104 protein-coding genes (2 of these 104 running past the window's edge) are annotated in these 115,343 nt (G+C 42.7%); 68 read left to right on the top strand and 36 right to left on the bottom strand.

Translation table 11 applies throughout. The features are described from left to right. The 9 genes from FAZ15_RS17405 to dinB form a co-directional block, all read right to left on the bottom strand. Positions 1-175 carry the beginning of an SMI1/KNR4 family protein gene (locus FAZ15_RS17405; RefSeq protein ID WP_136902587.1) on the bottom strand. Its footprint begins 503 nt before the window's first position, so 175 of the gene's 678 nt are visible here — the first part of the coding sequence; the start codon lies at positions 173-175; its stop codon lies off the left edge, out of view. 215 nt (positions 176-390) lie between these two features. Next, positions 391-564, bottom strand: coding sequence for a hypothetical protein (locus tag FAZ15_RS22575; protein ID WP_162304997.1), 174 nt, complete (start codon positions 562-564; stop codon positions 391-393). After that, positions 558-971, bottom strand: a complete 414-nt coding sequence (locus FAZ15_RS17400) for a hypothetical protein (protein WP_136902586.1) — start codon at positions 969-971, stop codon at positions 558-560. Before FAZ15_RS17400 ends, FAZ15_RS22575 begins: the two co-directional genes overlap by 7 nt. A 65-nt stretch (positions 972-1,036) precedes the next feature. Further along, the gene (locus FAZ15_RS17395; protein ID WP_202912437.1) at positions 1,037-1,777 is read right to left on the bottom strand and encodes a DUF2625 family protein; all 741 of its coding nucleotides are present in this window, start codon (positions 1,775-1,777) and stop codon (positions 1,037-1,039) included. A 39-nt stretch (positions 1,778-1,816) separates the two neighbouring features. Continuing rightward, positions 1,817-2,650, bottom strand: coding sequence for an energy transducer TonB (locus tag FAZ15_RS17390; RefSeq protein ID WP_136902585.1), 834 nt, complete (start codon positions 2,648-2,650; stop codon positions 1,817-1,819). 343 nt (positions 2,651-2,993) lie between these two features. Continuing rightward, positions 2,994-3,302, bottom strand: a complete 309-nt coding sequence (locus FAZ15_RS17385) for a hypothetical protein (protein ID WP_238387298.1) — start codon at positions 3,300-3,302, stop codon at positions 2,994-2,996. A gap of 158 nt (positions 3,303-3,460) precedes the next feature. Then, positions 3,461-5,149, bottom strand: coding sequence for a helix-hairpin-helix domain-containing protein (locus FAZ15_RS22915; protein WP_238387297.1), 1,689 nt, complete (start codon positions 5,147-5,149; stop codon positions 3,461-3,463). Between the two features lie 9 nt (positions 5,150-5,158). Then, positions 5,159-6,514, bottom strand: a complete 1,356-nt coding sequence (locus tag FAZ15_RS22910; RefSeq protein WP_238387296.1) for a PHP domain-containing protein — start codon at positions 6,512-6,514, stop codon at positions 5,159-5,161. A gap of 2 nt (positions 6,515-6,516) precedes the next feature. Then, positions 6,517-7,677, bottom strand: a complete 1,161-nt coding sequence (dinB, locus tag FAZ15_RS17375; RefSeq protein ID WP_136902584.1) for a DNA polymerase IV — start codon at positions 7,675-7,677, stop codon at positions 6,517-6,519. 104 nt (positions 7,678-7,781) lie between these two features. On the opposite strand from dinB, the gene FAZ15_RS17370 reads away from it, so the two are divergent. Together FAZ15_RS17370 and FAZ15_RS17365 are read left to right on the top strand one after the other, a co-directional pair. Then, positions 7,782-8,000 carry a helix-turn-helix domain-containing protein gene (locus tag FAZ15_RS17370; RefSeq protein WP_162304995.1) on the top strand — a complete coding sequence of 73 codons (219 nt, stop codon included), beginning with the start codon at positions 7,782-7,784 and terminating at the stop codon, positions 7,998-8,000. 49 nt (positions 8,001-8,049) lie between these two features. After that, complete coding sequence (locus tag FAZ15_RS17365) at positions 8,050-8,457, top strand: DUF1016 N-terminal domain-containing protein (protein ID WP_202912436.1); 408 nt, start codon at positions 8,050-8,052, stop codon at positions 8,455-8,457. 228 nt (positions 8,458-8,685) lie between these two features. Here FAZ15_RS17365 and FAZ15_RS17360 read toward each other — a convergent pair whose 3' ends face one another. After that, the gene (locus FAZ15_RS17360; protein ID WP_136902582.1) at positions 8,686-10,320 is read right to left on the bottom strand and encodes a hypothetical protein; all 1,635 of its coding nucleotides are present in this window, start codon (positions 10,318-10,320) and stop codon (positions 8,686-8,688) included. 388 nt (positions 10,321-10,708) lie between these two features. Here FAZ15_RS17360 and FAZ15_RS17355 point away from each other — a divergent pair, with 388 nt between their 5' ends. Beyond that, entirely contained in the window at positions 10,709-11,554 is an 846-nt protein-coding gene (locus FAZ15_RS17355) for a restriction endonuclease (protein WP_136902581.1), read from the top strand. A 251-nt stretch (positions 11,555-11,805) separates the two neighbouring features. Here FAZ15_RS17355 and FAZ15_RS17350 read toward each other — a convergent pair whose 3' ends face one another. The 8 genes from FAZ15_RS17350 to FAZ15_RS17315 form a co-directional block, all read right to left on the bottom strand. Then, positions 11,806-12,432 carry a retron system putative HNH endonuclease gene (locus FAZ15_RS17350; protein WP_136902580.1) on the bottom strand — a complete coding sequence of 209 codons (627 nt, stop codon included), beginning with the start codon at positions 12,430-12,432 and terminating at the stop codon, positions 11,806-11,808. Further along, positions 12,416-13,894, bottom strand: coding sequence for an AAA family ATPase (locus FAZ15_RS17345; RefSeq protein WP_136902579.1), 1,479 nt, complete (start codon positions 13,892-13,894; stop codon positions 12,416-12,418). Before FAZ15_RS17345 ends, FAZ15_RS17350 begins: the two co-directional genes overlap by 17 nt. Continuing rightward, on the bottom strand, positions 13,891-14,325 hold the full coding sequence (locus FAZ15_RS17340; RefSeq protein ID WP_136902578.1) for a hypothetical protein: 435 nt from the start codon (positions 14,323-14,325) through the stop codon (positions 13,891-13,893). The genes FAZ15_RS17345 and FAZ15_RS17340 overlap by 4 nt, the downstream gene beginning before the upstream one ends. Next, complete coding sequence (locus FAZ15_RS17335; protein ID WP_162304994.1) at positions 14,326-15,705, bottom strand: restriction endonuclease subunit S; 1,380 nt, start codon at positions 15,703-15,705, stop codon at positions 14,326-14,328. It lies immediately after the preceding gene. Continuing rightward, positions 15,695-18,040, bottom strand: coding sequence for a restriction endonuclease subunit M (locus FAZ15_RS17330; RefSeq protein ID WP_202912435.1), 2,346 nt, complete (start codon positions 18,038-18,040; stop codon positions 15,695-15,697). The genes FAZ15_RS17335 and FAZ15_RS17330 overlap by 11 nt, the downstream gene beginning before the upstream one ends. Continuing rightward, positions 18,037-18,327, bottom strand: a complete 291-nt coding sequence (locus tag FAZ15_RS17325) for a helix-turn-helix domain-containing protein (protein ID WP_136902576.1) — start codon at positions 18,325-18,327, stop codon at positions 18,037-18,039. The genes FAZ15_RS17330 and FAZ15_RS17325 overlap by 4 nt, the downstream gene beginning before the upstream one ends. A gap of 208 nt (positions 18,328-18,535) precedes the next feature. Continuing rightward, positions 18,536-19,195 carry a hypothetical protein gene (locus FAZ15_RS17320; protein WP_136902575.1) on the bottom strand — a complete coding sequence of 220 codons (660 nt, stop codon included), beginning with the start codon at positions 19,193-19,195 and terminating at the stop codon, positions 18,536-18,538. A 33-nt stretch (positions 19,196-19,228) separates the two neighbouring features. Beyond that, the gene (locus FAZ15_RS17315) at positions 19,229-19,828 is read right to left on the bottom strand and encodes a hypothetical protein (protein ID WP_136902574.1); all 600 of its coding nucleotides are present in this window, start codon (positions 19,826-19,828) and stop codon (positions 19,229-19,231) included. A gap of 621 nt (positions 19,829-20,449) precedes the next feature. On the opposite strand from FAZ15_RS17315, the gene FAZ15_RS17310 reads away from it, so the two are divergent. From FAZ15_RS17310 to FAZ15_RS17300, 3 genes are read left to right on the top strand one after another with little or no spacing between them, the layout of a single operon-like run. After that, positions 20,450-21,100, top strand: a complete 651-nt coding sequence (locus FAZ15_RS17310; RefSeq protein WP_136902573.1) for a TlpA family protein disulfide reductase — start codon at positions 20,450-20,452, stop codon at positions 21,098-21,100. A 5-nt stretch (positions 21,101-21,105) separates the two neighbouring features. Beyond that, positions 21,106-24,306 (top strand): SusC/RagA family TonB-linked outer membrane protein, encoded by a 3,201-nt coding sequence (locus tag FAZ15_RS17305; protein ID WP_162304993.1) that lies wholly within the window; start codon positions 21,106-21,108, stop codon positions 24,304-24,306. Between the two features lie 11 nt (positions 24,307-24,317). Continuing rightward, positions 24,318-25,694 (top strand): RagB/SusD family nutrient uptake outer membrane protein, encoded by a 1,377-nt coding sequence (locus tag FAZ15_RS17300; protein ID WP_136902571.1) that lies wholly within the window; start codon positions 24,318-24,320, stop codon positions 25,692-25,694. 49 nt (positions 25,695-25,743) lie between these two features. On the opposite strand, the gene FAZ15_RS17295 is transcribed toward FAZ15_RS17300, so the two are convergent. The 5 genes from FAZ15_RS17295 to FAZ15_RS17275 form a co-directional block, all read right to left on the bottom strand. Next, positions 25,744-26,163, bottom strand: coding sequence for a hypothetical protein (locus FAZ15_RS17295; RefSeq protein ID WP_136902570.1), 420 nt, complete (start codon positions 26,161-26,163; stop codon positions 25,744-25,746). Positions 26,164-26,450: 287 nt separating this feature from the next. After that, complete coding sequence (locus FAZ15_RS17290) at positions 26,451-27,452, bottom strand: helix-turn-helix domain-containing protein (RefSeq protein WP_162304992.1); 1,002 nt, start codon at positions 27,450-27,452, stop codon at positions 26,451-26,453. Positions 27,453-27,506: 54 nt separating this feature from the next. Continuing rightward, entirely contained in the window at positions 27,507-28,391 is an 885-nt protein-coding gene (locus FAZ15_RS17285; protein WP_136902568.1) for a hypothetical protein, read from the bottom strand. Then, positions 28,285-28,953, bottom strand: coding sequence for a hypothetical protein (locus FAZ15_RS17280; RefSeq protein WP_136902567.1), 669 nt, complete (start codon positions 28,951-28,953; stop codon positions 28,285-28,287). Before FAZ15_RS17280 ends, FAZ15_RS17285 begins: the two co-directional genes overlap by 107 nt. Before the next feature lie 3 nt (positions 28,954-28,956). Further along, positions 28,957-29,196 (bottom strand): hypothetical protein, encoded by a 240-nt coding sequence (locus FAZ15_RS17275; protein WP_136902566.1) that lies wholly within the window; start codon positions 29,194-29,196, stop codon positions 28,957-28,959. Positions 29,197-29,325: 129 nt separating this feature from the next. Here FAZ15_RS17275 and FAZ15_RS17270 point away from each other — a divergent pair, with 129 nt between their 5' ends. The 28 genes from FAZ15_RS17270 (at position 29,326) to FAZ15_RS17135 (ending at position 57,349) form a co-directional block, all read left to right on the top strand. Continuing rightward, a complete protein-coding gene (locus tag FAZ15_RS17270) occupies positions 29,326-30,090 on the top strand; it encodes a LytR/AlgR family response regulator transcription factor (RefSeq protein WP_136902565.1) in 765 nt (254 codons plus the stop codon). Further along, positions 30,083-31,237 carry a histidine kinase gene (locus FAZ15_RS17265; RefSeq protein ID WP_136902564.1) on the top strand — a complete coding sequence of 385 codons (1,155 nt, stop codon included), beginning with the start codon at positions 30,083-30,085 and terminating at the stop codon, positions 31,235-31,237. The genes FAZ15_RS17270 and FAZ15_RS17265 overlap by 8 nt, the downstream gene beginning before the upstream one ends. Positions 31,238-31,386: 149 nt before the next feature. After that, positions 31,387-31,740, top strand: coding sequence for a helix-turn-helix domain-containing protein (locus FAZ15_RS17260; RefSeq protein WP_136902563.1), 354 nt, complete (start codon positions 31,387-31,389; stop codon positions 31,738-31,740). A 112-nt stretch (positions 31,741-31,852) separates the two neighbouring features. Next, entirely contained in the window at positions 31,853-32,434 is a 582-nt protein-coding gene (locus FAZ15_RS17255; RefSeq protein ID WP_162304991.1) for an RNA polymerase sigma factor, read from the top strand. 92 nt (positions 32,435-32,526) lie between these two features. Continuing rightward, positions 32,527-33,699, top strand: a complete 1,173-nt coding sequence (locus FAZ15_RS17250; protein ID WP_136902561.1) for a FecR family protein — start codon at positions 32,527-32,529, stop codon at positions 33,697-33,699. A 160-nt stretch (positions 33,700-33,859) separates the two neighbouring features. Next, positions 33,860-37,498 (top strand): SusC/RagA family TonB-linked outer membrane protein, encoded by a 3,639-nt coding sequence (locus tag FAZ15_RS17245; protein ID WP_136902560.1) that lies wholly within the window; start codon positions 33,860-33,862, stop codon positions 37,496-37,498. A 10-nt stretch (positions 37,499-37,508) separates the two neighbouring features. Further along, on the top strand, positions 37,509-38,963 hold the full coding sequence (locus FAZ15_RS17240) for a RagB/SusD family nutrient uptake outer membrane protein (RefSeq protein ID WP_136902559.1): 1,455 nt from the start codon (positions 37,509-37,511) through the stop codon (positions 38,961-38,963). Between the two features lies 1 nt (position 38,964). After that, the gene (locus FAZ15_RS17235) at positions 38,965-39,834 is read left to right on the top strand and encodes a substrate import-associated zinc metallohydrolase lipoprotein (RefSeq protein ID WP_136902558.1); all 870 of its coding nucleotides are present in this window, start codon (positions 38,965-38,967) and stop codon (positions 39,832-39,834) included. A gap of 11 nt (positions 39,835-39,845) precedes the next feature. Further along, positions 39,846-40,862, top strand: a complete 1,017-nt coding sequence (locus FAZ15_RS17230) for a DUF4302 domain-containing protein (protein WP_136902557.1) — start codon at positions 39,846-39,848, stop codon at positions 40,860-40,862. 63 nt (positions 40,863-40,925) lie between these two features. Beyond that, on the top strand, positions 40,926-41,750 hold the full coding sequence (locus FAZ15_RS17225) for a hypothetical protein (protein WP_136902556.1): 825 nt from the start codon (positions 40,926-40,928) through the stop codon (positions 41,748-41,750). Between the two features lie 207 nt (positions 41,751-41,957). Next, positions 41,958-42,512 carry a TetR/AcrR family transcriptional regulator gene (locus FAZ15_RS17220; protein WP_136902555.1) on the top strand — a complete coding sequence of 185 codons (555 nt, stop codon included), beginning with the start codon at positions 41,958-41,960 and terminating at the stop codon, positions 42,510-42,512. Positions 42,513-42,597: 85 nt separating this feature from the next. Next, on the top strand, positions 42,598-43,014 hold the full coding sequence (locus tag FAZ15_RS17215) for a hypothetical protein (RefSeq protein ID WP_136902554.1): 417 nt from the start codon (positions 42,598-42,600) through the stop codon (positions 43,012-43,014). 113 nt (positions 43,015-43,127) lie between these two features. Next, a complete protein-coding gene (locus tag FAZ15_RS17210; protein WP_136902553.1) occupies positions 43,128-43,889 on the top strand; it encodes an SDR family NAD(P)-dependent oxidoreductase in 762 nt (253 codons plus the stop codon). A gap of 90 nt (positions 43,890-43,979) precedes the next feature. Then, positions 43,980-44,549 (top strand): TetR/AcrR family transcriptional regulator, encoded by a 570-nt coding sequence (locus tag FAZ15_RS17205; protein ID WP_162304990.1) that lies wholly within the window; start codon positions 43,980-43,982, stop codon positions 44,547-44,549. A 45-nt stretch (positions 44,550-44,594) separates the two neighbouring features. Beyond that, positions 44,595-45,956, top strand: coding sequence for a TolC family protein (locus FAZ15_RS17200; RefSeq protein ID WP_136902551.1), 1,362 nt, complete (start codon positions 44,595-44,597; stop codon positions 45,954-45,956). 7 nt (positions 45,957-45,963) lie between these two features. Continuing rightward, positions 45,964-47,010 carry an efflux RND transporter periplasmic adaptor subunit gene (locus tag FAZ15_RS17195; protein WP_136902550.1) on the top strand — a complete coding sequence of 349 codons (1,047 nt, stop codon included), beginning with the start codon at positions 45,964-45,966 and terminating at the stop codon, positions 47,008-47,010. A gap of 11 nt (positions 47,011-47,021) precedes the next feature. Continuing rightward, entirely contained in the window at positions 47,022-50,081 is a 3,060-nt protein-coding gene (locus tag FAZ15_RS17190) for an efflux RND transporter permease subunit (protein ID WP_136902549.1), read from the top strand. A 114-nt stretch (positions 50,082-50,195) separates the two neighbouring features. Continuing rightward, on the top strand, positions 50,196-50,540 hold the full coding sequence (locus FAZ15_RS17185; RefSeq protein WP_136902548.1) for a lipoyl protein ligase domain-containing protein: 345 nt from the start codon (positions 50,196-50,198) through the stop codon (positions 50,538-50,540). Between the two features lie 68 nt (positions 50,541-50,608). Beyond that, on the top strand, positions 50,609-51,184 hold the full coding sequence (locus FAZ15_RS17180; RefSeq protein ID WP_136902547.1) for a Crp/Fnr family transcriptional regulator: 576 nt from the start codon (positions 50,609-50,611) through the stop codon (positions 51,182-51,184). A 99-nt stretch (positions 51,185-51,283) separates the two neighbouring features. Then, positions 51,284-51,937, top strand: coding sequence for a hydrolase (locus FAZ15_RS17175; RefSeq protein ID WP_136902546.1), 654 nt, complete (start codon positions 51,284-51,286; stop codon positions 51,935-51,937). 226 nt (positions 51,938-52,163) lie between these two features. Beyond that, complete coding sequence (locus FAZ15_RS17170; protein WP_136902545.1) at positions 52,164-52,376, top strand: (4Fe-4S)-binding protein; 213 nt, start codon at positions 52,164-52,166, stop codon at positions 52,374-52,376. 175 nt (positions 52,377-52,551) lie between these two features. After that, on the top strand, positions 52,552-53,466 hold the full coding sequence (locus FAZ15_RS17165) for a pirin family protein (protein WP_136902544.1): 915 nt from the start codon (positions 52,552-52,554) through the stop codon (positions 53,464-53,466). 92 nt (positions 53,467-53,558) lie between these two features. Then, a complete protein-coding gene (locus FAZ15_RS17160; RefSeq protein WP_136902543.1) occupies positions 53,559-53,915 on the top strand; it encodes a DUF4260 domain-containing protein in 357 nt (118 codons plus the stop codon). Positions 53,916-53,986: 71 nt separating this feature from the next. Further along, positions 53,987-55,015 (top strand): Atu2307/SP_0267 family LLM class monooxygenase, encoded by a 1,029-nt coding sequence (locus FAZ15_RS17155; RefSeq protein WP_136902542.1) that lies wholly within the window; start codon positions 53,987-53,989, stop codon positions 55,013-55,015. Between the two features lie 308 nt (positions 55,016-55,323). After that, positions 55,324-55,617: a hypothetical protein gene (locus tag FAZ15_RS17150; protein WP_136902541.1), complete on the top strand. Its 294-nt coding sequence runs from the start codon at positions 55,324-55,326 to the stop codon at positions 55,615-55,617. A 287-nt stretch (positions 55,618-55,904) separates the two neighbouring features. Then, positions 55,905-56,291 (top strand): hypothetical protein, encoded by a 387-nt coding sequence (locus tag FAZ15_RS17145; RefSeq protein ID WP_136902540.1) that lies wholly within the window; start codon positions 55,905-55,907, stop codon positions 56,289-56,291. Next, positions 56,210-56,920 carry a CHAP domain-containing protein gene (locus FAZ15_RS22905; protein ID WP_238387295.1) on the top strand — a complete coding sequence of 237 codons (711 nt, stop codon included), beginning with the start codon at positions 56,210-56,212 and terminating at the stop codon, positions 56,918-56,920. The genes FAZ15_RS17145 and FAZ15_RS22905 overlap by 82 nt, the downstream gene beginning before the upstream one ends. Further along, positions 56,921-57,349, top strand: a complete 429-nt coding sequence (locus FAZ15_RS17135) for a hypothetical protein (RefSeq protein WP_136902539.1) — start codon at positions 56,921-56,923, stop codon at positions 57,347-57,349. A gap of 89 nt (positions 57,350-57,438) precedes the next feature. Here the strand turns inward: FAZ15_RS17135 and FAZ15_RS17130 are convergent, their stop codons facing one another. The 7 genes from FAZ15_RS17130 to FAZ15_RS17100 all read right to left on the bottom strand — a co-directional run bounded on the left by FAZ15_RS17130 (position 57,439) and on the right by FAZ15_RS17100 (position 67,990). Continuing rightward, positions 57,439-58,908, bottom strand: a complete 1,470-nt coding sequence (locus FAZ15_RS17130) for a redoxin domain-containing protein (RefSeq protein ID WP_136902538.1) — start codon at positions 58,906-58,908, stop codon at positions 57,439-57,441. A gap of 28 nt (positions 58,909-58,936) precedes the next feature. Next, complete coding sequence (locus FAZ15_RS17125; RefSeq protein WP_162304989.1) at positions 58,937-60,334, bottom strand: RagB/SusD family nutrient uptake outer membrane protein; 1,398 nt, start codon at positions 60,332-60,334, stop codon at positions 58,937-58,939. A gap of 11 nt (positions 60,335-60,345) precedes the next feature. After that, positions 60,346-63,684 (bottom strand): SusC/RagA family TonB-linked outer membrane protein, encoded by a 3,339-nt coding sequence (locus tag FAZ15_RS17120; RefSeq protein ID WP_136902536.1) that lies wholly within the window; start codon positions 63,682-63,684, stop codon positions 60,346-60,348. 35 nt (positions 63,685-63,719) lie between these two features. Continuing rightward, entirely contained in the window at positions 63,720-64,730 is a 1,011-nt protein-coding gene (locus tag FAZ15_RS17115; RefSeq protein WP_136902535.1) for a FecR family protein, read from the bottom strand. 70 nt (positions 64,731-64,800) lie between these two features. Beyond that, positions 64,801-65,391 carry an RNA polymerase sigma factor gene (locus tag FAZ15_RS17110; protein ID WP_136821146.1) on the bottom strand — a complete coding sequence of 197 codons (591 nt, stop codon included), beginning with the start codon at positions 65,389-65,391 and terminating at the stop codon, positions 64,801-64,803. A 144-nt stretch (positions 65,392-65,535) separates the two neighbouring features. Then, positions 65,536-67,401 (bottom strand): monovalent cation:proton antiporter-2 (CPA2) family protein, encoded by a 1,866-nt coding sequence (locus tag FAZ15_RS17105; protein WP_136902534.1) that lies wholly within the window; start codon positions 67,399-67,401, stop codon positions 65,536-65,538. Continuing rightward, positions 67,391-67,990 (bottom strand): NAD(P)H-dependent oxidoreductase, encoded by a 600-nt coding sequence (locus tag FAZ15_RS17100; RefSeq protein ID WP_136902533.1) that lies wholly within the window; start codon positions 67,988-67,990, stop codon positions 67,391-67,393. The genes FAZ15_RS17105 and FAZ15_RS17100 overlap by 11 nt, the downstream gene beginning before the upstream one ends. 203 nt (positions 67,991-68,193) lie before the next feature. Between FAZ15_RS17100 and FAZ15_RS17095 the strand changes: the two genes are divergently transcribed. The 5 genes from FAZ15_RS17095 to FAZ15_RS17075 all read left to right on the top strand — a co-directional run bounded on the left by FAZ15_RS17095 (position 68,194) and on the right by FAZ15_RS17075 (position 73,590). After that, positions 68,194-70,599, top strand: a complete 2,406-nt coding sequence (locus FAZ15_RS17095) for a TonB-dependent receptor (protein ID WP_136902532.1) — start codon at positions 68,194-68,196, stop codon at positions 70,597-70,599. A 114-nt stretch (positions 70,600-70,713) separates the two neighbouring features. Beyond that, entirely contained in the window at positions 70,714-71,145 is a 432-nt protein-coding gene (locus FAZ15_RS17090) for a DUF4625 domain-containing protein (protein WP_238387294.1), read from the top strand. A gap of 50 nt (positions 71,146-71,195) precedes the next feature. After that, a complete protein-coding gene (locus FAZ15_RS17085) occupies positions 71,196-72,320 on the top strand; it encodes a DUF4625 domain-containing protein (RefSeq protein ID WP_136902530.1) in 1,125 nt (374 codons plus the stop codon). 34 nt (positions 72,321-72,354) lie between these two features. Then, complete coding sequence (locus FAZ15_RS17080; RefSeq protein ID WP_136902529.1) at positions 72,355-73,065, top strand: hypothetical protein; 711 nt, start codon at positions 72,355-72,357, stop codon at positions 73,063-73,065. A 117-nt stretch (positions 73,066-73,182) separates the two neighbouring features. Then, positions 73,183-73,590, top strand: a complete 408-nt coding sequence (locus FAZ15_RS17075) for a Fur family transcriptional regulator (protein ID WP_136902528.1) — start codon at positions 73,183-73,185, stop codon at positions 73,588-73,590. On the opposite strand, the gene FAZ15_RS17070 is transcribed toward FAZ15_RS17075, so the two are convergent. Both FAZ15_RS17070 and FAZ15_RS17065 read right to left on the bottom strand, forming a co-directional pair. Further along, a complete protein-coding gene (locus tag FAZ15_RS17070; protein ID WP_136902527.1) occupies positions 73,587-74,786 on the bottom strand; it encodes a GTP-binding protein in 1,200 nt (399 codons plus the stop codon). The two genes, FAZ15_RS17075 and FAZ15_RS17070, sit on opposite strands and share 4 nt — an antisense overlap. A 4-nt stretch (positions 74,787-74,790) precedes the next feature. Continuing rightward, the gene (locus FAZ15_RS17065; protein WP_136902526.1) at positions 74,791-75,030 is read right to left on the bottom strand and encodes a hypothetical protein; all 240 of its coding nucleotides are present in this window, start codon (positions 75,028-75,030) and stop codon (positions 74,791-74,793) included. Positions 75,031-75,149: 119 nt separating this feature from the next. Between FAZ15_RS17065 and FAZ15_RS17060 the strand changes: the two genes are divergently transcribed. From FAZ15_RS17060 to FAZ15_RS16960, 21 genes are all read left to right on the top strand, one after another. After that, positions 75,150-75,656, top strand: a complete 507-nt coding sequence (locus tag FAZ15_RS17060) for a hypothetical protein (RefSeq protein WP_136902525.1) — start codon at positions 75,150-75,152, stop codon at positions 75,654-75,656. Between the two features lie 186 nt (positions 75,657-75,842). Beyond that, entirely contained in the window at positions 75,843-76,709 is an 867-nt protein-coding gene (locus FAZ15_RS17055; protein ID WP_136902524.1) for a ZIP family metal transporter, read from the top strand. Next, entirely contained in the window at positions 76,702-77,448 is a 747-nt protein-coding gene (locus FAZ15_RS17050) for a DUF4625 domain-containing protein (RefSeq protein ID WP_162304988.1), read from the top strand. Before FAZ15_RS17055 ends, FAZ15_RS17050 begins: the two co-directional genes overlap by 8 nt. A 38-nt stretch (positions 77,449-77,486) precedes the next feature. Then, positions 77,487-78,491 carry a DUF4625 domain-containing protein gene (locus FAZ15_RS17045; protein WP_136902522.1) on the top strand — a complete coding sequence of 335 codons (1,005 nt, stop codon included), beginning with the start codon at positions 77,487-77,489 and terminating at the stop codon, positions 78,489-78,491. Between the two features lie 24 nt (positions 78,492-78,515). Beyond that, positions 78,516-79,253, top strand: a complete 738-nt coding sequence (locus tag FAZ15_RS17040; RefSeq protein ID WP_136902521.1) for a DUF4625 domain-containing protein — start codon at positions 78,516-78,518, stop codon at positions 79,251-79,253. A 96-nt stretch (positions 79,254-79,349) separates the two neighbouring features. Further along, the gene (locus tag FAZ15_RS17035; protein WP_136902520.1) at positions 79,350-79,934 is read left to right on the top strand and encodes an RNA polymerase sigma factor; all 585 of its coding nucleotides are present in this window, start codon (positions 79,350-79,352) and stop codon (positions 79,932-79,934) included. 88 nt (positions 79,935-80,022) lie between these two features. Then, positions 80,023-81,174, top strand: a complete 1,152-nt coding sequence (locus tag FAZ15_RS17030; protein ID WP_136902519.1) for a FecR family protein — start codon at positions 80,023-80,025, stop codon at positions 81,172-81,174. Between the two features lie 154 nt (positions 81,175-81,328). Next, positions 81,329-84,682, top strand: coding sequence for a SusC/RagA family TonB-linked outer membrane protein (locus FAZ15_RS17025; RefSeq protein ID WP_136902518.1), 3,354 nt, complete (start codon positions 81,329-81,331; stop codon positions 84,680-84,682). A 10-nt stretch (positions 84,683-84,692) separates the two neighbouring features. Beyond that, entirely contained in the window at positions 84,693-86,132 is a 1,440-nt protein-coding gene (locus FAZ15_RS17020) for a RagB/SusD family nutrient uptake outer membrane protein (RefSeq protein ID WP_162304987.1), read from the top strand. A 29-nt stretch (positions 86,133-86,161) separates the two neighbouring features. Next, positions 86,162-87,358: a TlpA family protein disulfide reductase gene (locus FAZ15_RS17015; RefSeq protein WP_136902516.1), complete on the top strand. Its 1,197-nt coding sequence runs from the start codon at positions 86,162-86,164 to the stop codon at positions 87,356-87,358. Between the two features lie 7 nt (positions 87,359-87,365). After that, positions 87,366-88,571, top strand: coding sequence for a TlpA disulfide reductase family protein (locus FAZ15_RS17010; RefSeq protein WP_162304986.1), 1,206 nt, complete (start codon positions 87,366-87,368; stop codon positions 88,569-88,571). Positions 88,572-88,573: 2 nt separating this feature from the next. Continuing rightward, positions 88,574-89,107 (top strand): TlpA family protein disulfide reductase, encoded by a 534-nt coding sequence (locus tag FAZ15_RS17005; RefSeq protein WP_136902514.1) that lies wholly within the window; start codon positions 88,574-88,576, stop codon positions 89,105-89,107. 5 nt (positions 89,108-89,112) lie between these two features. Beyond that, positions 89,113-89,808, top strand: a complete 696-nt coding sequence (locus tag FAZ15_RS17000; protein WP_136902513.1) for an ABC transporter ATP-binding protein — start codon at positions 89,113-89,115, stop codon at positions 89,806-89,808. Position 89,809: 1 nt separating this feature from the next. Continuing rightward, the gene (locus tag FAZ15_RS16995; protein WP_136902512.1) at positions 89,810-91,243 is read left to right on the top strand and encodes a DUF3526 domain-containing protein; all 1,434 of its coding nucleotides are present in this window, start codon (positions 89,810-89,812) and stop codon (positions 91,241-91,243) included. After that, positions 91,240-92,607 (top strand): ABC transporter permease subunit, encoded by a 1,368-nt coding sequence (locus FAZ15_RS16990; RefSeq protein ID WP_162304985.1) that lies wholly within the window; start codon positions 91,240-91,242, stop codon positions 92,605-92,607. Before FAZ15_RS16995 ends, FAZ15_RS16990 begins: the two co-directional genes overlap by 4 nt. Positions 92,608-92,664: 57 nt before the next feature. Beyond that, positions 92,665-93,282 carry an RNA polymerase sigma factor gene (locus FAZ15_RS16985; RefSeq protein ID WP_136902510.1) on the top strand — a complete coding sequence of 206 codons (618 nt, stop codon included), beginning with the start codon at positions 92,665-92,667 and terminating at the stop codon, positions 93,280-93,282. A gap of 128 nt (positions 93,283-93,410) precedes the next feature. Next, on the top strand, positions 93,411-94,382 hold the full coding sequence (locus FAZ15_RS16980) for a FecR family protein (protein ID WP_136902509.1): 972 nt from the start codon (positions 93,411-93,413) through the stop codon (positions 94,380-94,382). Positions 94,383-94,557: 175 nt separating this feature from the next. Then, positions 94,558-97,860: a TonB-dependent receptor domain-containing protein gene (locus FAZ15_RS16975; protein ID WP_238387293.1), complete on the top strand. Its 3,303-nt coding sequence runs from the start codon at positions 94,558-94,560 to the stop codon at positions 97,858-97,860. A gap of 206 nt (positions 97,861-98,066) precedes the next feature. Then, positions 98,067-99,458, top strand: a complete 1,392-nt coding sequence (locus FAZ15_RS16970) for a hypothetical protein (RefSeq protein ID WP_136902507.1) — start codon at positions 98,067-98,069, stop codon at positions 99,456-99,458. Between the two features lie 104 nt (positions 99,459-99,562). After that, a complete protein-coding gene (locus FAZ15_RS16965; RefSeq protein ID WP_136902506.1) occupies positions 99,563-100,330 on the top strand; it encodes a hypothetical protein in 768 nt (255 codons plus the stop codon). A 6-nt stretch (positions 100,331-100,336) separates the two neighbouring features. Then, the gene (locus FAZ15_RS16960) at positions 100,337-100,636 is read left to right on the top strand and encodes a hypothetical protein (protein WP_136902505.1); all 300 of its coding nucleotides are present in this window, start codon (positions 100,337-100,339) and stop codon (positions 100,634-100,636) included. Positions 100,637-100,704: 68 nt separating this feature from the next. Here the strand turns inward: FAZ15_RS16960 and FAZ15_RS16955 are convergent, their stop codons facing one another. The 3 genes from FAZ15_RS16955 to FAZ15_RS16945 form a co-directional block, all read right to left on the bottom strand. Beyond that, a complete protein-coding gene (locus FAZ15_RS16955; RefSeq protein ID WP_136902504.1) occupies positions 100,705-102,072 on the bottom strand; it encodes a S41 family peptidase in 1,368 nt (455 codons plus the stop codon). Positions 102,073-102,196: 124 nt separating this feature from the next. Further along, on the bottom strand, positions 102,197-102,514 hold the full coding sequence (locus tag FAZ15_RS16950; RefSeq protein ID WP_136902503.1) for a hypothetical protein: 318 nt from the start codon (positions 102,512-102,514) through the stop codon (positions 102,197-102,199). 116 nt (positions 102,515-102,630) lie between these two features. Continuing rightward, positions 102,631-103,737 (bottom strand): glycoside hydrolase family 88/105 protein, encoded by a 1,107-nt coding sequence (locus tag FAZ15_RS16945; RefSeq protein ID WP_238387292.1) that lies wholly within the window; start codon positions 103,735-103,737, stop codon positions 102,631-102,633. A gap of 293 nt (positions 103,738-104,030) precedes the next feature. Here FAZ15_RS16945 and FAZ15_RS16940 point away from each other — a divergent pair, with 293 nt between their 5' ends. The 4 genes from FAZ15_RS16940 (at position 104,031) to FAZ15_RS16925 (ending at position 108,933) form a co-directional block, all read left to right on the top strand. After that, the gene (locus FAZ15_RS16940; RefSeq protein WP_136902502.1) at positions 104,031-104,843 is read left to right on the top strand and encodes a hypothetical protein; all 813 of its coding nucleotides are present in this window, start codon (positions 104,031-104,033) and stop codon (positions 104,841-104,843) included. Further along, positions 104,840-105,607 carry a methyltransferase domain-containing protein gene (locus tag FAZ15_RS16935; RefSeq protein WP_238387291.1) on the top strand — a complete coding sequence of 256 codons (768 nt, stop codon included), beginning with the start codon at positions 104,840-104,842 and terminating at the stop codon, positions 105,605-105,607. Before FAZ15_RS16940 ends, FAZ15_RS16935 begins: the two co-directional genes overlap by 4 nt. Before the next feature lie 10 nt (positions 105,608-105,617). Further along, complete coding sequence (locus FAZ15_RS16930; RefSeq protein ID WP_136902501.1) at positions 105,618-107,768, top strand: sensor histidine kinase; 2,151 nt, start codon at positions 105,618-105,620, stop codon at positions 107,766-107,768. A 79-nt stretch (positions 107,769-107,847) separates the two neighbouring features. Then, a complete protein-coding gene (locus FAZ15_RS16925) occupies positions 107,848-108,933 on the top strand; it encodes a hybrid sensor histidine kinase/response regulator (RefSeq protein WP_136902500.1) in 1,086 nt (361 codons plus the stop codon). A gap of 25 nt (positions 108,934-108,958) precedes the next feature. Here the strand turns inward: FAZ15_RS16925 and FAZ15_RS16920 are convergent, their stop codons facing one another. After that, positions 108,959-109,429: a response regulator gene (locus FAZ15_RS16920; RefSeq protein ID WP_202912434.1), complete on the bottom strand. Its 471-nt coding sequence runs from the start codon at positions 109,427-109,429 to the stop codon at positions 108,959-108,961. Between the two features lie 148 nt (positions 109,430-109,577). Between FAZ15_RS16920 and FAZ15_RS16915 the strand changes: the two genes are divergently transcribed. The 4 genes from FAZ15_RS16915 to FAZ15_RS16900 form a co-directional block, all read left to right on the top strand. Continuing rightward, a complete protein-coding gene (locus FAZ15_RS16915) occupies positions 109,578-110,084 on the top strand; it encodes a DinB family protein (protein ID WP_136902498.1) in 507 nt (168 codons plus the stop codon). Positions 110,085-110,860: 776 nt separating this feature from the next. Then, positions 110,861-111,898, top strand: a complete 1,038-nt coding sequence (locus FAZ15_RS16910) for an efflux RND transporter periplasmic adaptor subunit (RefSeq protein WP_136902497.1) — start codon at positions 110,861-110,863, stop codon at positions 111,896-111,898. A 28-nt stretch (positions 111,899-111,926) separates the two neighbouring features. Further along, on the top strand, positions 111,927-115,067 hold the full coding sequence (locus tag FAZ15_RS16905) for an efflux RND transporter permease subunit (RefSeq protein ID WP_202912433.1): 3,141 nt from the start codon (positions 111,927-111,929) through the stop codon (positions 115,065-115,067). Between the two features lie 90 nt (positions 115,068-115,157). After that, on the top strand, positions 115,158-115,343 hold the 5' end (the start) of the coding sequence (locus FAZ15_RS16900; RefSeq protein ID WP_136902496.1) for a TolC family protein. It continues 1,092 nt past the right edge of the window; only the first 186 of its 1,278 coding nucleotides appear in the window; its start codon is at positions 115,158-115,160; the stop codon falls past the right edge of the window.

Below are 115,343 nucleotides of genomic sequence, written 5' to 3'. Positions count from 1 at the left end.
CTTCTACTTTTTTATAATCGTCAGTAGTCAATGTCCCTGAAATGAGTTTCCATTCATACCAACCCTCTTTGTCAACGACTGATTGCATCATTTCTTTCGGAACTTTGTCGTTATATACAGACTTCATTCCTGTTGTCCAATATGATTTGAAAAATTGTTCGATTCTGTCAGTCATTGTTGTCGTCTTTTAAGCTTGCAGGTAACTACTTTTTTAGCGCAACTCGTGTTACTTTGTAGTGCTTGGCCTTCGGTTCGCCAAATATTTCTTATATATGCATTGCGTTAAAAAGTATCGTGAATATAGTGAAATGTTGTAAACTAATTTAGTACGAATGGGAAAATTATGTTTGGCAAACCGACCAAAGGGAGCTCACCGGAGGTAAACATCACTCACCCCATTTTCCTTCTCGGTAATCCGATCTCGTGCTCCTGGGGGTAGGGCGCACGCTGCGTCATGCTTACATCCTCGCGGATCTGCCGGTGTACATCAAAGGCATGCTTCTTATCGTGTGCATACCGCCGCGGCTTAACAAATAGATGGCCATTATAGCCTAAGTTTACCATACTACACGGTTGGTATATGCTTTTCCTTTGAACGCGATAAAATCTTTGATTTTATTCTTTTCTTTTGTGATAATATCGAACCCCCAAATAGCAGAATTGTCTGCCCAAGGGTCAATCAGAAGTTCTACTTTATTCTCGCTTGTCTCTCTGATATCAAAAATATGTTGAAGGTCATGGTCGTTGATTCCGACGATTTCTTTTTTTGTCCAAAGGATAAGTGCGGTACCGCCAACCAAACACCAGTTGTTTTTTGTGCTAATCAGACCACACGATGGCTCGCTATAAATTGCTCCCAAGTAAATTTGTTGATTTGAGGGTTTTATCGTCATATAGACATCCTCAAATTCGTGCCACAGAATTATTTCGTCAGTTATGTCAAGTATCCTATGGGTTTTGTCTTTTGTCATTTTTAATCTTAATAATAGTTCTACAAATTCCCGCGACTATCGCTGCTCAATCCACCAGGCTATACTTACTTAGCAAGACCAAGTTGCTTTCTAAATTCAATATTTAAATTATATTGTTCTTCAATGGGCACTGCTTGTTTTGAAACTTTAGAAATGTCTTTACCTTCGTTTGTCCACAGGGTTGGAAAAAAATTATATACATTGTCACCTCCTAATTTGGCAACATCATCTTTCCAGTTTGTCCACCTGTAATCCCCATAAAAATCGTCAAGATTGGTGTTAAAGCAAAATATTAAGAATTCTGTGTAGCTTAACCCCAGCGGTTCATACTCTAGATTATCTGGCGAAAAATAGTAGATTTTACCCAAGTCATCACCGAGACCACCACCATTTAGAAGAAAAAATCCACCTATTACATCATCTGCGATTAGTAAAAAAGAGGGATTTTCTCCAAATTTCTGAAAAGATTTGCCTTTATTCCAATCGGGAAGAGTTCTGTTTAGTTTTGGATTTCCGGAGCCGAGTATTCTAATCCAGCCACTATCAACTAAAAGGCCTCCCGTCATGTAGACAATCGCGCCCATTGGAGAACGTGTTGTGACCTGGGTTTTGTATAATGCTGCATTTGCCTTTGCTGTATCGACCGACAGTATTTCTACTTTGTTTTTAGCAGAATCGATCCATTGTTTTACGAAATTCCAACTTGGTTCCGTTTTATTTACAAGTTCATTAAGAAGCCTCATTTTTGTTTGTGCAAAAGTTGTTGATGAGAAAAAGATCAAAGAAATTGCGGTCAAAATTTTCATTATATTATTTTTTTTTAATTTTTCCTATCTCATTAATAACTAACTCAGATTAATATAGAGAACAAATTCATAATCGTTCAATTCTACATTTGATGGCGGATTCCATCTAAACACTTCTGCATACCTCTTCAGAACTTTTATGAAATTCTTATTTAGCACATTTGTACTGCCTAAAGTTTGTATATCGGTTAGTTTTCCGTTTTCGTCCACGTTAAATTTTATTGTGGCATCTCCTGTTTTGGTCATAGACCCGCTCGACAAAAAATGCTTCATATTGGATGTGAATAAGCCACCGATTTCATTAACAAATGCCTGAAAACCTCCGTGCGGTAACATGCCTGTGAAATCAGATTCTTTCCCGATATAGCTCAAGTCGAGTACCAATATCCTTTGTCCGTTGTAATTGCCCTGAATAGCAATTCCATTTCCGGCCATTCCCGTAGACATGTAGTTTATTTTTTCATCATACATATATATGGGCAGTTGTAAAAGATAGCTACTTGATGTGTCCGATCTGAGCAGCATCTTCTTATCTACGCGCTTTCTTTTATTTTTGGCTGCATAATTGGCCACGACTTTTACTAAGCTTTCCTCTACGCCGTTCCCAATGGTTGACAAAGGGGTAGAACTGCAGATCTTTCCATTCTGATCGAAGAATATTTTCGCCTGTAATATTTCCTTGATATTCTTTTTCTTGGCATCGCCAGAAAATTTTAATTCTCTTAGAATTTGGAATTTCAATTCAAGTGCGTTGTCGCTAAAGGGCTGTATGATATATTTATCTGGTATTATCGGCTTTATCAATTGGCCTCTAGCGAAGAACCAATTGCACGACATAAGGAACAATAGAAGTATTTTTATTATACATTTCATAAAGTGATCTTTATCCGCTAACAGTCTTTTTTCAGGGGGTGCTTGCATATACATTTTATATTCATTCAAAAACGATCGTAATCTCCTTATTCAAACTTTTATTGTCCGATGTTTTGCAATGGAGATATAGCCTATGTTCTTTTTTCTGGAAAGCTGCGTTTTCAAGAAATGATGGGCTAAATTCGAGGACTTTATCCGCTCCCATACTACAAAATGACATATAGTTTTCATACATGTCTATTTCCTTTCGGATATCCTCTATTTTAAAAATATTTGTCTTTTCTTCAATTATGTCGCCCTTATATTCAAACGGCTGTTTAATTGGTCGTCTATGTAACTTATCTTAAAATAAACTTTCAATCATTTCGTGAAGCTCCATTTGGTTGCAATAGTAGTTGTCAATTTTTCCATAATTTGTGAAAGTTGACAAATTGTAGCCTTCTTCAATGTCATTGTAATAGATTACTGATTTCCCAAGTACTGCTACAACCCAAAAGCCACCGCCTTCTTCATCCACTGTTCGCTCTTTCCATTTTTCGGGTACAATTTTTATATACTCCCAAAATTTTAAACAATTGGGTTTGTTGAATAAAATATCACTACAATATTCTATGTCTTTTTCTATTCTTTCTATTTTAACTGGTGTCCACATATTAAAAATCGTAAACAGTTACATGAATATTTTTTATCTCCATTGTCTATGTCGGGTATTATTATGTTTACACCTTACTGTATAAAGAAAAACAATTATTTTTCGATTTGCAAATTGCGAATCTGTTTTCCACGTTGGCAAACAACGTCATTGCCAACTCACCCCATTTTCCTTCTCGGTAATCCGATCTCGTGCTCCTGGGGGTAGGGCGCACGCTGCGTCATGCTTACATCCTCGCGGATCTGCCGGTGTACATCAAAGGCATGCTTCTTATCGTGTGCATAGCGCGGGTCGGGGATAAACGGTAGCTTCGCCATCTTATGGATGGTAAGGGTAGGGAAGTGGTAGTCCACCTCCACGGTACCCAGCAGCAGGTAGCAGCCACCGCCCTTAAAAGGCGAATGTTGGAGCGAGTCGGGGAAGTGTGCCGTATCAAAGTAGTCGCCATTTACGTCGATCCACGTACCGAAAAACATCGTACCCCTTTTGGTGGGCACATGCTTGCGCGATATCAGATAGGCCAGCATCTTCACCTGCCGTTTGTGGTGTGCCGTTAGGTCCCGTGCCATCACATCGCCGCGGTACCGCGTCTGCAGCAGGTCAAACGGACTGCACGATACCGGGAAGCTCAGCAGTTCGATCTCGTCAAAGGCATCTTCAAAAGCCGACCGCTCCAGCACAGGCAGCTTATACTCCTTTGCCGGCTCCCGGATCAGCATCAGGTTTCTGTCCTGCGGCCTAAAATTCACGAGCAGTAGGCGCGCCTGCACCAGCAGTTCATTTTTACTTTTTCCCGTAAAGCGGAAGGCACCGATAAAGATCAGGATCTGCACCCCTTCGATACCGATGGGGATCCGCTGTATGAAATCCTCCAGCGAGCAGAAAGCGCCATGCTGTGCACGTTCCTCCGGGATAAGCCGTGCCAGGCGCGATTCCAGGCTCTGCAGGTGCATAAAGCCCAGAAAAACCTCATCCCCGTATACCGTCGTTTCGTAGTCGCTTTTATTCACACAGGGCGTCGTTACCCTGGCCCCCGACATCCGCGCCTCGTGCACATATACCTCCGTGCGGTAAAATCCACCCTGGTTATTGATCACCGCCACCATAAATTCAATCGGGTAGTGTACCTTGAGGTACAAGCTCTGGTAGCTTTCCACGGCATAGGAAGCCGAGTGCGCCTTGCAGAACGAATAGCCTGCAAACGATTCAATCTGCCGGTACACCTCACGGCTCAGCCCCTCGGGATGTCCAATGGCCGCACAGGAAGCAAAGAAATTATCCTTCACCCGCTGCAGGGCCGCCAGCGAGCGCCCCTTGCCACTCATCGCGCGGCGCAGCACATCCCCGTCGGCAGCAGAGAGGCCACCAAAGTGCATGGCAATCTTGATCACATCCTCCTGGTACACCATGATGCCGTACGTATCGCCCAGGTGCTCTTCAAACACCTCGTGAAAATATTCAAAGCTGTCGGGGCAGTTGTGGCGGAAGATGTATTCCTTCATCATGCCCGACTGGGCGACCCCCGGGCGGATGATCGAAGAAGCCGCTACGAGCGTCGGGTAGTCCGCACATTTCAGGCGGCGCAGTAGGCCGCGCATCGCCGGCGATTCGATGTAGAAGCAGCCGATCGTCTGCCCACGGCTCAGAAAGTCATTGCAGCGAGCCTCATTCTTGGATAGGGCCGTATCCCGTATATCCACCTGTATGCCCCGGTTCTTACGGATCAGCTTCGCCGCATCGTTGATGCTGCCGATACCGCGCTGGCTCAGGATATCAAATTTCTCCAGTCCGATCTCCTCGGCAACATGCATGTCAAACTGCACGATCGGGAACCCCTTTGGCGGCATCTCCAGCGCCTAGTAATCCGTAATCGGCTCCTCCGAGATCAGGATCCCGCAGGAGTGCATGCTCCGCTGGTTCGGATATTTCTCCAGCATCTTGCCGTACTTTTGCACCAGCTTCACTACCGAGCTGTCGTCGTGCATATCGACCGACTGCGTCGCCAGGGCATCCAGCTCCTCCTTGGGCAGTCCGAATACCTTGCCCACCTCGCGGAATATCGAGCGGTACTTAAACTCCACATTCGTACCACAGAACGCCACGTGGTCCTTGCCGTAGCGGTCAAAGATATACTCCAGTATGGTATCCCGGTCCTGCCAGCTCCAGTCGATGTCAAAGTCCGGCGGTGTCTTGCGGTTCAGGTTCAGGAAGCGTTCAAAGTAGAGGTCCAGTTCCAGCGGACAGATATCCGTTATCCCCAGGCAGTAGGCGATGATGCTGTTGGCACCACTGCCGCGGCCGATATGCATAAAGCCCATGCTGTTGCTGTATCGGATGATGTCCCAGGTAATCAGAAAATAACCGCTGAACCCCAGCTCATCGATCACCTTCAGTTCCTTTTCCATCCGCTCACGGGCGGCCACATGGTTTTCGCCATAGCGCTTTTTCAGTCCCGCCCTTGCGAGGCCCGTCAGGAACGTGGCGTCCCCCTGCCGGCTATCCGTATAGTATTTTTTGTTTTTGGGCGTGGTAAAGTCAAATTCAAAACTACAGCCCTCCATCACCATCACCGTATTGGCGATCAGCTGCGGATAATCGCGGTATACCTCCAGCAGCTTGTCGACCGGTTCCATCGTTTCCCCGATAGCACATACCTCATGCGGTTCAAGTTTGGAGAGGATCACATTGCGGTCTATGGCCCGCAGAATGCGGTGCAGGTTGTGCTCCGTTTTATTGGACACCGTCACCGGACTCAGGATCAGCATCCGCTCCAAGTACCGCTTCCATTCCGGCCGGATCAGCAGGTTTACCTCCGAGGGGCGCACCCCCACATACTCGTGCGCTTTCAGCTCCGGCGGCACATTTGCGAGCGGATAGATCACCGTTACCTCCGCAAAGTCGGGCGCTATGGTAGGCAGCGCTATACTGTCGCAGTTACGGGCAGTAAGCAGCCTGCACAGTTCGCCGATACCCGATTGCTTTTTCGCCAGGCCGATGTACAGCAGGCGGTCATCGTTGCGGATCTCCATGCCCACGATCGGTTTTATCCCCACTTTGAGGCAGGCCCGTGTAAAATCGTAGATCCCTGTTACCGTATTGATATCCGTGAGGGCGAGCGCGGCGATATCCAGCGCCCGCGCCCGGGCAACCAGTGTCTCCAGCGATAGGGTACCGTAGCGCAGGCTATGGAACGAGTGGCAGTTCAGGTACATGGCTATTTCTCCTTTTTCGGTGAAAGCCTGAATCCCGACGCCTTGCCCACCTTATCGTATCCGAAGCGGTTTTTGATACGGTCCATCGCCTGGTACAGCGATACCATTTCCTGCGTATCCTCAAACAGGTTGATCTGCAGGCTGCCCCGCACCAGGTTGGTAAAGCGCACACCCACCAGCCGTATGCGCATGCGGCGGTTGTACAGTTTGTCGAAAAGCTCCATTACGCTGCGCGAGAGCGTATGGTCGGCAGAGGTGTAGGGAATACGGCACTGCCGGGTCTCGGTATCAAAGTTCGAATAGCGTATCTTGAGCACCACCGTGCAGGTCAGCCACTGCTCGCTGCGGAGCTGGTAGGCCAGCTTCTCCACCATCCCCGTTATCAGTCCACGCAGTTTGGCCATATCGATCGTATCCTGTCCGAAGGTATGTTCGGTCGAGATCGACTTACGCTCCGTATAAGGTTCCACCGGGCTATGGTCTATGCCGTTAGCCTTCTTCCAGATATCGATGCCGTTCTTGCCGATCATCTGCTGCAGCACCTCGACGGGCATCTCCGCCAGGGTATAGATCTGGCGGATTCCGATGCGCGAGAGCAGCTGAAAGGTTGTATCGCCCAGCATGGGTATCTTTTTGATCGATAGCGGGCTCAGGAAAGGTTTCACCATCTCCTGCCGAATCTCTTTCCTGCCCGTTGGCTTGGCCTCGCCCGTACCGATCTTGGCCACGGTCTTGTTAACGGAGAGGGCAAAGCTGATCGGGAGGCCCGTATGGTGGGTGATGGACTGCGAAAGTTCCTCCGTCCATTTGTAAGCGCCGAAGAATTTGTCCATTCCGGAGATGTCGAGGTAATGCTCATCGATGCTGGCCTTCTTGACTACAGGTGCCTTTTCTTCGATCACATGCGTTACAGTCTGCGACAGGCGGGAGTACATCTCCATATCGCCCTTTACCACGCGGGCTTCGGGACATAGGCGCAGTGCCATCTTGATGGGCATGGCCGAGCGTACCCCGTAGAAACGTGCCTCATACGAGCAGGAAGCCACCACGCCACGTTCCCCACCACCCACGATGACCGGTATCCCCTTCAGTTTATCGTTGTTGAGCCGTTCGCAGGATACGAAAAATGTATCCAGGTCCATATGTACAATTGCGCGTTCCATCTATAGCCTTCTGTGTTAAATTTTATCAAAGCTAGGTTTAAATACTAAATTAATTAGTAATATTGTTGTTCAAAATTGGAACAATGTTTTATCTGTCTGAAAATATGAAGTATCTGCGCGCACGCAAAGGGAGATCCCAACAGGAGCTTGCGGACGATCTCGGCATTACGCGTTCCCGCTATTCTAAGTATGAATATGGTCTTGCAGAGCCTTCCATAGTATTGTTGGCCAAGCTCGCCGAATATTATCGTATCACATTGGACGCTTTGATTCTGCAAGAGCTTCGTGAAAATAGCGCATCTATAAAAAGTAATAAATACTAAATATATTAGTTTTATTTATTATATTTGTTTTATAACTATTATAAACATTATGCTTATAAACCAATCTATAATCTCGGATATAAAGACAATCATAGCCCAATCCAGAGATAAGGCTATACGAGCCGTGGATCATCAGCGAACGTTGATGTACTGGCATATTGGGCGACGTATATTCGAAGAAGAACAAGAGGGTAAAGAACGTGCAGATTATGGGAAGTATCTTACCGAATATATTGCCAAAGAATTAGAGCCCGAATATGGCAGTGGATATTCGAGGCAGCAAATTGAGTTGTTCCGACAATTTTATCGTGTTTTTCCAATTGCGAATACACTGTATTCGCAATTGAACTGGAGCCAATATAAATTACTCATCAGACTTGATAATCAGGATTGTCCATTCCGCGAAAGGTCAAACTCATTGTGCCACTCTATATCTGGAGTCCTACTATCACAGTAGCTACGAATCTCAAAGGCAACAAAGCCAATTCTTAGGTAATCATTTTAATGATAATAGGGTTCATCACAAGAGTTCGATTAAAATGGCTTATGTAGGCTTCTCTCGCCCAACAGACTTGCTTTGCGTCGCAATACACAAAAACAGATTTGATGCTCAACTAAATGGGATTGACACCGACGTCTGGGAAATCAAAACAGTTTAAAAACTGACTCTGTAAAATGAACTGTGTCAAGATTCCGTTTCTTTAGTGTAGAATTTTTCGATAATCTTTACTTCATTATTAAACCCCCGTTCGGTTAAGAGCTTTATAAGTGATTGTCTTTCATATCCTGCTTCTAGTTGTAAAGGCTTAAGCTTACTTTTGTTTATAGTGGCTATAAAATCGTGACCATCGGGGTAGAAATTTGCTGATGTGATGTACACGCCTTTACCAACTTTACCCTCCTTAATATATCTATCATATTGTTTAATTCCAAATGGAAGAGTACGCCGAAAAAACCATTTCAAAGATGATTTCGTGTTTCGATCCCCTAACGGGATAGTTGCACCAGAATTATACCCCTTTAATTCGATGAAAATGAGTTCAGGAGGATTATTATTTACTACTATATAATCATATTCGTACCTCTCGATAGTTGTTTCTCCGGTTTCGTCAACTGTTTCAGAAGATAATATTTTTCCACGCTCTATATGAGTTTGGGGATATAAATTTACTATTAATGGGTACATTAAAAACTCAAATAACGTGCCTTTTAAATCTCTTAATGCATCTTCCTGCCCGGCGTTCGATATAGTTTTCAATATATTGGAAATCTCTTTTTCAATATCCTCAGGATCGTTTATTAATTGAACTAAATTTTGCGTTTTAAGCAGGATGTCAACAATCTTAGTCCCGAAGATAGAATTGATGTCGAAAGCGATAATACCCAGCTTGCCAAGTGTATTAACAACCAGTTGTGAAGCAGACTTATAGACCACAATAGGGAGAATTTTTCTACTGTCTCCTTTTGTTGAGTGCCTATTGTGTTGAATTCTTTCAACAAAAGCATCCAAATAAATGTTAGTATAATCAGAACTTAGAACAACATCGAGAACCACGAGTGTTTGTTTTTCTGTATTATCACTTTTAACAGCTAGACTGGGATTTATGCCTGTCGCTTTAGTATAGCCGTATGCGTCCCAAACCAAGTTGTTTTGAACAGCACCTCTACCAGGTGTTTTCTTATTTCTATATATCGGTTGAGAATTGCCGATAATATTCGAATTGATAAGCCAACGTAACACATCTGGTAATAATGTACAGTCAGTGACCATCTTATTATAATGGTCTGATATCTTTTGATTTTCTACTGGAGAACTTAATTTTTGATTCTGTTCGTAAAGGATAAGGTACTCTACACTATTTTCATCCTTTTTTCTATAAATAATAGAAAGTTCTGTGAGTATATACTCAATGTCCGACAATAAAGAAATCTTAGCCGAATTTTTCTTGATTGGAGTTGATGTGATTTTTAGTGCCTCATAGATAGATACAATTCCGCCATTCATTCGCATTAACTCTAGTAATCTGTAAATGGGAGGACGATATTTTTTACAGATCTTTAATACGTTTGATAAGTTTAAATTCTCCTTACTTAAAAAATACACGTACTGTCCAGTGCCGAACATATGGGGAGCAGATGATTTTATTCTTTCTTTCTCAACACTTCTTTTAAGAATTTGTCTTGCATACTGGGGTGTTACACCGAACTCACCTACCAAAGCTTCGTTCAATTCAATTCCTGAACTACAAAAGCTTTTCTTTAAAACCGAAATAAGAAAAGCATTAAATTGTTCTTGATTAGTATTGGTTTTGTTTACCATTGTCACACTGCCCTTATTAATTATATATTCTTTCTTTTATGCTTCGCAGTAAAAAATTAAAACTCTCTAAATTTAAAAAATATAAAATATTGAAAATCAAAAAGTTGAAAAAAAATTATATATTCTTGATATACATAAAAAATTGTAATAAATGTCTTTAGTTGTCACAAGATAGTTCTTTTTACAATTATTACTCTTGTTTTATCTCCAAATTATCGGCGGACCTAGTTAGGGGCTGAGGGGAGGTATATAGAGTTGGTGCTGTTTTCTTGAAAAATCTATCGGGATTTATACAGTTAATTAAGAGAGATTTATTTGATTATCTTTATAGTGAGAGGAGCTTATTTTCTTGTTATTGCCGATCTGTACAACAAAATTTCTGAAATCTATGTCTGAAACAACCGAAATAAACTGGGAGGATTATGAAGCCATTACCAAATACATTTACGAGTCACTAGGTGCTGAACATGGAATTAAGGTAGTAGGGTATGGTAATAAATGTATTGTGCAAGGTAAGTCTGGCGTAAAACATCAGGTGGATGTATTGACTGAGCAATTTGATGGGAAGCAAAGTTTCCGTACAGCGATTGAATGTAAATATTGCAAGCAAAAAGCTAATAAGGATATTGTTATGAAACTATCTGAAATTATGCTTGACTCAGATATAGCAAAGGGAATAATCGTATGTAAATCCGGATTTACAAAGGATACGGTAATGTATGCTGAACACAAGGGTATAAAGCTGGTCGAGTTGAAGGAGATAGGAGAAGATGATGCTGATTTTGGAAAAGACATAGAGATCGCGACATTGGATCTCCATCTGAATGTTATGCTTTATAGACCAATTGTTACACGCATTGATTTAGGCGGTAAAGTTATTGTTGATGAAATGGAAATCATGAAGATGCATTATATCAATATGCACGACGCTGATGGGCATGTATTTAATTTTGGTGCTGTCTTTAGTGCGTTTTCGAAGGAATTAGAGTACAGAGAACCATTATTGAAAACATCAACTGTAGTCTTTCTGATAAACCCTCCAGTATACTGGAAGTCCGGAGATGAAGTCATTACTATTGAAAAGATATCGATGACCGGTTATCGTACAGAAAAGGATCTGAGTAGGACAAAATACTTCACGTTGACGGACCGAGTTTGGATGATGATGAATGAGCTGTTTGATAAAAGGAAATTGTCTCTGTCAAAAAATGGGCTGATATGGCATCTTTCATAGCAGAGCCTAGCTCGATCAATGGTAGTTGTCGGAAAAATGGGGTCCTTACAGTAGGCTAGGTAATTAAGGAATGGAGCAGGTTCTAGGAAAGTTGTAAAGTTTTTTAGGACGAGACAACACCGCGTCCCAAAAGATGAACTATGTATTTATTAGTGCCAATTATGCTGCACCGTTATTGCCATTTTTGCTGCACGCATATTTGCCAAAAGTTGCGTATTCTGATTTACCGATTACAACTAGTCTTTCCATATTTAAACACTCGTGTATTGCTGAATTAAACTTATGAACCCACCAAATTTCAAAGCCTCAAAAATCTCCTCTTTCGTAAGCTCTGTATATGCTTTTATTTGTTCAACAATGGTTTTCCTTCTATTTACTAGACTTTTATCTTGTAGGTTGAAGACCTCTATTGTTTTTTGAACTTTTGCTTGTAATACAGGATCAGATAATGTTGGATGTGGTTCTACTTCACCTCTCTCATTGTAATAGAAATAATCCTGAACAGAATCAACAACCGGATCAAAGAATCCTGCATAGTCAGGTTTCTTTATGCCTGATTTATTGTCCTTATATTTTGCGCCAAAATCTTCATCATTACACGCAGCTACAAGGTTATCCCAGTTAAAAGTATGCTCAGGGAACATATTTCGCTTTCGAAAATGATCAATATGACTGTCTCGCTCATCATCTATTGGGATTTCAGAATAGCCACAAATACAATCCTGTTCACTTATTAGGATTGTTCCTCTTGTTTCCAAATAGGTTTTATGTCCTGCACAACCAGGTTTACTAAAATCAATATTCCAATCGGCCCCAGGGTTCTTGTCTTTAAAATCGGTGAAAGAAGCCAATGGAGAATCCTTATTTATTTTTCTCATTGAGCTTATTCCTTTTTGTTATTTCAAGTCTTATATCCGTTAGTGCCTTATCCGATTTACCGAGATCTTTTTCTAGTTCTGCGAATAGTTTGCCAAACTCTGCTGATTCATAATTATTTGCCCTGATAAAGTCCCAAATATCATTTAGCTGCTGTTGCACTTTTTTATAACGCAATCCTTCTAAATCAAAGAAATCCGTTAATATGTCATCAACTGGTTTACCATAAGGATTAAAAGAAATATTCTTAATCCTAGATTTGCCATTTTCATTTACAAGAACATTAAGTTGGCCTTTTTTTAACGCAGAAAGAATATTTGGTGAATGGGTAGTTATGATGGAGAAATTCTTGAATAAATCTTCCTCTTCCTTAAATAGGTTGTACACAAATTCACGCTTCCATTCAGGATGCAGATAGGTATCCGGTTCATCTAGTAAAAACAAGCTATTGTCAGCGGCCAGTAGTTCTTTCAATCCAGTAATAATTAGTAACTGCTTTTCTCCTTCACTAAGATTGTTGAAGCTCACATCTCGTCCATTTTTTATTAGGTTCAGATCAATACTTTCAAGAAAGTCATTCGATTGCAAGGAAACCAAGTATTCAAAAAGTCTTTTTTCTGTCCCGTAAAAGCTCCAAATATTTTCGAGTTGTGATTTATGTGAAATACTAAATGTTATTGAGTCTGATTGAAAGTTTGCTTTAGTTGCTCCTTTCAAGATATTCATGAATTGGTTCAATTCTCCCATTGCACCCCAGAAGTCTTCCGAGGTAGATTTGGATTTTGCCCAACTTGGTTTTTTGAAATTGAACTGAATAGTTGAGAAGCCATTAATGCCAAATTGTTTTTGCAATGCCTCTGGAACGTCTCCATATTCATAACTCAACAACCCAATCAAAATAGCTGGTAGATTTTGAGGTAGGAAATAATAGAAAGGCTGATCGAATTGAACTTCTCCAGTAAGTGTCCCGGTAATTAACTCCCGCTGAAATTTATTATAGATTTCATAAATGCTATTTGAAATACCTGAGTAGTAAACCACAAAGTTGTCTGGAAGTATGTAAGCTAACTCTTCACCTTTATTCCGTAGATGCTTTTCTATCTTTGGCAACCCTTGGATTATTTGGTCACCTTCGAATAATTTTATTTGAAGCTTTTCATCAAAGGCTACTTCAACACCTATGTAATTGACGAAGGATTCACCAAACATGGACGTTTCGGTAATTTTTTCCCTTCTTAGCAAATAGGTAGTAGAGAATTGAAAAAGGAAAGTTTCTTTCTCCAATGACTTAAAATCCTTTGTACCTAAAAGGGTAGCGAAAATGTGTGTCAGCGATTCGATTAAAGTGGTTTTCCCTGAGCCATTTTTACCGATAAATACAGCTATATGACCACTGTCCTGAAAATCAACTGAGAGATTTTCGAAAAGCTTATAATTTTTTATGTCTAATTTGAGTAATTTCATAACTGTCCATTCATGATTAGTTTGATTAATTCCAGAATTTCACCGGTAGCTATTTGATTCAATTGCGTTTGGTTTTTATGCAATGAACGGTGATTGGTTGACCAAATAATTTCGTATTGATGATGGCGGTGTAAATCTTCTACCGCTTCTGCTGTCGCACCTATAGAACTGCACGAACAAATAATAATGTCGCATCCCTCAGCTACGAATGTTTGAAGGCTCTGAAACATTCTGTTATTCAGACCGCCCTGGCTTTCTATACCGATTTTTACACCATTGATGTCAACGATATAAGTAATATCTGCATCAGTGTTAATAGCATGAATGGTATGGTTTGGAAAAGCTGCTAACAATAAATTAGCTGTTTCACGAACCGTTTCCGATTTCCCCAGATTTGATGACCCATGTATGGCAATGACGGATTTGTTCATTTAATCTATGTTGAAGATAGCTGATTCGAATTCATTTTGAGCTTCAGAATATAGGCTTTGCTCAAGAGATTCAAGATCAACTTTTTTTGTTATCAATTCAGATATCCTTTTTACGATTTGATTTTGTCCTTCTTGTGGTGGTAGTACGATTTTGAAATCCAAAAATTCATGGCTATTTATACTTTCAACGGTAACACCAGTTTTAGAACATTCTTCTAGGATCAGCTTTTGAAATACCCTTAGAAAGTAAACAAAGTACATTTTGTCTACATGAGGCTGCAGATCCATGGCTTTCAAGTCTTGATTAATCGTTACTGGTATTGTGGTTATTGAGACAGGAAAGGAATGCTGAAGAATCCCACTTCTAAAAACAGCTAAAATTGTTCCTTGTGGATGAATGGTTAGTTTGTTCTTATTTACAGCATCAGAAGTAATTAGATCAATTGAATTTGAAATATTTAAGGTTTTCATATCCTTGGGAGAAACCCAATTTATTGTTCCACCTAGCCAATACTCTTTTCTAATTTTCGAAGGCGTACTTCCTCCTTCAAAAGATTTGACAAGTTCTTTAATTGAAACTAGTGGGAACTTTGCATTAGATAACGAGTAAGAGGATTTTCTTTTGAGATAATTAACCGACCACTTATTGAAATTTTTATACTGAAGGATTCTAAAACGGTCTGAGGATTCTGAAGTATCTAGTTTTTTGATTCCAGTAAACTCACACATTTCTTTTTCAATAATTTCCAACAGGGTATCTGCTTCCATTTTAGCTAGTTCAGCCTTGCGAATTTTTACATTAAATGATCTTATGATTTTATCTTGAATATCTTTCGTAGGCACGGGAATCCTAAATCCTAAAAAGGCTTTTTCATCTACTCGTTGACGGCCTGTAGTACCCGAGCTGGCTTTTTGGCACAGTTCGGCAAAGTGTTTTGTACCTGTGATTAGGTTGAAAAATTCGGGTAGTATCTTTTCTGTATTGATATTGTAGCTCAAGAAATCCTGTGTAGTTATTGCCCCCTCCAGTTCAGGGGGCACAATACCAAACGCCCCATTACGAGCATCTATCTTGCTCATAATGAATTGTCCCACTGAAATACGGAATTGGTTCTTTGTGCCAATGTCTTTGCCAAAAATCAGTTCGTCACCTCGTTGTACTACTCCTTTGCCATATAACTTAATGGTTACCTGTTTGTACGCTTTGTCGTCTTCCAGTATTTCTTTTTCCCGATTACGAATAATAAGGTTTCCGATGGGTTCTAGTTTGAACCCATCTTTGTAAAGTACTTTATCGCTTAGTATAGCTCCCACGCTCCAATTGGAGAGGGCCGTGAAGCGTACTTCATTGAGATATTTAAATGCTGTCTCAGTGGGCATATGCTTCATAGAATATTTCAGGTTCGCTTACAATATTTCCATCAATCAATTGTAGACGGGTAATATTACCCTCTTCATTTACGGGATATTGTACCTCTTTCTTGGGTTCATCCCAGAGGTGTGCTTTCTTTCTGTAGGCTCTGAACTCCACGGCAACATCTACTAACTCATTTTCGCAAGGTGCACCTGTACTGGAAATACCCGCTTTCTCAACTTCAATAACGGGAATAGGATAATCGAAACGTTCTTTTATGAGCGGTTTGATTTCCGCTGCAATGAGAACTTCAATCTGCTTCACATCTTCTGTGTATTTCTTTTTCAACTCCCGAAGCTCTTTGGCTGATTTGCTTTCCTTCACTTTCTTCTCTTCCTTCTTGAAAGCTGCTTTCAGTTCATCCAGTTTTGGCTGGTACTTGTCTTTAATCTCTTTGGTGGTATCCTCCGTGATTTTTTTATAGGTTACTAATTCTTCTTCACTGAACTTTTTAAGGAATAGCAAACTAGGTTTCACTGTTGCACCTGAGGCAATGAAAACATCCTGAGGAATAGAAGTAATGTTGATTAACTTGGCTTTTCCTTCAATGTATTCCCTGATTTTTTGCAGCGCACTGTTGTTCAATACACCTTCCGGTAATACAATGCCCATTCTTCCGCCTGGTTTCAAAAGGTTGAGGCACCTTTCCATAAAAAGCACTTCTGTCAAGCCACTCCACGCACCCACGTCAAAAATGTCTAGCAAAGCCTTACCACGGCTTTTGCTATGACCATTATCATAATTCGCCCAATCCTGCAGTTGCTTTACTACTGTTTGTCTGTATTGGCTCCCGTATCGGTATTCATAGTACCTAATTTTTTCCTCATTAGGAATATCAGAAAGGGTAATCTTTAGTGTTTTGTTAACTCTGGAACCGAATGGCGGATTGGTGAGAATAACATCAAAACGACCATCAAATATGCCATTGACATTTAATAATCCATCATGGTGATGCACACCACCATGACCATCACCATGCATAATCATGTTCATTTTGGCAGTACGAGCCATCCTTGGATTGGCATCTGTACCAAAAATGCATTTATGAGATAGATTGTGAAGTCTTCCTTTTTTGTTTTTTAGATTAAACTCTTCAAACAGTTGTAGTTTTAAACTATTCACCTTGTTTTCGATTTTAGTTTTTTGGGCTTTAGGAAGTTTTTCAAAGCTTGAATCATAATATGTGCTTTGAATATTCTTTATTTTTGACTGGATATCGGATTCAACTTTATCTCTTACATATTCGAAAGCTTTAATTAAAAACCCCCCACTACCGCAACAGGGGTCGCAGATTAACTCATCCTCCTTTGGATCTAGTATATCCACCATATAATCCACAATAGTCCTTGGTGTAAAGAACTGTCCAAGTTCTCCTCTAAAAGTACGGCCTAAGAATTCCTCGAACGCAATGCCCTTAATGTCATCTGAAGTATTTGATAAGTTAAATGATTCTAGTTCTTCAACTATCATTTCAAAACTCCTTTGACGAATTCGAATCCTATCTAGCTCCTCAAATAACTCATCATTTTTAAATTCTTCCTTGGTCTTATCAAAAAGATATTGCATGTATTCCTTGTCGAAAAGAGGAGATCCTGAGGCCTTTAATGAGGGACGAATATTTTCTTCATACGCTTTTTCATCTGTTTTGAATTTATCTTTTGAAAAGATTAGGTCTTGATCCGATTTTCGTTCATACATTATTTTCATGAACAATATTTTGCTGATTTCGTCAAAAGCGGCTTCGGGAGATAACTTATCGTTATTCCTAATAATGTTATGACATTTTGATAAAAGAGCAGTAAACTGATCTCTAGTGAAGGTCTTAGATTCGGAGATAAATTTTCTTATCTGAGCATCTTCAGTAATTAATTGAGCCTTTGGTATATCCTGTAAACGTTCAAGTTTTCGATCTAGAGGCTCATCTTTAATGTAGAAGATTTTTGTCTCTTTTAAATTTGTCGCTATGAAAAAATCTGCTTTGACACTTGATGCAAAATTGTATCCAATTAGATAATCCTCAGCATTAATGGTAATATGCTCAGCCTTGCATTGAGCAGCAATTATTATAGAGGGTATTTTGTTTTTCTTTTTCTCAGATTTATTTCTCCAAATTCCAATATCAGCTTTGTATCTATCTTTAATAACTACATCTTGCCCAAGCTGTTCAAGCGAATAGCCATAGTGATTAATTAGCCTTAAAATAAACTGTTGTTTCAGTTTTTCTTCAGGAGTCAAATTAATCCATTTTCCTAAAATAGGGGCATAGATTTTATTATTTTCAACCCTTAATTCCATGCTCATTTCGATTTCTTTTTTAATTCCTTCTCTGCGAGTTTCAGAGCTGCTAAACCAAACGTTTCATCCCCAATATTCTCAATGATTTTATCGGAAAGCCAAATGGTTAACAATTCTTCTTCATTGGCATTCAGCAGTTTGGCTAAGGTAATTACCTGCTCTCTCTTTGCTTTTCTTTCGCCTCTTTCAATCTTACTGTACATTGGAGTATCGATTTCAAGGCTTGCTGCTAGCTGCCGCTGTAGTAGCTCTTTTTCTTCTCTCAATTGCTTAATCCTTTCACCAAATTGCATGGCCTGTTGATTTATGACTTGTCAAATTTTGGCTAAATTAAGAAAATCTATTATAGTAAGTGAACTATGAGTACTTGATTTTTATATCTTTTAACATATCCAAATACCAAGAAAGGTCTTTTACTCTTAAAGCATGTCCAGAAATTAACTTAATGTTTCCTAAGGATTGAAGAGGATATTTAATATACCAAGAAATTTCCATGTCAAATTAGTTACCCTTACCGTAAACAAACCTTGCATTCCCATCCTTCTTTTTATTCAGTTTTGGAAGTCCTTTTGTGCCATTACAACTCTTTAGTGCCTTAGCTAGAAACAAGGGGCGAACTAAACCCTTTAATTCAAATTTACAATCATCAAATATCTCCAGTGCATTTTTTGCGACATCAAAGTAGCCACTCTCAATCTTACCGAGTACCCAATCCTTCACTTCTAGTTCTGAGACTATGTCTTTAGGTTCTGCAAATTCGAGTTGCAAGTCCTTTTCTTCTGTGCCGAACATAGCTATAAATTCAACGGTGCCATCCTCGAGTTGTCTCTCTGCGCGGTAGATGGTATTGCCCGCTTGATCTGTAGCCTCTAATATGCGAATCGAATAGATAGGCTTTTGATTAACATCTGGAACGATGGCTTGGATATCACAATCAAAAATCTCCCGAAATATATTAGCGAAGGGTACGGTGTAAACTAAGGTATGGGCTAGATCCTCTGCATCGCGGACGTAAAAATCATGTTGCCCCATAAGAAAGGAAAGCTCAAACTGACTGTAACGCTTCTTTCTTCTAAGTAGCAATACGTTAAGCATTTTTTCAACCTCGATTTGCGGCATTGCTTTGATACGTATGATTTTAAATTTTAATTTGGTTTGCATATCGGTCAACAAATTCCGTTGGCCACAAATATACTAATCGTTTTTTGGTTTCGACTTCTTAGTTAAAATGTATGTGTTTAATCCGCTTTCATTAAGTATTATTTTAAGACGTTGGTTTTTTCCTTTGACAGCTCGGTCTAATGGTCGGGTAAAGTCGCTTGCTTCCCAATTTTCATTTTGCACTTCATTAGCCTTAGTGACAATCTCGTTCAATGTTCTTGCCTTCTTAAAAAAATCCGTTGCTTCTATTAATGCATTTAATGTGGGCGCTGGACCTGATCCTGAAGGTATAGGTGGGATCTCTTTAATAACTTTTTCGTTGCTTAGAATTTCGGTCGGATAAAAGTCATGTATCGTATATTCAGTTTTAATAATGGTGTGGTCTTTTAACTTTAGGAGTTCTTTTTGTCTTTCGTTAGCTATTTTGGTGAAGTATATGGCGATCTGGCTTAAAATTTCATCGTTGTATTTCGAATTATTTCCAGCACTTTCCATATGACCAATGTATTTCTCATTCTTTTCTAAATAATCAGAAATATCCTCACCGGAAATATCTAGCTCAAGTCTAATTTTTCTGATTTGTATAATAATATATAGTTCAATCGGAAATATGAACCAAGTGTTTTTATTCATGTATAAAAGAAGCGAGATATTTATTTTATGCTTTGTGCTGTAAATAATTTGATTTTTCAAAGAGAGATACCTATCTTTGATTTAGATAGAAAACAAGAATAGTTTTCTAAAGAACTTAGGTGTTTAAACTAAGAGTCTTGTGCTTGTATTTTCTGACGCCGCACCACAAGACAGCAGATTGAACACCCATGTCTACGCTTTTATGCTATCTTTGCATATCAGATAGATGTGGGGCTGCTGTAAATCCGTGGTGTGTAAGGCGTCAGAAACTTTATTTCAGGCACGGTTTGTAGCCCCACATGTATCAAGGGGCATCCAACCAACAAGACTCGTTAACTATAACGAGTATGAGCCATAAAAAGCAATTTCAAAAAAACATTATTTCGGCCCCCGAGTAATCTCGGCAGGGCTTGTCCCCATTTGCGGACATTCCTAAAATCGGTGAATGCTTAAATGAAAACCGTTTTACCAATTATGAAGAATTTGAACGGCATTCCGATGGATTATCAATCAACTTTTATTTACAAGTGGCCTGAGCTTTAGGCTTGGGTAGAGATGAATAGCGCTGTTAAAATCTAACTAAGGCACAAAGTACAGGTCACACCATTAACCTTTAAAAAAATGAATATATTTTTTAAGGATGGGAGAGGACTGTGCTATTTCAAGCCGCTATCTCATCTTTTCAAATCAAAAAATAGCCAAAGCGGAACGTTGTTCAGCTTTGTATTAAGTCTTATATGTGTGTTGTTTAGTGATGCCCAGGCGCAGTCCGCTGGAGAGCGGGCTGTGATCGGGGCAGAAGACATTAAGCCACTTGTGATCGGACAGAAAGTTCCTGATGAGTTTTGGACAAGGGAACACCTTTTCTTTGTCAACGGAGATACAATTAGAAAATCTTTGGAAGAACATAAGGGTAAAATGCTTGTCCTGGATTTTTGGTCTTCTGGATGTGCCCCCTGTTTACTCCATCAAAAGGAAATTAGGGAGTTTGTTGAAAAATACAAAGATCAATTGGTGGTGATAATGGTCAATAGTAAAAATACGCGTGAAAATTTTGAAAAAATAAAAGGGTTATATGATAAAAGATTTTTCGAAAAATTCGAAATAAAACAGTTGGAAACAATTATCCATGACCAATATTTAATGACAATTTTTTCATCAGCTGTATTTCCCCACTATGTGTGGATCAATACAATTGATAGGTTGCAGCTAAAAACTTATCGAAACCTGCTGGACAAAAATTATGTTGCACCTTTTATTGATCTACCATGATGGTTATGCGACTTCTTATCATATTATTGCTGACAGTTTTCTCTTCAATAGTATACGGACAGGTATTGATAAAAGGAAAAATAGTGGACGATCTTGGGAATCCGGTCAATCAATCAACAATTTCCACAGCCGATAAACGTACATCTACATTTTCTGATAAAAATGGGTTGTTTGAGGTAAATGTCTCTCAAAACGATACCATCTTACTGGTTTCAAACCTTGGATATGCTGCGCAGCATGTCGAAATTAAAGGTCAAACCTACCTGACCATTTTGCTCAGACGGGAAATACACGAGCTGCAAGAAATTGACGTATTTCATACAGGATACCAAACTATACCAAAAGAACGGTCTACCGGTAGTTTCGGTCGAATAACAAATAATGATCTCAATAAAAGAGTAGCCACAAATATTCTTGACAAACTGGAAGGAATGGTACCCGGTCTGCAATATGATAACCGATCTGGTCAATCTGTGATAAATATCCGAGGTATCAACACCATGTCAGACAATTTAATGGGGCCATTGATCGTGGTCGATAATTTTCCTTTTGAAGGAAATATAATGGATATCAATCCAAACGATGTAGAGTCCGTTACCCTGTTGAAAGATGCGGCAGCTGCATCAATTTGGGGTGCCCGTGCTGGCAACGGGGTCATTGTAATCAATATGAAGCGTCCCACAACAGGCGAGCAAAAAGCAAAGGTGCAGTTGTCATCAAACCTTTCGGTGCTAAGTAAGCCGCGTTTATATGATATTCCCCAGATATCGTCTGGAGATTTCATTGACCTTGAGCAATTTCTTTTTGAAAACAGACATTATGATGCACAGTACAATAATGTGCTGAATTCAAGAAGAACTGTCTTTTCTCCTGTGGTGGATATGCTGTACGACCACGAGATGGAATTGCTGTCAGACGATGAATTGGTATCAGCAATAGCATCTTTTAAGCAAATTGATTTTAGGGACGGCCTTCTTAAATATTTCTATCAAGACAAGGTTCTGCAACAGCACAACACTTCTTTTTCAGGAGGTAATGTCAAAAATGCATGGAGCTTTTCCTTAGGGTACGATAAAAATGTTGGCGGTATAATCGGACAGAAAGATGAGAAAATTACGTCCAATGTTCAACACACACTTTTGATAGGTAAAAAAGTAACACTGGCACTTATGTCGCGGTTTACAAGAAGTCAGGGATCGGACAATTCCGCACGGTTCGATTATAATTTCTCACCGGGAGGTGGACGTACAAGATTGTATCCGTACGCTAGATTTGTTGGAGATAATGGAGAAGCTTTGGCCATCCCTAATTCCTACAATTTGAGATACATGGAAGGTCTGTCGGACAGTCAGTTGTTGGACTGGACGTATCAACCTTATGGAGAGGTTGGCAACACGTCATATGAAAACCTACGGAATCATTTGGCATCGCGGTTAAACCTTACCTATAGACCCATAAACGGAGTGGAGTTATCGCTGATGTATAACAATGAAATCCAAAATGAAGAAAGGACAACCGTTTACGGGGAGAATTCTTTTTTTGCGAGGGATCTGATAAACAGGTTCAGCCAGATCAGCGGAAGTACCGTGAAATATATTGTCCCTAAATCTGCAATAAAGGATTCTGATAATTTAGGCTTGGGAAGCCATAAAGTGAGGGGCGGACTTAGCTTCAATCGTTCTTTTCAAGGAAGGTTGCACCAAATATCAGCGATACTAGGAGCCGAGATTTCGAATACCTCTACGAGTACTACAGGTTCACGATATTATGGATATAATCCGAACCTGCTGACTGTACAGGCAGTTGACTATATCAACAGCTACCCCATCTTTGACGGCCTTACGGGAAATAGCAGGATACCTTTTAGAGGAGGGTTTTCAGAATACATAAATAGATTTGTTTCTTATTATGGTAACTCGGCTTATACGTACAAGGAGAAATATACGGTTTCCCTATCCGCACGGAAAGATGCCGCAAACATTTTTGGTGTTAATACAAACGATAGATGGAAGCCATTGTGGTCTTCCGGGCTCTCATGGACGGTATCTAATGAAAATTTCTTTAGAAACATAGATTGGCTTTCCTATTTGAAGATTAGAGGAACCTATGGACATAGTGGAAATTCCGGCGGTGTTTCAAGTACATATCCGAGAATTTCGTATTCCAATCCATTGAGTTTGGATCTTGCGGGAGAGCCCTATGCCATGGTCACAAGCCTTCCCAATCCAAGTCTTAAATGGGAAGATGTGAGAATGTTCAATGTCGGTCTGGATTTTAATGTATTTGGAAGCAAACTCTCAGGTACATTCGAATACTTTGATAAGAAGTCCACAGACCTGATTTCGTCGGATGAGATCGATCCTACCGCAGGGATGGCATCTATAGTCAGAAATGTAGGCGTAGTAGATGGTAACGGTTTCGACCTATCCCTTAGTTCAGAGATTGGAATTGGAAAGGTTAAATGGACAGGTAACTTATTCCTATCACATAGCCGCTCAACCGTCAAAGAATATAAGGGAAGGGTAAGTTTAGCTGATGCCTATCTTTTAAATTCAGGAACCACACTCACACCCTTGCCCGATAAAGAGCTTTACCCGGTATTTGCTTTGCGATTTGGAGGATTAGATCCTTCGACAGGTGATCCTTTGGGATATCTGGATGGGGAGGAGTCGAAGAACTACGCATCAATGCTCCGGGACTCGCTTCAGAATATAATCTATTATGGAACTGGATTGCCTCCTAACTACGGATCCTTCAGCCATAATTTCAATTGGAAAGGATTTGATCTATTCCTTTTGATGATGTTCAAATTTGGACATCATTTCCAGAAAAAAACTATTCTGTATAATAGTCTTTTCAATTCGTGGAACGGTCATAGTGATTTTGGAAGAAGGTGGAAAGCTCCGGGCGATGAGCAGAATACAACGGTACCATCTCTCGTTTACCCTGCCGGAGCCGATCGGGATAATTTTTACGCCTATTCAGAGCCGAATATAGAAAAGGGTGACGTATTAAGACTTCAGGACATTCGTATTTCCTATTCTTTCTCCTCTTCTTTTAGTAAAAATCAGATGCGATTTTCAATATTCTCTGTTCTAAATAATGTCGGTATTTTATGGAGAGCCAACGATTCCGGCTTAGATCCGGATTATAATACCATACCCCCCTCCAGACGGATAAGCGTGGGTTTGAATTGTTCATTTTAATACTCCAGATCATGAAAAATATAAGAAAACAGATCATCGCAGGTATTTTTATCTCGTCATTAATATTTGTTACACTTGGTTGCGAAAAATTTTTAGATGAAAAATCGGATGCCTCTCTTTCGATTCCAGAAACTTTCAAGGATCTAAGGGCAACGATGAACTATGAAGGACAGATCAATCGTTCTTTTCCCACACTTCTAGAAGCGGGTAGCGACGACTATTATGTGAAATCAAATATTCTAAACGCTAGGAGCGAGTCTGAAAGGTTGGTATATACTTGGAAAAATAGCCTGCAACGCTCAGATATTGCGAGCTGGAGTACATTATACAATACGATATTAATAAGTAATATAGTCCTTGAAGGGTTGGAACGGATAAGCGAGGGTTCCGACGAAGAAAGAAAAACTCTAAAAGGTGAAGCATTGTTTATCAGATCTTACGCTATTTTTAATCTATCACAGATCTTTTGCCTGCCTTATGATGAAGTAAATAAAAATATATTTCCTGGTCTGCCATTAAGGACCTCCTCCGATTATGGGCAGCACTTCGACAGATCCTCTATGGCGGAGACTTACGAATTTGTGGTTAATGGACTGATGATGTCATTTGAATTGCTGCCTGAAAACGTGCAGTTCAAATCACGGGCATCAAAGAGTGCTGCACTGGGTGCATTGGCAAGGGTCTATCTCACAATGGGTAAATTTGACCAAGCCAATGAATATGCCCGGGAGGCTTTGTCATACAATCGCGCTTTGATCGATTATAACGATCTGGATAAGAGCCTTCGAATCCCGTTCTCAGTTGATAACAGTGAAATAATATACTATGCTTTTTGTACTAGCGGTTACTTCCTCGCAAGCAGTAGAGCTTTCATTCCAAGGGATTTATATGATTTATACGAAGAGGATGATCTTAGAAAAGTTCTTTTTTATAACAGGTCGAACAACGGGGACATCCAATTTAAAGGAAATTATGATGGGGTAGGCGGAAGTTATTTTGCAGGTATTGCTACCGATGAACTTTATTTGGTTCGGGCAGAGTGTGAGATAAGAGCCGGTAACGTTAGCGATGGTCTGGCGCTTTTAAATCAGCTTTTAAAATTCAGATATGAAAAGGACACGTTCATTGGGCACACAAATTTAAATCAAGAAGAGGCTTTGGAACTGGTGTTATCTGAAAGACGAAAGCAATTAGTTAGGAGGGGTATTAGATGGATGGATTTGAGGCGATTATTGAAAGAGCCGGGGAGAGTGCCCGCATTATTTAGAAAAGCAGACAACGGAATGGATGTAGGAGAATATGTATTGGAGCCTAAAATAAACAACTATGTTTATCCAATACCAGATAATGTTATCAGAATTCAAAATTACGAGCAAAATCCACTTTAATTCAAACGAATAGGAGGAGCCTCTCTTCCTATTCGTTTTCAGGTAGAAATTACTCTGATCTGAATTCCTTCACCGTTGTATTGGGAGTTGGGTTATTGTCCGAAATACTCTGATGCGCGGCGCGTATTTGTAACTGCACGGTCGTGCCATCCACAGGAGCGTCCATTTTCGGTAATCCACTTTCTTCTGGAGCTTCTATCTGGCAGATGACATCTTCCGCTAATCCGCAAGGTGGAAGTCCGGTAGACGACAGGGAATAATTACTCGCAAGTTCGGGGTTATCGCTGCTAGTACCAGTAAAATACCAAGTTTGCGTAACCAATTTTTTTGGAGCTTCAACCTTTGTCTCATTCTTTTTTTCTTTCTCCTTGTCGGTTCCGTTTGCATGAGCCGTGGCTACAGATCCAACCATAAATAATGCTGATAATGCTAGGGAAGCAAATAGCCCCCTGATTTTTAAAGTAGTCATAATATTGATGTTTAAACTTTCTAACGTTTGTTTTTCTAACCGTAATTTCCTCACGGTATGATAAGATGTATTCGTATCGACCATCCGGCACTCGGGCCGGTTTACTGGTCTTTGGCTTGTTAGCTGGCGGCTACCGCCTAAACAAAGCAAATTTCCTGTTGTGAAGTTTTCTTTTCATGTTTACATTAGTTTTAGAGAAGCTTAAAAGCTTACTCTACAAATGTATAAAGGCTTACATATGAAAGTTTTAACCATTTGTTGGGAATGTATTAACCATTTGTTGGAAATTAAGATGCATTGTCATCTCTGAATTCGGCAGGCGTTATGCCAGTTTCCTTCTTAAAGAATCGACAAAAAGATTGCACATTTACGAATCCGCATGCGTCAGACGTATACAGTATTGTCTTTTGAGCGGTTAAGAGCGCTTTTGCTTTTTTGCTCACCAGCGCATTTTGATATTGCTTGAGTGATTGACCGGTCTCGGCTTTGAAAATAAATTGCAAATGGTTGCGACTGATGTTTAACATGCTGGGTAGCACATCCAGTTTATATTGTATGCCATGTGCTTCGGTATTAATCTCCATGAGCAACTTGGCAGATGCGGCAATTGCCGCGGCATGGCTACCGGGTTCGTATTCCTGTTTGATCTCTTTTAGGGATAGCTTAACCAGTTCTTTCATGGTAACGATAATGAAAACCTGGCGATCCAGATCGCCCTTTTTCAGTCCGGCACATAGTACCTGTATATAGATTTCTGTTTCTGTGCCTACGTGGAAATCCACCGTCACGATTGGTTCGGCTGCCGCGCTGCGGTGGGCATCCAACAAGGGTTTCAGAAAATCAAAGGTTTCGTCGGCGCCATCATCGAATATGCCGATGCTGAAATAGAAATCGAACAACTGATACCGGCCTGCCGAAAGATGTAACAAATAATCGCCCGGTGGTAAGTACACATACCGCGCCCGGCGTTCGCCGAGCGTCATAATATGCGTCCCTTCGTTATCGGTGAGGTGCAACCTACCTCGCGCACGCATCGCGTAGATGGCATAGACATCCCGCTGTTTTACCTGTACTGGGATGATAATATCTTTGTCGATCACCCAGTCGAAATGTTGCAAATAGCCTAGATACCCTTTGAAATCTTGTTCAATACTGCTGCATGAGCCAGTCTTTCGGTAAATAATCTCACCATCCTGGATCTTCAGGGATGGGGTTAGTTTTCCGATCTCGGACTGTCGCAACGCCCGGCCGAAGATCGATTCTGTTTTAAATAAAGCGCTTTTTCGCATAATCATTGGTTTTAATAGGGTTAGTCCTCCTTTCCTTGTATTGAGTACAATCAATCAGGTGGTGCTTGTAACACGTTCTGGATTGTCCTCAAGCGGGGTTCGTTTATATGTGGTCGTTGTGTGTTTATAAGGATAGTACCAGGCGCACAGGTTGTACCAGATCATCAGCGCCGCAAAATGATACAGGCCGATAAATAATCCGATGCCCATGTGCAAGGCAATAGTGGTATACAAAATAAAATGTCGGTATCGTTTCCCAAGCCAGGCGATGGGATGCAGCAGTTCGATGAATATCGTAAGTAAGCCAGCAACCATCCACAGGTAGGGCCAAGATCCCGTAAAGGTCGGTGCCGAAAGCAGTTCGCCGCTAAAGGGCTGATGGATGGCTTTCCAGATACCGCTGCCGTTCCACCAGCTCTCGCCAAATAATTTGCCCAAGCCTCCAAAAAAATAGACCACGACCAACTGGCATTGCAACAGCCGGATACCCATAAGCGACCAGCGATGGTGCGCTGCAGTTTTATCGCTACCGGGGTAAAACAAGACGCTGATAAACAGACCGGTCTGTGCCAGGTAATCGACGCCATAAGACCAGCTGGTCTCACTGAGAAAAAAGGCCTGATGGATAAACAGCAGCACGAAAGCGCTCGCGCGTACCGTCGGCGGCCAACAGAGCAGTAAGCAAAGCGTAATGTATAGCAACGCAATAAGTTGTACGCTGAGTTGGGGGAAATGAAACAGAACCTCGGAAAGGCTCCAACCTACGCCGGTACGCCAATTTGCCGCTATCGCTGCATCGATGACAGCATCTGCGCCATAATAATAGGGCAAGTCAGGCCATATCCGCATCATTTCCACGGCGAGTAACAGGCCGATGCCAATGGGTAGGTATTGTAGGCCGCGAAGAAGCATCGTCGTGTGATTCTTCGTGTGCTTCATAATAAATGGTTTTTGTCTTAAAAAGTAATACATGTGTAGGTTTTACGTTAGCATCGCCCGATCCGAGAGGGGGTACGCCCATCGCGAGGTAGCTGCAGGTAATGTGAAGGCCTGGATGGCGTACGGCCAGGTGCTGGCAGATGGATACGCCTAACGCCTGGGCGAGGGGCCGTACCTGGCTATCTTCATGAGGGGCGACTTGTAACAGCCACCCACCGGCTACTTCCAGTAGGCTGCGGTATCGGATTCGACTGGCATGGCTGCGCAAGCCAGGGTCGGAGAGTATGCCCGTCTGATGTGTAGCGGAATCTTCCAGTACAAATAGGCTGTGGTAGCTACTACCCACTTCGGGTCCGTAGAAGCAATAGCTTCCATGGAGACCGGCCAGTTGGGCGAAGTAACGTACAGGCGGTAGCTTTCGATACTGCACCAGTACGTCATGGTATAGCATAGGGGATTCATCCGGCTTGGCACCGGTACCGAGCAGTAGGATGTTGTGCAGGATACTGGTGCTAAGATGCCAGATAAAATAAAGGGTGCCTATGATGTACAGCCAGCGCATTCCTTATTGCGCGTTGCGGGCCAGATACTCGATTAGTGGCGCCTCGTGCCATCGGTCGTCTGGTTCTTGGGGGTACAAAAGGCGAGTAGATACGCCTTTGAGCGCATCGGGATCTGCATCCGCCAGGTAGATGATTTCCGCGTTCTCCAACGGAGAAGTGGTCTGCACCGTGTCTTTTTGCACACTGAGGATAGCAAGGGTAAGTAGTGCAATCCCTACAGTAGTAATTTGAATTGTCTTCATAACATTTTTTGTATTTATTCGCTTAAATTCTTTGTTTTTTTAATTTATTTTGAAGAAAGTGACGGGAAACATGCGGATTTGGTATTTTTTTTTATAACTTGAAAGTTTATTAACCAATAAGGAGTATTAATGATATGTTACTTAGCTATTGTTGTGGATGATGAACCTTATGCGGCCAGCAATCTTGCCCATAAGCTCGACCTTACGGGTAAAGTACAGGTCGTGGAGAAGTTCGATGCTGCCTTGGACGCCATTGACTACCTCGATGCCACAGAACAGCGGATTCATTTTGTGTTCTGCGACATTGTAATGGAGGGTATGCGGGGTACGGACGCGGTCAGATTATTCCGTGAACGTGCAGACTGCGTCATACTTTATACGGGCAAACCCCAATATTCTATGGATGGAGAAAGTCACTTAGCGGATGCAAAATTGCCCAAATCTGTCACACAGGCGGAACTGAATGAGACGATTGAAAATTTGATCAATCCACGCAATCCCACCGCCCCCGTGCGGATTCCTACTTATATAAATATAAAAGCTATTCCCAGTACAAAAGAAGACATAGACCACACAGATAGAGATATCCGCATCGCCATCGCCGATTTGGTCTATGTCGAGCGTGCGGGCAACTATGTGCATTTCTCTGCGTTAAATCAACAAGGTCAGATCGTTTTGACCGGCCGACTGAAAACGAGCATTGCTGCCCTGTATCGCGAATATGAATCCACGAACCTGTTTTTGTACGTCAATGCCAGTCAGCTTGTCCATGTCAAGTTTATCATCGATCACTTAAAAGACGGTGTCACCGTCCCCGGATGGGTGTTTAGCATCTCGGCCAAAGGCAGGCCTTATTACCGGCGTTATTTAAAACGGAAAGGGCTGGATGGATAGCGTACCCATAAAAAATCTAGCTAGCTTAAGGAAGTTAAAGGTAGCTCTCGCAGTGGGTTGTTTCCTGTTGCTATGGCTATATCTTTATCAAATTGTACCGCATGCTTTTCAGGGGGCGAAGGAGTTTTTTACACTTCTTGCCTTTCACGTCGGGATCTTTGTGAGTTCGCGTTGGTTCATGGCTCCCCAGCTGCAGCAACGCAAGGCTCGCCTGACGTGGTGGTTTATCGTCTATGCACTACAATTAATGGTGTTTACGATCACCATCATCGCCTTCAGCTTTTGGCAGGGGGCACTAAAGTTTACCGGGCTAAAAAGTTTTTATATCAGCAACTTTTACGAGATAACGTTTACATTTTTGATTCCGAGCGGATTGGGGCTTACCCACTTTTTTCTACGCAGCGCTTTTAACGGCCGGAAACAACGTGCAGCTTCTAAGAAGCGAGCGGAACAATTGGAAGCGGAACGTGCAAGAGAGCGTGAAGCCTTCCAGGAGCAAGAGGTGCAATTACTGGAGGAACACGCGAGAGAGCATGAAGCCTCAATGGAACTGGAGCAGCAGCTACGCGACGCACTTTTTAAATGGAATCAGCAGCGCTTAATGCCACATCTTGTATTTAATACGTTGACGACTATTGAGGAACTAAATCGTATACAGCACCCCGAAGCGGGGAAGGCGATCGAAATATTAGGTACCATATCCCGTTTTTATATGGCGCTTGAAAATCAGCTGTTCGTCTCCTTTGTGGATGAACTCGAACAGGTTGATCGTCTACTGCAGATCTATATTATCCGCAAAAGTAAAGCGATTTATATCGAGCAACACATCGATCGGTCTACGCTAGCGCGCAGGATCCCGGCGCTGCTCATCTTTAATCTATTGGAAAATACCTGTCAGTACGGTATCATTACGCAGAAGGCAAAGCCTGCAAGCTTGACCGTAAAGCCATGGAACGATCATGGGGTACATATTGTTGTTTTTAACCATATGGCGGAGCGGCCATTGCCAGAGGTGAAGCAAGGACACGGCCAGCTAGAGCATATGGAAAAAACGCTGAAGCTACTTCATCCCGAAAATCAGATCCATATTATCATCGACCACAATACGTTTACCGTTGAATTATTTTTGCATGGAGAAGACGCGTAGCTAAATTTTAGTAAATTAGGATTTTATAAACCAACTATCTATGGAGGATTTCCGTAATGTAGCGTATCGAACTTGGTCGTTTTTGCGTTGCGCTAACCAATATTAGGGAGCTTCTGTGCTTGTACTTGGATGGTCCTAAATCAAAGACCATGATTAAATCTCTCTTAATTTTAATTGAGCATGTCGAACAGTGCCATGCTGTTTTGACCAAAATGTATAACTCCTTAAAAGTTCCTGCAGAACTTAATCGTACGCTGCCTGCTGTCATCCCCCCACAGAGCTCTTCTGCACGCGAAATATCATTTACCGATATCGAAGAAGGGGTAGTACTGCTGACAATAGATGACGCCTGTGCGAGGTTGGGCATTGTGCGGGCCACACTGTTCAACTTGCGGCAGGAAGGGAAAATCACCACCGTGAAGAAGGGCAGGGCGGTGCGCTTCCGTGAGAATGACGTCGAAAATATGCGAAACTGGTACAGTATCCCGAAGGGAAAGGTGTAAAGATTGAATGTATTTATCGAAATAGAAGAGAGTTGAGGTATTTATTTTGTTTTTTTGGATAAAACTGCTGAAATTTTATACATTTACTAATATAAAATTAACCTGGTGGCTGGTGGATTTGAAAAAAATAGATAAATTAACCCTTACTCTCTTTGTTTCGGGCAACAAAAAAGCCTTTGAGTTGGTTTATAAGTCTTATTCTGCATCGATATTTAAACGCCTCTTATATCTATTGAAGGATGAAGATGAGGCGGAGGAGATGTTACAGAATATTTTTATTAGAGTTTGGACGAATCGATCGTCTATCGATGTGGAAAAGAACTTCCATAACTACCTGCTTCGCATAGCAGATTCAATGGCCATAGACCTTATCCGTCGAAATGTCCGGAGCCAGCTTGTATATGACAGTATACTGATACAGGGTGTCCATCAACATGATTCCGTAGAAGATGCTTACCTACAAAAAGAGGAATGGGTCATTTTAGAAAATGCTATTGATCAGTTGCCTCCCCAACGTAAATTGATTTTTACCTTGTGCAAATTAGAAGGTAAATCGTATGGAGAGGTGAGCAAATTGCTAAATATCTCACCGGCGACGATCAGTAATCACCTTGTTTTAGCGATGAAACAGATTCGAATATTTACTTCCCGTTATGAAAAGGGGCTGAAAACGGTGTTATTATTGTTTTTTTAGAAAAAATGTAATTTTTTTAAATTTCCATTAGTGAGTTTTCCGCTTTCGTTCGTAATAGTTATAGATAAGGTAATAATTTACGGTCTGCTATTATGGATTTTGATAGAATCAAGCTTTTATTAATCAAATATTTTGATCATCTCTTAAGCGAAGAGGAGCAAAAAGAACTCATCGACAGATTAGAGGATACATCCGATGATCAACTAAAAGATATACTCTCTACAATTGATACCCACCTTCATGAAGATCTATCATTTTCGGAAGAAAAAATGGAAAAGAGCCTCGATCAGGTGCTTGATCGTCTTTTAGATAAAACGCAGTTTGAGGAAACTGCTGTTGAACCTATACCGAATACTCCGGTAATATCATGGAAGGTACTTTTTATTGCTGCTTCGGTATTGATCATTGGCGCTTTTGGGTATTATTTTAACCAGGAAACGCCATTGCAAAAAGAGATTGTCGTAGTGGATGTGAATCCCGCAACGCCACTTGCGATGGTTACACTGGATAACGGTGATATTATCCAGATAGATTCAGCAGCACTTGGTCTGGTATATAGTAAAGGCGGTATCAAGATATTTAAAGATGAACGTGGGGAAATTGTTTACCAAGATTCGACGCAGAAGGGTGCTACGCCAACTTATTTAACCGTCAATACGCCCAAGGGAGGTATCACTAAGGTGAAGCTATCCGATGGGACGCTGGTCGAACTCAATGCGGCTTCTTCCATTCGCTATCCAACAAATTTTTCTGGCGCAGATCGAACGGTTTTTGTGGAAGGAGAAGTTTTTTTCGATGTGGCACATGATAACACGAAGCCATTTAAAGTGTATTCTAAAAAGCAGATGATAGAAGTACTGGGTACATCGTTTAACCTGGTGTCAAATAACAATTATGCAAGGACCACCTTATTGGAAGGAAGTGTAAAGCTTACCGTGGAAGGCAAAGACTATATACTCAAGCCGGGTGAAGAGGCGCTTGTGGGAGATGCTGTTAAGATCAAGATGATAAAACCTACAGAATCGGTGGCCTGGAAAAATGAAGAGTTTATATTCGATAACAGCTCATTTCATGAGACATTGCAAGAGATTGAAAATTGGTACAATATTAAAATGGTGTTTACGGAGACGAATGTCGAAAATGTGCGCTTATCCGGGACGGTATCCCGTAAAGTAAAGTTATCTGCACTCTTGAAGGTAATTGAAATGAATACAGATTATACATTTAAAATTGAAGGAAGGAGGGTGCTCGTACGTAGACAATAGATCAATCATTAACTAAAAAACAGAACTGGAGGTGTTGGAGCACCCCCAGCGATGTGGTTTTAAAATTCGTTGGTATTAAATAAATTTTTCTAACCAGTACAAATATAGGTAATATGGTGCATATGCTCCCTATGCTTATCCTTGTGCTCAACACACGATTATGAATATAAAGAAGTTATTGTGCCTGTTTTATGGAGATATGCATAAAATAAAGGCACGGCTTACGGTAAACGACCAAACCTTATTGGCAATGAAACTGACTATAGTACTCATGTTGTCCATTTTAGTTCAGGTATCGGGAAACACTTTTGGACAAAATGTGAAACTTAATTTTAAAAAGCAACGTCTCGAGATCGTTCTCAACGAACTAAAAAGGCAAACCGGATATAGTTTTTTGATCAACTCAAGTTATCTTAAGTATGCTAACCCCGTATCCATCATAGTATACGACGAACCATTGGGTGTTGTGCTGGATGAGATATTTACCAAACAACCCTTTAATTATATCATTTCTGAAAAGATCATTACCATTAATCCCGAATCAGTTCGACAGGATTTGGTCGTTCAGCAAAAAATAAATGGACGCGTATTGGACGAGGAAGGTAAATCAATTGCGGGGGTGACTATTACCGAGATCGGAACAAATACGTCTACGAATTCGGATACGGAGGGACGCTTTTCGATCACGATCGGTAAACCGGCAGCAGTACTACGGTTCAGTTCTTTAGGTTATTTGCCGATGGACAGACCAGCGGCAGCCGGCATGGTTGTTCGCTTAGTTATGGAAGACAAAAGCATTGACGAAGTTGTCGTAACAGGGTTTCAGAATATTGATAAAAGCAAATTTACCGGGTCGGTGAGTCAAGTGGATAAGAAAAACATTGACCGGTCTGGCTCGTTGGATGTTTCGAGGATGTTGCAGGGTGCTGCTGCAGGTGTGTCTGTGCAGAATACATCGGGAACATTCGGTGCTACGCCAAAAATACGTATACGTGGAAACTCATCCATCAGTGCCAACCAAGAGCCTCTGTACGTGATTAATGGCGTTCCTATTACATCTCCGGCAAATGTTGCGGTTAATCAGTTGTATAGTGGTGATCCGGCCTCCGTATTGGGATCTGCGATTGCAGGATTGAATGCGCAGGATATCGAAGATATACAGATTTTGAAAGATGGCGCCGCGACTGCACTATACGGTACACGGGCGGCAAATGGCGTAATCTCCATTACGACAAAACGCGGTTCATACAACTCCCGTGATGTAAATTTAAGTACTGCCTTTTCCGTAGGGGTAAAGCCGGATATCGGGAATTTCAACTTAATGAATTCTAATCAGGAAATGCAATTGTACAAGGAAATGTACGACAGGGGCTATCTCTCGAATGCGAACTGGCCTAACTTCACTGGTGCATTTACCGAAGCCTACCGTCAGCTCGCGCTTCGTAATTATACGTTGGATGATGCGTACATGGAACTGAATAAATCTGCGAAAGCCAATACCGATTGGTTTGATGTGTTGTTTAGAAATAATTTGATACAGGAGCATAGTCTTTCTTTCTCGGGTGGAGGCGACAAGCATACGTATTATGTCTCGGGAAGTTTGGCAGATGATAACGGCCAAGCTGTTGGATTTGGAACAAAGCGTTATACAACGGATTTGCGTACTGTTTTTAACATTACCCCTAAACTGGATCTGGATATCAACCTCAATTGGAATGCGCGGGATCAATCTACACCGGGGACGAATGAGTCAAAGACGCTGGCTTCAAGCAACTATTTTGAAGTAACCCGCGAATTTGAAATCAATCCTTTTCTGTATGCGATGAATACGAGTAGGGCGATGTATCCGTACCAAGCCGACGGGTCTTATAAATACTACCTGGAAAATCTGGCGCCATTTAATATTCTGGAAGAGCTAAAAGAAAATTTCAATGACGTAAAAGCACAAGAAGTTCGATTAATTGTAAGACCAACCTACAGATTAACGAAGAACTTACGCTTTGACGGTACCTACGCTATACGGAAGAACAATAGCCAAATCAGTCATATCGTGACCGAGCGTTCCAATATGGCGAATGCGTATAGAGTGGATTATAACGATGTATTGCGTAATCAGAATTCACTGTTATATCTTGATCCGAGCGAACCGAATGCATACCGCGAAACGATTTTGCCAGAAGGTGGGTTTCGGTATCTATGGAATAACTGGCAATCATTTTGGAGTGTCAGAAATCAACTTTCATTTAATGAGACTTTTGGAGAACATAAACTGAATGTACTAGGAGGTATGGAGATCGAACGTACCTACGTGGATCGAACGTATTCTAAAGCATACGGTTATTTGTATTACGGTGGTAAGATCGCATCTCCTTCTCCGTTAGCGATGGTGTATGCGTTGAATAGAGATGACCGTACGTATATTGAAACCTTTAATGACCGGAGATCAGCCGGTTTTTATGCCAATATCCAATATACATTCAAAAACAGGTATAATTTTGATTTAAGTGGTCGTCAGGATGGTAGTAATATGTTCGGGAAAATGCAGCGGTCCAAATTCCTTCCGAATTATGGATTAGGTTTTGCATGGAATGTGGAGCGTGAAGAATTGTTCGAAAAGTGGAATGCGGCAGGTCACATCGACTACTTAAAACTCCGGGTGAGCCATGCGTTGAGAGGTAATAGTTTTGAAACCTCGCCCATGCTAAATGCTAATATTATTAATATACCGCGATTGGATAGGGTAAACACCGCGAAAGGCATAAGTGTACTAGAGCCAGAATTGTATAACTTGGCCTGGGAGAAAGATTACACCACGAATTATGCCTTTGATTTATCGCTATATAATCGACTGACATTAACTGCGGAATATTACACCCGAAAAAATAAGGACTTGGTGGTGCCATTCAATGTGGCGCAAGAGGATGGATTTGAATCGAAACGTATCAACTTTGGAACGATGACCAATAAAGGAGTTGATATCACACTCGGTTACCGTAATTTATTGAATAAGCGCGATTTCAATTGGGATGTGAATCTCATTTACGGTTATGTGAAAAATGAGTTATCGAATGGCGAATTACAATCTTCACAGCTTTCGCAAATTACAAATCCATTGGGGTACGCCATTGAAGGGTATCCTTTAGAGGGTTTATTCGGCTTTAATTATTCAAGGTTGAATTCCGAAGGGCGACCGCTTTTCTTGGGCGAAAATGGAGAACAAAATGGAATTGTCGCGGCTTCCAGAGACCGTGCATTAGTAAGTTATCTGGGTAGTCGCCAACCGCTGGGTACAGGATCGATAGCCAACTCTTTCCAGTATAAAGGCGTAGAGTTGCGTGTATTTTTGACCTATTCATACGGACATAAAGTCTTTACGCAGCCTGTCGCGACGCGTACTTATGATGATTCGGGATCGAAGTCCGGCGATTTGAACTACAGATGGCAAACCATAGGCGACGAAAATTACACCAATATTCCGGGACTACTGAGCACGATACAACGTACTCACCTAGGTACCATAAGTAATATCGACGAAACTGCTTACAACAGAAGTGATTTTCGGGCAGCAGATGCCAGCAACCTACGTGTTAGTGAGATTTTGTTGGCTTATGATCTTGGGCAGTACTTCCGGGGTAGAAATACGGCAATCAAAAATGCCCGTTTGATGCTCTCGGCAAACAATATTTATTACTGGTCCAGTGGCCGATTGAGAGGTGTTGATCCAGACCTGTATTTATCAGGAGGAACGTCCCTTCCCAATCCGAAATCATTCACCATGCGATTAACATTAGGTTTTTAGGAGGATAACAATGAAAAAGATACTACATACAATCATTTTACTTTTTGTGCTGGGATTATTCAATTCTTGTGAGAAGTTTTTAGATGCTCCGTACGACAATCGGGTGGAGATCAAGGATTTGGAAGATATTAATCTTCTTTTGGCCAACGCCTATCCGATGCGGGCGGATGTGTTTACGGAAATATTGACGGACAATTTTCACCACTATGCCACAACCATGCAGGCAAGCAATGGAGCAACTTACATTCCGATATACAATTGGGAAGATGAATTCTCCGATGCTATTACAACGGCTACGCCCACACATGCCTATTCGCATTACTATAAAAAAGTGTACGAGGCAAATCTAGCAATAGAACAGCTTGCGTCTTCTGGTATATCATCTCTTCAAAAAGATGCTTTATTAGGTGAGGCCCTGTTGTTGCGGGCCTATAACTATTTTGCATTGGTCAATTTGTTCTCGTTACACTATGACGAGGCGAATAATGCGACAAACCTGGGTGTGCCGTTGATTACAGAAGTGCCCAAAGGGAACAGGGAACTGTATGACAGAGCTACTGTGAAGGAGATATACGATCAGATTGATAAGGATGTCGAAGAAGGTCTCGCCCTGATGAAAAAGGGTGTCTCATATGTTCCTAAGACGCCGTATCGGTTTACATTGGCGAGTGTGCATGCATTCTTATCACGTATTAATTTATACAAGGGTAAATGGGAGGAAGCTGCGCAATATGCAGATCTTGTTTTGGCTGAAAAGGGTGTAATAGTCCGTAAAATGAGCGAAGATGTGGCCCGAAAATCCTCGTCTACTGAAGCATTTTGGGCCCAGGAGATGATGAATCCAAGCATCCATCCCAATCTGCTGCTTGTTAACCAAACGAATTTATTCCTTTGTCGACCTTTTGGCTATCGTCTAGGTGGTTTTTATTTAGCACATAATATGTTCTATACTACACCGAGTTCGGATTACCGGTCGCATCAGTTCAGCTCGGGCGGTACGGTTATCGATAGTGTGGCATTGGTCGTGAAATATGCCAATCAGCCAAATAATCCCAATGCTGCGCAGGCACGTTACGATTGTTTCACAATGGAAGAAGTATTATTGAATAGGGCAGAAGCCACTCTGCGCAAAGCAAATCCGGACATCGACAAAGCTATGGCTGATGTGGAAGCGATCCGTAAAGAGCGGTTCAGTGCTGCGAATTATAGAACATTGGCGACACCTGCCAATGTAAGCGAGGCGCTGGAGTTAGTGCTTCGTGAAAGAAAGCTTGAGTTGATAGGTCAGGGGTTTCGATGGTATGATATCAAACGAATGGGTATTCAGGTCGAACATCGGATGATCCGTACCGATCCCAAGACCGCAAATATTCTCGCACCTAATGACAAACGGACTGCCTTACAGATTCCGATTCAGGCACGGCTGGGCAATCCTTTACTAGACAATCAATTAAATCCAAGATAAGATGAAGAAGATTATTTATATATTTTTATCTGTTCTCCTTCTTACGGCATGTGAGAAAGAAAACTATCCCCTAGGCGAAGTGGACGAAAATGTGGATTACTTCTCGAAAAGAACGGTGAAGCCCCAGTCTGAATGGAACGAACTGGATTACCTCTGCGATTCTATTCAGAAGGCTTTCGGTGTAGAGATTATTTATGAGTATACCCCTCGTATTATTGCGGGTACCACCTTCTTCATGCCTCCACAGTACGATAAGGCCTTGCCTTATACGAAGGTTATGCTTAATAAGATATGGCTTAAACCGCTAAAGGAAGAGTTTCCAGAATTTTTCGCAGGAGAGACTCCGATTGAATTTATCCTTGCCGGAGGCTTTATTCACTTTAATAATCCTACAGCGACGGCAACTGCCGCTGGTGCAGGTTTAAACGGACAGTTTTATAGACTCGGTATGGGAGGGGTAAACAATTTCTCGACCTCAAAAAATTGGCTATACGGTCATATTGTAACACTATATCACGAACATGCGCATCAGATTGACCATAAATACGGGCGCGGCTTTGTATTTGACCGCATTTCGCAGGGTAAATACTACGGTCTAGCCGGCTACAGTTCCAGAACGGAAGCGCAGGCGCAGCGTGATGGGTTTTGGCGGGCGTACGGCGGATATGCTCCTGAAGAAGATTTCGCTACGGGTGTAGAGCATATGGTTCGCTATCCCGAAGCGACTATCAAGCAAATCCTTGCCACAAGTGCAAGTCTAGATCTGGCCGACAAATATAAAATGGTACATCAAATGTATTTAGATATGGGGGTTGATTTACATCAATTACATAACGTAGTGGATTCGGTGGTTTATCAAGTGAATTATTAAAATAGATTGTTATGAGAAAAATACTATATCATTTGTTTTTCTTCGTCGGAAGCATAGTTTTGTTGGCTTCATGCGAAAAGGACAATATCACAAATGCGTATTTCGAGGATAATACAGAACGGCAGGAAAAAGTAGCGAAAGAAGCGAAGGAAATGCTCGCTTCTGCCGAAAATGGATGGGTAATGATGGTGAAAACAGGACTGAATTCCGATGTATATACACCTATTGTTCTAAAGTTTGATACGGTAACGAATCGATTGTACGTGAAGACCGTATACGGAGAGACAGCAGATACGGAATCGTATTTTCGTATTACGACCGGTACGGGGGCACCTCAGTTGATCTTTACAACGGGCTCGATCATGTCTTCATTATACCGGGTTGGGGCACAAGCTTCTGATATCACAGACCATATTTATAATATTGTCGGCGTGTCTAGCGATACGGTAGCCATCCAGTGTTATCGTAGTGGAAACGTATATGCGAAAGAAGGTGGTGTAATCTATAAGATGTTCAAAAGACCTGTAGATTGGAAATGGGCAGATGGCGAAAACTATTTTGACTTTAATGCGAGTGGATTTGGTACAAATGTGTTGGGGACGGCATCACGTGTTCAGCTGGAGTATGTCAATAGCCCTGAAAAGAATAGGACGATTGCATCTGGATTTTCTGCAGTAGCGGCAGCTAATCTGTCGACGATGCGTAATGGATTTGCTTTTCAGATTTCAAGGAATATTGGTACGGGCGGGTTTGCACCGACGAATTATGTGTTTTTTAGATTCCCATACCTAACAACGAATTATGACGGTGCACCTATTTTTGCCAACAATGCATTAAGTTTTTTACCTCAGCCAGCCGGTTATACCAATAATGTAACATATATGACGTATTTTATAAATACATTTAATTTTCATTATTTGGTGTGTAAAAGTGTAGTTCGTACGGGAAATAACGTAAAGATGGAGTTTGAAGCGTATGACAAAGCAGGCAAGGTCATTGTGAAAGCAACGTACGATAATTTATTGTAATATTTGTTTCAAGTTTGTTTACCGAAGGTCTGATATTTTATCAGGCCTTCATTCTTAAAATATATGAAAGCGTACACTTTATACACTCTGTCTTTTTTGCTGATTTTAAGCAGCTGCCATACAAAGGAGTCAAAACATAAGGAAGGTGAAATACATGTTTTGTTTCAAAATCTCCCTGTTGATAGTTGTTCGGTTAGAGTACATCATATCATTACGGGAAAGGAGGTGTTTAGCTTGTCAGCTGCATCACTCGATAAGCCCATCGCTATGCCTGCTCTGGAAGATGACATGTATATTGCGGTATTATCCTGGCCTCGAACACTGATATCCCACAGCGTATTCTACAGCCGCTCATTTAATGCGCAACAGGATCAGGATTTCTTTGAGCTCACCAAACCACTCTTGCTGCATAAAAAACATGGATCTAATTATGTCATATTGACTGAAAATAGGGTAAGTATAGAAGAGATTGAAGCCGATGGAGCCGAAATACTCAAGTTCAAAAATATTGATTGCGCGGAATGCGATTTGGCCGATGAATATTGGCGCTTATTCGGTTCTTTTTTTAAGCGAAAACAGCTGTTATTGGATAGCTTAAAAGGTACGTATTATAGCCATATAGAAAGTTCAGATCTCTCGAAGGGACGGGATGCATTCCTGAAACTGGAAGACGTTAAGACAAACTACTTGAAAGACGACGTTTTAGATCGGCAGGTGGAACAGATGGTAGTACGCTATCCAACAAGTTCAGTCTCGACGTTTTTTCTCTTTTACCAACTTTATAACCACCGTGAGTTTGCAAAATTTCATTCTGCCTATAAGGCGCTACGAGGGGATGCGCTTAAATCCAAATACTACGATATGGTGCAAAACCAATACGAAGAGTAGTGTATGGAAGTGTTTAGTTTCCAATAAGAGTCATCTGGATCAAGGTGGCTTTTTTTTTAATCTTGAAATGCGTAGCTGTAGGGCTAGGGATCATCTTTTCTAGAAGTAGAAGAGGGTTGAGGTATTTTAAAAATCTCTTTTTCCTATTGATGGATGAAGAGATGTTAATTAAATTAATATATTTGTCTATCTATAGGTAGGTAGACAATGGATACGAGAGACAAAATATTAGAAGTTACAGCAGAACTGGTCATGCGTGATGGGTACAATGCTTTTAGCTATAAAGATATTTCCAAAAAGATTGGCATTAAGACATCGTCAATACATTACCATTTTCCAACCAAATCTGATCTTATCCTATCGCTTATACAAGATGCTTGTGTAAAGCAAAATGAAATTATTTCTGCGGTGGAGGCCAGCACACCTTTAAGAAAACTAGACGTGTTTATGGATTTCTATTTGTCTTTGGCGCGACAAGGAAAAATATGTTTGGTCGTAGCTCTTTTATCGGATATCAATAGCATGGATAACCGGGTAAAAGATGAACTGAAATCCTTCTACGAATTATTGATCAATTGGTTGCAATCTATTCTTGAAGACGGCTTGAAAAGAGAACAAATGGTTTTCGCAACAACACCTCTTGTAAAAGCGACGGAAATAATGAGCGCAGTGGCGATGATACCCATTCTTTCAAGGATTGGAACTAATCAATCTTTTGAGCAAATAGTTGAATCAATTAAGAATAGCATTATGATTAATTGATTAATCGGTACAGATCATTTTTACGTTCACTTCAAGCTCCTTGGGTTTGATACATTTAGTAACCAATACTATTACATATTTGGAAATGGACAAATCAGACAACAGACAAAATCCTAACTCATGGCATATAGGCGAAGTAATTCGGAACCTTGTCAAAGAAAAAGAAATTACGACAGATGTCCTAGCTGCTTATCTGGAAATAAGTGATGAGGGGTTGGAAGAAATTTATCAAAGCCATTCCATCGATATTAAAAAGCTGATAAAAATTTCAGAACTACTCAATTATAATTTGTTCATATATTATCTCGACAATAAAATCATCGGAGATTTGTTTGAAAATCAAATGAACGTACTTGACCCCCAGATAAAAAATCTAATTCTCAACCTAGAAACAAAAAACGAGGAACTAGCCAGATTAAAAATTCTGACGGAAGCGCAGCGAAAAGTTATTGAATTATATGAAACGAAGGCGTACCTGCACACCGATAACCAAAAAAAATAAGTAGAAAAATAATGTTTCAGATGTAATAATAAAATCATTTTTATAAAAAGGTTCGATTTTATTGAACACTGTTCAATATATTTGTGGCATAAATATTTTTAATTTTTTATGAAATGAAAACAGCATTAATAACAGGCGCAAGTGGAGGCATAGGCTTTGAGGTTGCAAAACGTCTTGCAGCCCAGGATTATCGGCTCACTTTGGTGGCACGGAATGAACAAAAACTCAAATCGCTTCAAGAGCTATTGGGAACAGATACCCATACTATTCTTGTAGCAGATCTGACAAAAAAGGAAGATATCCAAAAAGTCAGCAATCATCTCAGCACGCACGGGTATGACTTACTCATCAATAATGCCGGCACCGGTACATACGGCAAATTCGTTGAAATATCGCTTGAAGAGCAGTTAGACTCCATGGTGCTAAATATGGACGCAGTGGTAAGTTTATCGTATGCATTTTTAAACAATGCGAAGCCCGGTAATGCTTTGGTAAATGTAGGATCATTGCTTGCGCACTCATCGCTGCCAGGCGGTGCTGTGTATGCAGCGACAAAAGGTTTTGTAGCTAACTTTTCAGAATCCCTTTGGTACGAATTTAAAAATAAGGGTATATTTGTGACAGGCTTTAATCCAGGCGCTGCCGATTCGGATTTTCATTCCAATGCTGGACGGGAAACCAGCGCGTTTCCAAAATTTGTTGTCTCTTCTATCGCAGAAGTAGCTGATGAACTAATCAATGCGCTGAATAACAGAAACAAGCCAAGAATTGTTCAAGGGTTTAAAAACAGAATGATGCTTTTTGGCTTCAGATTTTTGAGCAGAAAGGCGGCTGTAAACATTATGGGCCAGCTAAGCCCGGGATTGTCACATTAAATGGGGGATTGCGGAGAGCAAATTTTAGAAACGATTTTATTTTAATACTGAATGGGTATAGCGGAGAGAAAACAAGAAGAAAAACAAGACATGCAGAAGCGCATTCTGGATGCGGCACGTAAGATATTTCTAGATAAGGGGTATGAAAAGACCAGCATGCGAAATATTGCAAGCGAAATCAATTATAGCCCTGGAATGATCTATTTTCATTTCAAGGACAAGAGCGAAATATTTCACGAGCTTCATAAGGAGGGATTTAGGTTATTACTTGCCCAGTTGAAGATATTGGATAAAATAGCTGACCCTTTTGAGCGACTGAAGGCAGTTGGAAGAGTGTTCATTCAGTTCGCACAGGATAATAAAGATTATTATAATCTTATGTTTATGGTAGAAGAGCCTGCAAAAGCATCTACCGAAGGAGGCTTCAAAATTGCTCAGGAAGCGATCAATCATCTCTTGGAGCTGGTCAAAGAATGTCAGGCAGAAGGTAGATTTGTCGGAATGGATCAGGATTATTTTTCCTTTATGCTCCTTTCGTCGCTTCACGGAATATGTGCATTGTTCTGTAAAGACCGCACGACAAGTTTTCAAAATAAGTCAAATGAAGACCTAATGAAATATGGATATGAGTGTTTTGTTTCATTACTGGAAAAAGGATAATCCTTTTTTTTGCTCAGAAATTGAACACTGTTTAAAATTATTACAATGATTAATGTTTTTCAAAAAAATCTATTTTGGTGTTGCATAGTCTACACTATTTTCACCCCAAATGTAGCCGCCGCACAATCGAAATTGGACAGCTATATCAGGCAGGGAATTGAGTCAAACCAAAGTATAAATCAACAGAATTTTATTCTGGAAAAGAATGTATACGCACTGGGAGAAGCAAAAAGTATGTTCCTGCCCAATGTCGCTTTTTCTACGACATACACGAAAGCGGATGGTGGCCGTACAATAGACATCCCGGTTGGTGATCTGATGAATAACGTGTACGCCACGCTTAATCAACTTACGGGAAGCAACTCCTTTCCGCAGCTACAGAACCAACGGGAATTGTTGAATCCAGACAATTTCTACGATGCAAAATTCCGCATAACCCAACCCATTCTGAATGCGGAACTTCGCTATAATAAAAAGATCAAGTCGAAGCAGATCGATCTTCAGAAAACGGAGGTACTTCTCTACAAGCGGGAACTGGTGAAGGAAATCAAAACGGCCTACTATAATTATCTGAAGGCAACAAATGCCGTGCAAATATATCAGTCTTACTTAAAACTGGTAACCGAAGGGGAGAGAGTTAACAAAAGTCTTTTCGATAATGGAAAGATAAACCGAACCGCTGTGGTCAGAAGCCAAAATGAAGTTTCAAAAATCGAGGCTGCTATTGTCGAGGCAATAAAAACGCAAGAATCTGCACAATACTACTTTAATTTTCTGCTGAACCGCCCTTTATCAGATGATATCTTGGTTGATGAAATTTCGGATCTCCCAGCAGACGATTTATTACGGGCTGATAATATCAGTAACCGTGAAGAACTCTCCAAACTAAAGATAGCAAAGAATATCAAAGAAGATCTAACGGGGCTAGCAAAGTCATACCTTATTCCGAAGATCGGGGCCAATCTAGACTTGGGTTCGCAGGCTTTTGACTGGAAATTCAATAGGGATTCCCGGTATTACTTGTTTGGCATTTCGTTAGAATGGAACCTGTTTGCCTCGGGAAAGAACAACTATCGAATCAAACAGACTATTGCCGAGCAACATGCTATTGCATCTCAGACCGATTATGTGGAGCAACAGCTCTTTACAGAGCTCAAAGTCCGGCAGGCCAATATGCAGCGGGCAATTGCCCAGTACCATGCTGCCCAGAGCCAGTTAAATACCAGCCAGATTTATTACCACGATATGTCAAAACTGTATAAGGAAGGGATGGCTATCTATATCGAGCTGCTGGATGCCCAAAACCAATGGATCGATTCCCAGCTCCAAGCAAACATTGCGCTTTTCGATACCTGGATATCCTATTCTGCCATCGAACGCGCAAACGCTAGTTTTAACATACAATAATATACACATGAAAAAAAATCAATTTGCAATCGTTGCTTCTGCATTATTTCTGTTCTCGTGCAATGAGCACCCTAAAAATACAAATCCACTTGGTGAGCCCGATGTTATAGCCGTAAAGGTTGCCCCTGTCTCCTCATTAAACGTGCCGAGCACGATAGAAGCTACCGGACTGATCAGTACCGAAGACCAGGCAAACTATTCCTTTAAGATTGGTGGCATCATCAGCCGTATACTGGTACATGAAGGAGAATTTTTCCGCAAAGGCCAATTGCTGGCCACGCTTAATGCCACCGAGATAGCAGCCGGTCTTGCACAATCCGGGCTAGGGGTCGAAAAAGCCCAACGCGACTATGATCGGGCGATCAACCTTTATAGGGACAGTGTCTTTACCTTGGAGCAGCTGCAAAATACAAGGACCGCTCTTGAAGTTGCCAAGCAGGCTAAAGAGGCTGTTGCATTTGATGAGCGCCACGCAAAAATATATGCCGCATCTGACGGTTTTGTAGCCAAGAAAATTGCCAACGAAGGAGAAGTAGTGGGAGGGGGGATGCCGATACTGCTAACCAACTCCGTGCAGCACAATGCCAGCTATCTTCTTAAAGTCGGTGTAACGGACGTGGAATGGGCCGCAATTAAGGTCGGTCAGCCTGCACAGGTTAGATTGGATGGTTATCCAGACCAGCTTTTTGAAGCAGCGGTATTCCGAAAGCTGCAGTCGGCAGATAGAGAGATCGGCTCTTTCCAGGTAGAGCTGAAGCTACAGCTTCAAAAAGTTGTTCCTCCTGTGGGCATGTTCGGGCGAGCAGAAATAGCCATCAGTGAGGATGAAAATGCCGTTGTCATTCCGTTCAGTTCATTAGTGGAGGCGGATGGCAACAAAGGCTTCGTGTTTACGGCAGTCGGTGCAAACCGCGTAAAGAAAATTCCCGTAAACATTATGAAGTTTGAAAATGACGGGGTATTCCTGCGTGGCAACCTTGAGGGAATAAATCAGATTGTTATTTCCAACAGTGCTTACCTGAACGAGCAGTCCACTATTAAAATAATCAAGTAAACTGTACAAAAATGAAAATTACAAATTTTGCTGTAAAAAATTACCAGTTTACCCTTATCATATTTGTTTTGATATCGGTCGTGGGGTTGCTTACGCTATTCAACATGCCACGGTCGGAAGACCCCACCACTAATCCGCCACAATACCTGGTAACAGTTATATACCCGGGCACGAGTCCAAAGGATATGGAAGAACAGGTCGTAAAACCTATCGAAAACAAAATATACGGACTCGAAAATATTGATAAAATCCTGACCACAATCGAGGATGGGGTAGCTGCTATCCAGATTAAATTTAAGTATGGTGTAGATGTGGACAATAAATACCAGGAGATATCGACCGAAATAAATGCACTCAAAAATGGAGCGCTTCCGAAGGATATCTATTTGATTAAAACGGAAAAAATTTCTTCTGCTGATGTAAAAATCATTCAAACGGCATTAATATCCAACACCGCTTCATCCAAGGTATTGAGAGATCAGGCAGACATCCTTAAAACGAAACTGGAAAAGATAACCAATCTTCGGGAAGTTAACTATTCGGGTATGCCCGAGCAGGAAATTCGGATCGACATGCAATTGGATAAATTGGCCCAATTAAAAATACCCTTAAATCTGGTTATTGGCAGCTTGCAAAGCGAAGCGGCAGATATTCCGGGCGGGAGCATCAACTTGGCCGATAAAGTTTTCAATGTAAAAACCAGTGGTAAATTCAAAAATGTTGACGATGTAGCCAATACGGTTATTTATAATGCTAATGGCAAAATAGTCTACCTGAAAGATGTTGCCCATGTTAGTTATAAGGATGGTGTCGTTAGCCATATCACGCGTATCAACGGACATCGTTGTATACTCGTTAACGCTGCCATGAAAGATGATGTGGACATCAGTAAGGTGAAAAAAGAATACACCCCTGTGCTGGAGGAATTTAGCAACAGTTTGCCAGAGAACATAAAAATGGTCAAGAACTTTGATCAGGCAGATATGGTTGCGAAAAGATTGGGACACCTGGGCTTTGATTTTGGTCTGGCCATCCTTTTAGTCGTCATTACCCTACTTCCATTGGGCTTTAGAGCGTCCGTGATTGTAATGATCTCTATCCCGCTGTCGCTTGCGCTAGGTCTTATCGCGATGAACATGATGGGTTTTTCGCTTAATCAATTGAGCATAGTTGGTTTGGTGGTGGCCTTGGGCTTGTTGGTTGACGACAGTATTGTGGTGGTCGAAAATATAGAACGTTGGCTTAGGGAAGGACATTCCATCAAGGATGCTGTTTTAAAAGGTACCAAACAGATTGGCCTGGCCGTGGTAGGTTGTACCGCCACTTTGATCATAGCATTTTTGCCTCTTGCCTTTCTACCTGATATGGCCGGAGAATTTATTCGCAGTCTGCCGGTGGCGATAATTACCGCCGTACTGGCATCCATGATAGTTGCTCTGACCTTGGTGCCATTTGTGGGTAGCAAGATCTTGAAAACGCATACCCACGGAGAGGGCAATTACTTTTTGAAGAATTTACAAAAATTCCTGACCTTTTCCTATCGTAGAATAATGCCGCTTGCCCTAAAGTGGCCAAAGGTGACGATCGGCATATCAATCGCATTAAGCGTCCTGGCATTTTTATTATTCCCTCTCGCGGGTTTCAAACTTTTTCCAACCTCCGAGAAACCGATGTTTTTAGTGAATATAAAGATGCCCTTGCAGGCTGATATTCCAGAAAGTGACCGGGTGACCAAATTGGTGGAGAATGAATTGAAAAAACACGAAGAGATTGTTTATTATACATCAAATGTAGGAAAAGGCAATCCCCAGATTTATTACAACGTTCATCAGCAGGATATCAAACCCGATTTTGCCCAGGTTTTTGTGCAGATGGATGACGACGCGAGTCCGATTGCAAAAACCGAACTGATCAAAAAACTTCGGACCAAGTTTCAGGATTTTCCCTATGCCCGAATTGAGGTGAAGGACTTCGAGCAGGGGACACCAATTGAAGCTAATATTGTGGTAAGGGTATTTGGCGATAACCAGGACACTTTACGCGCGCTTTCATTTAAAGTAGAAGAGCTGTTGCGTAAGCATCCAGGTACATTTTTCACGAACAATGAGCTTAACACCTATAAATCAGATATAAAAATTACAATTGATAAGGAAAAAGCCCGGACTTTGGGTGTATTGACCAGCGATATAGATAAGGTGATCAGGTTGGCTGTTGCCGGATTAAACGTTGGCGATTATATTGATGATCGTGGAGATGCCAGAAACGTAGTGATAACAGTGCCGAGAGAAAAATTCTCCAATCTCGATGCCTTAAAGAATCTATATGTGAATAATATGCATGGCGCGCCGATACAGGTTGATCAGGTCGCCAGCATCGGATTTGAGACTTCTCCCACAGCTATCAACCATTTCAATAAGTCACGCTTTGCAAAAGTAACATCATTGTCAAAGGATAATTTCTATGCCAATGATATATTGAAAGATATTGTTCCGGAACTTGACAAAATGGAATTTCCAAAAGGGTATTATTATAAATTATCTGGGGAAGCGGAATCGGAAGGAGACGCGCTTGGCGGAAATTTCCTTTCCGTGATCATTTTAAGTGCGTTTCTTTTTGTAGCTGTTCTATTATTACAATTCAAAACTTTTAAAGGGATAATTATCGTTTTATCCATCATACCATTGGGTGTGCTGGGTGGTGTAATATTTTTGCTCCTAACCGGAAATCCGATGTCCTTAGTCTCCATTATTGGTTTCATAGGTTTATCGGGAATTCAGGTTAAGAATTCGTTACTGCTCGTTGATTTTACCAATCAACTAAGAGCAAAAGGACACAGCATAAATGTAGCCATTCACATCGCTGGCGAAACAAGGTTTTTACCTGTTGTGCTTACGTCGATAACCGCTATTTGTGGGCTGATCCCGATTGCCTTGAATCCGAATCCGCAAATAGCACCACTGGCAATTGTACTTATCGGGGGGCTTATAAGCTCAACTATCCTGTCAAGGATCGTAACACCGGTTATGTATAAATTAATGCCTCCTCAAATCGAAGTGGAGGAAACTGAATAACTTGTTTCTGTAATCTATTATCAGCAGTGCCCTTATCAGAACGAACAATAAGGGCACTGCAAACAGAACAAGGGAACATATCGTCTGATACGATAGTATTTAAATAATGCACTTATGAAGCAAGTTAAATTAACTTATCTCAATAAAGGAAACATATCTTATGAGGATGCCCTAGCATTTCAACAAGAGGTTCGAAAAATTATTATTGAACTTAAACAACTTAAAATAGACACGTCTGCAAATAATTTGCTAATTCTTTGTGAACATCAGCCTATTTTAACGTTTGGCAGTTCCGCGAAAGAAAGTGAGCTATTTATTCCAAGAGGTAAACTTTCTGATGTTGGTTTAGATCATTTAGATATAAGACGCGGAGGAGCGATAACATTTCATGGAGAAGGTCAACTAGTGGGATACCCTGTCTATAATTTAAATGATCAAATGGTCCTGTATGAAATGTGACGCTAAATCAACCATAGCAAGAGAAGAAAATAAAAATTACTAACTTTGAGTATCTCAATTCGTTTTATATGCATCCACTATTTCATTATATCAACCAATATGCTATAATTTCTGAAGAAGATTTTGAGGATATTCAAAGCTATTTTATTCCGAAAAAGATAGGCAAAAAGCAACATCTGCTGAAAGAAGGTGAGATCTGCAAATGTATGGGATTTATCGTAAAAGGTGCTATGCGTAAATACTATACAGATGAAAAAGGTACTGAACATATAGTTAATTTATATGTTGAAAATTGGTGGGCTGGTGATCGGGAGAGTTTTGTTATGGGTACCCCTAGTGTTTACCATATAGATGCTTGTGAAGATAGTGAGTTGTTTCTTATCTCCAGAGAAAATACCTTGATACTGCGCAATGAATGCCCTGCTTTCAACGAATTAACATTGAAGCTCGATGAGCAGAGTACTATTTCTACCCAAAAAAGAATAACATCTTCTATAAGCCTTACCGCGGAAAAACGCTATGAAGACTTCGTTAATAACCATCCGTATTTTGTACAGCGGTTTCCGCAACATATTATTGCTTCCTATCTTGGTATTACAAAAGACACATTAAGCCGGGTGCGTAAAAAAATGCTTAGAAAGTAAACCTTATCTCTCTATTTTGTATTTCATAGACATTTGTCTACAATTTTTTCTTTCCATTTGACGCAACTTTGAAGTATTAACTTTTAAATCAAAAAGAAAATGGAAAAAGCTCCTAAAATTGGTCTTCAAGGTCTACTTCGACCAGAAGATAGTATCGTAGTGCTAATCGACCACCAACCTTTTCAAGTTGCCAATCTGCATAGCCATGAACCTACAATGATTATTAACAATACCGTTGGGCTTGCTAAAGCAACAAAAGTATTTAATGTGCCAACTATTCTTACAACTGTTACCGAAGAACGTGGAGGTCTTATCATCAAAGGTATTCAAGACATATTCCCAGAACAAAAGCCTATTAACAGAACATTTATCAATACTTGGGAGGATCCTGCAGTTACTGATATCGTAAAAGAAAGCGGTCGTAAGCAATTGATCTTAGCCGGACTGTGGACAGAAGTCTGTGTTGCAATGCCTGCAATTCAAGCTTTGGGAGAAGGCTATGATGTATTTGTAGTTACAGATGCATGTGGCAGTGTAAGCGTTGAAGCACATGATATGGCTGTCCGTAGAATGGTTCAGGTAGGTATCGTACCAATCAATTGGTTGGCTGTAGTTTCAGAGTGGCAACGCGATTGGGCTCGTTTAGATACCGCATCTCAATTAGGTCCTCTTTTGTTTGAACATGGTGGAGGAAGCGGTGTTGCTTTAGCCTGGGAATTGCAGTTACTTGCTGCAACACCTCCGCAACAATAATAAATAGTATTGACAGAGTGACATCAGTTTGAAACGGTAATCGGAAAGGTACATTTTGGAGAAGGTGGTGAATGGGCTGAACCCCGTGTTGTACAAGTACAATTCCAGAATATTAAGAACAATAAAATTGAGACCTTTAAGGACAGCCGGGTGCAAGTGGTGGTTGAACCATAATCTCGGATATAACGATTGTAGGGATCAGCTAAAATCAAAAAACAATAATATTATGGAAGAGCATGAATATCCCAACGGAGAAATTACCGTTCTTTGGAAACCAAAATTATGCATCCATGCAGCGGTTTGTGTTAAGTCTTTATCGAAAGTATATAATCCGAAAGACCGCCCTTGGATAAAAATTGAGAATGCAACTACACAAGAACTTATCGCTCAGGTTGCAAAATGCCCGTCCGGAGCATTGAGTATAAAAAATAGAACCTAATAAGTATATGGAGAGTTTCTTGCGCAATTCAAACGCCACCCAGAAGAATATGCAGCTGTATGGTTAAAGAAAATGACATAAATAGGTGCTTTTTTGAAAGTATAGTTCATAACTGTTTTGAAATGATAAGCTAGCCTATTAACTTTAATATAGCAACCTTAAAAAATTTATTGTTATGCTTGATATTATAATAGAAGCCAGACAAGCTGAGCTTTCCGCAGGTTTCACAGTTAAACGTATCCTTCCTTATAGGCTTAAGAGAATGATAGGCCCCTTCATTTTTATGGATCATGGAGGTCCTGTAAATATACCGATAGCAGCTGCCGACAATCTCGATGTATTGCCACATCCGCATATTGGTTTATCTACAGTCAGTTATTTGTTTAGTGGTAATGTAACCCATAGGGATAGCCTTGGAGTAGAGCAGGTAATAAAACCGGGCGAGGTAAACTGGATGACGGCCGGCAAAGGTATTACACATAGCGAACGATTCGAAGATCCGGCTATGTTGGCAGGTGGCGAACTGGAAATGATACAGACATGGGTAGCACTTCCTGAAAAAGACGAAGAAAGTGATCCATCTTTTGAAAACTATAAGCCGGAACAATTACCTATTTTTACAGATACAGGTGTCTGGATGCGGTTGATTGCAGGAGAAGCCTACGGATTGAAAAGTAATGTAAAAACACATTCTCCTTTATTCTACGTGCATGTCGTTTTGGAACAAGGCGTACATTTTGGGCTGCCTGTCGGGCACAGCGAAAGAGGTGCCTACATTGTTAAGGGCAGTGTTGATGTAAACGGGTTTACGTATAGACCTGGACAGCTGATGGTATTTACAAAAGGAGTGGATCCGTTGATTATCGCAAAAGAACCGACTACTTTGATGATGCTTGGCGGGGAACACCTGGGAGATCGATACATTTGGTGGAACTTCGTTTCCAGTAGAAAGGAGAGGATTGAACAAGCTAAAGAAGACTGGAAACAAGGCCGTATAATTTTACCTCCGATGGATAATGAAGAATTTGTGCCCCTTCCTGAAGATAAAGGCAGACCTGCTGGAGGCCCACCGCCCAATGCGCTTTCATAATTTTAAATAGTGTGACGATCACCAGCCATATTGACAACGATAAATGAAATTTGGAATTTAAGAATAACATATTTACCGCTATGATGAACAGGATGAATAACCTTTTAAAATTAGAAGAAGTAGGGCAGTTTCTGCTATCAGTACTTTTATTTAATCAGTTAGATTATGCTTGGTGGATATTTCCTGCCTGCCTCCTATTGCCGGATTTGTCAATGATTGGTTATCTGGTAAGTTCCAGAATAGGTGCTTGGTCTTATAATTTATTTCATCATAAACTGGTAGCTATTTCTATTTTAATTTTAGGATTTAGCTTAAGCAATCCGTTAATCACCTTGACAGGAGTAATTTTATTTGGGCATTCCGCAATGGACCGGATTTTTGGCTATGGACTAAAATTTAACGATAATTTTAAGAATACGCATTTAGGGTGGATTGGGAAAAAAGATTAAATCAATAGTTTAAAAATAACTATAGTATTAATGCAATAACACATAGGGTCTTCTTAAAAAAAAACAAAAAAATGGAAATAGGAATTGATAGTTTCGCTTCCGCGATGTACGGAAGCAGAACACTGAACAGTGTCGACGCTATGGAGCAATTATTAGAAAGAATTGTGCAAGCTGATGAGGCAGGACTAGCCATTTATGGCATCGGCGAACATCATAAGAAAGAGTTTCTGGATTCCGCTCCGGCGGTAATTCTTGCTGCAGCGGCCGCAAAAACGAAAAATATTCGCTTGACGAGTGCAGTGACCGTATTGAGTACCTCAGACCCCGTAAGGGTTTACCAAAATTTTGCTACCCTAGATTTAATATCCAAGGGTCGGGCAGAACTAGTTGTTGGAAGAGGGTCTGCAATAGAATCGTATCCGCTGTTTGGATTTGAATTGAATGATTATGATGCATTGTTCAAAGAAAAGTTGGAACTTCTTTTGAAAATACGTGAAAATGAATTCATTACATGGTCTGGGAAATTTAGACCAGCAATAAAAAATCAACCAATTTATCCCAGATCAACCCAGTCAAAACTACCCGTTTGGCTTGGTGTTGGAGGAACTCCAGAATCATTCGTTAGGGCAGGGGCCTTAGGATTGCCATTAATGGTAGCCATTATTGGGGGCGAGACAGCTCGTTTTCGACCATTAATTGATTTATACAGAAAAGCTGGAAAGGACGCTGGTTTTACCTCCGACCAGTTAAAAGTAGGCTTGCATTCTCCAGGTTACGTAGCGAAAACCACGGGACAAGCTATCGCAGACTATTATCCAGGTTATGCTGAACTGTGGACCAAGGCAGGTAAAGAACGTGGATGGCCTCCGGTAACCAAAGCTCAGTTTGAAGCCTCGATTGCTCCTAAAGGTGTGCTGGTAGTAGGCGGCCCTGAACAGGTGGCGGAAAAATTACTAAGACATAGTGAGGCGTTGGGAGGTATCGACCGCTTTACCTTCCAAATGGATAATGCAGGACTTAGCCATGAGCAGCTATTAAATGCGATCGAAATAATTGGCAAGGAGGTTATACCTCTGGTTAATAGGATGATCATCTCTTGAGTGAAGAGGAACACCATGAAGTGTCTATTCTCAAAGGCCATCAAGAACTTTTATGCCTGTTGGTGATTCAATGGATCATGAAAGTTTTGTTGTATAAGTTTACTAAATAGGCAGTTAGACCGGGTTGGTTTAGTACTGAACCGGACCTGGCTAGCTGTTCGACTAGTTGAGGTCGCACTCGACTGGCTAGGGTTAGCGCTTGATCCAATTCGGTAGGTAGCTTACCCTGTTGGGCTAGCACTCGACCGGCTATGGTTTGTGCTGGACTTGGTACGGATAGCAGCTTAGACAATTTGGTGGGCACTCTAATGGATATAGTTCGCACTGAACTGAGCGCGGATAGTAGCTCACCTAGCCCGGTTGGCACTCGACCGGTTATGGTTAACTCTGGACCCATTCCAGATAGTAGCTCAGCCAATCTAGATGGCAATCAGCTGCTTATAGTTGGCGCTTCACCCAATTCGATTAACAACGCACCCGATCCGGTGGACACTCGACTGGATATAGTTAGCGCTGAACTGAGCGCGGATAGTAGCTTATCTAGCCCGGTTGGCACTCGACCGGTTATGGTTAACCCTGAACCCAATCTAGATAGCAGCTAACTCAATCCGGATAGTAGCTAACCCAAACCCGTGCAGCACAAACCGTGTACGGAAAATCGATACAATTGCGCATTTATGGGGTAACTTGATCAATCTTGATCAGCTCCGGGTTAATCTTGGTCAATCTTGATCAAATTTTCGTATCCCCTTCTTATACTCCCCATCTTCGGGTATGAAAACGATAGACATACCCCCTAGAGGGCCACCATTTGTGCTATATTCTGTGAAGCAAACGGGCAAATACATGCACGGTTCAATATCTAACATCTCAAATCTATTTCTAAAAAATGACAACACTACAAACTAATACCCCATGGCTTATCCAGGATATGCTCGGGGAAATCGGAATAAAACAAAAATTGGGTATCGTGCTTTTATGGCTGCTCACACTTTTTGTATTTGCAGGGACGGTCCTGCAGCTTATCGACCCGGCTGCGGGGATACTCGATATCGGTATTTTATCGGTTTTGATACTGGGCTTGATTAGCGGTCTGCTCGCTATCTTCTGTAGCATCTGGCTGCAGGAACTGCTCTGGCAGCCGTTTAAGACTTTTCGTAAACATTTAGGTAATCACTTTAATCAATTGACGTCATGGCAACTTTGTATTCTTTATTTTTCGGTTTTCTTTTTGCTTGTTTATGCCCTTTTGTGGGCGTTGGCGATAGCGATGTAAATCAAAAGCACGTCGTTGCGAGGAGCATAGCGACGCGGCAATCTGAGCTTTTGCCAGAAAGATTGCTTCCTCATTACATTCATCGCTATGACGTGCTTTCTGGGTCGGGTCTGCTATTCAACGTCCACACGTCATCCCGATTGGAGCGGAGCGGAACAGAGGGATCTATCCGCCAACAGATCACGACCATCGCTACAGCAGAACTCGGAATCAAGGAAGCGACGGGAAATAACGATGGCAAGCGCGTCGAACAATACCTAAGGTATACAAATCTTGGCAAGGGTCATCAATGGTGTGCGGCATTTGTGAGTTGGTGCTATGGGCAGGCGGGGCTTACGCAGCCTCGAAATCCCTGGAGCCCGGCCTTATTTCCGAATGCACGGACGTACTGGAAACGGGGAAAGTTTGCGAATTTGCAAATACGCGAATTTGCAATTGCAGATGTATTTGGCATTTATAGCAGCAGTGCAAAACGCATCAACCACGTCGGATTGATCAAGGAGCGGGATAATAAATACCTAATCACGATTGAAGGAAACAGCAACAACCGGGTGGAATCGAGGCGGAGGCACCTGTCTACTATTTATGCTCTTGCGGATTGGATAACAGAAAATCAAAACCTCAACTAAATGAAGTGCACCTACCTTCTGGTATTTCTGTGGCTGGTAGCCAGCTGCGGAATGCAAAAAACAACTGTACAGCGGGAGCAGACCAACGCCGCGCTTTCGGAATCGACATGGTGGACTGCCGAAGACAGACAGCAACAAGTAACGGATAGCGCACGGAGAATGTGGTCATTCTACGCCGACAGTGTCTTTTATTTCCATCCCGATAGCGGCCTATCGGCGTACAACGGCTGGGTGCAGTATCAAGACGGACGATCGCGTGGCAGTACTTACAGCCATCGGGTCGGTGTCGTGGATGCCCTGACAGAAACGCAGGTTCAATCGACGGCCTGGACCTGGCGCAAATGGGTTTCCAACCTATCGCATTGGCCATGGATGCTGGCCGTATTGCTGCTGATCGCTTACCTGGGTTACCGTTACCGGGCGCGTTAACATACTGCATTCCATTAAACAACAAGGGGGATAGTTCATCGCAGAACTTTCCCCCTTGTTGTGTTATTAAAAAACCTTTAGTACTGTATTTAACCTTTATGTGGTTTTTTTGCCGATTCGATCAGTTCATACATTTCCATTTTGATGTAGTCTACATTGGGCGAAGACCCCGTTAGAAAATAACGGATATTACCTTCCTTGTCGATGATGAATTTGGCCGGAATACCTTGCACACCGTATTGTGCCGCCATGTTTTGGCCGGATTCCCGGTCTTTCTGGTCATCGTATAATACTTCGAAAGGATAATTATTCTTTTCGATAAAGGCAGGAACTTTCGTTTTATAATCTTTGTCACGCTCCCAGGTATTGATAAATAGGAACTCTACATCCGGATCTGCCGCGTAGGATGCTTGTGCAGCCTGCATGCCCGGGAACGAGCGGATACAAGGCTGGCACCAGGTTGCCCAGAAATCCAATACTACGATCTTCCCTTTGAGGCTGGCCAGGGAAACCTTTTCACCTTTCAGGTTCAGTAGCTCGAAGGCAGGGGCAGGTTTAAACGTTTCCATTTCTTTGATATGCGTGCGGATGGATTGTGTCAGCTCTTCTTTGAGATTCGCGTTGAACCGCTCGTAGCCCGTCATGGATCCGTTGAGATCGGCGTAAAGTTTCTTCAGCTGGTCTTCTACATTAAATTGACCTTTTGCGTAGAGCCGCGTAAGGATATTGTACGCTTCCAGTTTACGATCCAGGCCGATTAATGATTTATAATACACCGTGGATAGGGCGTCCGCTTGCTGCGGGGCCACCACCAGTGCCTTTTCGATCTGCTCCACGGCCTGCTCATATTGCCCTCTGTTTACCAGGATATCCACGTATGCCGACATGGCACTGGCATAACCCATGGCGGCGAACTTCGCTTTATTGTCTTTCTGTTCCTCTGGTAAGGATATATAGTAATAGGCATCATCCATAGCGATCTTCAACAGGGGAGTGGCATTCGTGGTGTCGCCCTGAGCCAATAACGTCTTTCCAACAGGCAGGTATCCATTTCCACGCCAAAACCGTTCCTGCATGGTTTCGAGGTACTGTATGGCTTTTGCTGCGTCGCCGTCTTTAGCGAAACTTTGCGCCAGTGCTGCAACGGCATAGTCGTAGGTAAGCGCTTCGTCGGGGAAGTTTTTAACCGGCCATTTTTTTAGCAGTTCTTTATAGGCCTTTTCTTTTTCGGCTGTCGTTTCGGCTTTGTAATAGGTGTTCTGGATAAACGCATCGCGTGTGATGGCACCTTTCGGAAATTTCTTGACGGCAACTTTTTCCAGTTCCTGCGTTTTTGCATCCTGTTCCAAATTGCGGAGTATATTTAGGGTCGACCGGTAGTCGGCCTCCGTTTTATAGCTCTTGGCTTCACCCACCAAGGCAGTAGCTAAGGAGTCCTTTTGTGCTGCAGAGCCCTCAGTGATAATCGGAAGGTATTGCTGATACCGATCGGCTGGCTTTTGCTGACCGTAACTCACGGTGGCAGATAGCGTAAGGGCGAAAATTAGTGTGTTTTTCATATCTTTACAATTTTTTTGTACGTGTTATTTAATCCTCATAACCTAAATTCTGTGTCAGGCGGTTATTAGCCAGCCGTTGTGCACTCGGTATAGGAAATAGCACATCCGTAGTCTGCCAGTTCGCCTTTACCGGCGCTAATACAGCTGTTGCGCGGTCCGTCCGTTTTAAGTCAAACCATCTATGGCCGTACTCACCGAAAAGCTCGTGAAGACGCTCCGTTTCAATAGCGGTCAGCATTTGCGTCTCCGTTAAGTCGCTGCTTATGCCTTCAATTCCGGCGCGTGAACGCACGGCATCGATATCTGCTTTTGCACCTTCAAGATTATCCCGGTTTGCTCTTGCTTCGGCTCGGATAAGGTACTGCTCGGCAAGACGCAATACGACGTGATACTCATTGCCGATTGCCGGGCTAGTAGATTTGTATTTGGTAATAGTGTAATACACCTTATCACCAACAGTTTTAGGTGTTACCCAATTAAGTTTTCGCAGGTCTTCTTCGGGCGTCGTTTCAAAAGTCTGGTAATGCCTGTCGGGTAAAGTATACGCCGGAATGGTCGTTGCTCCCACAGCATTATAATTTGCTGCAAACGTCGTTACCCCATTGATATTGGCCAGTTGAAAAATGATTTCTCCGCTGGTGTTGGTAAAACTTGTGGATGGTGCCGGCATACTGTACAGATCTGTCGCTGCCAATACTTTGCTGGCATATAGCTCCGCATTGACATAGTCTTTGCGGTAAAGGTATGCACGTGCTAAAAGTGCGCTGGCGGCATGTTTATTTACTCTACCCCGGAATGTACCTTGATAGGCAACGCCCAGTTTAGTCTCCGCATCTTGTAGATCGCTGAGGATTTGTTCATAGACGCGATCGGTGGATGTACGCGGTAGCACGGCACTCTCAAATACCCCGCTATCGTCGGCGGTGTATAATGGGACGTCGCCGTAAAGGTTAACAAGATATAAATAGGTGTATGCGCGTATAAACTTTGCCTCACCGATTAGTTGATCCTTGATAGCTGGCGTGAGCGAATTGGATGCTTCTAAGGCAGCTACTGCATTGTTTGTGTTCTTTATCAATTGATATAGGTTGCCCCATATATTGTTGACAAGACCGTTGGTACTTAGCAGACCATTCGTATAAAACTCGACCAACAGTGCATCGGCGCCGTTATATTGAAGGTCGTCAGCAGCTAAGCCGGTATAGAGAGACGTCATGCTGGATAGATTTGCATTGGTTGCAGTTCCAGTCGCTGATACATATAATCCCAATATGACACTCTGGGCACTGGCATCTGTTAAAAAGCCGTCTTGATATTCAATCTGCGTAGGAGGAGCGCCCAGTTCTACAAATTTAGCACAGGAAGTGAGAAGCGAGCCTCCCATAATTACAGATAGTGGTATGATGTTATTTAAAAATCTTTTCATTTCGTTGTTCATTAAAATTGACAGTTTATCCCGAAGACAATGGTACGCAATGGCGGAAGAACTTGGCTTAGTGTGCCCGTACCTAGTCCCGGAGGCCCGCCCTGAATGGTCGTTTCTGTATCCAGTACATACGGATTTTTGGCCCAGGTAAATAAGTTTTGTCCCTGCACAAAGATACTGCAGTTGGACATTTTTGCGCGCGATGTCCATTGAGTCGGTAACTTATACGTCAAATTGACCGATCGCAGCTTGATATAGGATGCATCTCCGTATACCGCATTAGAACTTGTAAATTGATTGTACGATGTATAAAGTGGGTTTCCAGCCGTGGTTGTCGCAGCAGGGATTTCAGAGTTCGGATTGGCATCTGTCCAGCGGCCTAGCCAGTAATCGTTCTGGTTGACAAATGCACCCGGACGCGTATTCAAAATCTTGGTCACACCAAAGCGATGGTTGAACTGGAAGAATACGCCCAATTCAAGCCCTTTATACGAAAATGTATTGTTGAACCCGCCATAAAAAGGTGTACCTAAGTCGGCTACGTAGCGATCATCAAGATTGATGGTGCCGTTGCCATCCCGATCTTCATAGGTTGCTTGTCCTGTAGCTTCATCAACGCCTAAATAGTTGTATAAACGTACTAAATTTGTGGGTTCGCCGACTATAAAACTACTTGCATAAAATGTGTTTTCTATGCCGTCGAATTCAAGTAGTTTATTTTTATAGAATGTAAAGTTTGTCGACGTCTTCCATGAGAAATTCTCGTTTTCGATGTTTGTTGAACTGAGCTCCAATTCTAAACCTGTGTTTTGGATGAGCGCAGGAACGTTTGCCGTGTAGCTATTATAGCCAACCTGCGTTGGCAAATTAGCATACGACAGCTGATTGCCGGAGCGGTTCCGGAAATAATTTGCCGTAAACAAAATCCGGTCGCGTAGAAAGCCCAGATCTAAGGCGAATTCCATTTTTTTCGTCGTCTCCCATTGGATATTAGGATTTGCAAGCGTAAAAAGACTCATTGACGGGTTTCCTAGATACGCTGTTGTTGAGCTTAGTAGGGAAAGATGAATGTAGTTTGAGATTTGGTCATTACCGGTCGAGCCGAAGCTACCCCGTATCTTACCAAAACTGAGTATGCGCTTACGGTCTTCGAAAAAGTCTTCATTCGTGAAAATCCAGCCTAAACCGACAGCGCCAAAGTTTCCAAAGCGGTTATTTGCTCCAAATCGAGACGATCCATCGCGGCGGAATGTTCCGTTGAAAAGATATTTTTGTTTCCAGTCGTAATTCAATTTCCCGAACACCGCATTGTACTTATAATATACAATATTATTACTCGCCGTATAGTTTCCGGCGGCACTTAGCGAACCAAGTAAAGCTTCGTTCGGGAAATTAGATGCATATGTCGTTTGTGTAGCCGACGAATTTTGTTGGAAACTCGTTCCGATTAACGCGGTTAATTGGCCTTCGCCCAAGGTCGCGACATAATCTACTGTAGGCTCAATGATCCAGTTTTGTGACTTTGTGTTGGAAAAAGATGCTGAACTCAACGGATTGTTGGCTGGGTTCAAACTCGAAGCCGGTGTCTGGCTATTCTGATGCAGCTGGGTTGTAGTATAGCCAAAGTTGGCCTTTGCGGTTAAACCCGGTAAAATCTTGTAGCTTAAGTTGGCTCCGGAAATTAGGTTATTTGTGGTGCCAATATATTTTCGCTTGATCACGGCTAGGGGGTTGTTGAAAGAAGATCCCGTTAACCAGTATAGTGCGCCGTTATCATCATAGAGTGGGAAGTTCGGCGGTAGGTTATATAGCGAGGTGATATCGGAGCTCGGCATATCCGATTCGTCGTTTGCATAACTTGCTGAAATAGCGATGTTGAACTTGCCGTCGGAGGTCGTGTGATCTAAGTTTAACCTCGAGGTAAACCGGGCATTCTGACTGTCGCCCACGAATACCGTGCTCTCCCGTCTATAGCCCGAGTTAAAGAAAAAACGTGTGTTATTATTTCCGCCGGACATATTGGCCTGTACGTCTGTGATATGTCCCCGGTTTCCGATCAAGAACTCTTGCCAGTCGGTCGATTGTGTTTGATCCCATAACGTTAAATCAGGTGCGTTAGCAACTGATGGTGTTACGCCATCATTCGCGAATGCTTCTTTACGAAGGGTCAAATAATCTTCCAGCCCAAGCATGGGTATAAAGCGATTTACCTCGGTGTAACCCGTGTTGACGTTTACCCCAATGCGGGTACGTCCAGACTGTCCCTTTTTTGTCGTAATCAATACAACGCCATTTGCACCCCGACTACCATAAATTGCGGTCGCATCAGCATCCTTTAATACGTCTATACGTTCAATGTCTGAAGGATTTATCATTGCAAACGGACTTAACCCACCCGAGGAGCCCGATATGCCGAAGGAATTAAGGTTGTCTGTAGCGGGCTGGCCCCCATTAAAATTGGTAAACGGCACACCATCGATCACGTAAAGTGGAATGGAGCCGGACGACGTTGGACTTAAGGAAGCCTGGTTACGGACCTGAATCTGTACCGCGCTACCCGGTACACCATTATTTTGCGCGATCAGTACCCCCGAAAGCCTGCCCGATAGTGCGGCTAGCGGATTGCCCACGGGCTGTGTTTCGATATCCTTCGCCGTAATGGAGGCTACCGATCCCGTATTCATCCGTTTAGTCGTAGTGCCGTAGCCAATAACCACAACTTCTTCGAGTCCCCCGGTCTCTGGCTGCAAACGAAGCGGCTCGCGGTTTTCAATAAAGCGCTTTGCCGGCATTTCAACTGTCTGATAGCCTATAAAGGAGAATACCAGGGTTAAATTGTCGGCGGGTAAGTTCAGACCCCATATACCATTTTCGTCGGAAGCGGTGTTTGTCTGCAGATTTCGAAAATCGGCGTTTTTCCACTCTTTGATCAGGATGGTCACCCCAGCCAATGGTGTGCCATTTGCGCTTAGCACTTGACCACTGGCCCTCAATTGTTGTTTAGCTTGTTGCTTCGCGGGTTTTTCTTTGATCGCAATAATATTGTTATCCAATAGTTCCCACGTGAGGTTGCTACCGCGCAGCGACTGATCTAGAACATCTTTTACGCTGATATCGGTGCCCTGCAGGTTAACCTCGGACTTGGGTAGCATGCCCCTGCTGTAAAATATTTTGTAACTACTCTTTGCATCAATGGATTTGAATACATCCTCCAGTCGGCCACGTTTGATCGATACGTCGATCTTTTCGGACTGCGAATAGGCAGCCCCATGGATGTGGGTTGTGCTCAAACATGCTAAAAAAATAGCCAGCCGAGCTTCTCTGCTGATGTGTGGTAAGAATTTATTCATAAATGGAGTTAATTATATATGGATATTGTTTTTATTTAAAAAATTTCGATGTTTCCGGCGCTATCCTTTTTTATCTGGAAAGGTGATACTACACTAAGCCCCCTGAGTATATTATCGATGGTCTCATTTTCGAACGTTGCGGAGTACAATTTCTGTCCGATGGTGGGATCTGCGATCTTGATATGCACACCGTACATCCGCTGTAAGCGTAACGCGATCTGCTGGAGTGATTCTTCATGAATCGTGATTCGGTTTAATGTCCATTCTGTTTCCAACGCACTTCCGTCGGTTTCGGAAATTTCAAAGGGCTGTATGGTGATTTCCGGCTGCTTTGTCACTAATTTGGCCGTGTTGACGGCTACCGCCTTTTTGGGAGTCGACACCGTTGCCTTAGCGGTAAGTGTAAATTTTTCACGGGGTTCTAGAAAATAGGTGTTTTGTTTCTCGCCCGTTTTCCATATTTCTATCTTACCGTGCACCAGTGCGGTTTCCGCAATATCATCCTCCTTATAATCCCGCACATTAAAAGCGGTACCGTGTACACGGATTTCCATACGATCTGTATGGACAAGAAAGGGCTTATTTTTATCCTTCGCGACATCAAAGTAGGCTTCTCCTACCAGTGTTACTTCCCGTGTCGCTGCGTCTTTAAATGTGCGGGGATAATTAAGGGTACTTGATGCATTTAAGGTAACCTTAGTGCCATCTGGGAGCGTAAGCTGACGTTGTTGTCCAGCGGCTAAGTTAATTTCATGACCCGCATCAAACGGCCGGTGTGTAAAATAGGAGTAGACGCCTATTGTGCATATGAATAAAGCAGCAATCGCAGCAACATTACGCAGGATACGAGCACGCTGACTTTTTTGTGGGAGCATAGATTCCACCTGCGCGAGATTGTTCGCCAGATCAGAATCGGATATCTTGTGCTTAGACTGTTTGGCTTTATGTAGATAAAAGCTATCCAGCCACAGTATCTCCTGCCTGCTTAATTTTTCGCCTGCATTGTGCTTTTGCAGGATCTTTTTAGTGTCTAGTTTGTTCATCATTATCAGGTACTGGCCCCATATTTACGACGGTCAGTTATAGAAGAGACGGGCAACCTAGGAAAAGGGAGTACTATAAAAACGAAAAAAGTAAAAAAAGTATAGAAAATAGGAGTGTAGTAAGCTTTGTGCGGAGGTAACGGAGTGCATTATGTACCTGTTTCTTTGCAGTTGTCTCCGAAATAGATAGTTTTTCGCCGATTTCGCGGTAACTTAGCTGTTGTTCGCGGTTCATTTCGAAAATTTCGCGCGTACGAGGGGGTAAATTAGATTTATTTTCTTCGATCAAAGCTAAAAGTTCGCGTTCGAGTACCGATTCTTCGGTGTAACACTGTCCATTTCGTTCGAAATCGGTCAATTCGCCTAAATATTTGTCAATTACTTTTTCGTGGCTGATGTGATCAAGTACCTTGTTGCGTACCGCTTGATAAAGGTATGAAATTGCAGAGGTTTTGATATGCCAGGTCTTATGTTTGGTCCAGATGGTCAGGAATACATCTTGTATAATGTCGTTGCAGACCTCCACATCTGGAATCATACGATACGCGTGGCGGTAGAGGACTTCTTTATAACGACTGAACAATTCATCAAAAGCCCGGTGGTCACCGGCATTAATCCGTAAAACTAACTGTACATCATCGCTATAGGTACCTCTCTCTCGCACGGCTACTACTTTGTTACCAAATGATTAATTTTTTGTAAATCTATCTTATTTTTTAAAAATTTGCAAATACCGGATCGTATCATGTCTTTCAGACGACATTGCTCCCGTGTATCTACATCGCTGAAACACACGGGATCAACTATGCTAGCTCTCCCGAACGGAAGAATCCCAGGCGTTATCCTCCTCCGACTCGGCAATGAATACGCTATCTTCTTGGAGCAAGCGTTCCTGCAGTTCGATTTCTTCCCGAAAGTTACCCAGATATTCTTTACTCGTCCGGTGCTCCGCAAGCTTTTTCATGGCTTCATTATCGTATACTATAAAATCCTGCGCTTTGCGGTGCAGGGTATATTTTCGTAAACCCAACTCGGATAGTACATCCACGCCCATATATACGGAGTCTAACAGCGATTCCCGGAAGATGTGGTCGATCCCTTTATCCATCAACTCATATGCATCGTTTCGGTTTTTGGCGCGTACAAAGAGCTTCAGGTGTGGGAAATGCTTTGGAAGCATGTCGAAAAGCTCCATATTGGTGTGTGGATTGTCGAGGGCGGAAATCAGTATTTTTGCATCCCTTGCTCCGGCTGATTCCAATAGATCAAGTCGGGTACCGTCGCCATAAAATACGTTGAATCCCATCTTTCGAAGTAAGTTTACGCGATCGCTATCGCTATCGATAATGGTAGCCTGTATATGGTTAGCCCGCAAAAACCGTCCGAGTGTACTTCCAAAATGTCCAAAACCGATCAGAATGACCTCGTGATGTGCTTCAATTTCGTCGTAGGATTTTTCCGTATTTTTTTCGGTAACACCGATCTTGGGCGCGATGAACTTCTCGTTTATGAACAGTAGCAATGGAGAAACCATCATACTGATCGTCACGACCGCCATAAACAGATCTAGATCGTCTTTCGGAACGATGCCGATTTGGCCAATGGAGCTTAATAATACAAACGCAAATTCGCCCACTTGGCAGAGCAAGAATGCAAATAGGATATTCTGGTCGGATGCTAACTTGAATTTTTTTCCAATAACAAACAGGACTATCCATTTTACGAATAGGAGTGAGAAGACAATGGCGGAAACTTTTAGGGGATCGGCCGCGATAATATCAAAGTTGATGGTAGATCCGACGGCGGTAAAGAAAATACCCAGCAGTAAGCCTTTGAAGGGATTGATATCAGCTTCCAGCTCATGCCTGAACTCGCTATTGGCTAATAAAACCCCGGCCATAAAAGCACCGAGGGCCGCACTGATACCTACGGCTTCCATCAGCCAGGCAATGCCGATTACAAAAAATAAGGCCGCTGCAGTAAAGAGTTCGTGCATCTGCACTTTGGCAATTAACCTAAGAAAAATAGGAAGGAGGTATTTACTGAGTACAAACACAAAGCCAACTGCGAGGAGTAATAATAGGCTTGGATAATCTTCCATAACCGATAGAAAACCGGGTAATTGATGGTGTTCTTGACTGTCGGAAACAGATTGTAGCGCCAGCAAAGGGAGTACCGCAAGGATCGGAATGACGGCAATATCCTGGAAAAGCAATACAGAAAATGCATTTTGACCGGCTGGTGTTTTGTCGAGGTTTTTTTCCTTCAGCGTTTGCAACACGATGGCTGTCGACGACATGGCAAATGTCATGGCGAGTGCCAAAGACGCATTGAGGGAGAAGGACAGCACGAAATAAAGTAGTGGAAAAAGTAATAACCCGGTAAGCAGCATCTGAAGCCCGCCGAGTCCCACTATTTTTGTTTTCATTTTCCAAAATTGGGCCGGATTCAGCTCCAACCCGATCACGAAGAGCATCATCACTACCCCAAACTCGGCCGTATGCATCACATCGTGCCCATCAGTACCAATTAAGCCCAATACAAATGGACCGACTAAGATACCTCCGATGAGGTAACCTAAGACACTGCCTATACCAAGTTTTTTCGAGATAGGGACGCACACAATGGCAGTTCCGAGATAAATAAGTGCGTTTTGGAATAAATCAGCTGCCATAGTGTATTGTTGTATCGTTTAAATATTCGGTGTGTTCAGGGATAGTGAAGTTTAGATCGTGTTCTATAAGAGATGCAATAAGCGTATTGATCTGAAGGGAGTGGTGTTCAAGTACACTTGTACTTAACTTGTTGGCACCGGGAATGATGTACGGGGGTAGCTGCTGCATCTGGCACAGCTTGTAGGTTAGCTCAAAGGGACGTAAAAGTTCTAAATATGTATATTGATTTTTTCCGGCACTGCGGTAGGCTTCAAATGTGCCCCCGCTGCTGATGATATGGAGTATTTTCTTACCGGCGAGCTTGTCTCCGGTTCGTCCATATGCCCAATTGTGCTCTAGCACCAGATCGATCCATTGCTTAACCAAAGGAGGGGCGGCATACCAGAAAAAAGGATGCTGCATGATAATGAGATCTGCTTCCAATAAATCTTGCTGTTCTCTTTTAATATCAATATTAAAATCGGGATACAGCTCATACATATCCTTTATCTTAAGTGATGGATGATTGATCAGTCCCTGCTGTAAAAACACATTCACGATGCTGGATTCTAACCGGGGGTGAAACATCAGAACAAGAATTTTCTTCATTTTATTGCAAATTTTAAAATATACCGTAGCTAAGCCAGGCGTTTGTACCAAGCTAGTATACCGAAGATGAATGGATAAAAATAGTAAAAAATAAACGTATCGGCCCTAATAAAAATCCGTGGAGTTAGAAAATTTTAAATGCAATTTAATTGCATTTAAAATTTCCAATTTGTATGTTTGCAACTTAATTGCATTTGCAATCTATGAGAGAGATATTTACACTAAAGCTATTTTTTCTGCTAATGCTGACCTGCAGCTCTCGAAGTCTATATGCCCAAGGCTATGCGGTTAGTGGGACTGTTACGGATGTGACAGGTCGGACTTTAGCTGGTGTGCTGTTGGTAATGGATTCTTTGGGGCAGGTTGGGAAATCAAAAGCCGATGGATCGTTTCTTTTCGAAAGGTTGCCACCGGAGAAATACCTGCTCACAGCGCGTTCGGTGGGTTTTAAAGACCAGCAGATTAAGTTGCAGGTAAAGGATCAGGCTATCTCAATTAGGATTGTCATGGAAGCTTCGGTGCAGCACATTGAGGAAGTGCTGATTGAAGATGGTATACCTAAGCGGAAAAGAGAGGAGTCCTTGAACCTCGATATCGTAAACCACCAGTATGTACAAAAATATCTCGGCGGAAGCCTTATGAAATCTCTGGAACGCCTCCCGGGAATAAGTACCATCGGAATTGGTTCTGGGCAATCGAAGCCGTTGATTCGGGGAATGGGATTTAATAGGGTCGTCGTGTTTGAGCACGGACTTAAGCACGAGGGGCAACAGTGGGGGGTAGACCACGGTCTGGAAATCGATCAGTTTGCTGCGGGCGAAATTGAGGTCATAAAAGGTGCTGCCTCTTTTATGTACGGATCGGACGCCATAGGCGGCGTTATAGACGTTAAGCCGGAGTTGCTGCCACAGGGTGAACGATTGGCTGGATCGGTAAATATGATTGGCAAGAGCAATAGCAACCTATACGGTGGCTCGGTCAATCTCGGTGGCGAAACGGGTAAATGGTTGTACAATGCCCGCTTAACGTCCCTGAATTATGGAGATTACCGTACGCCGACGGATTCGGTATATGTTTACAGTTACGCAGTGCCGCTGCATAAGCAACAGGTACGGAATACTGCCGGACGGGAACTGAATTACCACTTCAATGCAGGCTTTCAGGACGATCGGTTTCGTTCGGTGCTGTCTTTAAGTAGCACGTTCAACAAAAGTGGATTCTTTGCGAATGCGCATGGGCTGGAACCGCGCCGCGTAGATACCGGGCTGCACGATAAGTCATCGCGTGATATACTCTTGCCCAACCAACAGGTACGACATCTTAAACTTACGAACCAGACGAGCTACCAGATGGGTATACATGATATAGCGATGAACTTTGGCTTTCAGCATAACTTTCGGCAGGAGCACAGTCAATACGTTAACCACGGCTATATGCCGCCAACCTATCCCGACACGATGTCTACTTCTCCTATCTTGGAACGGCAATACGAAAAAGAAGTGTACGCGTTGAATGTAAAGGATAGTTTCATCCTGGGTAAACATCGTTGGACCGTGGGGGCAAATACCGAATACCAACAAAACACGATCGGTGGTTGGGGATTTTTAGTTCCTGAATTTAATCAAAGCACCTTTGGTCTGTTTGTTTATGATAAATATACGTTGCGCGACAACCTGATTTTGCACGGCGCCCTGCGGTACGACTATACCCGTCTGAATGCATTTGAATATCGGGATTGGTTTCCGTCGGAGACGGGCGAAAATACGGATCCGGAACGTCTGCTCCGCGCGGAGGATATGACCCGAAGGTTTAACAGTTTGGTCTGGTCCGCCGGTGTAAACTACAATCCGGATGATTTTACGGTTAAGCTGAATATGGGTAAAAGTTTTCGCGTCCCGATCGCGAAGGAGTTGGCTGCCAGTGGGGTGAATTACCATTACTTCGCCTATGAACAGGGAGATGCGACGCTTTCGCCGGAGGAATCGTATCAGGTAGACCTGGGGCTAGGCTGGAGTAGGGAGCGCTGGTCGGTGCAGGTAAGTCCTTTTTATAACTATTTTACAAATTACATCTTTTTGAATCCAACGGCGCGTTTCGATCATTTCTACGGTGCGGGTAACCAGGTTTTTCAGTATGCGGAAAGTAGCGTAGCGCGCTATGGCGGTGAACTGCAGATAAAATATAATTTTTGGCGGGATATGAGTACGGAGGTTTTGGGCGAATACCTCCATGCCCGTCAACTTTCGGGTAGCAAGAAAGGGTTTACGTTACCCTTTTCGCCGCCGCCTTCGGTACTACTGAACCTGTCCTGGACGCCTTCGGGCTCGCCGGGTCTAGACGGAAGTTACCTTTCGGTCGACTATTTGATAAAAGGCACGCAAAACAATATTGTGCCACCCGAGAAGAAAACAGAAGGGTATAGCGTCGTTAACCTGCAGGCTGGGTTTTATCTCCGGATGGGCGGACATACGGCTCAGGTAAGTATACAGGCCCAGAATCTATTGAACAAAAAGTACCTCGATCATACCAGTTTTTATAGATTGATTGAACTACCCGAGGCCGGTCGCAACATTGTGCTGTCGCTGAAAGTGCCTTTTAATCTGATTTAAAATTAGTGTTTAATAATATGCTAAAAATCGAAAAAAATGAAATATATGAAATTGAAAACTGCAAATTTATCCGTTAAAGGCAATGCCTTCTTTGGCTTTTTTGCTATAATCCTCTTGTTGTTCGGTGCATGCAGTAAAGATGCAGAGACTATTGACGATGAGCCGCCGGTTATCGATATCAGTGCTGCCGATGCATTTCCGGTGCAATGTAGTACGGTGAAGCGGGGAGAAACGTTCACCTTTAAGGCGAAACTATCAGATAACGTGCGTCTTGGAGCTGTGAGCGTGGATATACACCACAATTTTGATCACCACACACACAGTACGGAAGTAAATGACTGCGGGCTAGAGCCGGTCAAAGTGCCTGTGAATCCTTTTTTATTCATCAAATCATATGCTATAGCGGGGGCGCAAACAATTTATGAGACGGATATCCAGATTGATGTACCGGCGGATGTGGACCCGGGTGACTACCATTTTATGATTATGGTGACCGATGAGGAAGGCTGGAGCGCCATGAGAGGGCTCAGTATTAAAATCGTGTAACAAACTGCTTTTAGTGAATAACAATTATTTCATCTTTAAATCTACATACAATGAAAAAGAATAGAGTATTGTTCTACCCATCGTTAGTCGTAAGCTTCTTTCTGATATTTTTATCCTGTAAAAACGATGATCCTGAGCCTGTATTTGCTGCACCTGTGGTCGAATTAACCGAGGTCGGACTTCAGAATAGTAAAATCGGTTTTGTTGGCGGTGATCTGCATATTGAGGGTACCATTCTGTCGGAAGCCTTGATACAACAAATAGAGATACAAATTCATCAAGAGGAGGGTGGTGATTTTTCGTTTGGGAAAGCTTATACGGATGGCAAGTACGTGAATGTGAAAAATCTTGATTTTCACGAGCATATTGATATTCCGGTGGATGCACCACTGGGCGAATATCATCTTCATCTTACCGTTACGGATCAGCAGGGACAGACCACTACCGCAGAAGCTGAACTGGTTCTTGATCGAAAAGGGGCTAAGTTAGAGGGACTTCAGGTAGGATCCAAAGATGATCGTAACGATGGCATCGCCAATGCGTTTAGTAAGTTATACATTGCTGCAGATATCCAATCGCAAAAGGAAATCAGCTCAATTAAATTTAAGGCTGCGCAGCAAGGCAGCGAAAATGGAACGGAGCTGGAGGAACGTGACATCACTAACTCGTTTAATAAATCTACAGGTAAATTGTCGGCAGCAGTTGATATCCCGATAGGAGCCGTTGTTGGCGATTATTTGGTTTCTCTTATTATAACGGATGCCGATGGCAATGAGGTTAACATCACCCGCGAGATCCAAGTGAAAAATACACCCTTTGTTGAGGACTTTGAAGTGGGGAGCGGACACGGCACCGGAGAGCGTACGGATCGGATCGGTTATATCGGCAAAGACCTACATATCCAAGGTACCGTTTATTGTGTGATAAACCGGTTGAAAAGTATCAAAGTGAAGATTGTGCAGGATGTTGCCTCCAATCCGTATACAGCTACGACGCTTTTTGACGAGAGTACTAATTATTTCGGTGCGATAGCCGGTTCAAGAAACGATTTTTTTCACCAACATGTAGACCTACCAGCGGATATGCCCGCCGGAAATTACAAATTTTCGTTTACGGTAGAGGATAGAACGGGAGGTGTTTACGAAAAATTGGTCAATCTCGAATTAAGAAAATAACAACCAGAAACATTAAACTATAAATTTATATATCATGATTACACAAAAACAAAACAAATTCTTAGTCGCATTAGCATTGGTTGGATTTACGATGTTCTCGCTTTCTTCTTGTAACAAAGATGACGACAGCGATCCGATAAAAGAAGGTATTGAGCGCTCAGAGCTCATATTGACAGAAGTGAGCGGTGAGGCAGTTTATCCGCATGGCGACCATTTCCACGGTCTTGCCGCTGGTGTAGAGGGGGAGTCCGTAACGATCAAGTTTGATGAAAATGGTGATGCTACGTCTGGCGGCCACTTGCATCTGGAAGCGGAGGCGGTTTACAAAATCGAACTGAAAGCATGGGATTATAATGGAAAAGAAGTGCAGAATGACTTTATTGCCAGCAAAGCGGTAGCCGATAATTACAAAGCTTTTTTGGTAGGGGGTAATTTTATATTAAATCCGGACACGGACGATGAGAGCGGTGCTATTTTTCAACCACGTGATTTAAAATATGGCGACGGAACTGATGTAAACGGTCAATTCGAGACCACTGGAATCTTGAGCTATTTCACAATTGGTCACGATAACGAGGGCGCTACGAAAAACGTGAAATATGTATTGAGAAAGCTAAATACAGGATTGAAAGCTACGGTTACGCGTACAGATTGGAACAAGGATAATTATGCAACACTATTTGCCGGTGAGAATGTTCTTGAATTGAAATTTGAGATCCACGCTGAACACGGTCACGATCACTAATTTTCTAATTACTATGGGGTTGCTATTTCATATTTGAGAGCAACCCTATTACAAATCTCGCAATTTATAACTCCATATTCAGCGTTAGGTCGTGATTTTTTATTATCAGGTGTAAAGATGGAAGATCTTGCAGTATTATTAAAGCAACGTGGAATTAGGTCTACCCGGCTTCGATTAAAGGTGTTACAGATACTTGTTGCATCGAAGAATGCATTTTCCACCACAGAGATGAATACTTCGTTGGGCGGTAGTGAGGATAGAAGCACAATTTACCGAATTCTTTCGGGGTTCTACGCAGAAGGAATAATCGAACGTATTGTAGGAGTAGACGGCGGTCTTCGCTACGTCTATTTACCGCAGTCGCTTTCAATACAGCCATCTTTTCGATGTAGTAAATGCGGAAGTGTCTCCTGTCTTTCGCCGCTTCCGAGTAGTTATCTGGAAGAGATACAGCGTCATCACCTCGACAACGCTGTATTGGTCTTTTCTGGCACGTGTAGCGACTGCCTGCGTAAAAGGGTTTAGAAGTTCTGTGGAAATGGATCCACCCATGATGTATTCTCCCAGTTATTGGTTTCATTTTCCGTCAATAGGCAAGCTTCCAAATCAGCAACTTGCTCCGCCTTATCCATGTCCTGACCGATGAATACCAATTCCGTTTTTCGGTCTGCCCATTCCCGATCCCAACGGGATAGGATATAATCTTTATTTTCAATATAGTCGGCATAATGCTCGCGTTCGTTCTCGGGAATACTGCACCACCAGGATCCGGCATTTTCAATCCGTAGGCTGCCTCCCGCTTGGCTAAAGCTAACGGCGGTGTGCGGCCTTGAGGCCAACCAAAATAAGCCCTTTGCCCGGATGATATTATGCGGATATACCTCGTTTAAGTAATGGTGCCACCGTTGGGGATGAAAGGGTCTGTTAGTACGGAATACGAATGAAGATATACCGTACTCTTCCGTTTCGGGTGTATGCTCGTTCTCGAGTTCTTTAATCCACCCTGCAGATGCTGAAGCCTTCTCGAAATCAAAGCGCTTTGTGCCCAATATCTCTTTGGTATCCACCCGTCCAAAATGCGATCTGATGAGCTTAGCTTCTGGATTCAGTTTCTTAATGGCGGCTTCCAGTATACCGATTGTTTCATCTGAAACAAGATCAGTCTTGTTGAGCAGAATGACGTTGGCAAACTCGATCTGATCGGTTAGTAAGTTCACGATGGTACGGGAATCATATTCGTCGTCCGTCAATTCCCGGTCGAGCAGCAGGTCGTCTGAACCGAAATCTTTGAAAAAGTTATAACAGTCGACAACTGTAACCATGGTGTCGATATAACTAAATGCCGAAAGGTCTATACCCTTATTTTCATCTGTGTAACTGAATGTTTGAGCCACTGGGACAGGTTCAGAAATCCCGGTACTTTCGATTAAGAGGTAGTCAAACCGATTCTCTTTGGCAAGCCTTTCGACTTCGACCATCAGATCTTCACGAAGGGTACAACAAATGCATCCGTTGCTCATTTCTACTAATTTCTCTTCTGTGCGGGATAAGGTATTTTCTTTCGCTACTAATTGCGCGTCGATATTCACCTCACTCATGTCGTTTACAATAACGGCTACCTTGAGGTTATCCTTATTATGCAGGATATGATTTAAAAGGGTGGTCTTTCCGGCTCCAAGAAATCCGCTTAGTACCGTAACGGGTAATTTTTTTTGGTTCATTTATTTATTTTTTGTCATTTGATGATGAGGGCTCGAGTACATTTTCGCCAGCAGCTATACGGCTGAACCATTCCATAACCCGTAGGTAATGAGGTTCGCCATAAAGCTTGATGAAGCGTTGTGTTTCAGGAAGCTCACGTTGGCTATAAATGGTTAGCCGTTGGCTCGCGAAAGCCACCGTCAGTGGTATCTGGCATTTCTTTTCAATGCATATTTTCCATTCTTCGAAGTTCTGTGGGATCATATTATCGTATTAATTGCTACCGCAAAAGTATAAAGTATATTCCATAAAAGCAACATAGTTGCAATTGATAAACCTAAATCTTATCTTTGCCTATGTCTCAATAAATAAATTTGATCTTCATGAAGCAGCGTTTTTTACCTTTAAGATGTTTTAATCCTATCCTGTTAGTTAGATGGCCTTTCCTACTTCTTGTAAGTATACTTTTCCCAATCTGTCATTCTGCTTCTGCACAGACAAATGCCACTCATCTAAGTGACCATAAGCCGCTGATGAACCCCATCTGGGAAGTGATTGATAAGCTCATGTACAAGGTTTCGAAAGAAAATGGAAAGACGATCTATACCCCACATTTTCCTGCCGAGTTGCAGCGTCTTGATGGTAAAGAGGTAACACTAAAGGGGTACATGGTTCCGATTAAACCGGGTCGTAGCCACCATTTTTTTTTGCTATCTGTACTGCCCATTTATCAGTGCATGTTTTGCGGACAGAATGGAATACCTCCAATGGTGGAGATTAATATGGTCAATGAAAAGAAAGTTATTTTTACAGATCAGGTAACTACAATACGCGGAAAAATCTATTTGAATGCTAAGGACAGCAAGCGCACGGAGGTACAGATACATTAAGCCATAGTGGTCAGCGGGAACAAATAATCGTAGGCACCAACTTGAGTTCTTCTATAGCACTTGTGGTGGCATATTGATAATATATTAGGAGAATACTAAATATTATTTTACATTTGCAACTTTGTTGCAGTACTTTCGTAAGAGACGACATTAAATTACAATATTATCATACTAAAAACTATGCTCATGCATCCTTTACTTATTATTTTAATCTTATTTCTACCAGCTTTATTGAGCGGTCTATCGGTTTTTTTCGTGAAAAGAGACAGTACCTCACTTCTTAAGCTTATTCTTTCGTTTAGTGGTGCGTACCTATTTGGAATTACCGTACTGCACCTCATTCCACATGTCTATCAAGGAAACGAAACCGCCGGATCGACGATAGGCCTCTATATATTGGGTGGCTTTATCTTTCAGTTGGTGTTGGAACATTTCTCACAGGGGATTGAACACGGCCATGTGCACCATGGAAATCACAGTGCATTTCCTTTGGCCATTATGATCAGTCTATGTCTGCATGCATTTTTGGAAGGTATGCCATTGGCTTCCGGTCAGCAATCCCAGCTGGTATTTGGTATTTCGATCCACCATATACCTGCAGCATTTGCGTTGGGCAGCTTGCTGATTGCAACCAACTTGTCGAAAAGGAAAATAGCCATCTGCTTATTGATTTTTGCCTTCATGACCCCCCTGGGATTTCTGGCCAGTAAGGGAATCAGCGAGGGAAGTATTGGCGACATCCACCTCTACTACGATAAAATCATGGCGGTGGTAATCGGTATTTTTCTGCATGTCTCGACGACGATCTTATTTGAATCGGGATCGGCAGACCACCATACGTTTAACAAGCGGAAAATGTTAGCTGTGTTTATCGGACTCTTACTTGCGGTTGGAAATCTGTTTTTTGACGGCCACGATCATAGTCATCATCAGCATGGCGAACATGAACATGGCCACGGTCACAGCCATGACGATCATGACCATGACCACAACCATCATGGACATGAGCACGAGGAAAAGGATGAAACCCATAACAAACACAATCATGAATAACATTATCAAGTTTTTTAAAGAATATCTATTGCCCGCAGCATGTAGATATATTACATGTATTGTATTGCTCTTTATCGGACTTGGCGTACTGTACAGTTGTCATAGCGCCAACGATACAGCGATTAGGGATCTAAAAGTGGGTACGGATAGCGACCCGAAGGGTTTTGCTGGAATTGCTATGCCTGTAGTGGCGAAAGTGAAGGGTGATAAAGATATTAAGGAAATTGAACTGGCTATTTCGCCGAAATCGGGATCGGACTGGAATTTTTTACAGCGGTATCGAGACGGACTTGCAGGACAGAAATCAGCCGATTTTAAAGAGGCTATCCCTATTCCAATGGATGCTAAGGTAGGGGATTACCATTTGAAAATGAAGGTTATATATGCGGATTTGACCGAAGTCGAATCAACTGTTGATTTTAATATATCGGTGGATAGTTCGATACCACTTGCATCCAAACTGGAGGTAGGCATTAACGCCGATGGTACAGATCTACATCTGGAAAGCCAGCTGAGTGCAGCCAAAACGATCAAATCGGTTACGATTAGCATAATAGGGGATTCCTGGAGTAAGGAGTATCCATTCGACAAGGCAAGCATGGTAGGCAAATTGGAATACAACTTCCATGAACACCTTAAAGTAGCTGATGTGCCAAAAGGTAAGTATGAGGTCGTGCTACAGGTAAAAGATCAGCAAGATCGGACCTTTGAAACGCGCGGCAGTTTTGAGAAGAAGTAAAATAACGCAATTATTTGACATTAAAAACTAAAATTCACATGAAAAAAAATACGATTTATCTTCTATTTCTACTATTAAGTTTAGGTGGAGTCATTACATCTTGTAAAGACGACAAGGTAGAATTGGTTGAAGCCCCAGTGATTAATTTGTCCGAGATTGGGGCGTCAAACAGCAAAAAGGTAGTTGTGGGATCCGACCTGCATTTAGAAGGCGATATAATCGCTGTAGGCCTCATTGCTAAAATAGAGATTGAAATCCATCAGGAAGCTGGCAATTTTAAAATCCTGAAATCTTACAATGACGGACCGTATATCGGCGTAAGGAATACCTTATTTCACGAACATATTGACATTCCTGCTGATGCACCTGCGGGTGCCTATCACCTCGATTTTACGGTGACGGATAACGTGGGAAATAAGACTACCGTTGAGTCGGAGTTGACACTCGAAAAAGCATTTGATATTACTGAACATTTTGTGGCAGGTACGCTTTCACCGGCAAGTGGATCTTATAATAGTGTGTATTTTATTAGGTTATTGGAAGATAATAAAGCCGTCTTCATGGGGTCGGGCAACGATCTTGTGGGCGAATACGAGCTGACGTCCGATTCGCTCCTCGTTACGATTAGCGATCCCAATAACTACCGCACTGCCAGATTTGCAATAAATGAGAAGCATGAGCTTACCTCTGCTTATTACAGAGCCCTGTCTATGGTGTATAAAACCACCGGTGTACTTTTGGCTATAAATGAACAGAACCAGTTTGCCGGTAAAACATTTAGAGGTGAAGAGTTTAAAATGGGGCCTGCGAGCAACAAAGCCGATTGGTATTATAAATTCAATGCAACGGGTAGTCACTACGGTGCAGCGGAGACGGCTGCTGCGGCAGAACCTATTAACGCGTTTGAAAATATTAATAACAGCGCTTTTAAATTTAAGAACAGTGCAGGGGGAACAGAATTAGGTTTCGTTAGCGGCGACTCGCTTACTGTTTTCAGATCGCAGGGGTTGTTTTATTTTGGTACTTATAAGTTACAGCAGTAGCCACACCGACTAATCTAGTAAGAAATGACGACAAAAAAGTGCGCTATCTTCCGCTATGTTATTTTATTTGCTTTTCCGTTTTTGTTCGTGAATTGTGCGAAGGAGAAGGATGCGCAGCCAGAACCTATTGATACGAGAACTGTATTGCAAATTTCGGATGTAGAGATAGGTACAAATGACAGTAGGACAGCTTACGTAAATGGCGACTTACATCTCGAGGCGAAAGTAACCGCAAGTACAAAAATAAAGCAGTTGAAGATTCAGATTACGCCGAGCATATCAGGGCATGGATGGATATTCAGCCAGACATTTACCGAGAATGTGTCTGGCGCGGAAAGTTTACATTTTCATGAGCATATTTACATTCCTGAGAACGCGAGAGCGGGAGTTTATGATGTGCTTTTTATCGCATACGACGAAAATGGGGAACAGACTCGGTATAAAGGATCTTTAACTATTCTTAAAGATCCACTCATTCCTCAGATAGCGAATGCTGAAATTAGCTTAAGCGGTGATGTATTAGCGGTAACAGCGGATATTAAGATTCCATCTGGCTTGCAAGAAATTTATATCGAAGTGCAGTCTGCAGCATGGACACGGAAATATGCATTTACGGAAGCCGGGCTAGTAGGATTGACAAATTACACCTTGAATAAAACGCTAAATCTAGCAGAAGCGCCGAGTGGACACTATCATGTCCATATTTTCGTGACTGATCGTGCGGAAAAGCGGATCGGTCATACATTTCATGTCGATAAATGATGGACATTAAATGATTTTTTTATATTTTGGAGTTGTGTCGGGATAGAAGAAGATTTAAATTATAATTTTTTTACCTTAGCGGCGTAAATAATTGTGATGACCAACGATTTTAATCAAGATAACGACTTAATGGCGGAGATTTCCGATGGAAATCACGAAGCTTTCGCTATTTTGTATAAAAAATACTGGCCGTTGCTTTATTTGCATGTATACCGTATGCTGCAGGACGAACGCCTTGCAGAAGATGTCGTACAGGAAACGTTTACCTGGCTGTGGCAAAATGCGCCTCTTATCAAAGTAGCGGGACATGTATCATCCTATTTATATGGCGCAGTAAGGCATAATGTACTAAACCAATTTAGAAAGGAAAAAGTGAAATCCGCTTATTTGGCAGATCTCTCGCTATTCGTGACGGACGCTCGTTCGGAGGTAGATGATGTTATACTGTACAAAGAATTGGTGCATGAAATCGAATCAGAGATAGCGCGAATGCCACCCCGGATGCAACATATATTTAACCTGAGCCGTAAAGAGATGTACTCCCATAAGGAGATTGCGGATATGTTGGGAATTGCCGAGAGCAGCGTACGGGAGCAGATTAAGCGTGCTTTAAAGCAACTGCGTTTAGCATTAAAAGATCGTCCGTATTTATTTCTAGCGTTTCTTCACCTCTTCCGATAGCCAACTTTTTACCATCTGCATTTTTTTTAAGAATCTTGTCCCCCCTGTGCGCAAGATAAGTTCCTTAACGTAAATACCCATAGTAAATATGAAAGGCAAGATCGACAAGAATACGCTTGATAGGTATGTACAAGGTACCGCATCAGAAGACGAACGTCTACTCATCGAGGCGTGGTATCTCGAATTAGCGCGCAAAAATGAACTCCCAGCTTATCCCAACGATTTGGAAGATAAGATGAATAAGGCATTGCCCGTTATTTTATCCCATGCTCAATTTAGGCCGGCTAGCTCGAAGAGGCGACTTTGGTTTGCGCTATCGGCTGCGGCGGCTATTTTAACCGTATTTATCTTTTTTTACTGGATTGATTTTTCCGATCCGAAGGACAATGTACTGGTCAATAAACCGCTACAGGACGAGATTGTGCCTGGTAGCGACAAGGCATACCTCACCTTAAGTAACGGAACGAAAATAGCGCTGGACGAAAGGACTACCGGTAATATTGCGCAGGAAGCCAATGTGCGGATCAAGAAAAGTGAAGATGGGGAGTTGACGTACGAGCTTATTGAAGCGAATGAAAACGTGCATGCTGAAGAAGTTAACCTATTACAGACACCTAACGGAGGCCAGTACCAAGTAACCCTACCTGATGGCAGTAAGGTATGGCTTAATGCCGCGTCCAGTCTGCGTTATCCATCCAGTTTTGCCGGGCGAAGCGAACGGAAAGTGAGCCTCACTGGCGAAGGTTATTTCGAGATAGCCAAAGATAAAGCTAAGCCTTTTGTTGTAGAATCCAATGGACAGAAGATTGAAGTGTTGGGTACAAAATTTAATCTTAATGCCTATACCACATCGCACATATCCAAAACTACACTCCTCGAAGGTAGCATAAAACTGTCTGCAACAGGAACCTCCGAATCGTATATCCTTCAACCTGGGCAACAACTTAGGAAAAATGGCCAATCTATGCGAATACTCCACATAGATACGGAAGAATCTGTTGCTTGGAAGAACGGTTATTTTAGCTTCTCGGGGAAAACATTGGAAGAAGGCATGCAGGAGATCGCACGCTGGTATGATGTAGATATCGTATATCAAGGTACTAAATTGAAAGCCATACCGCTTGCAGGGACGATCTCAAAATACGACAAACTAGCAACTATACTAAAAACACTTGAACTCACCGGTTCCTTCAATTTTCAGATTGAAGGAAGAAAGGTAGTTGTCAGCTTACCTAAATAATATGAATTAACCTAAAAACAATGAAAAGAAAACAAAGAGGTCCTTAACCGGCGGATAACATAGAGATAAAACCGAAGGCGCTTGCAACACCTTCGGTCGGATTACTGTCTCGGATTTAGTTCGATAACTTTCTTAACCTAAAACAGATTTTTAAATGTACAGATTTTACATGAAAGATGTGCTCGGAGCAGGGCATGTTTTTCCTAGATGTTCGCTCGCAATGAAACTAACCGCTATCTTATTATTTGTTGTGGCCATGCAGGTGCAGGCTATCGGATGGGCACAGCATGTCACCTTGCGTAAGAACAAGGTCACTATTAAACACGTATTCAAAGAAATTAAAAGACAGACAGGCTACGATGTGTTCTATATTCCTGAATTTTTTGATGACACAAAGTATATCAATGCTGATTTTAAGAACACACCTGCGCGAATAGCGATCGAATCGTGTATTTCATCAGCTGGTGGAAATTTGACGGTAACGCTGCATGAGCGTACCTTTGTTATCCAACGGTCGCCTATCAAGATGCGCCCCACAGCTGAACAGCAATCAAATCAAATTACCGTACGGGGGAAAATAGTAAACGACAAAGGAGAGGCCTTGGGAGGGGTGCTGGTAACCATCAAAGGAAGTAACCGATCTACAGCAACAGCAAATGATGGCGTATTTACCTTAAATAATGTAGATCGGAATGTGACCCTGGCAATTACCTTAATAGGGCACCTGCCACGCGAGGTAAAGGCGGTCGAAGATATCGGAACGGTAGTTCTCGTGCCATCCAATTCTACTCTTGATGAGGTGCAGATCATCGCTTATGGTACGACGACGAAAAGGTTAAATACCGGATCGGTGGGTAGCGTGAAAGCCGAAACGATCGAAAAGCAACCTGTGGGGAATGTATTGACTGCGCTTACCGGTCGTGTACCGGGGTTGGATATCACACAGCAGACCGGTGTACCAGGCGGTGCGGTGCGCGTACGTATACGTGGGCAAAATAGTCTTTCGGCCAGTGCTAATGATCCTTTGTTTTTAATCGACGGAGTACCATTCTTAAACAATGCGACGACAACAACATCGCAATCAACCTATAGGCCTCCCGCAGGAGGAAATTCGAGTCCATTTAATTCGCTCAATCCGGCAGATATCGAATCGGTTGAAGTGTTAAAAGACGCAGATGCTACCGCGATTTACGGTTCAAGGGGAGCAAATGGTGTTGTGCTTATTACCACAAAGAAAGGTAAAGCAGGCCAGAGTCGGCTTGATCTCAATATGTCGACTGGTTTTGGAAAACTAGCGCGAAAGATGGATGTACTGAATCGACGAGACTACTTAGATATGCGTTACGAGGCGCTGCGCAACGATAATATGACGACCGAAACGACCAGCTCAGCGGTTTACGACCTGACTGTTTGGGATACGACACGTAGTACGGATTGGCAGGATGAGCTTATTGGCAATACGGCGGAGTACACAAACCTTCAGGCAACACTATCTGGTGGAGACAAAAATACAAACTATGCAATTGCCGGCAATTACTGGAAAGAAACCACTGTGTTTCCTGGAGACTTTGCAGATACGAAGGGCTCAGCACGTGTGAGCTTGCAACATCGATCCAGTGACAATAGATTAAGCGCGCAATTCACAGGTAATTTTTTAAGGGAAAATAATAATCTTCCGGCTAATGATCTGCTGAATGCGGCCACGACACTTCCGCCGGTAGCACCTCCGTTGTTACTTCCGGACGGAAATTTAAATTTTGACGGAACCAATTTTTTTAATCCGCTTGCCAGCTTACGGAATACGTACGATGCTAAGGGAACAAACTTAAATACAAACGGTCTTATTTCCTACGAAATACTGAAGGGATTAGTGGTCAAAGCGAATATGGGATATTCGAATTTTCGATTCAAAACGCTTTTTTTGAATCCTGAATCTGCACAAAACCCAGCGTATTTTGCGGGTCCATCGAGCCGATTAGCCGAATTTGGCGATCATACAACCGAAACGTGGAATGTGGAGCCGCAATTGGGTTATAAGACGAGGCTATTCGGAAATCAAATAGATGTGCTACTGGGCACGACTTTCCAAAATACAGTTCAGGAAGGATTGCTTAATTATACGTCGGGCTATGTGGATGATGTACTGATGCGGGATAGGTCTCTTGCCACTTCAACCTCTGCCAATACGAGCTACTCGGAATATCGGTACAATGCATTGTTCCTACGTGTTAACTATAATATCAAAAATAAATACATCGCCAATGTAACGGCGCGCCGAGATGGATCAAGTCGATTTGGATCGGGGAAACAGTTCGGTAATTTTGGTGCGATAGGGGCCGCGTGGCTATTTTCGGAGGAAGCCGGTGTTAAGGACGCACTTCCATTTTTGAGCTTTGGTAAGCTTCGTGCCAGTTACGGTATTACCGGAAGCGATGCTGTGGGTAATTACGGTTACCTATCGTTATATCGGGCCGCGTCGACCAATTTTCCTTACTACGGAGCTAATGGAGCTGGTTTACGACCGTCTAATTTGTACAACACGGAATTCCAATGGGAGAGTAACCGCAAGATGGACTTAGCTCTTGAATTCGGCTTTCTAGATAATCGATTCCTATTAAACGTAAACTATTACCGTAACCGATCTTCCAACCAGTTGGTCGGATATCCCATTTCAGCTGTTGCAGGATTTACATCCATCCCGTTTAATTTACCTGCTACGGTACAAAATACAGGATTGGAGCTGGAGCTTAATTCGACAAATATCACGAAAGCTAATTTCAGCTGGAGCAGTAGTTTTAATGTGACGGTGCCACGTAATAAGCTTATTGATTATCCATCGTTAGCGTCATCTTCCAATGCGAATATGTATATTCTCCACGAGCCGCTTACCATTGCAAAAGTATTTCCTACGCTCGGAATCGATCCGCAAACCGGCGTGATGGTTTACCAGAACCGATTTGGTGATCCGATCACGAATATTATGTCCTTAACAGCACTTGATCAAACCCAAGCGGTTAACACAGGTAGAGATTTTTTTGGAGGTTTCTTAAATACGTTTACTTACAAGCGCCTGCAATTAGACCTTTTTTTACATTTCTCCCAACAGTATGGTCTGCGATATAATGTTAATGGTGTGTATCTGCCAGGTTCGCTCGGTAATATTCCTCAGCATGTCTATGATGGCCGATGGCAGTATGAAGGTCAGTCTGACGCGCTTTACAACAAGCTGTCCCAAAATTCAACTTCTGCGGCAGCTCAGGCACGCGCGCGCAATACGGATGCTGCAGCATACGAAGATATTTTCTTCTTGCGCCTGAAAAATGTGTCGTTATCGTATCAACTGAATCCGACGTGGACCAAAAAATGGGGAATGCAGAATTTTAGAATTTATATGCAAGGGCAGAACCTAGCAACCATTACAAATTACCAAGGTATGGATCCCGAGAATACCAGTCTGTCAATTGCCCCGCTAGCTGTAACTAATTTTGGTGTCCAACTCACTTTTTAATATGACGAATATGAAGATATTACTATATATATGCTTTCCACTGATCTTGTTAAGTGGTTGCAGTCAATTTGTTGAAATTGATCCACCTTTTAATGCGGTTACCGATGCGACGGCTTACCGCACGGATGCGACGGCCACCTCGGTAGTCACAGGTTTGTATCAGATCATTATTAATTCACCCTTCACGGCAGACGGAGCAGGACTGGGCTTGTTCACATCGCTGCAGACTGACGAGCTGAAATATCATTTAACGACGGCAGCTACATTGGAATTTGCTACCAACGCACTTACTGCAGAAAACACCAATGTTTTAGGAATCTGGACTAGGGCTTATCAGGTTATCTATGGTGCGAACGCCGTGATTGAAGGGGTTTCGCGATCTACTACCTTAACGCCATCAGTAAAAGATCAGCTACTTGGTGAAGCAAAATTCGTACGAGCTTTTATGTATTTTTATCTCGTTAATCTATACGGCAGCGTGCCCCTGGCATTGACTACGGATTACAAAGTAAATATATCGTTAAAACGGTCGCCAAGTGCTGAGGTCTATCAGCAGATTATTACTGACCTAAGTGATGCCGAAACCCTTCTTACTGAAGCTTATATGTCGGCAACAAATGTCGTGACCAATGATAGGGTGCGGCCTAACCGAACGGCGGCATCGGCATTGCTCGCACGGGTATATTTGTATACAGGCGACTATGTCAATGCGGAAAGTAAAGCGTCGGCCGTAATTGCGCAGTCTTCGGTCTATAAAATGGATCCGGATTTGGATAAGGTTTTTTTGGTAGGTAGCCAAGAGGCAATCTGGCAGTTGGGGCAGGATGCAAATGTGTCTGGTATCAATACATACGAAGGCTACAATTATATTTTAATTAGCGATCCTACGACGAATTACCCCGGCATTACGCTCTCGGAAGATCTCGCAACGCAGCTCCAAGGAACCAAACGTGGGATGCACTGGGTTCAAAATTTTACGGTCGGTACGACCGCTTATCCCTATGCTTTTAAATATAAGGTCAGACAGGCCGCATCTCGATCTGCGATTACCGAGCACCTGGTTGTACTTCGGTTGGCTGAGCAATATTTGATCAGAGCAGAGGCTCGGGCATTACAGAATAATTTTGATCAGGCAGCGCAAGACCTGAATGCCGTGCGATCTCGCTATAATCTTGCTGATATCTTTCCTGAAAACTTGCCGGACTTTATGATTGCGCTTGAACAAGAGCGCAAGCTGGAGCTGTTTACGGAATGGGGACATCGTTGGTTTGATATAAACAGGTGGAGGGGCTTTTCCAATCCTTCTATCAGCCGAGCCGATGAAGTGATGCCCGACATAGCGGCTGCAAAGGGAGGTGCATGGCGGTCAGCATATCGTCTCTGGCCAATACCAATGAATGAACTTCTAGTCAATGTAAATCTCGACCCCAATCCGGGATATGGTTTATAAAAAGAAACGGAGAACTAAATAGAAATGAGATGAAAATGATAATAAAAAAAAGAATGGTTAATCTGCTATTATGCGTGATACTCTTGTTCGGTTCCTGGGCCTCGGCATTACAACAAACAACAGTTAAGATAGATGGAATAATTTCGTCCGCCGCTTTCCTTGACTCACTGGAAGGAGTTGTGTTGCATTATCAAAGCCAACAGGTGTGGGGTAGCGATACCAGCCAACTGGTTAATGGAAAATTTTCTTTCTCGGTACCTGTCTCTTCGGTAAGCGAGGCTACACTGATACCGCTATACCTGAAGACCAATACCGACATGGATCCTAGCCTTTTAGTAAAAAATACGCGGAAGGTATATATAGGCGATGGAGATCTGTCGGTGGATGTAGATGAATCGTTTCGAAAGGCTAAAGTAACTGGTTCACGTATGACGGCGGACTACGATATATTTAGCCGGTATATCGATCCTTATACGGAGAATAATGAAAAGGTATATCAGGAAACGAGAGATATCCCAAAAGAAGAACAGCAGATAAAAAGACGGGATGCAAGGAAAGCGATAGAAGATGCTAAAAAACGCTTTCTGGATGAGCATCCAGCCAATAGCTTTTCAATCGACGTGATGAAGGACATGATAAGTCTTTACCAGAATAAACAGCTTTTTCTTCCCGAATCGGATTCGTTGTATCGTGATCTGGTGTATAGGTTTAATAGCGTGAGTATGGATTTACGTCAGACACCGGAAGGAAAGGAAATAGCCGTCCGTTTGGATGAACTTAAAGGCCGTAAACTTCCTTCCTTTTCTGGTCCCTCACTGGATGGAGGAACTCTTGATATCAGTACCTTTAAAGGACGTGTATTCCTGATCGATTTCTGGGGCAGCTGGTGTATTTGGTGTCGAAAAGGACATCCACATCTTAAAGAGTTATATGCCAAGTATAAACCCCTTGGATTTGAGATTGTGGGAGTTGGTGTTGAGTTTGACAAGGATAGGGCGACGGGCGAAAAAAAATTGCGCAAGGCTATGGCGGAGGATGGTATCACCTGGCCACAGATATACAACCTCAATTCGGGGGATGGCGACCTACGCGAGATTTTTAGTATTTACGCATATCCTACCAAAATATTGGTCGATAGGCAGGGGAATATCGTACTTCGTGTTACGGATGACGAAGAGAGAAAGTTAGATGCTAAACTGGCGGAATTGTTTACTAATAAGACATAGATTTAAGATGAAAAATTTTGTTATTTCAGCATGGGCATGTATACTATCACTGCTATTTATGGATGCTGTCTTCGCACAGAAAGTTGCATTCGACAGCAAAGCGGATACGGTATATATTTCAGGTAAAATAGGACAGTTGAATGCTCCGCAGCAGCTTTGGATTTATATGGGTGATGAAAAGTGGGATAGCATACCGGTCAAAGATGGTGTGTTTTCTTATCAGAAAGTGACTAAGCTGCCGGCTTATGGTGCCATCATGGTCAAATATAAGCCTTACTATGAAGGCGTAGCTGGCCATACCAACTTTTTTGGTGACATGGATCTCAAAAGTCTATTTTTCGAAGCGGGGAGAACGACGATTCACAGTCCTAACGATTCCCTGAAGGGGCACGCGATCATTAAAGGATCTGCTATTCAGCAACAACATGAGGATTGGTTGACCAAGCGCCGAGCGATATCCTCCCGTCAACGGGCAATTGCGCTTCGTTTTGACAAAGCAACACCTGAGCAGTTGCAATCGGAAGATTTTTTGGTAGCCTATGAAAATGAAATGAGGGCAGTTGAGCAAAGTCTTGATTCGCTGCTCCGTGCGGAAGTAAAGCAGCATCCCCATTCGCTGGTCACGCAGATTGCTTTTTTTGAATATATGCGGACACAGGAAGGCAGTCTAGATTCGACAAAGGCGCTAGCAATATTCGAATTATTTACGCCCTTATTTAAAGAAAGTGCAGTAGGGAAGAATATACGGGAAAGCATAGCGGCGATTGGCAAGCCTCAAGAAGTCGTTCGTACACCCGAGGTAGGCGAACAGGCTCCGGAATTTACGCAAATGGACCTGAACGATCGACCGATCACTTTGGAGCAGTTTAAAGGTCAATATGTGTTGCTGGATTTTTGGGCGAGCTGGTGTCTGCCGTGCAGAAAGGTGAATCCCGAATTGGTAGGCGTATATCAGCAGTTTAAGGATCAGAATTTCACTGTTTTGGGTATTTCTCTCGATGACGACAAAGCGAAATGGAAGAAAGCGATAGAAGACGATAAGCTCACCTGGTGGCAGGTGTCCGATTTGCAGGGATGGGGCAATGCGGTTGCCAAAAGCTATGGGATCCAAGCCATCCCGCAAAACTTTCTGGTTGACCCGAGTGGCAAGATTGTTGGTAAAAATTTGAGCATTGCCGAGCTGCATGCTACCCTAACTAAATTATCCAACTAACGATGCGAATAACGATATTTTGGGTTTTCCTGACGGTACTGACATGGAATCAGGTCAGCGGACAGGATATTGATAGGCAGGCTTTATTTCCCTTTGAACTTAAAGATACTTTAGGTCGCGTAGTGAAAGCGGCAGATTTTGAAGGTAAAGCGCTGGTGATGGATTTTTGGTTTACGGGCTGTAAAGGTTGTGTACAGGTGGCAGAAGCATTGCACAAGGAAGTGATGCCCGCCTTTGCTAATGATAGTAATGTCGTGTTTTTATCGATCTGTCTGGATGTTAACTTTTTACAGTGGAAGAGAAGTTTGCGAACCGGCATGTATACCAATGCGGAGCAGGTCAATCTATATACCATGGGGTTAGGAGCCGATCATCCGCTCTTTCGGCATTACCGGTTCAGCGGCTGCCCACAGTTGCTGATTGCGGATAGGAGTGGAGCGGTTTTATCTGTAAGCCCAGCCTTGCCCATGGTTGGTAATAGGGCATCTGTGAACTCATGCATTGCGCTTATTGAAAAAGCAAGAAATCAAAAATAAAACGTATGTTACAGATCGACAATCTAACAAAATACTACGGCGATTACCAGGCCTTAAAGGGGATCGACCTGACGGTAGATCAAGGTGAGGTATTCTGCCTGCTGGGCCAGAACGGTGCGGGCAAATCGACGACGATCAACCTTGCGCTGGGCTTTCTTTCGCCCAGCAGCGGCCGGGTACTCGTCAACGGCGTGGAGGTGAAACCGGGGGATGACCGTACCCGCAGGATGATGGCGTATATCCCGGAGGTGGTGATGCTGTACGGCAAGCTGACGGCTATAGAAAACCTTGATTACTTCAGCCGTCTGGCGGGTTTTCGGTACGGCCGTAAGGAACTGGAGGCGCTGCTTCTGGAAGCAGACCTGCAGGAGGGTGCGTTTGACAGATATGTGGGTTCCTTCAGCAAGGGCATGCGGCAGAAAGTCGGCATAGCGATTGCCGTTGGCAAGAACGCCGGTGTACTGCTTATGGACGAGCCCACCAGTGGGCTTGACCCGCGTGCCACGGAGGAGTTTTCCCTGCTGGTGCGCCAGCTTTCGCAGCGGGGCAGGGCCATCCTGATTGCCACGCATGATATCTTCAATGCGGTTTCCATAGGCACGCGTATCGGTATCATGCGTTCGGGCGAACTGCTGCATGTACAGCCTGCCAGCGAGGTGAGCGCCGAATCATTGCTGAAACTTTATCTTGAAACGGTCTGATATGAAGGTACTGATTACGATCATGCGGCTGGAACTGCTGCAGCTGTGGCGCGACAGCACGTCCAGGGTACTGGGTCTACTGCTGCTCGTGCTGACGGTTTATGCGGTGGGGAGCTCTACGGCGGGTTATTCGGAGGCGGAGAGGGAGCACCATCACCTTACGGAGACGGCGCGCGATAAAATGGTGCACCAGAAGCCCACCAGCCCACATATGGCGGGGCATTACGGGCATATCGCCTTCAAGCCGGCCACCTTCCTGCAGGCGGTGGATCCGGGGGTGAACGTATTTACGGGCACCACCGTACGAGTGGAAGCGCATACGCAGAACCGGGATGTGTTCGCTCCGGCCGGTGGCCGGTCATCGCTGGTGCGTTTCGGCGAATTTTCATTTTCACTGCTGCTACAGGTAGTCGTTCCGCTGCTTATCCTGTTCACGTGCTACCGTTCCGTCCTTGCCGACCGGGCCAACGGCTCGCTGAAGATCCTGCTGTGCCAGGGTATCAGTATGCGCATGCTGGTGCTGGGCAGGGCCTGCGCCTATAGCGGAGTCTTTGTCGGCTACCTGCTGCTTGCCGCAGCCGGTTACGGGGCCGTTTTCCTGCTGCGCCATGAGGGGGCAGGGGACGGGGATGGTATCCTGCTTAGGCTGCTGGCACTGGTACTGTTGTACGCACTCTATTATATGCTGCTGGTGGGGTCGGTGGTGTTTGCATCGGCATTCTCCAGGGATGCCTCCGGTCTGCTGGCGGGTCTGCTGTCTGTATGGCTCATCATCACGATCATATTGCCCAAGGCTGCCGCAAATATCGGCGAGCAGCATGCCCCGCTGCCTACAAGCCTGGAGTTTGCCGAAGGCATCAGTTCACGCAGGGGCGATGGGATAAACGGGCACGACCGGAGCAATCCGCACACGGCAGCTTTTATAGATTCGGTAAAGCGCGCCTATGGCGTGGACAGTGTGGAGGCACTGCCCGTTAAGATCGGTGGCCTGCTGATGCAGGCCGATGAGGAATACAATAACAGGCTGTATGATGAGGCCCTGGGCGGTATCGAGGCGATCATCGAGCGTCAGAACCGTATAGGGTCGCTTTCGTCCTACCTCAATCCGTTCATGGCGGTACGGAACCTATCCATGGCCCTTGCAGGTACGGATATGCACCAGCATTTCCACTTTACCGGTAGCGTGGAGCTGTACCGCCGGGAGCTGGTGGCTACGCTCAATGCGCAGGATGCACTCCGGGAGTCGGCATATAAAGATGGGAAAGGTAAGCTGACGGGCCGTTTCTGGGAGAGCAGTTCCGATTTTGAATATGCCCCTCCCTCCCTGAGGTGGAGCCTCGGTCATTATGTACATGAACTTGTGGCCGTGTGGCTATGGTGCTTCCTGGTCTTTTTTATGATCTATTTTCTTTCCAACAAAATTCGTGTTTCATGAACAGTACAGTCTTCACATACCAGTTCCGGTTGCTGGTTCGCAACCGGCTTTTCCTGCTCTGCCTGCTAGCGCTACTGGGGGCGGGGATCTACGGCACGTACTATGGCCGCCATTTTGTGGAGGGGCAGCAGCGGGTGCTTGCCGGGATGGACAGCGTGGTACAGGATCGATATGAATCGTACCAGGCATACCGGTCGGGCCTGCCGGACAGTCTGCGCAGCGACATCAGAGCCTATGCGGGGCTGTATGTGACGGCCTATGCCCCTACGGCATTTACGGCGCTTGCGATCGGTCAGAAGGACAATTATCCGTTCTACCATGAGGTCAATGGCCTGAAGAACATCTATGAGGTCGATACGACGGCGATCAGGAACCCGGCCAAGCAGCTTGCCGGCAATTTTGACCTGTCCTTTGTGATCGTGTATCTTTTTCCGCTGTTTGTCATCGTATTGGGGTACAATGTGCTGTCCGAGGAGCAGGACCAGCATACGCTTTCCCTTCTGGCCGTACAGACCGATGTCGGAAGACTGGTGCGCAGCAAGCTGTTTTTCCGTCTGCTGGTGATGCTGGTGCTTTCCCTGGTGGTTAATCTTACGGCCTTTGCCATAAACGGCATTCCCCTGAGAATGATATGGTCGATGGCAAGCTGGTGTACCGTGAGCTGGCTCTACATCATTTTCTGGTTCAGCGTGGTGTACCTGGTGGTGATGCTGGACCGCGGTGGCAGCGTGAGTGCGCTGCTGTTGGGCGGTCTGTGGGTATTGTTTCTGCTGGTCGTGCCGACGGTAGTGAACCGTCAGGTGTCTTCGCTCCATGTACGGGAGCAGGCGCAGACCTTATTTAACCGTCGAGGGGATCTGCCGCGGGCATACGATCTAAGTGAACAGGAGATTACGAATCAGTACACTAAGCTTTCGAATAGGCATAATTTGCCTGTTTTGTCGGATACATCGGCTCTGCCTCAAATTATGCGAAAGAGTTATATGGTCGGACGCATACAGGCAGACTGGGACAATAGATTGGGCCGAAATGCCCTTGAAGCGACATTCGGTGAGTATCAGCGGGCATTGGATTATAACTGGGTGAATCCGGCGTTTGCGGTGCAACAGTGTTTTAATCAGATTGGAAATACTGAAATAGGAAATTATAGGGATTATATGCTGGCAGTCGAACATTTTGAAAATGAACGTGCTTATTGGCTATACCGCTTATGGAATGACCCTCTATTTGATGGAGAAAAGGATCTTACTCCAAAATTTGCGCAAATTGAAAGTCATATATCCATCCGAACTATTCGCGAGCTGTGGTCATTACTGTTTATATCAATAGGTCTTTGGCTTATTGCTATTACGCGCAAATTATAGGAAAAGTTAATATTCATTTAACATGGGGAAGGTATCTTTGATTGATTAAAGAAACTTATGTCCCAAGTTGTGCCACTACATCGAGGTTGGCTGCTAGCCATCAAAGAACGAAACGATAAAGACGCTTTTGGCGCTGTTTATCGTGTGTACTGGGAAGAACTCTATAACCATGCCTTACGACGTGTTCGGAATGAGCAGCAAGCGGAGGATTTAGTGCAGGAGCTCTTTATTCAACTGTGGGAACAACGCGAGCGACTCGATACCATGATGAATCTGCCTGCATACCTGTACGGCATGCTCAAATATAAAATCATTGATTTCTTTAACTCCAATAAGGTAAAATCCCAGTTACTTGATTTATGGGCGACCGACCTGCATCACTATGTGCAACAAAATCCGGATGAACTGGAGGCTTACTACGCGCTGGAGCGTCTATTGGATCGTGAACTCGATAGCATGCCGCTGAATATGAAGCAAGCTATATTACTCAAATGGGACAAACTTAGCATCCGCGATATCGCCGTACAGCTGGGGCTGTCGGAACAAACGGTAAAAAATAATATAAGCGTAGGAAGCAAGCGTCTACAGCATGCCTTGCTGGTCAATAATTCGGACGCTTATAGCACCTTGGCTGTACTGGCAACACAGTCGCTCACTCTTCTATTAGCATACTAACTGTACTCGTCTCTTCACGCAGTTTTAGGAATTCATTAACTTAACAATCACTTAACGTAATCGTAACAATTTTTAAAAGTACCTTTTGGCCTTTTTTCTGACATACTTATAAAAGCAATAAGTAACACGTGGGGAATAAATTATTTCGATTCTTAATAGATCGGTATCAACAGGGGCAGGCGAGCAAACAGGAGAAACAGTTGTTTGATGACTGGTACGAAAGTTTGGACGACCGGATTCAGGTACCCGAGACCGATAACGAAGCGCGGCGCAATCAGTCCTGGCGACGCTTGTTGGCAACGATCGAAAACACCGAACCGGTAAAACAGAAATCAAATCTTCCTCTTCGGCGCTGGCTGGTCACTGCGGCCGCTCTCTTGATTGCAAGTATCGGCTTGTTCTATTGGAATACCCAGCAGGCGACGCAGCAGCAAGCGCATGTAGTTGTTGTACCGGCATACCGTACCATTACCACGCAGGTGGGCGAGCGCAAGCGTGTCGATCTGCCCGATGGGTCGACGATCACCTTAAACGCACGTAGCCAACTTCGCTTCGATGAAAACCAATATGGCCGTACAACCCGGATGGTGGAGCTGCTGTCGGGAGAAGCCTTTTTCGATGTGGCCAAAGACAGTAGCCGTGCTTTCATTGTACAGGCCGGTGTCTTACAGACGACTGTGTTAGGTACTTCGTTTAATATACAGACCTACGGCGAAATGCCTGAACAGGTGATCTCTGTATTTACAGGTCGGGTGCAGGTGCAGCGCGGTACGCATATGCTGGGTACGTTAGAAAAGGGCCAACGCATCCGTTTTGAAAAAGAACGCGCCAATAGTCTCACCGAAGATTTCGATCGGGAATACAGCCATTCATGGACCAGTGGAAGAGTGGTGCTGCAAGATGCAGAATTTAACGAGCTGGCCTTGGCCATCAAAAATACGTATGGCATAGTACTCCGAGCCGGTAATGACCATGTGGCCCGCCAGCAATATAGCATGCCAATCATAAAATACGTATCGGTTGATGAGGCCTTACGCGCCATACAGTCTATTCACCAAAACAAAATTAGAAAGGAGGGGAATACAGTGATCCTTTATTAACCGTCAATTGTCTACTAAAAAAGAAGAGTTACCGACCGCCATCGATAACCCTTCTCAACAAGCGGACGGTATTCTTCCGCTCTAAACGTGACAACATCGTATCATTTACCATTAACACTAATATTATACACAATACAAATTTATGCAATTTAACCCATACTATCTCTATTCTCTTATGCGAACTTTGATGCTTGGTGTAATCGTTGTTCTTTGCTTTACCGAAGTGTTAATCGCCTCGGCAGTCAACGCACAGCTTTTACAGAAAAAAGTTACCCTCGACGTGCATAATGGCAGTATTGCCGAAGCCGTCAAATCCTTAGAAGCGAAGAATATACTGATCGCGTACGACGCAGCTAGGTACGACCTGGACAACCGGAAAGTAAGCGCTAGACGTTTCGTGAGCAAGCCGATAGGAGAAGTACTTACTTATATTTTTAACGGCACCGATCTAGGCTTTCGCGAAACCGGTGCTTATATTATTTTGGAGAAGACAGTGCCACAGCGCCCGGGGCGCATTAGCGGTACTGTATACGACGAACGCGGTTTACCATTGATAGGTGCCAGCGTTAAGGTGGTAGGTAACAAGACCGCACAGACCGGTGTGGACGGTACCTACAATATCGAGCTACCTGCCGGTACCTATGTGGTGGAGGTAAGTTATATATCGTATAAGACCCAGCGTGTAAAGGAGATCAAGGTAGCGGCTGGGCAGCGTGCAACCCTGGACATCGCTATGGAGATAAGCAGCGAGCGTCTGGAAGATGTGGTGGTAACGACTACGTTTAAGAAAGCTTCGGTTGCTGGATTATATGCTGCCCAGAAGAATGCAGCATCGGTTACAGACGGGATTTCGGCCGAGCAGATTGCGCGTACACCAGACATAAATATGGCCGGATCCATTAAGCGAATTAGCGGTGTGACCACCATGGATAATAAATATGTGATTGTACGCGGGATGTCGGATCGCTATAATCAGGCGATGCTAGATGGAGTCACTATTCCGAGTTCGTCGATGAATAAGCGCAATTTTTCGTTTGATGTGATTCCTACTGAAGTGGTGAGCAGTGTGGTCGTAAACAAAACGGCTACGCCGGATATGTCTGCGGAATTTTCCGGTGGACAGGTATCAGTCAATACATTGGATATTCCCGAACAAAACTTTACCAGTATCCAGCTAGGAACGGGAGGAAATGCGCAGTCGACCGGAAAGGACTTTTACCGGTTGGGCCAAGGTTCTACCCATGAGTTTTTTACCTTCCCGCAGGAGAAAAATAAATTGCCGGAGAATATCCTAAACTGGTATTGGCACAACGAAGCTAGCCAAACGGAAACACCGCCTCCTGGATCGGCAGAGACAGGGCATTTGCCGCTAGACCCCAGTAATCCGAATGGGCCGAAGTACAGCGACTTGGACGCAGCGGGTCAGAGTCGGCGATTCAACGTCGATGCACTTACTAAATATAAGTACAAGGCGTTACCTTACCAAAATTATCGTTTTTCTTTGGGGCGGGTATACGAGCTGCCCGGCGATCAGCGCCTAGGGTTTGTGGCCAGTACGAGTTTTCGTAATGAACAGAATATATTGGACTTCAATAATGTTCGTGGTCAGGATCATTCCAAGGCAAACTATATTGATAGTACAGGTTTTGGGCAGAATGGGGCGGGTAAGTCGTACCGGTCGATGAGTGCACTAAGCGCGGTAGCCAATATCGGGTACCAAAATTCAAAACTGAAGTTGTCGTTGAAAAACTTGTACTCGCGTGTATATCACGATAATTACAACGAAGCGTATCGCTTGCCTTATTCGGATGTTAAGCAGGTTGGCTTTAAAGAAGAATTTCAACAACCGGAGCTCTTGACCTTGTGGCAGCATAAATTGGATGCGGAATACTTATTACCGGCAGACTTTCGTTTGCAGCTTAGCGGTACCATGAACCGCATCGGTCAGCAGATAATCGATCAGCGGAAATTGAAGTACCGCTTAACGACTATTATCGGCGATACCTATTATTTTCAGACACCGAATATCATGACACTGGGTGCGCTTGCAAACGATGTGATAGGGGAAGATTCCAGGATGTGGTCTGAGGTTGATGAAACCGACTACTATTGGCAGGCTGCGCTTACACGTACCCTTGGCGCGGAAAGCGCTATTAGCACCTTGCTAAAGATAGGCTATACCGGTTACCAGCGACAAAGAGGGCTTTCGGCGACACGTCTTATTCCTTATACGCGCTCGGAAAGTCAGATTGAAAAGCCATATGATGTTGTGCTTGCACCTGAGCATATAGGAGTCGGGGTTAACGAAGCCTATTATTATGCGAATAATCACAATGGTACGGTGTTCGATGGCAAACTGACCTCACATGCCCTATATGCCATGGCCGATCAAAAGCTATTAAACAGTAAGCTTCGACTTATATATGGCTTGCGTGCGGAGTTTTTCAACTTGCGCAACCAACAAGACGCACTTTTAAATAGACAGTTTCCGGATGGGATACCGGAATACTATAGTGACGATATAGAGCCAGCAGAAAAAGGCTGGAAATTGTTGCCCTCGCTTAATGCAATTTACAGTGTGACTTCTAAATTTAATGTGCGTGCCTCGTACGGTAAAACGGTAATACGTCCTGATTTACGGGAAACGTCTTTATTCGGTATGTACGATTACGAACTGGATGGTGTGATAGCGGGTAGAAACCTCAAGTCAACTACCATTGAAAACGTGGATCTACGCTTGGAATGGTACCCATCGGCGGGTGAAGTGCTGTCGGTTTCGGGTTTCTATAAGTACCTCGACAAGCCTATTGAATTGGCGCAGGATGATGCTGTAAATTCAGGATATCTGTACAATTACCAAAACCAGCATTCGGCAGTGAATTACGGGTTGGAAGCCGAAATTAGGAAATCCCTTAGCTTTCTAGGTGATCGGTCGTGGCTAGCAGAGACGTTCCTATATGCTAACGGTACATTAATGACCTCCCAGGTAGAGGCGATGTCTTTTCCAAGGTACAGTACAACTCCTCCGGGAATAATTAGTGAAAGACGTCCGATGCAAGATCGGCCCTTGATCGGGCAGTCGCCCTGGTTATTGAATGCAGGAGCAGGATACTGGGGTGACTATGCGGGAATTACAATGAATTATAATGCAATAGGCTATAGAACGTTTATTAGTTCTGCGCAGGCTATTAACACTGAATTTGAAGTGTTGCCCAAGCAATTGGATTTGCAGCTTTACGGGCGCTTTCTGAACAGAAAAGCCGAAGTCGCCTTCAACATAGCTAATTTGTTGAACGAGTGGGCCTTTTATTACCGAAATTCAGAAGATACTTATGAGCAGGTACCCACCGTGGATGACGAAATCGGCGGCTATAAAGTGGTGGGGGATTTAAAATATGAGCCGGAAAAGGGCGATATCATTACGTACCGAAGAAGAGAAGGAAGACGATTTGTATTGACGTTAAAATATAACTTTTAAGATATAACTGTGCGAGGCAGTTCGTTAAGCGGTTGGTAAAAATAAAAGGATTCCGAGCATTGTCCATTAGCACAATCTGGAAATTAAAACGAAAAAAGAAACCAACGGTTGACAAAAACTATACTACTCATCGAAATGCTGTCCCGGCGAGTAGCATAGTCATTAAAGGATTTGTGACGGCAAAGTTAATTAAATACTAATTAAAAATGAAAAATTTTTTAACACTAGCCTCCGTATGCGCTATCGCATTGGCTTCATGTAACAAAGACACTGTTACACCAACAGGTGATTTTAACGCAGGTTTACCGAGTAAGCCTCAAAAGCACGTCCCAGTAGATGCGGATGGTTTAATTACCCAAAACTTTTTGTCGAAGGATACCGTTTGGTTGATCGACGGTATTTCGTTTGTAAGTCCAGGCCAGACATTAGAAATTGAGGCAGGTACTTACCTTACAACTGGAAACACGAAGGCGTATGTGCATAATGGTGTTACCAATAATATCGCTGGTGTTCTTGTTGTACCCAAAACGGCTAAGATTGATGCTGAAGGTACTGCTGCAGAGCCGATTGTGTTTACATCGCCTAAGGCATCTGGACGTGCCGCAGGTGATTTCGGTGGTCTGGTACTTTTAGGTCAAGCACCTACAAACCGTACAACTCCCCCTGTAATAGAAGGTATACCGCAGCCTATCGGTGTGGATGTAACGTATGGTGGAAATATTAGTGCAGACGATTCGGGTATTTTGAAGTACGTTCGTATTGAATTTGCAGGTTATAATTTGACACCTGATAATGAAATCAATGGCTTAACCTTAGGTGGTGTCGGTAGTGGTACTGTTTTGTCTCACATTCAGGTTTCTTGGGGTCGTGATGACGCTTTTGAATTTTTTGGAGGAACAGTTAATGCGGATCACTTAGTTGCCTTGTCAACTGACGATGATGACTTCGATTTTGACTTTGGTTACACGGGCACGATCGAGTATGCGTTGTCGTTAAAAGATCCGAATTCAACAAACAGTACTTCTGGCGGTTCTTCAGATTCCAATGGTTTAGAGTCGGATAATGACGGTACAGGTTCTGCAGCAAGCCCAAAAACTCAGCCTACGTTAAAGAACTTCACGTTCTTGGGTATTAATAACTCAACGACTGCTGCTACCAAATTGAAATTTGGTAACCGCTGGAGAAGAGCAACGGCAATGACTATTACCCGTTCTATTATTGCAGGTTATGGAACAGGTGTATCTTTCGAAAGTATTACAGCACCTATAAGTACGTTTAGTAATAACGTAGTGCATGGTTATACTACAGCAATTACAGGTACGCCTACACCTGCTAATTATACAGGTAACGGTACAAGTACTGCTGCGGTTGCGAATACTTACTTGAAGCTTGGTAACGCATTGGGTTCTGTAAATCCTTTCTATGCAACAAGTACAGCAGGATCTTTTTCTGTTGCTAACCTAGTTCCTGCTAATGGTTCTCCAGCGGCTAATGCTAGTGGTACAACGAATACCTATAAGGGTGCTTTTGCTCCTGGTACAACAGCAGCTTCTGCTTGGACAGCAGGTTGGACTCAGTTCGCGCCTACGACTTATTAATAAAAGTCGACCGCGAGCGTTTTTTTATACAAAATAATTATAGTCCTGTCGGTGGTAAGCCGACAGGCTATATAAAAAAATAGAAGTATTACTACAAATAAATAATGAGGAAATTTTTATACATTTTAACCCTATGTTTTCTTTACACTTCCTTTGTGTCTTGTGAGAAGGGTGAAGCAATCCATACGTGGGAAGAGTTTTCAACACTTCAATTTAATGGATTGCCAAATGGTGCCAATATTTACCGGAATAACAAAAAGCTAACAGCAAATAATAGTATATTTTATAAAGTTCCACAAGGGGAGGCGCTTTATCGCTTTGAAGACAATACCGGAAAGGTACTTTTAGAGCAGAGTTTAGATTTCAATACTACATCCGAAACTATTACCATTTTTGATAGCGGAGATGGCTTTTTATTAGTAAAACCGCTAGATAACGTCGAGGTCAATCCGACAAAATTTAAGTTTGATATTGCTAACTTGTGTTCCATTTCTGGAGGAAAGGAAGTTAATGTAATGGTTTACCGTTTAAATACAAATTTAGAAATAGTTGCTGGTCCCTCTACTATAAATGGCGTTAAGACGACTTTTACGGAGGAATTCGCGGAAGTCGATTTTGGAGATTTAGTGGCTTTCGAAAATGGGGAGAGTGGACTTATATATATATTAGACGAAAACTTGGAACCATACCGTCAAGACGGATTGCCAATTGGATTTCTGCTAACACCAACGATGACTGATACTAATCTTCATAAAGTTTATAAACTTGTATTAAAAGAGGATAAGGATGCGGGGTTCCCATTCGAAGGGCCCTTTGGAGCTTATCCAGAAGGTTTTTATGTTTATTATGCTACTGTCTTGCTAAGCAAATAACTACCTATGAAAGGCATCAGTAAGAAAGATCACGATATTCTTTGTGCGAAGTTTGCGCAAATTGCGTTTCTGAAGGCCGGTGATACTTCCAGCGAAGCGGCTGCAAATGGCTTATCTGCGCTACGCGAAAAATACCAGGAATATGAGTCGCTAATCGATTCATTAAGAGAATATATTGCCGGATATGATGAGCTAAACAAAGAACTTCGTGCTGAAATTCTGGTGCCGGCACTGCGCGAAAAGCGTAAAGCTGCTCGATACAGCACAAACGATTTCGAGTCAACTTCTCTTCTTACAGCTGGATAGGGGGGCTAAAGAAAGTGTGTCTCATGTTTGCCTTTGACAAATATGGGACACACTTTCTTTTTTGTAAGCTAATTTTTAAAATCAATCTCGATAGGCTTGGCTTCATAAGGAGCAGACTGAAACTGCAAAGTAGCTGCTGCAGGTAATGCTGCCGGAAGGTCGGACATACGCTGCAGGCGAAGTGTTCTCTTACTGCCCAAAAACGTTAACGCGTCGGCAATTAGTGCATCCCGTTTGTCTCCAAATGGGTATAAAGGTAAAGTAGCATACTCCACGACGGATCGCTGCGGTAAAAGGCCCTTGCTATATTCTCCCTCGTTATTTGCATTGTATATTTTGTACACCATAGGCAAGATATGCCAACTCGCTTCGGATCCGATAACGGATGCAGGGCTTGTCAAGGTCGTACTCGCCATATCCTTGCCGTAGGTGCCTTCGCCAATATGGATTACGCTGATATAGGGTTTCAGGTTGTTGATCAGCATCTCGGCAGCAGAAGCAGTATGCCCAGTCCCCAAAACTACAATACGGCTAAGTCCGAGTCCGCTCTCGCGTACGGCACTGCCGGAGAAGCTGTAGCCGTCGGGTTGCCGACCTAGTGTTTCGCCAAAGGTTTCCTGTAATTGATTCAGATGGCGATTGCCTTTGTAGTTTACGAAAATATCGGTAGGACTTACATCTGCGAGTGCCAAAGCCGTGAAAGCGGCGAACGCCACACTTCCTCCGCTGTTGTAACGGAGGTCCAAGATCAGATCCCGAACACCACTGCTACGCATATCATCGACCACTTTTAGCAATTCGTACGCGCCCGAAAAATCAAATGTACTTAAGAACAGATAGGCGATCTTTTGATCTGCATCCAGTAGAAAATTGTGGTACGGGTATACCACAGGCTGAGAGATGTAAGATGCGGGAAGCGTATAGGTAGAACCATCAACCAAAGTAAGTGCTAAGCTAGGATTTTTAAGTGCCTGCTGTGTCAAGACTGGTAGGTCGGCAGTACGAAGTGGTGTCCCGTTGATGCTATGTACCGTATCACCACGCTGAAGCGCTAGTTTCGCGCCTTCACTTCCGGGAACTATATGGCTTAGTAAAGATACTGATCCTGTAGGGCGCTCAACCTGAAGAAAATCGATACCGAACGTATTCAATAAGGTATTACCATATGTTTCGGCTTGTCGGCTTTGCATAATGGCCGAGAACCGGTCTTCTTTTACTAATAACGACTGAAAATAGGCTGTAGGAGCGAAATCTATCTTGCGACGGGATGGGAGGGAGGAAGACCAGTAATAATACTGTTCCATCTGTTCCCTAATCCATGTATTGACCGCTCCATCCGACCCGACCGGGAAATTAGGATCGTCCTTGCGACAAGATGCCATCGTGCAAACACAAAATACAAGAAGAACACCGTAATGGACCGTTCTGAAATTCATGAGGATAAGGTACGGAACTGGTGTGAAGTTACCGTTAATCGTATATGAAGTTTTTGAAGATCGCCTATCCTTGTGACTCGACAAATGTTAACGAAGTAGAAGTAATATGTAACTTTCCGTGATCTTATATCGTATCTTTCCCTGCATGAATGGTCTTCGTCAAAGCATCTAGGAGCGCTTCTTTATAGTTGATGAAATTTACCTGACGGTCTTCTTCTTCGCCAACTTTAAGTATCCTTTTAAATTCTTTAACCTGTTGCAGTTCGTTAAGATAAAGTTCATTGAACATCTCGGGCGCTTTATTTTTTAGTATCCGTACGGTATGTGAATACTGCTCATATATGTCGGAAATGATCGCCAAACTTTTATCGTCATAATGCTGAAGACCCGTAATTTTTTCCACCAGCTTCTCCAGCTTTTTTCTTTCTTTTGTGTATGCCATATCACGGCAAAGATACAGTTTTTAAATTCGTATTAAATTGTCTTTAAAAAAAGCCCAATCTTTCGATTGAGCTTTTTACACTTATGAACGGTTGAGGAGATATATTCGATGGGTTCTTATTTTTCCAGAAGGGCATTGACACACCATAAATAGGGTGCCTGGCCGTGGTAGTCGCCTGTTCTACGTGGGCGATCGTAATAGTACTGCTTGTCGTTCTTTTTGTTTGTTCCGACACACACCTCCGAGACAGCACCTTTATCATCGATATACGACACTAAGGCCATCCAGGCTTTGCGCGCTGCCGGGCCATATTCGTTGGCATCTAACCATCCCTGCTTCACGCCTGTAATAAAGGCATAAGCAAACATCGCCGAACCGGATGTTTCGGCCCAGGAATCAGCTTCATCGATCAATTGATTCCAGATACCGCTTTCTGCCTGATATTTTTTGAGACTTTTCATCATGGTGTGGTAGCCTTCCATGATGCGGGGACGGTCTTTATGGTTTTTGGGTAAATAGCGAAGTAACTCGGTAACCCCTGCAGCCATCCAGCCATTACCTCTTAACCAGTAGAACGGAACGTCGGGAGCATGGTAGAAGAGGCCATTCGGGCGCTGTAACTCGTCTAGGTAAAGTACCATTTCTTTCGCGGCCCGATCAAGATACTTGATGTCCTTAGTGACTTTATAGGCTTGTGTCTGCACAATTGTGATCATGTACATGTCGTCAATCCACAGGCGTGTTTGCCAGGTATATCCTTTATTTGCCCATTCTTTTTCTTCTGGTTTTGCGTTTTCGGGTACTTCCCACTGCGTATCGGCGTAGGGCATACCCAACTCATAATATCGTTTTTCTTTTGTTACCTGATAGAATTCCAGCGGTAGGCTGCCAAACATATTTAAATCAACATGATTTTTAATGGGCAACAACTCCTTCTCGGTAGTAAATAAGGGTTCAAATTTGTTTTGTAGAACTTTAATGAACTTTTTGTCTTTGGTAAGTGCCGCAAATTTAAGGGCACCGCTCCAATAAAATGTTTCGGGATAACTGATCCATTTGCCTGCATGGAGCGCATGTTTTGCATCTTCAAAACGGTATGCGATCAGTTTGCCGACTTCTTCGGGTGTATACCCTTTTGGGAAATTAGTCAATTCACTTTTTTGCGCAAGCAGGAATTGAAAAGGAAGAAGGAGTAAGAGTGTAAGCAGTTTTTTATACATCATATCTATTTTTGTTTATACTATTGATTCTACCATTGCTGTGCACTGTTTGCCTATTTACAATCGTTATAACGGTCTGTGCAAAGTTGTAAAATACAGCTGGCAAATCTGCGTTATTTCTGTTCAAAATAATACCAAATTGTATCAGATGGAAGTACAATTCTGAAGGATAACATCCGAGAAAATTAAAACCGCTGACTTTGCTATCGGATTCATGTTTGACTTGTTGCGATGGGATTAAAATAATTCGGTTTTTATTGATTAGTTTTGTATTTTAATATTTTGTAAACATTTCCGTGGCATTAATATTTAAAGACGGACGTCCGGTGGTAAGGCTAAGGGCCTTTCGCGCAATTGATGATCCAAGAACGTGCGAGCGTTTTATTGAGGGACATGCTCACGTCTTAACGGCAATAGGCGTTAAGAAGGTTACTTCATCCAAAAATGATTGGATGTATAACCCCGCAGCTTTCGTTCTGATCGTCGAATCGTTGGATGGTGAAAAGGTATATGGAGGGGTGCGCATACATGTCGCGGGAGGAAGTGAACCGCTTCCGATAGAACAAGCGACGGGCAGTATGGATTCGGATATATATGATCTTGTATATAAGTACGCCAGGGAGGGGACGGGCGAAGGTTGCGGCCTCTGGAATTCTCGTGAGATAGCAGGTTACGGAATAGGTAGTATTTTTCTGACAAGAGCTGGAGCTGCGATCAGCACCCAATTAGGTATCAAGTCATTGTTCGCATTGTGCGCTCCGTATACGGTGAAATTGGCCGAGAGCGTTGGATACCGAATTGATACGACTGTTGGGAATAATGGAACATTCTATTACCCAAAGCTAGATCTTTTAGCAACGGTAATGATCATGAGAAACCTGGATACACTGCGTGAGGCGGATCAAGAAAATAAGGAAGCTATCTCTTCACTACGAGAAAATTCTAATATCGTCCGTATAGAAACGTTACGAAATAAAGAAATCGAAATCCATTATCAGATAGATATTCCTAATATCGAGCAATGGAATCTTTCAGAAATTATTAACAACTTGAGATACAATACATCAGAAGATCATAAACCGGATGTACGCAATTTAAATATATTATGATAGATACGAAACACTATGGTGCGGGATATTTGATGGATACTGGCGATTTTCTTAAACAGTTAAAAATTCATTCGTATACACCGTTTTCGAATATTAAAGAAGGTGTCCTTATAGAGTTGGGCTGTGGAACTGGTATGGATGCTATAAATATAGCAGATATGTTGGGAGACCAAGTGCGCGTTGTAGGAATTGATCATGATCCCCTAATGATTGAGCAGGCGAAAGCAGTGGTTGGTGTAAGAACAAACGTAAGTTTCATGACAGGAGAGGTTTATAAGCTCGACTTCGAAGAGAGTGTGATCTCTGGAATCCGTATGGAACGTGTGATCCAGCACTTATCTCAACCGGATACTATGTTTCAGGAAGTGTATCGTGTTTTGCGTGTCGGCCATCCATTGGTCATTGTGGAAACAATTTGGAATAGCTTGAATCTTTATACGGGTTATGTAGAAATTGAACAAAAGATGCGTGATTACCTTACTGGTCAAAAGGTGAACAACGGCTGGGCAGGTAATAAACTTACGGCAGATTTGGCATCAAATGGCTTTCGGGAAATTCAATTAGAAACCCATTGTATGGTTGTTCGCTCGAAGGAAGAAGCCAATCGTTATCTTTTTTTGAATCAAATACTCTTGGAGATGGTCGATAAAACGGTACTTACTGATCAAGAGGCCGCTGATTTTTCAAGTTCTTTGGAACTGGCGGATGAGAGGGGTTATTTTACTTGTTCAATGAACTTGGTTTTAGCCAAAGCTATAAAGTAGTATCACTGAAATGAGATTGTGGTTGATCCTATTATACTTTTTTGTTTTTGCCGGGAATTTACAAATCCATGCAGAGGTAATTATTAATGGGCCTATACAACGGCTCTCTGTTGGGAAAAGTCTAGAGCTTTATACGGGTAGAGAGGGAGCATCGTTTTCTGATGTATTCTCATCCACAGACTTTCTTCTTTTGGATAGTGATGTGCCTAATTTGGGGACATCCCACGCTAATAAATGGCTGCGTTTGCCCATCACGAATCAAAGCGAGGATATTAATCTCTTGCTCGAAATAGCATATCCGTTGCTGGATGAAGTTGAACTGTTTTTACCTGCTGGAGCGGGCAATTATAGATCTATTAAACTTGGAGAGTACCAGATCTTCTCAAGAAGGCAATACCAGATTCCGAATTATGTATTTGATATTCATATTCCGGGATATACTACCCAAGTTTTTTACCTACGTATCAAAAGTACAGAACAGATCATCTTGCCAATGCATATAAGCAGCAAACGTGTTCTAATGTTGCAAGCAAATAAAGATAATCTCCTCAGTGGAATCTATATCGGTATTGTTTTTATCATGGCAGTTTACAATCTTTTTTTATTCTTTTCGGTTAGAGAAAGAGCCTATCTATATTATGTCTTGTATGTTGTATTTGCGGGAATCACACAAATGGGAATAAAAGGATATAGTTTTCAGTATTTATGGCCGTATTGGCCGGATTTTGCTACGAAAGGCCCAATAATTTTTGGAAGTTTATCTGGCCTAGCCGCTCTCTTGTTTGCTGATGCATTCCTTCAATTAAAAAGGAATGCTGGCAGTTTGAGATGGATATTTAAGGTGTTCATTATTTTCTTCGTTGGCACCTCGCTGATGGCTTTATTTAATTGGAAACAAGCCGCGTTTCTCTGCATGCAATTAACTACGGGTATCGCTTCACTTTTTGTATTATATGTCTCGTATCGTGTCATGATAAACGGGTATAGGCCCGCGAGATACTTTGTGTTTGGCTGGACAATACTCCTTCTCGGATCAGTTGTTTTTCTCTTGAAAGATTACGGTATACTGGAGTATGATGATTTTACAAGTAATGCAGTACAGATCGCATCGGTTATTGAAATGGCATTGCTGTCTTTCGGTTTGGCGTATAGTATCAATATCCTAAAAGAGGAGAAGGAAATATCACAGGCGCGCGAATTATCCATTTCATTGGAAAATGAACGCCTAATTCGCGAGCAAAACATAATGTTGGAACAGAATGTGGAGCAACGAACCCGCGAACTCACAGAATCTAATGAGTCGCTACAGACTACATTATCCCATTTAAAAGAGACGCAGTCGCAACTTGTTGAAGCAGAGAAGATGGCGTCTTTAGGGCAACTTACCGCAGGTGTCGCCCATGAAATCAACAATCCTATCAACTTTGTGACATCTAATGTAGCCCCGCTGAAACGTGATATTCAAATGATTTGGGATACGTTGGAAGAGGTAGAACGTGTCGCGTTTGCAGATGGTTTGTCTTTAAGTGAAAAGCAGGAGCGCATAAATACCTATAAAGAGGAAATGGATCTTGATTATCTCAAGACCGAGGTAGATTTCTTGCTCAAAGGCCTACATGACGGTGCACACAGAACTGCTGAAATTGTTAAAAGTTTACGTATCTTTTCTCGCACAGATGAAGATACACTGAAATTTGCTGATATTAATGAAGGTTTGGAATCTACCATGGTAATCCTCGGTAGCTTAGTGAAAGATACTATCGGAGTGGAGAAGTGCTATGGTAATTTACCATTGGTAGAATGTCATGCCGGTAAACTTAATCAGGTTTTCTTAAATATTTTGACTAACGCGGTATATGCTATCAACAAAAAATTCGAGACTAAAACCGGTGGAGAACTAAAGATTGAAACGGGCTTATATGAAGATGATTCATTTATTTATATACGGATAGCTGATAATGGAATTGGTATTCCAAACGATATTCGCGACAAGATTTTTGAACCATTTTTTACGACGAAAGAGGTGGGGGAAGGTACGGGGTTGGGAATGTCAATCGCTTATAATACCATTGCCAAACATAATGGCAAGATTCTTGTCGAGTCAGTAGTGGGAGAAGGTGCGACTTTTACGTTGATTATTCCGATTCAACAAAATATTTAAGAGAAGGTACAACCTATATGTTGTAAATATCAGTAACTTCGTTAATCCATCTATGAAGTTAAACATCCTGTAGTAAATCATGCAGAAAGAGTTGAAAATATTATATATTGATGATGAGGTAAACAATCTCATTGGCTTTAAAGCTAGTTTCAGATACCGTTATGTAATTCACACCGCTTCAAGTACTAGTGAAGCTCGGGAAATACTTGTTGCCAATCCTGATATCCGAGTTATCTTTTGTGATCAGCGGATGCCAGAAGAACTAGGAGTTGATTTTTTAAGTCGAATCAGAAAAGATTTTCCAAGGCCTATCCGGATCTTATTAACTGCATATGCAGATATGGAAACTGTAGTGGATGCAGTGAATAAGGGAAATATATTTAGATTTGTTCGTAAACCTTGGTTGGAAGAAGAAATTATTTCATCTATTGAAGAGGCCGATAAGTTTTATGTAGCCAATTCCATGTTGGACATCAAGAACGAAGAGTTACAAAAGGCTTATGATGAATTGGATAAATTTGCCTACAGTGTGAGTCACGATCTTCGTGATCCCCTCACCGGAGTCTTATCTGCAGTTAGGATCGCATTGGGATTTGATAAAATTGAACGTATTCATGAATTGCTGGAGCTAATGGAAGGTTCGTTAATGAAACTGGATGCTTATATCGATAGCTTGCGCGATTATTATTTGTTGAGAAGGGGTGAGCTGCTGTTGTCTAATATTGATTTTCATATGCTTTTTGAAAATATAAGACAGTTTTATAAGATGTATACACGGAATAATAATGTAGCATTTGAAATCAATGTATATCAGATTGAGACCTTTAAAAGTGATAAGGCTGTTCTCGAACTCATTTTGCATAATTTACTGTCTAATGCTTTTAAATATCAGCAAAAGAGCTATGAAAATCCGATGGTCAGTTTATCGGTTACCGTTGTAAATGGTAATGCTACGATAAAGGTTAGCGATACTGGAATTGGAATTTCTTCTGACGACATCGATGATATATTTAAACTGTTCTTTAGAGGGAGCGACCAGGCAAAGGGTATGGGGTTTGGTCTATATAATGTACAGAGTGCGTTACAAAAACTGCAGGGTTCTATTGATGTAAAATCACAGCTCGGAACAGGAACAACTTTTACACTGGTCATTCCGAGCAAATAATCTATATTGTATTCCACATATGATACTAAGAAAGTAATTTTTGTCGAAGCAAAAACTCCAATTGTTCGTTTGATAACTCTAATTTTGAATAAGTCTCCAATAGTTTTTTTCGTTTCGTATAGATTTCATATGCGCGCTGTATAGTTTGATCCAGCTCTTCTTCGCTCCAAGGTTTATTCAGGTAGTGAAAAATCTTTCCTTTATTTACAGCATCTATCACAGCGCCCATATCTGCATAGCCGGTAAGGAGAATACGCATCGGCTCCGGATCAAGCTTGATGATTTCCTCTAGGAATTCTACGCCTGTCATTTCGGGCATTCGTTGATCTGTTATAATAATATCTATTGGATTTTTCTGTACAATCTCTATTGCTTTGGAACCGCTTATAGCCGTATATATCTTATATTTTAGACGAAATGTCGCTTTAAAGGAAAACAGATTATTCTCCTCATCGTCAACATATAGTATCGAGATTTTGTCGTTTTTATTTTCCATCAGTTTTCATTTTTTTGCAGTGACGAATAAAAGAGAATTAATACGCCAAGTTAATAAAAGTCTTTTAACAATCAAAAGGTCGTTTGATCAGTTAACGCAAAACTAATGATGTCAATCTTTGTTATCTGTGGTAAAAAACTATTTTGATATGATATTGCAATACTTAATACAAGAATTTGAACAGGAGGTAAACAGCACCCGTAAACTGTTAAAAGCCATTCCCGAAAAAGACCTCGGTTATAAACCTTCGGAAATTTCCTGGACGATGGGAGAGCTCTCACAGCATATTGCCACCATTTATTATTGGTATGTAGGCGCATTGACGCAAGATGTCTATGACATCGCTGCCGACAACCTTGAACGGGGCCATACGAATGATATCAACGCTACTCTAGCGCTTTTTGAAAGCAATGTCGAGAAAGCGAGAGCCGCATTGCAATCGCTCTCCGAAGAAAAATTGCAGATCGACTGGACTATGAAAGTGGGAGAACAGATAGTTCTGGGGCCAATGCCAAGAGGTATAGTGGTGCGTAGTTTTCTTTTTAATCATATTTATCACCATCGAGGTGAAATGATTGTTTACCTACGGGCTACAGGAAATAAAGTTCCTGGGTTGTACGGTCCTACTTATGAAGACAGCAATAAGGGTACATAATCAAGCCTTATCACCTACGTTCACGATGCGTGCTTTTTTTGATTTTCTGTGGTTTTAATATATTTACAATTAATACCAGAAACTAAATCAAAGATAAACTGAATATGATCCGCGTGTTTGTTATAAAATGAAGATCCCTTGTTATTGTTCCGGTAAATTCTCGCAATTTTACTTACGACCTTGGTCGGCTCAAAATAGGTGTAACCATTTCCAGCTACAGCCACTGTTTATTGCTCCCAATACCCTCGAGAGGGTGTTTTTATATTGTGACCTTTTTGAAGCCTCCCTTGTTCTCATCCCATTGGATACAATAAAGCCCAATCTTTCGATTGAGCTTTTTTTAGTGATCCCTATGGTACGAAATTTGAACCATTTATTAGAAGATCTGAAGTTACTTAGTGATATATTGGTTGCTTAAAAAAGTCAATACTAATTGTTTTCTCTTCCTTAATTAAGCATCTTAACCAATATCTTTTTTTGCTTTATACTATTTTACCTAACGGGTTTTTATGTATAAAATGGCACCTCTCCCAATGCTAAATTATTTTACCAGTTTTGATGGATCTGTTATAACCAGTATACTAAGTTATAAGTTGAAATTTATTTTTTTTTTCAAAGTATTTCCTCAAAAACTCACACGAAACGCAATTTTAGTGCAAAAGCACTTATTTAGACCAGAAATAACCAAAAACAGACCTTTAGCGCTAACGCAAATTTTCAGAACATTGCAATTGAATTATTAGTTATATCAATCTAACTGAAAAAAATCAATTTCAATGGAAATATTCAATAAAAACATTTTATCCGGCCTGTGCATTCTGGCGGTTTTGGTCGGTTGTGGAGAAAAGACTAAGGATGAAAATAATGGCGCGCGTGAGGCCCAAAAAGTTTCCATTCAGGAAATAAAACTATCTGAACAAGACGAAATACTCACCTACAGCGGCAGCGTCGAAGCTGACAATACCGTGTCTATAGGCTTTAGTGTAGCAGGCAGGGTAACTGCCGTTCATGTGCAGGAAGGAGAGCGCGTTTCAAGAGGTCAGCTATTGGCAAGTATCGAACAAAACACCTATTTAAATAATCTCGCTGTAGCAACTGCGGGGCTTGAGCAAGCCGAGGACAACTTCAACAGGTTGGACCAGTTGTACAAAAAAAATAGTTTGCCCGAGCGGGATTATATCGCGGCGAAAGTAGCTTTGGCACAGACAAAAGCCAATCACGCATCTTCAGTTAAAAACCTGGAGGATACCAAACTATACGCTGCCTTTTCCGGTATTGTTACCAAAAAGCAGACGGAGGCCGGCGCTACAGCTGCACCCGGTGTCCCCGCCTTTACTATAGTAAAAACAGACAAGGTGTACGCAACTGCTTCCATTACCGAAAGTGAGATCAGTTCTTTGAACATCGGAGCGGATGCGACAATATCCATTCCGTCATTAAACCAGGTACTGAACGGAAAAATATCCATCATTAACCCGCAGGCAGATAATTCTTCCAGAACCTACACCGTAAAGGTGCGCTTGGATAATCCTGGTGGGAAATTATTGCCCGGTATGATCGCCGACATAAAAATTAAAACCGGAAAGAACAAAAATTCCATTGTTATTCCGGCACTGGCAATTGTACGCGGTACAGATAACATCAACTATGTATTTGTCGCCACATCAAACAGTACAGCGTTCAAAAAGCGAGTAGCTATTTCCAAAATAACCGGATCCAACGAAGTCATTGTGAGCGATGGCTTGCAGGCAGGAGATAAGCTCATCGTAACGGGACAGACCAATCTGGAAGACGGTAAGCTACTAAAATTTTAACCGTTTAACGTATAAATAATTGTTTGAAATGACGAAGAGAAAGATACATTTTCTGGAAGCTGCTATGAAGCACAAACAGGTAGTCATCGTACTGGTATTCCTGCTTATGCTTATGGGGATCAACTCCCTAATCAATATGCCGAGAAGCGAAAACCCACGCATCGATATGCCTGTAGCCGCAGTATATGCCCTGTACCCCGGGGCAGATGAACACCAGGTGGAAGAAGAAGTTACCAAGAAAATAGAACAGTACTTGTTTTCATTTGAAGAAATCAAGAAGCAAAAGACCAAGTCTGAGACCCGCGAAGGACAAGTGTTCCTACAGGTGGAAATGAACACCGTAGTTAAAGACCGAAAGAAATTCTGGCATACACTTCAACTCGATATGGATGCCAATCTACGCTCCAAACTTCCCGCCGGCGTTATCGGACCGTTTGTAAACAGTAATTTCAGCGATGTAACGGCGATGATCATTTCCGTATCATCAAAAGAGCGTTCCTATGCCGAGATAGAAAAGTACGTCGATAAACTCGAAAACGGACTAAAAGTCATTCCCGTGGTTTCCAAAATCAACCGTTCGGGAGGACAGAAACAACAGATCTACATCAAAATAGATGACCGAAAATTACAGCAGTACGGTTTTGATGTAAGCACCCTGATAGGTGTATTGCAGCAGCAGAATGTTACGGGCTATACCGGAGAGGTTGCATTGGGATCGAACAATATCATTCCCGTTTATACCAACAGCCGCTACAGGGATGTAACAGATATTGCCGACCAAATTGTCTACACCACTCCCACAGGAACGGTTGTAAGACTGAAAGACGTTGCTACGCTGGAACGTAGGTTTGAAGAACGTTCTTCCTTTGTCCGTATAGGCGAAGAAAAGGCAATGGTGCTATCTATAGACATGCAGCCGGGCAACAACATTGTAAGTTTTGGTAAGGAAGTGGAAGAGAAAATCGCTGAAATCCAGCAAACCTTTCCACCCGATGTTAAAATGAAGACTATTGTCAACCAGCCCGAGGTGGTGGGCGAAAGCATCAGCCACTTCATGAAAGAATTTGGTCTGGCTATCGGTGCCGTGGTGTTAATTGTTATGTTGCTTCTACCTGTACGCGTAGCGGCGGTGGCTTCTGCGGCAGCGCCTATTTCCATAGTCATCACCTTCGGACTGATGCAAATGGTTGGTTTGGAACTGCATCAGGTTACACTGGCGGCATTGATTATCGTGCTGGGAATGGTGGTCGACAATGCCATTGTGGTAGTAGATAACTATATCGAAAAACTTGATGAAGAAATAGCACCGTGGACGGCGGCATGGCAGGCGGCAAAGCAACTGATGCTCCCCATTTTCACGGCAACGCTGGCTATCATTTTCGCCTTTCTGCCGCTAGCCATATTTATGGATGGTATCAGTAAAGATTTTATGCTTTCCCTTCCCATTACAGTAGCCGTAGCCTTAATTGTTTCGATGCTGATTGCGCTGCTGTTCACGCCATACACCTGTTATGTTTTCATCAAAAAAGGATTGAAGCATAAGATAAGCGACCGCCCGATAAAGAAAAGCATGCTGGACCATTTGCAGTCCGTATTTGACAAGGGTGTAGAAAAGGCTTTCAGATGGCCTATAACCACAATATCCTTGGGTCTATTGTCTGTGGTGGCTGCACTTTTTATTGCAACTAAAGTGGATACTGAATTTTTCCCGACATTGGAACGTAACCAGTTCAATATGGAGGTCTGGATGCCCAACGGCAGTTCCCTTGAAAAAACCGAAGACAAGGTAAAGGAACTGGAACTGTTGTTGAAAAAAGACAAGCGTGTAGTGGATGTGACCAGTTTTATCGGAATGAGTTCACCCCGTTTTCATACTACATATGCCCCAGAATCACCAAAAAAACACTTTGCCCAGGTTTTCATTACCACAGAGAGCAATGGTGCATCTGATGAAATGGTGCACGAATACCTGCAAATCCTGAAAGGCTTTATGGCAGATGGTGCTGTAAAAATAAGACAGTTAAGCTTTCAGGAAGGCTCACCCATCGAGATAAGGGTAATCAGCGAAAACGAAAATGATCAGAAAAAAGTGGCCTTGCAGATCAAAAAAATACTCGAAGAAGCTGAAGGTACTAATTATGTGCGGCTTGGAAGTGAGTACGATTACATGGGTGTTAAACTCCACATTGATGATGTGAAAGCAAATCGCCTGGGCATATCCAACCAGGCCATTACCCAGACATTGGGTGTAGGGCTAAAAGGTTATTCCGTATCAACCCTTTGGGAACAGGATAAGCCTGTTGATATTTTCCTGCGCTATGCAGAAGAAAGCAGGAAGGATTTAACTGCCCTGGAGAACCTCCACGTTACTTCCAGATATGGTAGCAAAATTCCGCTCAAAGAAGTTGCTTCCTTGGAGCCGGAATGGCATACCGGGCTTATTGCGAGGCGAAATGGGCTGAAACTCCTGAGTGTATTCTCCGAAGCACAATTGGGCCTCAAACCTTCAAGGATATTGAAAGATATTCAGCCAAAAATCGATGCATTGCAATTACCGACCGGTACAAAAATCCAATACGGAGGCGATGCAGAATCCAGTTCGGAGAATGCGCCTTCAATGGGGGTTTCACTCGGCGTGAGCCTGATCCTCATTTTCCTTACGCTGCTGTTCCAGTTCAAGAGCTTGGGCAAATCACTCATCATATTGTGTACATTCCTACTAAGTCTTTTTGGTGCATTTCTGGGATTATACGTTACTGGAAATCCGCTGGGCATGACCGGCTTTATGGGCATCATCAGCTTGATCGGTATCGTGGTGCGTAATGGGATTATCTTGGTAGATTATGCAGATGAATTGATACGTGACCACGGTTATGCGCACAAAGCTGCTGCAATATCTGCCGCTAAACGAAGAATGCGACCAATATTCCTAACATCGGTAGCTGCTGCCGTAGGGGTGGTTCCCATGATTATTGGCAAGTCTCCCTTATGGGCTCCTTTGGGCAGTGTATTGGCGCTTGGGTTAATATTTTCAATGATACTGACCTTGTTTGTTGTACCAGTGATGTACTATAAATTCTTGAAACAGCCAATTATACAGGAAGAAGCACCAAGCGAGCAGCCTAACGGCGATGACGAAGTAATGTACAAGCCAAAGCATGCCCACTAAATAGTAAAAGTAAAAATCCGAAACTGCCTGTTTTATACTGGTCTCGTTAAAACTTTTTTATTTCGGCAGCTTTGATAAAACGATATATCAATGAATACACAAAAAAAAATACTATCTATATTCCTCATGCTCTTTCTAGTCCTAAATGGCTTTAAAGGATTGGCACAGGAAAAGAAAATCAGTCTGGAGGAGGCAAAATCTATGGCTCTACAGAACAATAAAAAACTTAGGCAGGCGCAAAAGAATATTGAAGCGGCACAGGCAGCTTCAGCATCT

This window comes from Sphingobacterium olei (assembly GCF_005048855.1).
GTDB lineage: Bacteria > Bacteroidota > Bacteroidia > Sphingobacteriales > Sphingobacteriaceae > Sphingobacterium > Sphingobacterium olei.
This window is presented reverse-complemented; position numbering and strand designations above follow the sequence as displayed.

Bases quoted from the DNA above. Each gene is read 5' to 3' on its own strand.
- FAZ15_RS22575 (WP_162304997.1), bottom strand. From the start codon at position 564: ATGGTAAACTTAGGCTATAATGGCCATCTATTTGTTAAGCCGCGGCGG.
- FAZ15_RS17400 (WP_136902586.1), bottom strand. From the start codon at position 971: ATGACAAAAGACAAAACCCATAGGATACTTGACATAACTGACGAAATA.
- FAZ15_RS17395 (WP_202912437.1), bottom strand. From the start codon at position 1,777: ATGAAAATTTTGACCGCAATTTCTTTGATCTTTTTCTCATCAACAACT.
- FAZ15_RS17390 (WP_136902585.1), bottom strand. From the start codon at position 2,650: ATGAAATGTATAATAAAAATACTTCTATTGTTCCTTATGTCGTGCAAT.
- FAZ15_RS17385 (WP_238387298.1), bottom strand. From the start codon at position 3,302: ATGTGGACACCAGTTAAAATAGAAAGAATAGAAAAAGACATAGAATAT.
- FAZ15_RS22915 (WP_238387297.1), bottom strand. From the start codon at position 5,149: ATGCCGCCAAAGGGGTTCCCGATCGTGCAGTTTGACATGCATGTTGCC.
- FAZ15_RS22910 (WP_238387296.1), bottom strand. From the start codon at position 6,514: ATGTACCTGAACTGCCACTCGTTCCATAGCCTGCGCTACGGTACCCTA.
- dinB (WP_136902584.1), bottom strand. From the start codon at position 7,677: ATGGAACGCGCAATTGTACATATGGACCTGGATACATTTTTCGTATCC.
- FAZ15_RS17370 (WP_162304995.1), top strand. From the start codon at position 7,782: ATGAAGTATCTGCGCGCACGCAAAGGGAGATCCCAACAGGAGCTTGCG.
- FAZ15_RS17365 (WP_202912436.1), top strand. From the start codon at position 8,050: ATGCTTATAAACCAATCTATAATCTCGGATATAAAGACAATCATAGCC.
- FAZ15_RS17360 (WP_136902582.1), bottom strand. From the start codon at position 10,320: ATGGTAAACAAAACCAATACTAATCAAGAACAATTTAATGCTTTTCTT.
- FAZ15_RS17355 (WP_136902581.1), top strand. From the start codon at position 10,709: ATGTCTGAAACAACCGAAATAAACTGGGAGGATTATGAAGCCATTACC.
- FAZ15_RS17350 (WP_136902580.1), bottom strand. From the start codon at position 12,432: ATGAGAAAAATAAATAAGGATTCTCCATTGGCTTCTTTCACCGATTTT.
- FAZ15_RS17345 (WP_136902579.1), bottom strand. From the start codon at position 13,894: ATGAAATTACTCAAATTAGACATAAAAAATTATAAGCTTTTCGAAAAT.
- FAZ15_RS17340 (WP_136902578.1), bottom strand. From the start codon at position 14,325: ATGAACAAATCCGTCATTGCCATACATGGGTCATCAAATCTGGGGAAA.
- FAZ15_RS17335 (WP_162304994.1), bottom strand. From the start codon at position 15,705: ATGCCCACTGAGACAGCATTTAAATATCTCAATGAAGTACGCTTCACG.
- FAZ15_RS17330 (WP_202912435.1), bottom strand. From the start codon at position 18,040: ATGAGCATGGAATTAAGGGTTGAAAATAATAAAATCTATGCCCCTATT.
- FAZ15_RS17325 (WP_136902576.1), bottom strand. From the start codon at position 18,327: ATGCAATTTGGTGAAAGGATTAAGCAATTGAGAGAAGAAAAAGAGCTA.
- FAZ15_RS17320 (WP_136902575.1), bottom strand. From the start codon at position 19,195: ATGCAAACCAAATTAAAATTTAAAATCATACGTATCAAAGCAATGCCG.
- FAZ15_RS17315 (WP_136902574.1), bottom strand. From the start codon at position 19,828: ATGAATAAAAACACTTGGTTCATATTTCCGATTGAACTATATATTATT.
- FAZ15_RS17310 (WP_136902573.1), top strand. From the start codon at position 20,450: ATGAATATATTTTTTAAGGATGGGAGAGGACTGTGCTATTTCAAGCCG.
- FAZ15_RS17305 (WP_162304993.1), top strand. From the start codon at position 21,106: ATGCGACTTCTTATCATATTATTGCTGACAGTTTTCTCTTCAATAGTA.
- FAZ15_RS17300 (WP_136902571.1), top strand. From the start codon at position 24,318: ATGAAAAATATAAGAAAACAGATCATCGCAGGTATTTTTATCTCGTCA.
- FAZ15_RS17295 (WP_136902570.1), bottom strand. From the start codon at position 26,163: ATGACTACTTTAAAAATCAGGGGGCTATTTGCTTCCCTAGCATTATCA.
- FAZ15_RS17290 (WP_162304992.1), bottom strand. From the start codon at position 27,452: ATGCGAAAAAGCGCTTTATTTAAAACAGAATCGATCTTCGGCCGGGCG.
- FAZ15_RS17285 (WP_136902568.1), bottom strand. From the start codon at position 28,391: ATGAAGCACACGAAGAATCACACGACGATGCTTCTTCGCGGCCTACAA.
- FAZ15_RS17280 (WP_136902567.1), bottom strand. From the start codon at position 28,953: ATGCGCTGGCTGTACATCATAGGCACCCTTTATTTTATCTGGCATCTT.
- FAZ15_RS17275 (WP_136902566.1), bottom strand. From the start codon at position 29,196: ATGAAGACAATTCAAATTACTACTGTAGGGATTGCACTACTTACCCTT.
- FAZ15_RS17270 (WP_136902565.1), top strand. From the start codon at position 29,326: ATGATATGTTACTTAGCTATTGTTGTGGATGATGAACCTTATGCGGCC.
- FAZ15_RS17265 (WP_136902564.1), top strand. From the start codon at position 30,083: ATGGATAGCGTACCCATAAAAAATCTAGCTAGCTTAAGGAAGTTAAAG.
- FAZ15_RS17260 (WP_136902563.1), top strand. From the start codon at position 31,387: ATGATTAAATCTCTCTTAATTTTAATTGAGCATGTCGAACAGTGCCAT.
- FAZ15_RS17250 (WP_136902561.1), top strand. From the start codon at position 32,527: ATGGATTTTGATAGAATCAAGCTTTTATTAATCAAATATTTTGATCAT.
- FAZ15_RS17245 (WP_136902560.1), top strand. From the start codon at position 33,860: ATGAATATAAAGAAGTTATTGTGCCTGTTTTATGGAGATATGCATAAA.
- FAZ15_RS17240 (WP_136902559.1), top strand. From the start codon at position 37,509: ATGAAAAAGATACTACATACAATCATTTTACTTTTTGTGCTGGGATTA.
- FAZ15_RS17235 (WP_136902558.1), top strand. From the start codon at position 38,965: ATGAAGAAGATTATTTATATATTTTTATCTGTTCTCCTTCTTACGGCA.
- FAZ15_RS17230 (WP_136902557.1), top strand. From the start codon at position 39,846: ATGAGAAAAATACTATATCATTTGTTTTTCTTCGTCGGAAGCATAGTT.
- FAZ15_RS17225 (WP_136902556.1), top strand. From the start codon at position 40,926: ATGAAAGCGTACACTTTATACACTCTGTCTTTTTTGCTGATTTTAAGC.
- FAZ15_RS17220 (WP_136902555.1), top strand. From the start codon at position 41,958: ATGGATACGAGAGACAAAATATTAGAAGTTACAGCAGAACTGGTCATG.
- FAZ15_RS17215 (WP_136902554.1), top strand. From the start codon at position 42,598: ATGGACAAATCAGACAACAGACAAAATCCTAACTCATGGCATATAGGC.
- FAZ15_RS17210 (WP_136902553.1), top strand. From the start codon at position 43,128: ATGAAAACAGCATTAATAACAGGCGCAAGTGGAGGCATAGGCTTTGAG.
- FAZ15_RS17205 (WP_162304990.1), top strand. From the start codon at position 43,980: ATGCAGAAGCGCATTCTGGATGCGGCACGTAAGATATTTCTAGATAAG.
- FAZ15_RS17200 (WP_136902551.1), top strand. From the start codon at position 44,595: ATGATTAATGTTTTTCAAAAAAATCTATTTTGGTGTTGCATAGTCTAC.
- FAZ15_RS17195 (WP_136902550.1), top strand. From the start codon at position 45,964: ATGAAAAAAAATCAATTTGCAATCGTTGCTTCTGCATTATTTCTGTTC.
- FAZ15_RS17190 (WP_136902549.1), top strand. From the start codon at position 47,022: ATGAAAATTACAAATTTTGCTGTAAAAAATTACCAGTTTACCCTTATC.
- FAZ15_RS17185 (WP_136902548.1), top strand. From the start codon at position 50,196: ATGAAGCAAGTTAAATTAACTTATCTCAATAAAGGAAACATATCTTAT.
- FAZ15_RS17180 (WP_136902547.1), top strand. From the start codon at position 50,609: ATGCATCCACTATTTCATTATATCAACCAATATGCTATAATTTCTGAA.
- FAZ15_RS17175 (WP_136902546.1), top strand. From the start codon at position 51,284: ATGGAAAAAGCTCCTAAAATTGGTCTTCAAGGTCTACTTCGACCAGAA.
- FAZ15_RS17170 (WP_136902545.1), top strand. From the start codon at position 52,164: ATGGAAGAGCATGAATATCCCAACGGAGAAATTACCGTTCTTTGGAAA.
- FAZ15_RS17165 (WP_136902544.1), top strand. From the start codon at position 52,552: ATGCTTGATATTATAATAGAAGCCAGACAAGCTGAGCTTTCCGCAGGT.
- FAZ15_RS17160 (WP_136902543.1), top strand. From the start codon at position 53,559: ATGAATAACCTTTTAAAATTAGAAGAAGTAGGGCAGTTTCTGCTATCA.
- FAZ15_RS17155 (WP_136902542.1), top strand. From the start codon at position 53,987: ATGGAAATAGGAATTGATAGTTTCGCTTCCGCGATGTACGGAAGCAGA.
- FAZ15_RS17150 (WP_136902541.1), top strand. From the start codon at position 55,324: ATGGATATAGTTCGCACTGAACTGAGCGCGGATAGTAGCTCACCTAGC.
- FAZ15_RS17145 (WP_136902540.1), top strand. From the start codon at position 55,905: ATGACAACACTACAAACTAATACCCCATGGCTTATCCAGGATATGCTC.
- FAZ15_RS22905 (WP_238387295.1), top strand. From the start codon at position 56,210: ATGGCAACTTTGTATTCTTTATTTTTCGGTTTTCTTTTTGCTTGTTTA.
- FAZ15_RS17135 (WP_136902539.1), top strand. From the start codon at position 56,921: ATGAAGTGCACCTACCTTCTGGTATTTCTGTGGCTGGTAGCCAGCTGC.
- FAZ15_RS17130 (WP_136902538.1), bottom strand. From the start codon at position 58,908: ATGAAAAACACACTAATTTTCGCCCTTACGCTATCTGCCACCGTGAGT.
- FAZ15_RS17125 (WP_162304989.1), bottom strand. From the start codon at position 60,334: ATGAAAAGATTTTTAAATAACATCATACCACTATCTGTAATTATGGGA.
- FAZ15_RS17120 (WP_136902536.1), bottom strand. From the start codon at position 63,684: ATGAATAAATTCTTACCACACATCAGCAGAGAAGCTCGGCTGGCTATT.
- FAZ15_RS17115 (WP_136902535.1), bottom strand. From the start codon at position 64,730: ATGATGAACAAACTAGACACTAAAAAGATCCTGCAAAAGCACAATGCA.
- FAZ15_RS17105 (WP_136902534.1), bottom strand. From the start codon at position 67,401: ATGGCAGCTGATTTATTCCAAAACGCACTTATTTATCTCGGAACTGCC.
- FAZ15_RS17100 (WP_136902533.1), bottom strand. From the start codon at position 67,990: ATGAAGAAAATTCTTGTTCTGATGTTTCACCCCCGGTTAGAATCCAGC.
- FAZ15_RS17095 (WP_136902532.1), top strand. From the start codon at position 68,194: ATGAGAGAGATATTTACACTAAAGCTATTTTTTCTGCTAATGCTGACC.
- FAZ15_RS17085 (WP_136902530.1), top strand. From the start codon at position 71,196: ATGAAAAAGAATAGAGTATTGTTCTACCCATCGTTAGTCGTAAGCTTC.
- FAZ15_RS17080 (WP_136902529.1), top strand. From the start codon at position 72,355: ATGATTACACAAAAACAAAACAAATTCTTAGTCGCATTAGCATTGGTT.
- FAZ15_RS17075 (WP_136902528.1), top strand. From the start codon at position 73,183: ATGGAAGATCTTGCAGTATTATTAAAGCAACGTGGAATTAGGTCTACC.
- FAZ15_RS17070 (WP_136902527.1), bottom strand. From the start codon at position 74,786: ATGAACCAAAAAAAATTACCCGTTACGGTACTAAGCGGATTTCTTGGA.
- FAZ15_RS17065 (WP_136902526.1), bottom strand. From the start codon at position 75,030: ATGATCCCACAGAACTTCGAAGAATGGAAAATATGCATTGAAAAGAAA.
- FAZ15_RS17060 (WP_136902525.1), top strand. From the start codon at position 75,150: ATGAAGCAGCGTTTTTTACCTTTAAGATGTTTTAATCCTATCCTGTTA.
- FAZ15_RS17055 (WP_136902524.1), top strand. From the start codon at position 75,843: ATGCATCCTTTACTTATTATTTTAATCTTATTTCTACCAGCTTTATTG.
- FAZ15_RS17050 (WP_162304988.1), top strand. From the start codon at position 76,702: ATGAATAACATTATCAAGTTTTTTAAAGAATATCTATTGCCCGCAGCA.
- FAZ15_RS17045 (WP_136902522.1), top strand. From the start codon at position 77,487: ATGAAAAAAAATACGATTTATCTTCTATTTCTACTATTAAGTTTAGGT.
- FAZ15_RS17040 (WP_136902521.1), top strand. From the start codon at position 78,516: ATGACGACAAAAAAGTGCGCTATCTTCCGCTATGTTATTTTATTTGCT.
- FAZ15_RS17035 (WP_136902520.1), top strand. From the start codon at position 79,350: ATGACCAACGATTTTAATCAAGATAACGACTTAATGGCGGAGATTTCC.
- FAZ15_RS17030 (WP_136902519.1), top strand. From the start codon at position 80,023: ATGAAAGGCAAGATCGACAAGAATACGCTTGATAGGTATGTACAAGGT.
- FAZ15_RS17025 (WP_136902518.1), top strand. From the start codon at position 81,329: ATGTACAGATTTTACATGAAAGATGTGCTCGGAGCAGGGCATGTTTTT.
- FAZ15_RS17020 (WP_162304987.1), top strand. From the start codon at position 84,693: ATGAAGATATTACTATATATATGCTTTCCACTGATCTTGTTAAGTGGT.
- FAZ15_RS17015 (WP_136902516.1), top strand. From the start codon at position 86,162: ATGAAAATGATAATAAAAAAAAGAATGGTTAATCTGCTATTATGCGTG.
- FAZ15_RS17010 (WP_162304986.1), top strand. From the start codon at position 87,366: ATGAAAAATTTTGTTATTTCAGCATGGGCATGTATACTATCACTGCTA.
- FAZ15_RS17005 (WP_136902514.1), top strand. From the start codon at position 88,574: ATGCGAATAACGATATTTTGGGTTTTCCTGACGGTACTGACATGGAAT.
- FAZ15_RS17000 (WP_136902513.1), top strand. From the start codon at position 89,113: ATGTTACAGATCGACAATCTAACAAAATACTACGGCGATTACCAGGCC.
- FAZ15_RS16995 (WP_136902512.1), top strand. From the start codon at position 89,810: ATGAAGGTACTGATTACGATCATGCGGCTGGAACTGCTGCAGCTGTGG.
- FAZ15_RS16990 (WP_162304985.1), top strand. From the start codon at position 91,240: ATGAACAGTACAGTCTTCACATACCAGTTCCGGTTGCTGGTTCGCAAC.
- FAZ15_RS16985 (WP_136902510.1), top strand. From the start codon at position 92,665: ATGTCCCAAGTTGTGCCACTACATCGAGGTTGGCTGCTAGCCATCAAA.
- FAZ15_RS16975 (WP_238387293.1), top strand. From the start codon at position 94,558: ATGCGAACTTTGATGCTTGGTGTAATCGTTGTTCTTTGCTTTACCGAA.
- FAZ15_RS16970 (WP_136902507.1), top strand. From the start codon at position 98,067: ATGAAAAATTTTTTAACACTAGCCTCCGTATGCGCTATCGCATTGGCT.
- FAZ15_RS16965 (WP_136902506.1), top strand. From the start codon at position 99,563: ATGAGGAAATTTTTATACATTTTAACCCTATGTTTTCTTTACACTTCC.
- FAZ15_RS16960 (WP_136902505.1), top strand. From the start codon at position 100,337: ATGAAAGGCATCAGTAAGAAAGATCACGATATTCTTTGTGCGAAGTTT.
- FAZ15_RS16955 (WP_136902504.1), bottom strand. From the start codon at position 102,072: ATGAATTTCAGAACGGTCCATTACGGTGTTCTTCTTGTATTTTGTGTT.
- FAZ15_RS16950 (WP_136902503.1), bottom strand. From the start codon at position 102,514: ATGGCATACACAAAAGAAAGAAAAAAGCTGGAGAAGCTGGTGGAAAAA.
- FAZ15_RS16945 (WP_238387292.1), bottom strand. From the start codon at position 103,737: ATGATGTATAAAAAACTGCTTACACTCTTACTCCTTCTTCCTTTTCAA.
- FAZ15_RS16935 (WP_238387291.1), top strand. From the start codon at position 104,840: ATGATAGATACGAAACACTATGGTGCGGGATATTTGATGGATACTGGC.
- FAZ15_RS16930 (WP_136902501.1), top strand. From the start codon at position 105,618: ATGAGATTGTGGTTGATCCTATTATACTTTTTTGTTTTTGCCGGGAAT.
- FAZ15_RS16925 (WP_136902500.1), top strand. From the start codon at position 107,848: ATGCAGAAAGAGTTGAAAATATTATATATTGATGATGAGGTAAACAAT.
- FAZ15_RS16920 (WP_202912434.1), bottom strand. From the start codon at position 109,429: ATGGAAAATAAAAACGACAAAATCTCGATACTATATGTTGACGATGAG.
- FAZ15_RS16915 (WP_136902498.1), top strand. From the start codon at position 109,578: ATGATATTGCAATACTTAATACAAGAATTTGAACAGGAGGTAAACAGC.
- FAZ15_RS16910 (WP_136902497.1), top strand. From the start codon at position 110,861: ATGGAAATATTCAATAAAAACATTTTATCCGGCCTGTGCATTCTGGCG.
- FAZ15_RS16905 (WP_202912433.1), top strand. From the start codon at position 111,927: ATGACGAAGAGAAAGATACATTTTCTGGAAGCTGCTATGAAGCACAAA.